This window comes from Microbulbifer mixtoriginis (SeqCode), assembly GCF_052466865.1.
Window position 1 is genome coordinate 1,076,876 of the sequence record NZ_CP174293.1, and the last position, 115,343, is coordinate 1,192,218.

97 protein-coding genes, 3 tRNA genes and 1 pseudogene (2 of these 101 running past the window's edge) are annotated in these 115,343 nt (G+C 51.2%); 59 read left to right on the forward strand and 42 right to left on the reverse strand.

What is annotated here, in order from left to right; genetic code table 11:
- The 4 genes from queE to ACJJJA_RS04955 form a co-directional block, all read left to right on the forward strand.
- Positions 1-143, forward strand: partial view of a 7-carboxy-7-deazaguanine synthase QueE gene (queE, locus tag ACJJJA_RS04940; RefSeq protein WP_444903892.1) — the final stretch only. 517 nt of this gene lie to the left of the window's left edge; only the last 143 of its 660 coding nucleotides appear in the window; its start codon lies off the left edge, out of view; its stop codon occupies positions 141-143.
- A 38-nt stretch (positions 144-181) separates the two neighbouring features.
- Positions 182-859 carry a 7-cyano-7-deazaguanine synthase QueC gene (queC, locus tag ACJJJA_RS04945; protein ID WP_444883815.1) on the forward strand — a complete coding sequence of 226 codons (678 nt, stop codon included), beginning with the start codon at positions 182-184 and terminating at the stop codon, positions 857-859.
- A 131-nt stretch (positions 860-990) separates the two neighbouring features.
- Positions 991-1,066, forward strand: a tRNA-Lys gene (locus ACJJJA_RS04950).
- Between the two features lie 103 nt (positions 1,067-1,169).
- Positions 1,170-1,245, forward strand: a tRNA-Lys gene (locus ACJJJA_RS04955).
- A 121-nt stretch (positions 1,246-1,366) separates the two neighbouring features.
- Here the strand turns inward: ACJJJA_RS04955 and ACJJJA_RS04960 are convergent.
- Complete coding sequence (locus ACJJJA_RS04960) at positions 1,367-2,467, reverse strand: NAD(P)/FAD-dependent oxidoreductase (RefSeq protein WP_444903893.1); 1,101 nt, start codon at positions 2,465-2,467, stop codon at positions 1,367-1,369.
- A gap of 208 nt (positions 2,468-2,675) precedes the next feature.
- Here ACJJJA_RS04960 and nadA point away from each other — a divergent pair, with 208 nt between their 5' ends.
- Positions 2,676-3,728 (forward strand): quinolinate synthase NadA, encoded by a 1,053-nt coding sequence (gene nadA / locus ACJJJA_RS04965; protein ID WP_252084632.1) that lies wholly within the window; start codon positions 2,676-2,678, stop codon positions 3,726-3,728.
- Between the two features lie 80 nt (positions 3,729-3,808).
- On the opposite strand, the gene ACJJJA_RS04970 is transcribed toward nadA, so the two are convergent.
- On the reverse strand, positions 3,809-5,317 hold the full coding sequence (locus ACJJJA_RS04970; protein WP_252084633.1) for a M48 family metalloprotease: 1,509 nt from the start codon (positions 5,315-5,317) through the stop codon (positions 3,809-3,811).
- A gap of 208 nt (positions 5,318-5,525) precedes the next feature.
- Between ACJJJA_RS04970 and ACJJJA_RS04975 the strand changes: the two genes are divergently transcribed.
- The 3 genes from ACJJJA_RS04975 (at position 5,526) to ACJJJA_RS04985 (ending at position 8,289) form a co-directional block, all read left to right on the forward strand.
- Positions 5,526-5,804, forward strand: a complete 279-nt coding sequence (locus ACJJJA_RS04975) for a sulfurtransferase TusA family protein (RefSeq protein WP_252084634.1) — start codon at positions 5,526-5,528, stop codon at positions 5,802-5,804.
- Between the two features lie 20 nt (positions 5,805-5,824).
- The gene (locus tag ACJJJA_RS04980; RefSeq protein WP_252085962.1) at positions 5,825-6,910 is read left to right on the forward strand and encodes an AI-2E family transporter; all 1,086 of its coding nucleotides are present in this window, start codon (positions 5,825-5,827) and stop codon (positions 6,908-6,910) included.
- Positions 6,911-7,185: 275 nt separating this feature from the next.
- Positions 7,186-8,289, forward strand: a complete 1,104-nt coding sequence (locus ACJJJA_RS04985) for a phosphoribosylaminoimidazolesuccinocarboxamide synthase (RefSeq protein WP_444903894.1) — start codon at positions 7,186-7,188, stop codon at positions 8,287-8,289.
- Between the two features lie 172 nt (positions 8,290-8,461).
- On the opposite strand, the gene ACJJJA_RS04990 is transcribed toward ACJJJA_RS04985, so the two are convergent.
- Together ACJJJA_RS04990 and ACJJJA_RS04995 are read right to left on the reverse strand one after the other, a co-directional pair.
- Complete coding sequence (locus ACJJJA_RS04990) at positions 8,462-8,923, reverse strand: hypothetical protein (protein ID WP_444903895.1); 462 nt, start codon at positions 8,921-8,923, stop codon at positions 8,462-8,464.
- A complete protein-coding gene (locus ACJJJA_RS04995) occupies positions 8,923-9,360 on the reverse strand; it encodes a T6SS effector amidase Tae4 family protein (RefSeq protein ID WP_444891288.1) in 438 nt (145 codons plus the stop codon). Before ACJJJA_RS04995 ends, ACJJJA_RS04990 begins: the two co-directional genes overlap by 1 nt.
- A gap of 414 nt (positions 9,361-9,774) precedes the next feature.
- On the opposite strand from ACJJJA_RS04995, the gene ACJJJA_RS05000 reads away from it, so the two are divergent.
- From ACJJJA_RS05000 to ACJJJA_RS05020, 5 genes and pseudogenes are all read left to right on the forward strand, one after another.
- A complete protein-coding gene (locus tag ACJJJA_RS05000; protein ID WP_444891287.1) occupies positions 9,775-10,008 on the forward strand; it encodes a transposase in 234 nt (77 codons plus the stop codon).
- Between the two features lie 584 nt (positions 10,009-10,592).
- A pseudogene (locus ACJJJA_RS05005) lies at positions 10,593-10,967 on the forward strand (phosphoribosylaminoimidazolesuccinocarboxamide synthase); the annotation flags it as partial.
- 453 nt (positions 10,968-11,420) lie between these two features.
- Positions 11,421-12,017, forward strand: coding sequence for a class I SAM-dependent methyltransferase (locus ACJJJA_RS05010; protein ID WP_252084636.1), 597 nt, complete (start codon positions 11,421-11,423; stop codon positions 12,015-12,017).
- A 348-nt stretch (positions 12,018-12,365) separates the two neighbouring features.
- Entirely contained in the window at positions 12,366-14,735 is a 2,370-nt protein-coding gene (locus ACJJJA_RS05015; RefSeq protein WP_444903896.1) for a marine proteobacterial sortase target protein, read from the forward strand.
- A gap of 2 nt (positions 14,736-14,737) precedes the next feature.
- A complete protein-coding gene (locus ACJJJA_RS05020; protein ID WP_252085963.1) occupies positions 14,738-15,313 on the forward strand; it encodes a class GN sortase in 576 nt (191 codons plus the stop codon).
- A gap of 232 nt (positions 15,314-15,545) precedes the next feature.
- On the opposite strand, the gene ACJJJA_RS05025 is transcribed toward ACJJJA_RS05020, so the two are convergent.
- Positions 15,546-15,758 carry a hypothetical protein gene (locus tag ACJJJA_RS05025; protein ID WP_444899038.1) on the reverse strand — a complete coding sequence of 71 codons (213 nt, stop codon included), beginning with the start codon at positions 15,756-15,758 and terminating at the stop codon, positions 15,546-15,548.
- A 3-nt stretch (positions 15,759-15,761) separates the two neighbouring features.
- On the opposite strand from ACJJJA_RS05025, the gene aceE reads away from it, so the two are divergent.
- The 5 genes from aceE to ACJJJA_RS05050 all read left to right on the forward strand — a co-directional run bounded on the left by aceE (position 15,762) and on the right by ACJJJA_RS05050 (position 21,371).
- Positions 15,762-18,431, forward strand: a complete 2,670-nt coding sequence (aceE, locus tag ACJJJA_RS05030) for a pyruvate dehydrogenase (acetyl-transferring), homodimeric type (RefSeq protein WP_252084639.1) — start codon at positions 15,762-15,764, stop codon at positions 18,429-18,431.
- Positions 18,432-18,448: 17 nt separating this feature from the next.
- On the forward strand, positions 18,449-20,095 hold the full coding sequence (aceF, locus tag ACJJJA_RS05035; RefSeq protein WP_444903897.1) for a dihydrolipoyllysine-residue acetyltransferase: 1,647 nt from the start codon (positions 18,449-18,451) through the stop codon (positions 20,093-20,095).
- 319 nt (positions 20,096-20,414) lie between these two features.
- Positions 20,415-20,684 (forward strand): hypothetical protein, encoded by a 270-nt coding sequence (locus ACJJJA_RS05040; protein ID WP_444883824.1) that lies wholly within the window; start codon positions 20,415-20,417, stop codon positions 20,682-20,684.
- Between the two features lie 113 nt (positions 20,685-20,797).
- Entirely contained in the window at positions 20,798-21,094 is a 297-nt protein-coding gene (locus ACJJJA_RS05045) for a hypothetical protein (RefSeq protein ID WP_444891283.1), read from the forward strand.
- Positions 21,084-21,371 carry a hypothetical protein gene (locus ACJJJA_RS05050; protein WP_252084643.1) on the forward strand — a complete coding sequence of 96 codons (288 nt, stop codon included), beginning with the start codon at positions 21,084-21,086 and terminating at the stop codon, positions 21,369-21,371. Before ACJJJA_RS05045 ends, ACJJJA_RS05050 begins: the two co-directional genes overlap by 11 nt.
- 68 nt (positions 21,372-21,439) lie before the next feature.
- Here ACJJJA_RS05050 and ACJJJA_RS05055 read toward each other — a convergent pair whose 3' ends face one another.
- A complete protein-coding gene (locus ACJJJA_RS05055) occupies positions 21,440-22,222 on the reverse strand; it encodes a glycosyltransferase domain-containing protein (RefSeq protein ID WP_444903898.1) in 783 nt (260 codons plus the stop codon).
- A 199-nt stretch (positions 22,223-22,421) separates the two neighbouring features.
- Between ACJJJA_RS05055 and ACJJJA_RS05060 the strand changes: the two genes are divergently transcribed.
- Positions 22,422-22,802, forward strand: coding sequence for a hypothetical protein (locus ACJJJA_RS05060; RefSeq protein WP_444903899.1), 381 nt, complete (start codon positions 22,422-22,424; stop codon positions 22,800-22,802).
- A gap of 56 nt (positions 22,803-22,858) precedes the next feature.
- Here ACJJJA_RS05060 and ACJJJA_RS05065 read toward each other — a convergent pair whose 3' ends face one another.
- Positions 22,859-26,053, reverse strand: coding sequence for an efflux RND transporter permease subunit (locus tag ACJJJA_RS05065; RefSeq protein WP_444903900.1), 3,195 nt, complete (start codon positions 26,051-26,053; stop codon positions 22,859-22,861).
- A gap of 110 nt (positions 26,054-26,163) precedes the next feature.
- Positions 26,164-27,306, reverse strand: coding sequence for an efflux RND transporter periplasmic adaptor subunit (locus ACJJJA_RS05070; RefSeq protein WP_444888063.1), 1,143 nt, complete (start codon positions 27,304-27,306; stop codon positions 26,164-26,166).
- A gap of 377 nt (positions 27,307-27,683) precedes the next feature.
- On the opposite strand from ACJJJA_RS05070, the gene ACJJJA_RS05075 reads away from it, so the two are divergent.
- On the forward strand, positions 27,684-28,646 hold the full coding sequence (locus tag ACJJJA_RS05075) for an AraC family transcriptional regulator (RefSeq protein ID WP_444888064.1): 963 nt from the start codon (positions 27,684-27,686) through the stop codon (positions 28,644-28,646).
- On the opposite strand, the gene ACJJJA_RS05080 is transcribed toward ACJJJA_RS05075, so the two are convergent.
- The 9 genes from ACJJJA_RS05080 to ACJJJA_RS05120 all read right to left on the reverse strand — a co-directional run bounded on the left by ACJJJA_RS05080 (position 28,643) and on the right by ACJJJA_RS05120 (position 39,749).
- Entirely contained in the window at positions 28,643-28,927 is a 285-nt protein-coding gene (locus tag ACJJJA_RS05080; RefSeq protein ID WP_444883830.1) for a hypothetical protein, read from the reverse strand. The two genes, ACJJJA_RS05075 and ACJJJA_RS05080, sit on opposite strands and share 4 nt — an antisense overlap.
- A gap of 176 nt (positions 28,928-29,103) precedes the next feature.
- Positions 29,104-31,422, reverse strand: a complete 2,319-nt coding sequence (locus ACJJJA_RS05085) for an immune inhibitor A domain-containing protein (RefSeq protein WP_444903901.1) — start codon at positions 31,420-31,422, stop codon at positions 29,104-29,106.
- A gap of 308 nt (positions 31,423-31,730) precedes the next feature.
- Complete coding sequence (locus ACJJJA_RS05090; RefSeq protein ID WP_444903902.1) at positions 31,731-33,053, reverse strand: sensor histidine kinase; 1,323 nt, start codon at positions 33,051-33,053, stop codon at positions 31,731-31,733.
- Complete coding sequence (locus ACJJJA_RS05095; RefSeq protein WP_444891276.1) at positions 33,053-34,405, reverse strand: sigma-54-dependent transcriptional regulator; 1,353 nt, start codon at positions 34,403-34,405, stop codon at positions 33,053-33,055. The genes ACJJJA_RS05090 and ACJJJA_RS05095 overlap by 1 nt, the downstream gene beginning before the upstream one ends.
- A 114-nt stretch (positions 34,406-34,519) precedes the next feature.
- Positions 34,520-35,053 (reverse strand): nuclear transport factor 2 family protein, encoded by a 534-nt coding sequence (locus ACJJJA_RS05100; protein ID WP_444903903.1) that lies wholly within the window; start codon positions 35,051-35,053, stop codon positions 34,520-34,522.
- A 71-nt stretch (positions 35,054-35,124) separates the two neighbouring features.
- On the reverse strand, positions 35,125-36,333 hold the full coding sequence (locus ACJJJA_RS05105; RefSeq protein WP_444903904.1) for an ABC transporter permease: 1,209 nt from the start codon (positions 36,331-36,333) through the stop codon (positions 35,125-35,127).
- A 9-nt stretch (positions 36,334-36,342) separates the two neighbouring features.
- Positions 36,343-37,656 carry an ABC transporter permease gene (locus ACJJJA_RS05110; protein WP_444903905.1) on the reverse strand — a complete coding sequence of 438 codons (1,314 nt, stop codon included), beginning with the start codon at positions 37,654-37,656 and terminating at the stop codon, positions 36,343-36,345.
- Positions 37,657-37,669: 13 nt separating this feature from the next.
- On the reverse strand, positions 37,670-38,371 hold the full coding sequence (locus ACJJJA_RS05115) for an ABC transporter ATP-binding protein (protein WP_444888068.1): 702 nt from the start codon (positions 38,369-38,371) through the stop codon (positions 37,670-37,672).
- A 97-nt stretch (positions 38,372-38,468) separates the two neighbouring features.
- Positions 38,469-39,749 carry an efflux RND transporter periplasmic adaptor subunit gene (locus ACJJJA_RS05120; protein ID WP_444888069.1) on the reverse strand — a complete coding sequence of 427 codons (1,281 nt, stop codon included), beginning with the start codon at positions 39,747-39,749 and terminating at the stop codon, positions 38,469-38,471.
- 396 nt (positions 39,750-40,145) lie between these two features.
- Between ACJJJA_RS05120 and ACJJJA_RS05125 the strand changes: the two genes are divergently transcribed.
- A complete protein-coding gene (locus ACJJJA_RS05125) occupies positions 40,146-41,651 on the forward strand; it encodes a SulP family inorganic anion transporter (RefSeq protein ID WP_152451629.1) in 1,506 nt (501 codons plus the stop codon).
- Complete coding sequence (locus ACJJJA_RS05130) at positions 41,651-42,553, forward strand: universal stress protein (protein ID WP_444903906.1); 903 nt, start codon at positions 41,651-41,653, stop codon at positions 42,551-42,553. The genes ACJJJA_RS05125 and ACJJJA_RS05130 overlap by 1 nt, the downstream gene beginning before the upstream one ends.
- Before the next feature lie 25 nt (positions 42,554-42,578).
- Here ACJJJA_RS05130 and ACJJJA_RS05135 read toward each other — a convergent pair whose 3' ends face one another.
- Entirely contained in the window at positions 42,579-44,252 is a 1,674-nt protein-coding gene (locus ACJJJA_RS05135; RefSeq protein ID WP_444903907.1) for an aminotransferase class V-fold PLP-dependent enzyme, read from the reverse strand.
- 186 nt (positions 44,253-44,438) lie between these two features.
- Here ACJJJA_RS05135 and ACJJJA_RS05140 point away from each other — a divergent pair, with 186 nt between their 5' ends.
- Positions 44,439-44,915, forward strand: coding sequence for an Lrp/AsnC family transcriptional regulator (locus tag ACJJJA_RS05140; RefSeq protein WP_252084660.1), 477 nt, complete (start codon positions 44,439-44,441; stop codon positions 44,913-44,915).
- A 4-nt stretch (positions 44,916-44,919) separates the two neighbouring features.
- On the opposite strand, the gene ACJJJA_RS05145 is transcribed toward ACJJJA_RS05140, so the two are convergent.
- The 3 genes from ACJJJA_RS05145 to ACJJJA_RS05155 form a co-directional block, all read right to left on the reverse strand.
- The gene (locus tag ACJJJA_RS05145) at positions 44,920-45,675 is read right to left on the reverse strand and encodes a DUF2238 domain-containing protein (RefSeq protein WP_444903908.1); all 756 of its coding nucleotides are present in this window, start codon (positions 45,673-45,675) and stop codon (positions 44,920-44,922) included.
- Between the two features lie 52 nt (positions 45,676-45,727).
- The gene (locus ACJJJA_RS05150) at positions 45,728-46,300 is read right to left on the reverse strand and encodes a tRNA-(ms[2]io[6]A)-hydroxylase (RefSeq protein WP_444885957.1); all 573 of its coding nucleotides are present in this window, start codon (positions 46,298-46,300) and stop codon (positions 45,728-45,730) included.
- A 76-nt stretch (positions 46,301-46,376) separates the two neighbouring features.
- Entirely contained in the window at positions 46,377-46,805 is a 429-nt protein-coding gene (locus ACJJJA_RS05155; protein WP_252084662.1) for an acyl-CoA thioesterase, read from the reverse strand.
- Positions 46,806-47,285: 480 nt separating this feature from the next.
- Here ACJJJA_RS05155 and fabV point away from each other — a divergent pair, with 480 nt between their 5' ends.
- From fabV to ACJJJA_RS05200, 9 genes are all read left to right on the forward strand, one after another.
- Positions 47,286-48,464 carry an enoyl-ACP reductase FabV gene (gene fabV / locus ACJJJA_RS05160; RefSeq protein ID WP_444903909.1) on the forward strand — a complete coding sequence of 393 codons (1,179 nt, stop codon included), beginning with the start codon at positions 47,286-47,288 and terminating at the stop codon, positions 48,462-48,464.
- Positions 48,465-48,649: 185 nt separating this feature from the next.
- A complete protein-coding gene (locus ACJJJA_RS05165; protein ID WP_444899021.1) occupies positions 48,650-49,693 on the forward strand; it encodes an NADP(H)-dependent aldo-keto reductase in 1,044 nt (347 codons plus the stop codon).
- A gap of 73 nt (positions 49,694-49,766) precedes the next feature.
- Complete coding sequence (locus ACJJJA_RS05170) at positions 49,767-50,000, forward strand: DUF2789 family protein (RefSeq protein ID WP_252084665.1); 234 nt, start codon at positions 49,767-49,769, stop codon at positions 49,998-50,000.
- A 113-nt stretch (positions 50,001-50,113) separates the two neighbouring features.
- Positions 50,114-51,079: an LpxL/LpxP family Kdo(2)-lipid IV(A) lauroyl/palmitoleoyl acyltransferase gene (gene lpxL / locus ACJJJA_RS05175; RefSeq protein ID WP_252084666.1), complete on the forward strand. Its 966-nt coding sequence runs from the start codon at positions 50,114-50,116 to the stop codon at positions 51,077-51,079.
- 92 nt (positions 51,080-51,171) lie between these two features.
- On the forward strand, positions 51,172-52,047 hold the full coding sequence (gene dapA, locus ACJJJA_RS05180) for a 4-hydroxy-tetrahydrodipicolinate synthase (protein ID WP_252084667.1): 876 nt from the start codon (positions 51,172-51,174) through the stop codon (positions 52,045-52,047).
- Between the two features lie 34 nt (positions 52,048-52,081).
- Positions 52,082-53,275: an NlpB/DapX family lipoprotein gene (locus ACJJJA_RS05185; RefSeq protein WP_252084668.1), complete on the forward strand. Its 1,194-nt coding sequence runs from the start codon at positions 52,082-52,084 to the stop codon at positions 53,273-53,275.
- 2 nt (positions 53,276-53,277) lie between these two features.
- A complete protein-coding gene (locus ACJJJA_RS05190) occupies positions 53,278-54,051 on the forward strand; it encodes an MBL fold metallo-hydrolase (RefSeq protein ID WP_444903910.1) in 774 nt (257 codons plus the stop codon).
- A gap of 106 nt (positions 54,052-54,157) precedes the next feature.
- The gene (locus ACJJJA_RS05195) at positions 54,158-54,982 is read left to right on the forward strand and encodes a sulfite exporter TauE/SafE family protein (protein ID WP_252084670.1); all 825 of its coding nucleotides are present in this window, start codon (positions 54,158-54,160) and stop codon (positions 54,980-54,982) included.
- A 132-nt stretch (positions 54,983-55,114) separates the two neighbouring features.
- On the forward strand, positions 55,115-55,939 hold the full coding sequence (locus tag ACJJJA_RS05200; RefSeq protein WP_444888077.1) for a sulfite exporter TauE/SafE family protein: 825 nt from the start codon (positions 55,115-55,117) through the stop codon (positions 55,937-55,939).
- A 137-nt stretch (positions 55,940-56,076) separates the two neighbouring features.
- Here ACJJJA_RS05200 and ACJJJA_RS05205 read toward each other — a convergent pair whose 3' ends face one another.
- The gene (locus ACJJJA_RS05205) at positions 56,077-57,858 is read right to left on the reverse strand and encodes a peptide MFS transporter (RefSeq protein ID WP_252084672.1); all 1,782 of its coding nucleotides are present in this window, start codon (positions 57,856-57,858) and stop codon (positions 56,077-56,079) included.
- 241 nt (positions 57,859-58,099) lie between these two features.
- Here ACJJJA_RS05205 and ACJJJA_RS05210 point away from each other — a divergent pair, with 241 nt between their 5' ends.
- Complete coding sequence (locus ACJJJA_RS05210) at positions 58,100-59,233, forward strand: tetratricopeptide repeat protein (protein ID WP_444903911.1); 1,134 nt, start codon at positions 58,100-58,102, stop codon at positions 59,231-59,233.
- Positions 59,234-59,359: 126 nt separating this feature from the next.
- On the opposite strand, the gene ACJJJA_RS05215 is transcribed toward ACJJJA_RS05210, so the two are convergent.
- From ACJJJA_RS05215 to ACJJJA_RS05225, 3 genes are all read right to left on the reverse strand, one after another.
- Positions 59,360-62,071, reverse strand: a complete 2,712-nt coding sequence (locus ACJJJA_RS05215) for a TonB-dependent receptor plug domain-containing protein (protein ID WP_444903912.1) — start codon at positions 62,069-62,071, stop codon at positions 59,360-59,362.
- Positions 62,072-62,552: 481 nt separating this feature from the next.
- Complete coding sequence (locus ACJJJA_RS05220; RefSeq protein WP_444903913.1) at positions 62,553-63,248, reverse strand: 2OG-Fe(II) oxygenase family protein; 696 nt, start codon at positions 63,246-63,248, stop codon at positions 62,553-62,555.
- A 3-nt stretch (positions 63,249-63,251) separates the two neighbouring features.
- A complete protein-coding gene (locus ACJJJA_RS05225) occupies positions 63,252-65,108 on the reverse strand; it encodes a tetratricopeptide repeat-containing sulfotransferase family protein (protein ID WP_444903914.1) in 1,857 nt (618 codons plus the stop codon).
- A gap of 110 nt (positions 65,109-65,218) precedes the next feature.
- On the opposite strand from ACJJJA_RS05225, the gene ACJJJA_RS05230 reads away from it, so the two are divergent.
- Complete coding sequence (locus tag ACJJJA_RS05230) at positions 65,219-65,941, forward strand: 2OG-Fe(II) oxygenase (protein ID WP_444903915.1); 723 nt, start codon at positions 65,219-65,221, stop codon at positions 65,939-65,941.
- 13 nt (positions 65,942-65,954) lie between these two features.
- Here ACJJJA_RS05230 and ACJJJA_RS05235 read toward each other — a convergent pair whose 3' ends face one another.
- The 5 genes from ACJJJA_RS05235 to ACJJJA_RS05255 form a co-directional block, all read right to left on the reverse strand.
- Positions 65,955-67,784 (reverse strand): tetratricopeptide repeat protein, encoded by a 1,830-nt coding sequence (locus tag ACJJJA_RS05235; protein ID WP_444903916.1) that lies wholly within the window; start codon positions 67,782-67,784, stop codon positions 65,955-65,957.
- Positions 67,785-67,858: 74 nt separating this feature from the next.
- Positions 67,859-70,669 (reverse strand): TonB-dependent receptor plug domain-containing protein, encoded by a 2,811-nt coding sequence (locus tag ACJJJA_RS05240; protein ID WP_444903917.1) that lies wholly within the window; start codon positions 70,667-70,669, stop codon positions 67,859-67,861.
- 228 nt (positions 70,670-70,897) lie between these two features.
- Entirely contained in the window at positions 70,898-73,807 is a 2,910-nt protein-coding gene (locus ACJJJA_RS05245) for a TonB-dependent receptor (RefSeq protein WP_444903918.1), read from the reverse strand.
- Between the two features lie 112 nt (positions 73,808-73,919).
- The gene (locus ACJJJA_RS05250; protein WP_444903919.1) at positions 73,920-74,963 is read right to left on the reverse strand and encodes a FecR domain-containing protein; all 1,044 of its coding nucleotides are present in this window, start codon (positions 74,961-74,963) and stop codon (positions 73,920-73,922) included.
- 289 nt (positions 74,964-75,252) lie between these two features.
- Positions 75,253-75,780 (reverse strand): RNA polymerase sigma factor, encoded by a 528-nt coding sequence (locus tag ACJJJA_RS05255; RefSeq protein ID WP_252084678.1) that lies wholly within the window; start codon positions 75,778-75,780, stop codon positions 75,253-75,255.
- A gap of 235 nt (positions 75,781-76,015) precedes the next feature.
- Between ACJJJA_RS05255 and dnaX the strand changes: the two genes are divergently transcribed.
- From dnaX to ACJJJA_RS05305, 10 genes are all read left to right on the forward strand, one after another.
- Positions 76,016-78,010: a DNA polymerase III subunit gamma/tau gene (gene dnaX, locus ACJJJA_RS05260; RefSeq protein WP_444903920.1), complete on the forward strand. Its 1,995-nt coding sequence runs from the start codon at positions 76,016-76,018 to the stop codon at positions 78,008-78,010.
- Positions 78,011-78,071: 61 nt separating this feature from the next.
- Positions 78,072-78,416 carry a YbaB/EbfC family nucleoid-associated protein gene (locus ACJJJA_RS05265; RefSeq protein ID WP_152451685.1) on the forward strand — a complete coding sequence of 115 codons (345 nt, stop codon included), beginning with the start codon at positions 78,072-78,074 and terminating at the stop codon, positions 78,414-78,416.
- A 28-nt stretch (positions 78,417-78,444) separates the two neighbouring features.
- Positions 78,445-79,053 carry a recombination mediator RecR gene (gene recR, locus ACJJJA_RS05270; protein ID WP_444903921.1) on the forward strand — a complete coding sequence of 203 codons (609 nt, stop codon included), beginning with the start codon at positions 78,445-78,447 and terminating at the stop codon, positions 79,051-79,053.
- A gap of 5 nt (positions 79,054-79,058) precedes the next feature.
- The gene (gene rnd, locus ACJJJA_RS05275) at positions 79,059-80,189 is read left to right on the forward strand and encodes a ribonuclease D (RefSeq protein WP_444903922.1); all 1,131 of its coding nucleotides are present in this window, start codon (positions 79,059-79,061) and stop codon (positions 80,187-80,189) included.
- On the forward strand, positions 80,186-80,473 hold the full coding sequence (locus ACJJJA_RS05280; protein WP_252084682.1) for a YcgL domain-containing protein: 288 nt from the start codon (positions 80,186-80,188) through the stop codon (positions 80,471-80,473). The genes rnd and ACJJJA_RS05280 overlap by 4 nt, the downstream gene beginning before the upstream one ends.
- 9 nt (positions 80,474-80,482) lie before the next feature.
- Positions 80,483-80,932 (forward strand): YcgN family cysteine cluster protein, encoded by a 450-nt coding sequence (locus tag ACJJJA_RS05285; protein WP_252084683.1) that lies wholly within the window; start codon positions 80,483-80,485, stop codon positions 80,930-80,932.
- 59 nt (positions 80,933-80,991) lie between these two features.
- Entirely contained in the window at positions 80,992-81,372 is a 381-nt protein-coding gene (locus tag ACJJJA_RS05290; protein ID WP_252084684.1) for a hypothetical protein, read from the forward strand.
- Between the two features lie 364 nt (positions 81,373-81,736).
- Positions 81,737-82,417 carry a YEATS-associated helix-containing protein gene (locus tag ACJJJA_RS05295; RefSeq protein WP_252084685.1) on the forward strand — a complete coding sequence of 227 codons (681 nt, stop codon included), beginning with the start codon at positions 81,737-81,739 and terminating at the stop codon, positions 82,415-82,417.
- Positions 82,418-82,559: 142 nt separating this feature from the next.
- The gene (locus ACJJJA_RS05300; protein ID WP_252084686.1) at positions 82,560-83,405 is read left to right on the forward strand and encodes an AAA family ATPase; all 846 of its coding nucleotides are present in this window, start codon (positions 82,560-82,562) and stop codon (positions 83,403-83,405) included.
- A 100-nt stretch (positions 83,406-83,505) separates the two neighbouring features.
- Entirely contained in the window at positions 83,506-84,687 is a 1,182-nt protein-coding gene (locus ACJJJA_RS05305) for a vWA domain-containing protein (RefSeq protein ID WP_252084687.1), read from the forward strand.
- Positions 84,688-84,813: 126 nt separating this feature from the next.
- On the opposite strand, the gene ACJJJA_RS05310 is transcribed toward ACJJJA_RS05305, so the two are convergent.
- A complete protein-coding gene (locus ACJJJA_RS05310; protein ID WP_444903923.1) occupies positions 84,814-86,307 on the reverse strand; it encodes a peptide MFS transporter in 1,494 nt (497 codons plus the stop codon).
- Between the two features lie 167 nt (positions 86,308-86,474).
- On the opposite strand from ACJJJA_RS05310, the gene hrpA reads away from it, so the two are divergent.
- From hrpA to ACJJJA_RS05345, 7 genes are all read left to right on the forward strand, one after another.
- Positions 86,475-90,389, forward strand: a complete 3,915-nt coding sequence (hrpA, locus tag ACJJJA_RS05315) for an ATP-dependent RNA helicase HrpA (protein ID WP_444903924.1) — start codon at positions 86,475-86,477, stop codon at positions 90,387-90,389.
- A gap of 233 nt (positions 90,390-90,622) precedes the next feature.
- Positions 90,623-90,961 carry an HvfA family oxazolone/thioamide-modified RiPP metallophore gene (locus ACJJJA_RS05320; protein WP_252084690.1) on the forward strand — a complete coding sequence of 113 codons (339 nt, stop codon included), beginning with the start codon at positions 90,623-90,625 and terminating at the stop codon, positions 90,959-90,961.
- An 81-nt stretch (positions 90,962-91,042) separates the two neighbouring features.
- On the forward strand, positions 91,043-91,888 hold the full coding sequence (locus ACJJJA_RS05325; RefSeq protein ID WP_444888087.1) for an HvfB family MNIO-type RiPP peptide maturase: 846 nt from the start codon (positions 91,043-91,045) through the stop codon (positions 91,886-91,888).
- The gene (locus ACJJJA_RS05330) at positions 91,869-92,651 is read left to right on the forward strand and encodes an HvfC family RiPP maturation protein (RefSeq protein WP_444903925.1); all 783 of its coding nucleotides are present in this window, start codon (positions 91,869-91,871) and stop codon (positions 92,649-92,651) included. The genes ACJJJA_RS05325 and ACJJJA_RS05330 overlap by 20 nt, the downstream gene beginning before the upstream one ends.
- Positions 92,652-92,824: 173 nt before the next feature.
- Entirely contained in the window at positions 92,825-93,724 is a 900-nt protein-coding gene (locus tag ACJJJA_RS05335; protein ID WP_444903926.1) for an MlaA family lipoprotein, read from the forward strand.
- Between the two features lie 38 nt (positions 93,725-93,762).
- Positions 93,763-94,941, forward strand: coding sequence for a PP2C family protein-serine/threonine phosphatase (locus ACJJJA_RS05340; RefSeq protein WP_252084693.1), 1,179 nt, complete (start codon positions 93,763-93,765; stop codon positions 94,939-94,941).
- A 205-nt stretch (positions 94,942-95,146) separates the two neighbouring features.
- Positions 95,147-95,665, forward strand: coding sequence for an STAS domain-containing protein (locus ACJJJA_RS05345; RefSeq protein WP_252084694.1), 519 nt, complete (start codon positions 95,147-95,149; stop codon positions 95,663-95,665).
- Between the two features lie 49 nt (positions 95,666-95,714).
- On the opposite strand, the gene ACJJJA_RS05350 is transcribed toward ACJJJA_RS05345, so the two are convergent.
- Genes ACJJJA_RS05350 through dusA form a run of 3 tightly spaced genes read right to left on the reverse strand, consistent with a single transcriptional unit; the run spans position 95,715 to position 98,183 of the window.
- Positions 95,715-96,173 carry a tellurite resistance TerB family protein gene (locus ACJJJA_RS05350; protein WP_252084695.1) on the reverse strand — a complete coding sequence of 153 codons (459 nt, stop codon included), beginning with the start codon at positions 96,171-96,173 and terminating at the stop codon, positions 95,715-95,717.
- A complete protein-coding gene (tal, locus tag ACJJJA_RS05355; RefSeq protein ID WP_444891248.1) occupies positions 96,154-97,149 on the reverse strand; it encodes a transaldolase in 996 nt (331 codons plus the stop codon). The genes ACJJJA_RS05350 and tal overlap by 20 nt, the downstream gene beginning before the upstream one ends.
- Before the next feature lie 56 nt (positions 97,150-97,205).
- Positions 97,206-98,183, reverse strand: coding sequence for a tRNA dihydrouridine(20/20a) synthase DusA (gene dusA / locus ACJJJA_RS05360; RefSeq protein ID WP_444903927.1), 978 nt, complete (start codon positions 98,181-98,183; stop codon positions 97,206-97,208).
- A 654-nt stretch (positions 98,184-98,837) separates the two neighbouring features.
- Between dusA and ACJJJA_RS05365 the strand changes: the two genes are divergently transcribed.
- The gene (locus ACJJJA_RS05365) at positions 98,838-99,266 is read left to right on the forward strand and encodes a GNAT family N-acetyltransferase (protein WP_444898999.1); all 429 of its coding nucleotides are present in this window, start codon (positions 98,838-98,840) and stop codon (positions 99,264-99,266) included.
- Between the two features lie 45 nt (positions 99,267-99,311).
- Here the strand turns inward: ACJJJA_RS05365 and ACJJJA_RS05370 are convergent, their stop codons facing one another.
- Complete coding sequence (locus ACJJJA_RS05370; protein ID WP_444883869.1) at positions 99,312-100,520, reverse strand: glycerol-3-phosphate dehydrogenase/oxidase; 1,209 nt, start codon at positions 100,518-100,520, stop codon at positions 99,312-99,314.
- Positions 100,504-101,196, reverse strand: coding sequence for a glycerophosphodiester phosphodiesterase family protein (locus ACJJJA_RS05375; RefSeq protein WP_444903928.1), 693 nt, complete (start codon positions 101,194-101,196; stop codon positions 100,504-100,506). Before ACJJJA_RS05375 ends, ACJJJA_RS05370 begins: the two co-directional genes overlap by 17 nt.
- 271 nt (positions 101,197-101,467) lie before the next feature.
- On the opposite strand from ACJJJA_RS05375, the gene ACJJJA_RS05380 reads away from it, so the two are divergent.
- Together ACJJJA_RS05380 and ACJJJA_RS05385 are read left to right on the forward strand one after the other, a co-directional pair.
- On the forward strand, positions 101,468-101,791 hold the full coding sequence (locus ACJJJA_RS05380; protein WP_444883871.1) for a hypothetical protein: 324 nt from the start codon (positions 101,468-101,470) through the stop codon (positions 101,789-101,791).
- 182 nt (positions 101,792-101,973) lie between these two features.
- Positions 101,974-102,657: a fimbria/pilus periplasmic chaperone gene (locus ACJJJA_RS05385; RefSeq protein ID WP_444888093.1), complete on the forward strand. Its 684-nt coding sequence runs from the start codon at positions 101,974-101,976 to the stop codon at positions 102,655-102,657.
- A gap of 261 nt (positions 102,658-102,918) precedes the next feature.
- Here ACJJJA_RS05385 and ACJJJA_RS05390 read toward each other — a convergent pair whose 3' ends face one another.
- From ACJJJA_RS05390 to ACJJJA_RS05415, 6 genes are all read right to left on the reverse strand, one after another.
- Positions 102,919-103,890 (reverse strand): hypothetical protein, encoded by a 972-nt coding sequence (locus tag ACJJJA_RS05390; RefSeq protein ID WP_444903929.1) that lies wholly within the window; start codon positions 103,888-103,890, stop codon positions 102,919-102,921.
- Positions 103,832-106,261 (reverse strand): TcfC E-set like domain-containing protein, encoded by a 2,430-nt coding sequence (locus ACJJJA_RS05395; protein WP_444903930.1) that lies wholly within the window; start codon positions 106,259-106,261, stop codon positions 103,832-103,834. Before ACJJJA_RS05395 ends, ACJJJA_RS05390 begins: the two co-directional genes overlap by 59 nt.
- 140 nt (positions 106,262-106,401) lie before the next feature.
- Positions 106,402-106,929, reverse strand: a complete 528-nt coding sequence (locus ACJJJA_RS05400; protein ID WP_444903931.1) for a hypothetical protein — start codon at positions 106,927-106,929, stop codon at positions 106,402-106,404.
- 406 nt (positions 106,930-107,335) lie between these two features.
- Positions 107,336-108,286 (reverse strand): hypothetical protein, encoded by a 951-nt coding sequence (locus ACJJJA_RS05405; RefSeq protein WP_444903932.1) that lies wholly within the window; start codon positions 108,284-108,286, stop codon positions 107,336-107,338.
- Positions 108,273-110,789 carry a TcfC E-set like domain-containing protein gene (locus tag ACJJJA_RS05410; protein ID WP_444903933.1) on the reverse strand — a complete coding sequence of 839 codons (2,517 nt, stop codon included), beginning with the start codon at positions 110,787-110,789 and terminating at the stop codon, positions 108,273-108,275. Before ACJJJA_RS05410 ends, ACJJJA_RS05405 begins: the two co-directional genes overlap by 14 nt.
- A gap of 48 nt (positions 110,790-110,837) precedes the next feature.
- Complete coding sequence (locus ACJJJA_RS05415) at positions 110,838-111,365, reverse strand: hypothetical protein (protein WP_444888099.1); 528 nt, start codon at positions 111,363-111,365, stop codon at positions 110,838-110,840.
- A 275-nt stretch (positions 111,366-111,640) separates the two neighbouring features.
- Between ACJJJA_RS05415 and gltX the strand changes: the two genes are divergently transcribed.
- The 5 genes from gltX to ACJJJA_RS05440 all read left to right on the forward strand — a co-directional run.
- Entirely contained in the window at positions 111,641-113,116 is a 1,476-nt protein-coding gene (gene gltX / locus ACJJJA_RS05420; RefSeq protein ID WP_444903934.1) for a glutamate--tRNA ligase, read from the forward strand.
- 142 nt (positions 113,117-113,258) lie between these two features.
- Positions 113,259-113,334: transfer RNA gene (locus ACJJJA_RS05425), tRNA-Ala, on the forward strand.
- 376 nt (positions 113,335-113,710) lie between these two features.
- Positions 113,711-113,950: a hypothetical protein gene (locus ACJJJA_RS05430; RefSeq protein ID WP_444903935.1), complete on the forward strand. Its 240-nt coding sequence runs from the start codon at positions 113,711-113,713 to the stop codon at positions 113,948-113,950.
- Between the two features lie 345 nt (positions 113,951-114,295).
- Entirely contained in the window at positions 114,296-114,871 is a 576-nt protein-coding gene (locus ACJJJA_RS05435) for a hypothetical protein (RefSeq protein WP_444891189.1), read from the forward strand.
- A gap of 151 nt (positions 114,872-115,022) precedes the next feature.
- Positions 115,023-115,343, forward strand: partial view of a hypothetical protein gene (locus ACJJJA_RS05440; protein ID WP_444903936.1) — the start only. 381 nt of this gene lie beyond the right edge of the window; 321 of the gene's 702 nt are visible here — the first part of the coding sequence; its start codon is at positions 115,023-115,025; its stop codon lies off the right edge, out of view.

Genomic DNA, 115,343 nt, shown 5'->3' on the forward strand with positions numbered 1-115,343 from the left:
GTGTAGGGGAGGTACTTTTCTCGCCCAGCTATGAGCAGTTGCCGGCGCGGCAGCTGGCGGAGTGGGTGCTGGCCGATGGGTTGCCGGTGCGCATGCAGATGCAGCTGCACAAATTGCTGTGGGGAGATATCCCGGGTGTCTGATTGGCCCGGTGATTGTGGATTGAAAAATTGAGGAAGAGATGACTGCAAAGAAAGCGGTAATTTTGCTGTCCGGTGGCCTCGACTCGGCCACAGTGCTCGCCATGGCGCGTGCAGAGGGTTATGAATGTTATGCCCTGGGTTTTGATTACGGTCAGCGGCACGAAGCTGAATTGTTAGCGGCAAAGCGCGTAGCCGCTGATCTCGGGGCGGCTGAGCACAAAGTGGTGAAGCTCGATCTGCGTTCAATCGGCGGCTCGGCCCTAACCGATGACAGTATTGAGGTTCCCGAAGAGGAAACCAGTGGCATCCCGGTTACCTATGTACCGGCTCGCAATACGGTATTCCTCTCTATTGCCCTTGGCTGGGCCGAGGTGCTTGGAGCTCAGGATATTTTTGTCGGCGTCAATGCGGTGGATTACTCTGGCTATCCGGATTGCCGGCCGGAGTATATCGAGGCCTATGAAAAGATGGCCAACCTCGCTACCCGCGCTGGGGTAGAGGGAAACAAGCTCTCTGTGAGAGCGCCGCTGATGCAGATGAGTAAGGCGGATATTGTACTCGAGGGAACCCGTCTTGGGGTTGATTACAGTTTGACGGTATCCTGTTACCAGGCGCGCCCAGATGGTGCGGCCTGTGGTCGCTGCGATAGTTGTCGGCTGCGTGCTGCGGGATTTACGGAAGCAGGCTTGGCGGACCCTACGGTGTATGCCAGTTGATTGTCAGTTGGTGTCATTTTTATGGGAAATGCCTAACCCCTTAAATTTGTTAGATTTTTTTTCGGGTTAGGTATTGTCTTTTCAGAATAGATCCGTAAGATACGCAGCTCCTCACATCGAGGCACGGAAAAGGGTCGTTAGCTCAGTTGGTAGAGCAGTTGGCTTTTAACCAATTGGTCGCTGGTTCGAATCCAGCACGACCCACCATTTCCGCCGGGGATATCCACAGTAACCCCACAGCTTTTACAGATCTGCGAGAGAAGTAAAGGCATCCTGAGTTGGGACATACCAAGTTCGCCCAACTTCCTAAGGGTCGTTAGCTCAGTTGGTAGAGCAGTTGGCTTTTAACCAATTGGTCGCTGGTTCGAATCCAGCACGACCCACCATTTCTTTACTGCATTCCTTTTTATTTTTTACTTCTCTGTGAATATTGGTTTGCTCGCGCCTGAAAATTCTCTACTTGGCTGAGCCTTTAAGACATTTGTTGGTCTCTACAGAGAGCAGTTTTTAGCGGCAAATACAGTCTGCTGCCATCTCCCCTAAATATAAGCAACTGGTAAGGCCGGGTGACTCAATGCCGAAAAAGGCTACTAGTTGTGGTTCTTGACTTTCGCCCCAGTGGAATACTTTGAAGTCCTGGGTTGGGCCGCCTTTTGCCGAGAGCTTTGGGCGAATGCCAGCGTAATCTGGCTTTAGGCTTTCTGCGGGGAGCTCGGGCCAATAAAGGCGAACACTTTTATAAAACCTTTCCCCTCTTTTTTTATCCACGGTGTAATCAATTTTTTCTACCCACTCAACGTCGGGTCCAAAGCGGGCATAGCCCTCCAAATCCAGTGTGAGATGAGTACCCAGTCCGCCGGGTTCTGGCAGGGGGTAGATCAGGTGGGAAAAAGGGGGGTTGTGGTCGAGAGAAAAATAATTCCCCTTTGCCAGGAATTGGTTTGGGACTAGTTGTCGAATACTTTTGTCGTTGATTTTGCAGAGCAATTGGTGGCTGTGTAGCCCTGCGGCTACGATCAAATTCTTGGTACCGAGTTGATAGCCATCTCTCATGGTGAGTTGGTAGTGGTCACTTTCCCGCGATAGTTTTTTTACCGCTGTGTCCAGTACCACCTGGCCACCTCTTGCTTCCAGGGCGCCCTGCAGTGCCAACAGCAGGGCATGGCTGTCGAAGATGCCTGTGGTAGGTGAATAAATTGCACTGTGACACTGCAGCTGGGGTTCCATTGCCTTGGCTTCTCTTGCGCTCAGCAGTTGTAAATGGCCGGCGCCATTCTTATCTCCTTGGGCTTTCAAGGCTTTGAGTTGGGGGAGTTGGGCTTCGCTGGTAGCCAGGATTAATTTGCCGATGGCTTTGTGTGGGACCGCATGCTCGCGGCAAAAACGATACAGCTTGGCTTTGCCCGCGACACAGGCTTTAGCCTTTAAGCTGCTGCTTGGGTAGTAAATGCCGGCGTGGATCACCTCGCTGCTACGGGCGCTAATCTCTGTGCCAATATTGGTGTGTTGTTCCAGAACCAGCACATCCTGCCCTCTAATGGCCAGGGCATAGGCACTGGCGAGACCAATGGCTCCAGCACCAATCACAATGTTTTCAACCTGCTCCATTTTAGGGGCTCCCCATTAACAGGAAGGCTTTTTTGCCTGGATGTGGGCGTGCAAAACTGCTTCTCTGTTCTCTTGGGCTCTGCAGCCCAGGCCTGGGGCGTAACTTATCTTGCGGTGCTGTCGAATTACCAGTTGTTGATACTTTAGGTGCGCTGATATGGCGTCGCAATGCGTTATACTGCGCGTTTTTCGCTGGTGGTAGTTAGCCATGACCCAAAAGTCCGTTGTTGCAGAAACGGTAGATTCCCTCTCCCTGGTGCAGGCGCACTTGGCGGAGCCGGTTGTGTCTCAGTACAGTGAGGAGGAGTTGCAAGCCTGGCGCGAGCGTATCAAGCGTCTGCTTAAAGAGCAGAATGCCGTGTTAGTGGCTCACTATTACACAGACCCATTAATCCAGGCTTTGGCCGAAGAGACTGGTGGCTGTGTATCCGACTCTCTGGAGATGGCCCGCTTTGGTGCCAAGCATAGCGCCGATACCCTGGTGGTGGCCGGTGTGAAGTTTATGGGCGAGACCGCCAAGATCCTGACGCCGAATAAGCGTGTGTTAATGCCCACCCTAGAGGCTACCTGCTCCCTGGATTTAGGCTGCCCCCCGGATGAGTTTTCCGAGTTCTGTGATCAGCATTCGGATCGCACGGTCGTTGTCTATGCCAATACCTCTGCGGCGGTGAAGGCGAGAGCGGACTGGGTGGTTACCTCCAGTATCGCCCTGGATGTAGTGGACCATTTGGATGCCAACGGTGAAAAAATTCTATGGGCCCCGGATAAGCATCTCGGTGGTTATGTGCAGCGTGAAACCGGTGCGGATGTTCTGCTTTGGGATGGCTCCTGTATTGTGCACGAGGAGTTCAAGGCGAAAGGTGTGGAGGACCTGAAGGCGCTCTACCCGGATGCCGTAGTGTTGGTGCACCCGGAATCCCCTGCCTCGGTGGTTGCACTGGCGGATGTGGTGGGTTCCACTTCGCAGATAATCAATGCAGCCAAGACCCGCCCAGAGAAGCGCTTTATCGTGGCGACCGACCAGGGCATCTTCTACAAGATGCAGCAGGAGTGCCCGGATAAAGAGTTGATGGTTGCCCCCACTGCCGGAGCTGGCGCGACTTGTCGCAGCTGTGCAAACTGTCCTTGGATGGCGATGAACTCCCTGGAGAATTTGTGTGGGGTGCTGGAGCGCGGTGATAACGAGATCTTTGTAGATGCGGAGCTGGGCCGTAAGGCGATGATCCCGCTGCAGAGAATGCTGGATTTCCGCAAGGGTTAAAGGCGCCTAGCGGGCTCCAGTGCCAAACAAAAAGAGCGGCTAGAGGCCGCTCTTTTTGTTTGTGTTGTTAATGAGTGAGGTCAAAGCTCCTTGGCTTTTTCCTGCATCTTGATGACGTCTTTAAGGCGCTGTTTCAGGATGGCATTGGTTTGATAGTCGTCTTTGGTCATGCGAATGCCGTGGCGCAGGTGCTGCAGGGCCTTATCGAAAACACCGATCAAAATATAGTATTCGGCTCGTGCCTCGTGCACCCCGACGATATCCCCGGCCAAGCCATGGGTCTCGGCCAATAGGTACCATACGGCGGGGTCTTTCTTGCGCACCCGGCTGTATTTGGCCAGCATGCGCTCTGCCGCCAGATAATTGCCCGCTTTAAAATGAGCGTTGGCGAGCCCCATCACCAGGGCGTGGTCGCCGGGGTTGCGGTCCAATGCCTGCTGCAAGCGCTGGGTGGCGCCTGAATAGTCTTGGCGTACCAGGTCAATATCGGCGCGCGCCAAGACAAAAGCGGCTTTGGAGGGCTCCTTATCGAGGAGCGGCTGCAGGGTGTCCAGGGCGGAATCCGGCCTTCCTGCGGCGATTTGTGCCAATGCCAGGCCGTAGCGGGCGGCATCTTCGTTGTCATGGATACCATTAAGTTCGGCTTGGAAGCGTTTAACGGCCTGCTGAGGGGTGGCTTCAGTGGCCAGGCGAATTCGCGCGCGCATCATATGGTAGTCGCGGCTATCGCTGGGTTCGACATCCTCCATGCGCTGGGAGCGCAGCTTGGCGTCGGCGATACGCTTCTCTGTCACCGGGTGGGTCAGCAGGAACTCTGGTGGACGGCGGTAATAGCGGGTGGCTTTGAGCATCTGCTCGAACATCTCGCCGGCGGCATCTGGATCGCGGCCGGATCTTGCCAAGGTTTCGATGCCGACCCGATCGGCCTCCTGTTCATTCTTGCGGCTAAAGCGCAGCTGGCTGTCGAGCGCTGCAGCCTGAGTTGCGGTTATGGCGGCGAGGCCCGCTTCGCCACCGGCGGTGGCGGCGAGTACCAGAGCGCCGAGCATGCCGGCCAGGGTGGGCAGGGTGTTGTTGCGCTGGGCTTCCAGGGAGCGGGCGTAGTGGCGCTGGCTGAGGTGGCCCAGTTCGTGGGCGACCACCGAAGCAAACTGATCTTCGTTTTTCGCAAATAGGAAGAGACCGGTGTGAATACCCATAATGCCACCGGGTACCGCAAATGCGTTCATGGTTTCATTATTTACCACGACCACATCAATATTCTTGTCCTCCAGGGGGCTGTATTCGGCCAGGCCCTTAACGGTTTTTTCGACGTACTGCTGCAGCAGTGCATCGGAGGAGGTCTTAACCTGGCTACGAAATATACGTAGCCACATTTGGCCCAGTTCTTTCTCGCGCTGGGGGGATACCAGGCCGCTGGTGCTGTCTCCAAGTTCCGGCAGGCGGATTCCCTCGGAGTCAGCGGTGGCTGCAATGGGAGTGCTGCCGAGCAACAGGCCTAAGCCGAGTGCCTTTAAGGTATTGCGCAATCGCAGTGAGAGAGGCGCTTTGTTTGATCGACGAGGCAGGCTTTTTTGGGGATCAGTCATTTTGATTACTGCTCGGTCTGTCCATGAAGGATCTATAGTCCAACTCTATACGCAACCCCGTTGAACTGTCGAGGGTTAGACAGGGTGGGGCGGTAAAGGTTCTGGCCGGCGCCAGCGGGAAGGTTAAAAAGGGTTAAGCATTGTCGGTAACTGGCGCAGATTACGCGTTATAATCCGCGGCTCTGTAAAGCTTGTGACCAGATAGCCAATGGCCGTGCCCCCTTCCAATACCGTTGATAAAAACCCTGTGCCGGACTGGCATGCGGCGGTAACGGTGGACGCCCGCCAGTTGCCCTGCCCCCAGCCTCTGCTGGCTATGCGCAGGGCCCTGCGCCAATACGAAGCGGGGACCTTACTGTGTGTGATGGCCACCGATGAGGGTTCCTGGCGCGATTTTCACAGCTTTGCCGCACTGAGTGGCAGGCCCCTGCTGCGCGCCGAGAGGCGTGATAATACCTTTCTATATTGGCTGTACGCTGGCAAATGAAGAATCAATCCCGAGAGTCTATGTTGTCGATTGTTAAAGGCTGGGTGAACCGCTACTTCAGTCAGGAAGAAGTGGTGTTGCTCGTGCTGCTGCTCACCGTAGCGCTGGTGGTACTGGCCACGCTCGGAGGTGTGCTGGCGCCTGTGCTTACGGCCCTGGTAATCGCCTTCCTGATGCAGGGCATGGTGCAAAAGTTGAAGTCCTGGCGGGTGCCCCATTGGCTCGCGGTAACACTTTCCTGCTTGGTGTTAGTGGGCACTATCGTGGGCCTGCTATTTGTGGTGCTACCGATTATTTGGCGCCAGCTGGTGCGCCTCGGTGCGGAGTTGCCGAATATGGTGCAGCGCGGCCAGGAGCTGTTGTTGCTACTGCCGGAGCGCTACCCGCGCCTGATTTCTGCGGCGCAGATCGACGAGGTTTTTAATACTCTCGGCAAAGAGCTGGGTGGCATGGGGCAGACCCTGCTGGCCTTTTCTCTCACCAACCTGCCCATTTTTGCCGGCCTGCTGATTTATGTGGTGGTGGTGCCGATCCTGGTATTTTTCTTCTTGAAGGACTCCGACCAGCTGATCCGCTGGTGTACCTCTTTCCTGCCAAAGCAGCGCCCCATGCTGCACCAGATCTGGCACGAGATGAACGACCAGGTGGCCAACTATGTGCGCGGCAAAGTGGTGGAGATCGGCATAGTGGCAGCGGTGAGCTACGCCGCCTTCCTGTTGCTGGGGGTCAATTACGCCCTGCTGCTGGCGGTGGCGGTGGGCCTGAGTGTATTGATTCCTTATATCGGCGCGGCGGTGGTGACCATCCCGGTGGCGGCCATTGGCCTGTTCCAGTGGGGTTGGAGCAATGAGTTTTTCTACCTGATTATGACCTACGGCATTATCCAGCTGCTCGATGGCAATGTATTGGTGCCACTGTTGTTCTCTGAGGCTGTCAATCTGCACCCGGTGGCAATTATCCTGGCGGTACTGTTTTTCGGTGGTATCTGGGGCTTTTGGGGCGTCTTCTTCGCTATTCCGCTGGCGACCCTGCTTAAGGCCATTATGAGTGCCTGGCCCACCAGCGAGCACCAGGCCGAGTGGGAGGCCAAGCGTATATCGGAGTAATGCCGGCGAGCCCGCAGGGAGCCTCTGAGCCATTGTTATTCCGCAACCTGGCCCGCCCTATAGAGCTTTAAGAGCGGGTCACACTCTGCGTTGCGACTTATTGAAACGTCTAGGCACTCCTGCGCAGCCGAGTCCTGCCTGTAACCGGCCTGAAAGCCAGAGGCATCACGAAATTGTTCGGGGGCTCCCGCCAACTTCTTTTCTTTGTATCGACGCGGGCCATTGCTAGAATGCCGCGCTTTCTTTTATTTGCTCCTTCGAATAGGTGAGAGCCCATGAGCCTGGCTGACAAAGTTCTAGCGGTCAATAATGACCTGCCGATCCGTACCGATAAGCCTGTCCACAGCGGCAAGGTCCGTTCTGTTTACTGGCTGAGCGAAGAAGATAGCCGCCGCCTGATTGAGGAAAAAGGCTACCCGGTTTCCCCGGACACCCCTCTCGCGGTAATGGTGATTTCCGACCGCATCTCCGCATTCGACTGCATCTGGACCGGCGAGGGCGGCATGCGCGGTGTGCCCGGCAAGGGCGCGGCATTGAACGCGATTTCCAACCACTGGTTCAAGCGGTTTAAAGAGCGGGGTCTGGCCGACAGCCATATTCTGGATATCCCGCATCCGCTGGTGTGGATCGTACAGAAGGCGCGCCCGGTGATGATCGAAGCCATAGCCCGCCAGTACATCACCGGCTCCATGTGGCGCTCTTACCTAAAGGGCGAGCGCGAGTTCTGCGGTATTGAAATTCCCGACGGCTTGCAGAAAGACCAGAAGCTGCCAGAGCTGCTGATTACCCCCTCCAGCAAAGGTATTCTCAAGGGCATCCCCGGCGTGCCGGAAGCAGATGACGTCAATGTCACCCGCAAGAATATCGAAGACAATTTCGCGGCCTTCGGCTTTCGCAGCGCGGGCGATATCGACCTGTACGAGCAGTTGCTGAAAGAAGGTTTCGATTTGATTTCTACCGAGCTGGAAAAGCTCGACCAGGTCTTTGTCGATACCAAGTTTGAATTCGGCTATGTCACCGATGCCAATGGTGCAGAAAAGCTGATCTATATGGACGAAGTGGGTACCCCGGACTCCTCCCGTATCTGGGACGGCGAGCAGTATCGCGCGGGCAAGGTTGTGGAAAAATCCAAAGAGGGTTTCCGCCAGGCCCTGCTCAATCACTTCCCCGATGCCGATATCCTGCTAAACAAAGACCGCATGGATGAGCGCCTGGCACTGGCTCGCGACAACGAGCTGCCGGAATCCATGCTGATGGATCTCTCTAATACTTATGTTGGTATTGCTGAGAAGATTATTGGTACGAAATTGGAGATATCCGATAACCCCAAAGCGGAATTACTTGAAGTATTGCGTAAGGATTATGGTCTGGTCGACTGATATCAGATTGATTGAGAAAAAACCGGCGTTTACGCCGGTTTTTTTGTGCCCAATACTGGCTGAGGATAGAGTGCAATTAGAAAAATGTCAGTATTACAGGCTAAGCAGAGTACTCACTAAAAATGATGAGGCCGGGGAAAACCTGAATTCTAATTTAAAGATCTTCTTGTCTCTAATGAGCTAGGTACCAAAAATCTTTTTCATCTGCTCCCTTGTCTTTGCACACCAGTCCACCCTTAAGCGTTTTCCCAGCTACTACCTCTCCTGATTCCTTAAATAGAATACCTTGTCGACTTTCCCCACATATAGTTTCCTCCCTAATTCCCCATCTTTCTCTCTTTTCTTGGGGGGCTGGTGAGCCGACTACCATTATTACAGATAAAATGTCGTTATCAGGGTAGGAAAAGGATTGAGGTTCTTGAGTTCCTTGGCGTAAAAAAAAGCAAGGTGGTGCAATATCAAGAGCCTTGGAGCTGAAAAGTTCTTTATCTTTAATGTGTAATATACATATACCTTTGTCAGTTTCTAAGATTAAAGAATGACCTTCAATTTCTGCTCGATCTGTAACTTTTTTATCGCTTGCATTGCAAGCTGCGGTCAGAAGCGTAATAAGGATGAAAGTTAAATTTCGCATTAATCGAGTTCCCAGAACCAAACCCTTTCGCCTAGGCCGAAATAATAAGGAGATCCACCCTTCATCTCATTATCGATCCAGATATCAATATGATCGGTAGACCCCCAGCCATTCATAATAAAAACAATCCCCTTTTTTCCAATAAAATTGGCTGAGGTGGCTTTCGTATAAGTTTTTTGGCTCCCAAATAACTTCGTATTGGCTTTCATCCAGTAAGCCATCTCTTCGGCGGAGAGGATGTGTTTGGGGTTGTGGTTTAATCCCTTATAGCATCTTCGATTTGGGTACATCTTATCGAATGAGCTGGTATCAACTCCTGACTTTTCTAGGGCTACCCCCATCCTTATTGCGCACTGATTTCCAAAGTGTTCTGTGCTGCATGGGTAGTCTGGGTAGGGGTGATTATCCCATATTTTCTGTGCTTTTAATCTGGTCATATTAATACTCCGTTATTAATTATCTGACACTGGCTTGTTGCTTTAGGTTGCTAGATTATATAAGTGAAAACAGGGGGGGTGAATAATTAATGGATAATAGATGATTACAGCTTATATCAAATGAATTATAGTGATTTCGTATTCAAATTATATTGAATATTTTGGGTGGCGAAGTAGATTATAGCTTTATTTTTTAATTCATTTGCTTTATGTATCATTTGCCTTCAGTGGAAATGTAAACCCTAACTGCTGCTGATATAGAATTTGGTGCTGGCAACCAGCCCTTGATGTTAGTTTTTCATGCTTGAGATGGTGGTATGTTGAATAAGTGTTCTCTTGGCGTTAAAGAACATCTACTAATCTACTAGAAGCTGTTTCATAACTTGAAATCGGTTATTCTTGTGGCTTCATGGAATGATAAGACCAGCAAGTGTGAGCAGAATTAAGTCAGAATCAACCGACACCCAATGGGAATTGATTGAGCCTTGCCTTCCCAAGCTAAAATGTGGAAAAAGTGGCCCTAAACCCATTGATAACCGTGCATGTTTTGAAGGTGTCTTATGGATTTTGTGTTCAGGGGTACGATGGAAGGGGCTGCCTCTATCCTACACATCGCTGAGTATTTGGTGGAGAGGGCTCCATTTTTGAGAAGAACAAGGCACTTGGTTGGAGGTTTGGCGAAAACTATCTCGGATAGCTCGATCAAAGATCCCTTCTTAACTGGGAAGAATTTTTCTCGGATGGCAGCTTTTCTCCAGTAAAAAAGGGGAGCAGAAGTCAGAAAAACTAAGCAGGGCAAGGGTACAAAGTGGGTGGTGGTGGTCGATGGCGGGGGTATTCCATTGGGAAGCACCGTTACTTTGGCCTTACTAGCAGAAGTAAATTTATAGCAGCCACCACTTAATATTACCTTTGAAAATACAAAAATTTGACGTCTAGTGTATGAAAAATATACGGATTCTGACCCGTCACGCTATACCTTTGTCCACCGTGAAATTGATCTGATTTGCTCTCGCCGTAAGAATAGAAGAAACTTCGCAACAAGATGGCAGAAAGCTTAGAAGATATGTGTGACGCTGGAAAGCTGAGAGAGCTTTTGTATGGCGCGGGAGCTATCATCGCTTGGTAGTCAGGTGAGGCCGCTATTTATCTTCTTGCAGAGCTTTTTTCTATATTTCCTGGATATTGATTACTTTAAAAAATTATGAAATGTCTTTTAGGCATCCTAATAGTTCGGCTATGTCACCGATGCCAATGGTAAAGAAAAGCTGATCTACATGGACGAAGTGGGTACCCCTGACTCCTCCCGTATCTGGAACGGCGAACAGTATCGCGCGGGCAAGGTTGTGGAAAAATCCAAAGAGGGTTTCCGCCAGGCCCTGCTCAATCACTTCCCCGATGCCGATATCCTGCTAAACAAAGACCGCATGGATGAGCGCCTGGCACTGGCTCGCGACAACGAGCTGCCGGAATCCATGCTGATGGATCTCTCTAATACTTATGTTGGTATTGCTGAGAAGATTATTGGTACGAAATTGGAGATATCCGATAACCCCAAAGCGGAATTACTTGAAGTATTGCGTAAGGATTATGGTCTGGTCGACTGATATCAGATTGATTGATAAAAAAACCGGCGCTTGCGCCGGTTTTTTTATGTCAGGAAATTTTATTCCTTATTGGTTCGATGGTCTTGGTGCAGATGTTCTCTTAAGAAAATTCATTAATATTAAATCTGTATTGACTGATCAGTGGAGATTTTGCCGTTGATCTTTTAGGTTTGTTATTTAAATCCCCCCCCCCCTCTCTCTCTCCGCCGATTTTTTAATTTTACCAATAATTTTGTTGTTGCTATTCAGATGGGTGAGAGATGGTTGTCGCTGTATAACTGTTTCTGAAACGATATGGAGAATGTTTTGTAATAAAGTGTGATTTTCCCTTTTTGTCGATATGTTAGAGTGCTCTTCGCGACTGCTGAGTTTAAAACTTTATTTGTGCACTCTCTACCCTTACGGGTAAGGGGTGTTTTTCCGTATTTTGCTTATTTGAGAAAGGGATTTGCTGTGAATTTTAATGGGCCTCTTATCGTAAATCTGGGTTCTGGCTATAAGCAGCCGCTAAGAGAGGGAGAGCTTGAGTTTTTTCCCGAGCTTAAAGGTTGGAGAATCCTTAATTTTGATAAAAATGAATTTCCTGTTGCTCCATATGCTTATCAGTTTGGTGGTTGTAATAATCTAGAGTGGAGTTATGTTCAGAATGCTGATGTTATGAACAAAATCCCTTTGGGTGATTGTACGGTGGATGTTGTTCTTTCTGTAAGTCCCTATGGTTATTCTGTGTTAAGCAAGGAAGTCTATAGGGTATTGAAGCCAAGGGGTTTAATTCTAATTTTAGGAAATGGAAGTAATAAATATCTTGATAAGAAGCTGAAACAGGATAGCTTTAGGCAGTTAGAGCAATCGTGTAATTTGTATTGGTACGATATGGGGGTGAGTTGTCGTGGAGATTTTTTTAAGCAGTATGAAAATGTAGTCGAACGTGGTTTGGTGGAGCGTTGTAAGAGCTACCTAATGAGGCGCGGTTCGTATGATACCTCTGGGATGCATGAGACGGAACTTAATGTTTGCAAGGTCTATAGAAAAATGCATGTGGATTTTTAACTGAAATGGTTTGGTTGAGTTTGACCCGTGAATTTATGCATAAGAATTAATGAGTTGGCTTTTTATTTTGTTCTTATCGGAATTTTTTGGTTGTAGAAGGTTGTATTTGATATGTGTCTTGACTGGATATGATCATGCTTTAGGTCTTGGGGGAATTTGGCCTAGAAGTTCCATTAGCTATAAAAGTTATTTAGAGAGGGAGAGTGGGGATATCTGAGGGGGAGGCAATTCCCATATGCCACAATTCGCCATAATTCCTCCCTTTTCCCGCCCGCTTCCCTGCTGCCTTTCGCCCACTTCCCTCTGTTTAATGACATCAACATCCAATTTAAAAGTGGAGGGAAGTGAGTGAACAGGGTGATGTTGTTTGGGCAGCGGTTCCATAAAGACGATCTGATGTTGCCGACAGAGGAATATTACCGCCGCCGCCAGAAGAGCGGTGGTACCGGTCGCTGGTTGTTATTTATAGTGGTGGTATTGGCGGTGGTCATTGCGGCAATCGGGGCCGAGGTCAGTGCCCAGGCGCTTGTCTCTGAAAATGATACGGCTACCGCTGAACCGGTTACCCTGGATGATGTGCAGGCGGGGGATTTACTGTTTAGCGGCGCAGAGCCGGGCCGCTATGTGCCCGCCGTGCACCTGCACAGTAGTGTCAAAATGGTGGTGCGTGGTCTGGTTGCGGAAGTGCAATTACAGCAGGCTTTTCAAAATACCAGCGATAGCTGGCAGGAGGCGGTTTACGCACTGCCATTGCCCGAGCAGGCAGCGGTGGCTGGCCTCGAGATTCAATTGGGCGAGCGCCGTATTGTCGGCAAGGTACGCGAACGCAAACAGGCGGCAAAGATTTATAAGGCCGCGCGCGCGGCGGGTAAGCGCGCGGCCCTCCTGGAGCAACAGCGCCCCAACCTGTTTACCAACAAAGTGGCCAATATTGCACCGGGAGAAACGGTGCAGGTGAATATTCGCTACCTGCAGCCGGTGGCCTATGACAGTGGCGTTTTTTCTTTGCGGCTGCCAACCACCCTGACTCCCCGTTATATCCCCGGTGAGCCCATTCCCTCACAAGCTTTCGGTGGTACCGAGCTGGAGCTGGCCACTCAGAGCAGTGGCTGGGCGCTGCCCACTGATCAGGTACCGGATGCCGCAACGATAACCCCGTTGATGCAGCCGGCGGCAGAGTTGGAAGCGGCGGGTAATCACAATATTGTCATTGAAGTAGAGCTGGAAGGCGGCTTGCCGCTGGTGAAAATCGGCAGTCCTTATCACGATATTGCCATCGATGAAAAAGCCGGAGAGCGCTACTCGATTCGTCTGCGCAAGGGCAGGGCAAAAATGGATCGGGACTTTCTTTTAAATTGGCAGCCGGAGCCCTCGGCCATGCCGCGTGCGGCGCTCTTTAGTGAGCGTGTCGCTGGGGTGCAGGCGGATGGCAGGGAAAGTGCAGATAAAAAATCCGGTACCTATTTGCAGCTAATGCTGCTGCCACCGGATGAGGGCACTCGCGCCCAGCGCTTGCCGCGGGAAGTGGTTTACGTGATCGATACCTCCGGTTCTATGAGCGGTAACTCTATCCGCCAGGCCAAGGAGAGTCTTACCCTGGCGCTCTCACGTCTAGATGGTAATGACCGTTTTAATGTAATCGAATTTAATAACAGCCCCCGTGCTTTTTTCCCACGCCCGCTGGCGGCGAATGCGGAGAATATTCAGCGTGCACGCCGGGAGGTGGAACGCTTAAATGCCGATGGCGGCACCGAGATGGCTGCTGCGCTACGTTTAGCGCTGGGCCAGCAGTTGCCCGATAACAACAACCTGGTACACCAGGTGGTATTTATTACCGATGGTGCGGTGGGCAATGAACAGGCGCTGTTCGAGTTAATCCACCAACACCTGGGCGATGCGCGTTTATTTACGGTGGGTATTGGCTCGGCGCCCAACAGCCATTTTATGCGTAAAGCTGCCCAGTTTGGCCGCGGTATCTCGGTCACTATCGGAGACCTTTCCGAGGTGCGCGGACGCATGCAGACCCTTTTCGGCAAGCTGGAAAACCCTATGGCCACCGACCTGCAGCTGAGCTGGCCCGAGGGCGTGGTGGCGGATGCCTATCCAAAACGAATCCCCGATCTCTATCGCGGCGAGCCGTTGCAGCTGGTGGCCAGGGTGGAAGGGGAGTCGTTGCATGGGGACATTCAGTTGCGTGGGCGTATGGCCGGTAAGCAGTTTGCGCGCAACCTGGCGCTGACACTGGAGCAGGCCCCCAGTAGCAAGGGCATCGGCAGTTTGTGGGCGCGCAACAAAATGGAATCCCTGCGCGACCGCCAGACCCAGCTGGGTGAGGAGAGCGATGCGGGCCAGGCTCTGCGTGCACAGATTTTACAGCTTGCCCTGGATCATCAACTCGCCAGCCCCTACACCAGCTTTGTCGCGGTTGAAGAAGAGCTGGTGCGCAAGCCCGAAGAAAAGCTCTCCCAAAGTGCGCTCACCAACATGGTGCCCAGAGGGCAGGTGTTGCAGCGCCAGGCTTACCCCAGTACGGCCACAGGCGTTTACGCGCAGCTGTTTGCTGCCTTGAGTCTGCTCAGCCTGGCAGCACTGTTGCGCCGCGGCCGCTCAATGCGCGCCAATTTGATGGGGGCAATCCGCCGCCTGCTGCGCAAGGTGGTGCCGGATTTGCGCCGCTGTAACAGTGGTCTGGAGGCGCAGCTGGGGAGTACGCCGTAGTGATGCGCCTGCTGCTTTTTTCAGTGTGCCTGCTGGTGGGGTTGTGGCAGTTGGGCTCCGCCTCCTGGCTGCTGGCCAAGGCGCAGCTGGCCCAGTTGCTGATTGCCAGTGCCTGGGAGGAGCAGTTGCAGGGTGGGGTTCCGCAAAAGCCCTGGCCCTGGGCGGATACCCGGCCGGTGGCCAAGCTCAAGCTGCAGGGTCAGCGTCCTTTTATAGTGCTGGCGGGAGGCAGTGGAGAATCCCTCGCCTTTGGTCCCGGCTTGCTTGATGGTTCCGGCAAGCCCGGTGACTTTCGCACCACGGTAATCGCTGCGCATCGGGATACGCACTTTGCCGGGCTGCAAACCCTGCGGCGCGGCAATGGCATTTACCTGCAGGGTGAAGACGGGCGCTGGCACACGTATCGGGTGACGGAGCTGCGCATCGTAAATAGTGAGCGCGAACGTCTGCCGGTTTTTGCCGAGCGCGGCCTGCTACTGGTGACCTGCTATCCCTTCGATGCTATGGCGGCGGGTGGTCCACTGCGCTACTTGGTCTACGCTGAATACCAATCTGGCGGGGAGCTGGTGCAGCTGTGACTGGCACCTTTATTTGAGACTCGATTTTGTAATTTGTTTTCTCAAACTTTCCATAAAATATTCCGGTAAAACAGCAAAATGGCAAATAATTGTTTTGCCGTTTTGTTTTGTTTGTTACTAGCCGTCCTATCTGGAAAAATTTTTGTAGTAATACTACAATCGCTTCCGCTAATAACCGGGAATGGGGCTTTGTCCGCCACGTTAGAGTGGGGCCCGGAACAGATAATTACAGTCAAACTAAGCACTCGCGGCACAGACTGGCGCCGCTTTTCCTCTCCGCCGCGATCGGGTGAAGATTCACACATTGCATTTCCGCCACCAACGGCGGTGAATTGGCGGAAGCCTGAAAAAAAGGAAGCATTTTTTCGCCTGCGCTGTAGTTTGCCCGCGTACCGATTTTTGAGAAATAGACCGACTCGACGTCGCCTAATTCGCCGAGGAGCATTTGATGCACGAAGATACCGATAACCTCGAAACGCAGGAATGGCTGGATGCGCTGCAGGCGGTTATCCGCTACAGCGGCAAAGAGCGCGCCGCCTTCCTTCTAAAGCAGCTGTCTGATCGCGCTACCGATGTCGGTGTGCAGCTACCCGCGGCTATCACTACCCCTTACCGCAATACCATTCCGCCCAATGCGGAAAAGCGCATGCCCGGCGACCTATTTATGGAGCGCCGTATTCGCTCCCTGATTCGCTGGAATGCCCTGGCGATGGTGGTGCGTGCCAACCAGAATAACGACCACCTCGGCGGCCATATCTCCAGTTTCTCCTCTGCCGCCACACTCTACGATGTGGGCTTTAACTACTTTTTCCGCGGCAATGAAGGTGAAGAGCGCGGCGACCTGATTTTCTTCCAGGGCCACAGTGCGCCGGGTATTTATGCCCGTTCTTACTTGGAAGGACGCTTCGATGAGGAGCAGCTGGATAACTTCCGCCGCGAAGTGAACGGCAACGGTCTCTCCTCTTATCCACACCCCTGGTTGATGCCGGATTACTGGCAGTTCCCCACAGTTTCCATGGGGCTGGGACCGATTCAGGCAATTTATCAAGCGCATATTATGCGCTATATGTCCGCCCGTGGTTTATCGCCGCGCGGTGACCGCAAGGTGTGGGCTTTCCTCGGCGACGGCGAATGTGATGAGCCGGAAACTCTGGGTGCCATTTCCCTGGCCGGCCGTGAGCAACTGGAAAACCTGGTGTTCGTGGTTAACTGTAACCTGCAGCGCCTGGATGGCCCGGTGCGCGGTAACGGTAAAATCGTGCAGGAGCTGGAAGGTGTATTCCGCGGTGCCGGCTGGAATGTCGTTAAAGTACTCTGGGGCCGCTTGTGGGATCCGCTGCTGGAGAAAGACGACAAGGGGCTTCTGCAGAAAGTCATGGACGAAGTGGTCGATGGCGAGATGCAGAACTTCAAGGCCAACGGCGGCGCCTATACCCGCGAACACTTCTTCGGCAAGTACCCGGAGCTGCTGGAGCTGGTCAAGGATATGTCCGACGATGAGATTATGAAGCTCAATCGCGGCGGCCACGACCCCTATAAAGTCTACGCAGCTTACGCGGCAGCCATGGCCCATAAAGGCCAGCCCACTGTGATCCTGGCGCAAACAGTTAAAGGCTACGGCCTGGGCTCCGCCGGTGAAGCGGCGATGGATACCCACTCCGTGAAGAAGCTGGATCTGGATTCCCTTAAGCGCTTCCGCGACCGTTTTGCCATCCCGCTCACCGATAAAGAGCTGGAAGAAGTCCCTTACTACCGTCCGTCTCCGGATAGCCCGGAAATGAAATATATGGCGGAGCGCCGCAAGACCCTGGGCGGCCCGGTTCCCCGTCGCCCGATTGAGTGCCCGAAACTGGAAGTGCCCGGTCTCGATGCCTTCAGCGCGCTGACCAAAGGCTCCGGCGAGCGCGAAATTTCCACCACTATGGCATTTGTGCGCGCTATCGCCGCACTGGTGAAAGACAAGAATATCGGCAAGAATATCGCGCCGATTGTGCCCGATGAAGCCCGTACCTTCGGTATGGAAGGCCTGTTCCGCCAGCTGGGTATCTACTCTTCTGAAGGGCAGCGTTATACCCCGGTGGATCACGGCCAGATCATGTATTACAAGGAAGATAAGAAAGGCCAGGTGCTGGAAGAGGGTATCAACGAAGCCGGTGCCATGTCTGCCTGGATGGCGTTGGCTACGGCCTATAGCAACCACGGCGTGCCGATGGTGCCTTTCTATATCTACTACTCCATGTTCGGCTTCCAGCGTGTGGGCGATCTGGCCTGGGCCGCTGGCGATATGCAGGCGCGCGGCTTCCTGATTGGCGCCACCGCCGGTCGTACCACTTTGAATGGTGAGGGCCTGCAACACCAGGATGGTCACAGCCATGTACTGTCCTCCACTATCCCCAACTGTCGCAGCTACGATCCGGCTTACGGTTACGAGTTGGCTGTGGTTATGCAGCGGGGCCTCAAGGAGATGTACGAGGAGCAGAAGAATGTCTTCTATTACATCACCATCGAGAATGAAAATTACCTGCAACCGGAAATGCCCCAGGGCGTGGAAGAGGGCATTATTCGCGGTATCTACAAACTCCAGTCCAACGTCAAGAAAGGCGCCAAGGGCAAGACTGCCAAGAAGCATGTGCAGTTGATTGGTGGCGGTACTATTTTGCGCGAAGTGCTGGCAGCAGCGGATATCCTCGCCGACCAATTTGGCGTGACCTCCGATGTTTGGAGCCTCACCTCCGCTGTGGAAGCGGCTCGCGAAGGCCAGGATGTGGCGCGTTGGAATATGCTGCACCCAGAAGCCGAGTTGCGCAAAGCCTGGATCACCGAGCAGTTTGAGGGCAATACCTCACCGGTGATCGCTTCCACTGACTACATCCGTTCCTATGTGGAGCCCCTGCGTGAATTTATCGATGGGGACTTGACCACCCTGGGTACTGATGGTTTCGGCCGCAGTGACAGCCGCGAGCAGTTGCGTCGCTTCTTCGAGGTGGATCGCAACTATGTGGTGATTGCCGCTCTGAATGGGCTGGCGAAGCAGGGTGTGATTGATGCGAAAGAAGTGTCCGAAGCGATCGTGAAGCTCAATATCGACGCCGAAAAAGTTAACCCGCGCATCAGCTAAGAGAAGGCAGAACTCCTATGGCAAAACAAGTCATTAAAGTGCCTGATCTCGGCGGTGCCGATCAGGTGGATGTGATTGAAATTACGGTTGCCGTCGGTGATACCGTCGCGCAAGAGGATTCTCTGATTGTGGTGGAGGGCGACAAGGCCTCCATGGATGTGCCGGCCCCGGTGGCCGGCAAAATCCTCAGCATCAGCGTAAAAGAGGGCGATAAGGTCTCTGAAGGCGATGTGATCGGTGAGATCGAAACCGATGTCGCGGAAACTCCAGCAGAGGAGCCCGCTGTAGCCCCCGCCAAGCAAGAAGCTGCGCCGGTGGCAGAGCCTGTAGCTGAAGCCCCTGCGGCAGTAGCGAGCGGCGAGCCGAAAGAGGAAACGATCCAGATCCCGGACCTGGGCGGTGCCGATGCGGTTGATGTGATCGAGATCAGTGTGCAACCCGGTGATACCGTCGAAGAGGGCGACTCTCTGATTGTGGTGGAAGGCGATAAAGCCTCCATGGATGTCCCTTCCCCCAGCGCCGGTACTGTAGTTTCTATCGCCGTTAAAGAGGGCGATAAGGTTTCCACGGGCGATACCCTCGGTGTATTGAAAGTGGTTGCCGCAGGTGGTGCCGCCGCGCCCGCAGCTCAAGCCGCAGTCCCGGCAGCTGCTGCGCCTGTCGAGAGCGCTCCACAGCAGGCCCCTTTATCTGTTGAGCCGCCGTCAGTGCCGCAGAAAGATTACCAGCTGGAGCGCAATCTCACTGCTGCAGCCCAGGTTTATGCCGGTCCCGCCGTACGCAAATTGGCCCGTGAGTTGGGTGTTACCTTGAACAAGGTGAAGCCCACTGGTCCGCGCAACCGGCTCTCCAAGGACGATCTGCATAATTACATCCGCGAACAGGTGAAGAAAGCCGAGAGCGGTGCGGTTGGTGTCGGAGGTGGAATCGGTATCGCCAAGATGCCGGATATCGACTTCAGCCAGTTTGGCCCGGTGAACGTGGAGCCGATGAGCAAGATCCACAAGATCACCGCAGCCAATATGTCGCGCAACTGGCTCAATGTGCCTCACGTCACCCAGTTTGACGATGCGGATATCACCGAGCTGGAAACCTTCCGCATGTCTATGAAGGCTGAGGCGGAGAAGCGCGGTGTGAAACTCACGCCTGTGCCTTTCCTGCTGAAAGCGGTAGCCGCGGCCCTGCGCGCAGAGCCCAGCTTCAATGTGTCCCTGCACAACGATGGCGAGCAGATTGTGCGCAAGGACTATGTACATGTGGGTATGGCGGTGGATACGCCAAAAGGCTTGATGGTGCCGGTTATCCGCGATGTGGATAAAAAAGGCTTGTACGAGCTGGCGGCCGAGGCCACTGAAATGGCCCTGAAAGCCCGCGATGGCAAGCTGAAGCCCAACGAGATGCAGGGTGCCTGTTTCACCATCTCAAGCCTGGGTGCTATTGGCGGTACCGGATTTACCCCGATCGTCAATTCGCCAGAAGTGGGCATCCTCGGTGTTTCCAAGTTGGCGGTGAAGCCGGTGTGGAACGGCGAGGACTTCGAGCCGCGGCAGATGCTGCCTTTGGCGCTTTCTTACGACCACCGCGCGGTCAATGGTGGCGATGCCGGACGCTTTATGACCTACCTGGTGAGTGTGCTTGCGGATGTGCGGCGCCTGCTGCTATAGCCTATTCATAAGCTACAGCACAACCCTCAAAAAGCGGCCTATGGCCGCTTTTTTTATGGGGGCCACTCAGCTGACATTGGGCTTTTAAGAAGTTGTGAGTTCTTTCTGCTTTTTTTAGTCAGAACGGACTCGTAGGTGCCTTACTGCGAAGAAACTTTTAACCAGTTACCCACAAAAGTATCTAAAATGGCGCATAAAACTTTATAAAAATGAATTGCACGCAGAAATGACCTGGCGCCAACTGGCTGGATAATCCTCGCCGGCTAGACTTTTTTGAAAGACAGCTATCAGCGCAACACTGAAAGTGGAGTGTCGGATCATGAGGCCTTCAAGGAAATTCGCTCTGCCGCTTGTAGCGGCTCTGGCGGTGCAGGGTTGCTTATTCTTACCCGCGGAGGAAGTGGAAGGGGAAGACCCTTTCTTTTTCGAGGCTCAGGCTAGCGGGCAGGAAGGTGGCTTTGTCGAAGCCGACTCGATTGTTTCATCGCCTGCTCAGGCCTTGCCTGTTAATAATGAGTGTGAAGGGCATTGCACTCACCAGGTGTACGACTCCACCGCCTGGTTCTTCCCGGTTCTGAGGGTGTACTAAGCACCGAGCTGCGAGTCTGGGAAGGTAGTGCGCAAGGTTGTGGCTGCACCGTCCGATCATTTACCGAAGTACGCGAATTAGGTTTCGCGTGGTGCCGATACGGAGGCAAGCCCATGAAAAAATTCCCTATAGCCATTTCCGCGTTGTGTACCAGCTTGCTGCTTCCAGCTTGCGGTACCCCGGATACGCGCAACCAGGTGGTCTACCCAACCAGTGCGCCGATACCCCGCCATGCGGAATATCGCGCATATCCCTCTCAAGCAATGCCCGCAGCTCCCTCAACACGCAGGTCCAGTCATTCCAGTTGCCCCGGTGACTCTGAGGAATTGGCGCCCGGATCAATTTGTCCTGAGAGTGCCCGTTGCTTTGATATTTCCGGTGGAAGGCGTTGTATTTCCTATGAAGAGTAAAGTTTTACTGTCATTGATTGTGGCGCAGCTGCTCGGTGGCTGTGCCGATGGTTTTTGGCAGGATTTAAATGGCACCGCAATTTATTATTCCTATAAGCACAGTCCCGTTCCGCCCGATGAACTGACTGCATTCCCACGCTTTTGCCTGGTTTGTGATCCCTATATGGGTGACCTGGACAATTGCATTGCTGCGGGAGTGCCTTGCTATCAATTGGATACTGGCGACTGGTGTGCCGGGCCCTATTCACCATTTGAATTGAGTTACAGCTTCTATTGATGGATATTGCTCGTGACTGCTCCGGGTGAAGCAGGGGTGAAAATATAGGAAGCGGCAAAAGTGTTGAGTTACTTCAGCAATGTTTTAATGCTTTCTTTTATCGAAGTGCCTATATAGTACTTTAAGCCGTTAAGTGTGCCCTTGATATTCACTTCCGGGTAGTAGTCATAGCCCAGCTTTTCCAGCAGGATATGCAGGTTTTTCTTGATACCAATGGCGAACCAGCTGCAGGGGAAGGAGATAATGCTGGGACTCTGCCCGTTGAACAGGTAAATTTTTCCTCCCTGAATATGGTCTACTTGATTGAGCAGGTTGTAACTGGGGTCGGCCATGTCAAAGTTATAAAATAACTTGGCCTCGTGATCTATATCCACCTGCTCACAAGTGTGATGCGCATAATAGCGCCGCAGTATTTTCTGGTCATCGCAGTAATTGGGATACATTCCGCGGGCTGCCTGGAATAGGTTTTGTAGTGCTTTGTTTTTTCCAATAAATATTCCCGTGGAAAAAACATGTTCGTTAGGAAAGAATTTTTTCTCAAAATACCCCTGAACACCATCGTGCCGGTAGTCATTGGAAAAAATAATATCCTTGCCAAAGGAGTGAAAGTTTTTTTCGAGCAGGCGTACTGACGGTAATATCAATGAGTCGAAACCGTCGAGATAGCAGATTATGTCTTCCTCAGGCAGTGTTTGAAAAAAAGGAAGCAAAATATCCATTTTGGATGAAAAGTCTTTCCAGGGGTGGTCGCGCCCAAGAATGGTAAGTGATACGCCATTGCGTCTGGCGGATTCCTGGAGTACGGGAAACATTCTTTCCGAGTGGGTGGCAATGGTGGAGATATGCAACATTTTTTAGGAGAAACCCCTGCGCCTACAACTTTCTAAGCCGGCAAAGGTTTCTTTGCCACCTGTGAGAAGTCTAGCCGACCCTTTTATCTGAAGTGGCAGGTCTGTACGACTCGGGAGGCTGCTCTTGTCTTGATACGTCTATACATTACTTGGCGAGTGGCAGTGCTTGCCGGATTCCTTTTAATTAGACGAGCGTGTAATGAGAGGCGCCAGAAGAAGCTGGATAATCAATGTCTGCATCGCGATTGATCAGCTCGGTAATGCTATTGCTGGTGGCAATCCCGATGCCACTATTTCTGGTCGTTGCGGTTATTTTTCACGGGTGCAGGAGACACGTTTACGCCGTTATTGGCGGATTTTGGAATGGGTGATCAATTTTACCTTTATCCCCATCGATGGGCCGGATCATTGCTACCGGTCTTATCTGTGGGATCGCGCAGAAAAGCATGAAGAGGGCAGTGACTTTATGCGTGTGCTGCTGGGGGTGATCGTGATTTTATTCTGCATGCCTCTCTGTCTGTTTACCTGGCTTTATGTATTAGTTTTCCCCAGTGCCCGCTGGAAAAAAGAAGAGCCATAGAGCAAAAAAAAGCCCCCGAGCAGAGCGCAGCGGGGGCTTGAAGTTGGGGGTTATTTCTAGCTATGCGCCGGTTGCTCCATTGAATCCTGAATCAGTGCTGGCTCATTAGTTTTTGTTGTGTTGGACAAGCTGCCACCGGCAAGTTTGCGCAGTGCAACATAAAACACTGGGGTCAGGAACAAGCCAAACAGGGTTACGCCAATCATGCCGGTAAATACGGTAATACCCATGGCGTTGCGCACTTCGGCACCGGCGCCACTGGCTAGCACCAGGGGCACCACGCCGGCAATAAAGGCTACGGAAGTCATAATGATTGGACGCAAACGCAGGCGACAGGCCTCCAAGGCTGCCTCTACGGTACCCTTGCCGTCCATTTCCAGCTCGCGGGCAAACTCCACAATTAGAATGGCGTTTTTACAGGCGAGCCCCATTAATACAACCAGCCCTACCTGAACAAATACATTGTTGTCGCCGCCAGTAGCCCAAACACCGAATAGTGCAGCCAACAGACACATGGGCACGATCAGGATAACCGCCAGCGGCATCACCCAGCTCTCATAGAGTGCGGCGAGTACCAGGAATACCAGCAGTACTGCCAGTGGAAATACCACCATAGCGGCGTTGCCCTGGTTAACCTGCTGGAAGCTGAGGTCGGTCCATTGGATCTGCATACCCGGAGGCAGGGCCTGGTCGGCTACCTGCTCAACCGCCGCCAGTGCTTCAGAGGAAGACAGCATGCTGGGATCGGATTGCCCCATCAAATCGGCTGCGGGATAGCCGTTGTAACGGATGACCGGGTCGGGTCCGTAGCTTTGGCGCAGGGTCACCATGGTGCTGATGGGTACCATTTCCCCATTCATATTGCGGGTGTAGAGATTGTCGAGATCTTGCACTTCATCGCGGAAAGGCGCATCTGCCTGGGCAACCACCTGGTAGGTGCGACCGAACAGGTTGAAGTCATTGATATACATGGAGCCGAAATACAGCTGCAAGGTGCCGAACAGGTCGTCCATACGCACGCCCTGGGCTTTGGCCTGCAGGCGGTCTACCTCAGCGTCCATCTGCGGCACATTGGCCTGGTAGGAGCTGAAGGGATAGCTGAGGCCGCTGGCCTGGCTCAAGGCCCCAGCCAGCATATTGGTGGCATTTTGCAGCTCACCGTAGCCGGCACCACGACGGTCCTGGACATAGAGGGAGTAACCGGAGCCTGCGCCCAGCCCGAAGATGGGTGGTGGCATGAAGGTCATGGCGAAGCCTTCCTTGATCTGGGAGAGCTTGCCGTTTAGCTCCGCGGCGATTTCGGTGGCACTGCGTTCGCGCACATCGAAGTCGTCGAATAGGATAAATACCGTGCCCACGTTGGGGGTATTGGTGCCTTGTAGGGCGTTAAAGCCGACAAAAGCCGCCGCGTTGGCAACGCCCTCTGTTTCCCGAGCCAATTCACTCACGCGGCGCGCAACTTCTTCAGTGCGATCCAGGGAGGCTCCTTCCGGCAGGCGGATACTGCCCACCAGGTAAGTCTTATCCTGAACCGGAATAAAGCCTCCGGGCACCTGTTGGAAAAGGGCGAAAGTACCGCCGAGCAATATCAGGTAGACCCCAAATACGATACCGCGGCGTTTGAGGCTGTGGCCCACCACCCGCTGGTAGCGTTCAGAGTTGCGCTGGAAGAAGCGGTTGAACGGGCGGAATAACCAGCCGAACAGGCGCTCGATAATGCGCGCGGGCATATCCGGCTTGGCACCGTGCGGCTTCAGCAGGGTAGCCGCCAGGGCCGGGGACAGGGTCAGGGAGTTGATCGCGGAGATAATGGTGGCGATGGCAATAGTGGTGGCGAACTGGCGGTAGAACTGGCCGGTGATGCCGTCCAGGAAGGCCATGGGCACAAACACTGCACAGAGCACCAAACTGATGGCGACAATCGGGCCGCTCACCTCGCGCATGGCCTGGTGGGCTGCAGCCAGGGGTGTCAGTCCTTCCTCGATATTGCGCTCGACGTTTTCCACCACCACGATGGCGTCATCCACCACGATACCGATGGCCAGTACCATGGCGAACAGGGTCAGGGTGTTGATCGAGAAGCCCAGCATCAGTAGCACCGCAAAGGTACCAACAATGGATACCGGCACAGCCAAGAGTGGAATCAGGGAGGCGCGCCAGGTCTGCAGGAACAGGATAACCACCAGCACTACCAGTAACACCGCCTCAAGCAGGGTCTTGATCACAGAGCTGATGGAAGTGCTGACAAATACGGTTGGGTCGTAGGCAACTTTCCACTCCAGGCCTTCAGGGAACTGTTCTCCCAGTTCCGCCATCTTCTCGCGCACTGCAGCGGAGACTTCCAGGGAATTGGAGCCTGGAGACTGGAAAATCGGAATGGCGACCGCCTGGCGGCCATTTAGTAAGGCGCGTAGAGAGTCTTGGGATGAGGCCAGTTCAACCCGCGCTACGTCACGCAATCGGGTGATTTCACCATCGCTGCCGGTCTTCAGTACCACATTGCCAAACTCTTCTTCGCTTTGCAGGCGGCCCTTGGCGTTGATAGAGATCAGGAAATCAGAGCCATTGGGCATCGGTGAGGCGCCGATCTGTCCGGCGGACACCTGCACATTTTGCTCACGCACTGAGCTGACGATATCCGCTGCAGTCACGCCCAGGGCCGCCGCTTTTTGCGGGTCTACCCACAGGCGCATGGCATAGTCTCCGGAGCCAAAGACCGCGGCGAGGCCCACACCGGGAATACGCGACAGCTCATCACGGATATGCAGTACGGCGTAGTTGCGAATATAGGTGGCATCGAGGCTGTCGTCTGGAGAGATCAGATGCACCGCCATCATCAGGTTGGGCGACTGCTTCTGCGTGGTTACCCCCTGGCGGCGCACGTCTTCCGGTAGACGGGGTAGCGCTTGGGATACCCGGTTTTGTACCTGAACCTGTGCCTGGTCTGGATCGGTGCCGAGTTTAAAAGTGACATTCAAAGTGAGGGTGCCGTCACTGCCGGCCACCGACTTCATGTAGATCATGTTTTCCACACCATTGATGGCTTCTTCCAGTGGTGTGGCAACAGTTTCGGATATCGTCTTGGGGTTGGCACCAGGGTAGCGGGCACTTACTTGCACGCTAGGCGGTACAACCTCAGGATATTCACTGACTGGTAATGACGGGATGCTAATCAATCCCACTACAAAAATAATGATCGACAGCACCGAGGCAAAGATGGGCCTGTCGACAAAGAAACGGGAAAAATTCATACGCTGCTACCTGGGAAGCGGCTTTCAGGCCGCTCGGATTCCATTGATAGGATTCGTTGGGCGTTCGGTGCCCAAAACTCGTTGTCCAAAAGTAGTGGAAACACCTAGGCTCAGTGTCCGGCGGCCTGAGCGCTACTGCCTTGACCCTGCTGGGCGATCATCTCGGGTGCGACCGGCATGCCGGGGAAGAAGATCTTCTGGAGGCCGTTGACTACAATTCGTTCGCCAGTTTGAAGGCCGCTACGGATCACCGTGCGCTCCCCCTGCCGCGGGCCCAATTCTACCGGGCGACGTTCCGTCAAGTTCTCCTGCGTGACCACATAGACATAGCGGCGATCCTGGTCGGTGAGTACTGCCTTGCTATCGATCAGTACTGCCTGGGCCATTTCTTCGATAGGCATTTCCACGCGGGCGAACTGCCCTGGCTTAAATGTGCCTTCGGGGTTGGAGACTACAGCTCGGAACTGGATAGTGCCGGTGTGGCTGTTGAGGCGGTTGTCGATAAAATCCAACTGACCTTTATGCGGGTAGCCGTGTTCGCCTGCTAAGCCGATATGAACTGGGGGCCTGGCATCGCTGTTAAGTAGATTGCGACTGGCGGCAAAAGTCTGCTCGTCACTTTCGAAATACACGTACATGGGATCTACAGACACGAGGGTGGTCAGCAGGGTTGTATCCGCGTTGGCCAGATTGCCGCGGGTTATCTGGGCGCGGCTAACACGGCCACTAATAGGGGCTGTCACCTCGGTGTATTGCAGGTTGAGGCGCGCGTTTTCCACAGCGGCTTCGGCGGCATTCAGGGCTGCGTGCTTGGCATCCCGCGCGGCGATGCGGCGGTCGTATTCTTCTCGCGAGATGGCTTTACTGTCGAGCAGCTGCTGGGCACGGCTGGCCTGCTTCGTATTGAATGCCAGTTCGCTGCGCACTCGTTGTAAATCCGCTTCGGCGGCACGCAGTTTGGCTTTGTAGGGGCGCTGATCGATGGTGAATAACACATCACCTCGCTCTACCAGGGCGCCCTCAGTGAAAGATACCTGGTCGATATACCCGCTGACACGGGGGCGTAGTTCAACGGTCTCCGGAGCGACAACGCGGCCGGTAAAACTGCGCCACAAAGTGGTTGCCTCGGTGCTAACCTGGGCAACCTCCACGGCCGGAGGGGGCGGTTGCTGCCCTGTGGGTTCTTCGCTGCCGCAGCCAGCCAGGACCAGTGCGGAGAGGCCGAACAGTGTGGCGGTAAGTTTCTTCACCATAACGCGTGTACTCCCTTTGCTTCGGAAGAGAGGGGCCGTTTGGCACTCCTCTCAGTTGGGAGGCAACTTTAATGGAGCGCAATAGGGGGGCGGTATCCGGTAACTATGGCTTGATTGCCTATTTCTATTTTTCTCGGTGAGGTGACAGTCTGAGAAAGACTTTTTAGTCAAGCAATTAGTACTGTATATATAACTAGGTTTACGAGTCATTAATGAATTTATCACGGCTTTATACGGTAGGAGATTACGGTAAGTTATCTATTGCTGCACAGTAATTGCCCAATCCTGCAAATTCCTGCGAGAGTTGCCTAAAACTCCGTATACTGTCAGCCACCTTGTTTGATGCCGCCCAGGGCACGCGGGCGCGAGGAAAAACTATGAGTAGTGAAGAGAGAGCGGTAGCAGAAGTTATTCCGGCGGAGTTGGAGTCGACCAGGCAAAAACTGATCCAAACCCTGATGCGTCAGGCACCAGAGCAAGGCTTGACGGAGACTGAGCTGGATGGCTTGGCCTTGATCCGCTGCAATGAGCCGCTCGCCTGTGCCTCGTCAGTCTATACGCCTTCACTGAACTTTATTATCCAGGGCAGCAAAACCCTGGAGTTGGGGGATAGGGAAATTTCCTATATGCCCCTCAGTTATGTCGCAACTTCTGTACATTTGCCGATTTTGGGGCGAGTAGAGCGGGCCTCCAAGGATGTCCCCTTTCTTGGGGTAAAGTTGATTATTGACCCCAAAGAGGTGGCAGACCTGGTCCTGGAGCTGGGAGATAAGGCTCCCGGCATTGAAGCGGGCTATGACTGCCCGGAGGTCAGCTGCGGCCTCTGTGTAACACAAATGGATCAGGGCATTCTCGATGCAGTGAGCCGCTTAGTGCACTTGGCAGGGAATCCTACAGACGCGCAAATACTGGCGCCCATGGCGAGGCGGGAGATTATCTATCGGGCTCTGATGGGTGAGATCGGTGCGCGCATGCGCAAGTTTGCCATGGCGGACAGCCAGGCTAACCGGGTATCGCGGGTGATAGAGGTGCTTAAAGACCGCTTCTCCGAGCCCCTGCGTATCAGCGATCTGGCCGAACAAGCCAATATGAGCGAGTCCTCTCTATATCACAGCTTCAAGCAGATAACCCGCATGTCGCCACTGCAGTTCCAAAAGAAACTGCGTCTGCACGAGGCACGCCGCCTGATGCTCTCAGAGGGGTTGGAAGCAGCTTCCGCCAGTTATCGGGTGGGCTACGAAAGCCCCTCCCATTTCAGCCGTGAATACAGCCGCATGTTCGGCCTGCCGCCTCGCGCCGATGTCAGCAAGCTGCGCGGTGAGCTGCGGGTGCCGGCTTAGTCTGAAGTGGCATTGCCCTGTTTGAGAACAAACAGGCTACACCAGCCCTCGGGGCTGATATCGCCCTCCACCACTATGCAGGCATTGGGTGGTGTAAATAGCTGGCAGTCCACACACTTCTTGCCATCTTTCGGTGTGTCCTGGTAATTGACCGATTCCTTGGTCGCCTTGATTTGGGCGCTGGCCCGATCAGTGGCGATTATGCTAACCGGAAGAATCGCCAGGGCACCGCCGGATAACTTAAGGAACCTTCTGCGGGAAATATTCTGATGTTTTTCCATTGGCAAAATTTCCAAAACGCTTTGCTTTAGTCTTCAGAATTTCAGAGTAGCTCGGTTTGGAATTTCTGCTGGAGGGTTTGCATTGCTGCAGAAAGGAAACGAAATAAGAAGAAATCTTATTCGCTTATAAAAAAGGCGGCCATCTGGCCGCCTTCCAGATTTATCTCAAAACAGAATTACTTCTGAGAGATAAGGATTTTACCTACCGACTTGTCTCTGCTCTGCGTGACCACGCGAACTTTCAAACCGTAAGGGGTAATCGCGCGGCCGGCATCGGGGATCTCATCGCTGCTGAAGCTACTGCGATCGTTGAATACCCGCTGGGGACGGTTGTGGATATCGGTCATGGTGATGCCGTAATCTTCCAGAAGGTCCAGTGTCAGCCGCTGGGCCCAGTCGACACCAAATGTGGCATCGTGGATCTGGTAGCGAGTAGATGCAACGGAGTCATCGCTCCACTTCAGAACCTGCTGATCTGCATCGACTACGCCGAGGAAGCCATTACCGGGGTGGACACCTACCCAGTTGTTTTCATAGCTGGTGTCCACATACCAAATCAGGAGACCCTCGTTGTAGGTCAGCATTTGACCGGCCACATTTATGTGTGCCAGACCTTGGTCTACACCGCGGTGGGTACGCCATTCCAACAGGTAGTAGTGGTCGTGGAGGTTGTAGCCGGGGTGGCGGCTGAAGCCGGTCAGGCTGAAGTTGCCGTCGCTCTCCGCATCATCGAAGAGGGTGGCTTGGCCGTCGACATTGATGGTGATGTCATCGGCAAACAGGCCGGGGTTGGCTACATAGGCATCGGTAATATAGGCGATGGACAGGTTGAACTGTTGGCCAGCGTAGGCACTTAGGTCAAATTCGGCATCGATCCAACCACTGGAGCTGCCGGTAATACCAAAGCCTGGGTTTTGCCCATTGGGGCTGGTCTCGGTGGTAATGTTACCGGGAATAGAGACGAAGCCCTCACCCAGGTCAACCATAACCGCACCGTAATCCCAATCCTGCTCAATGTCATACCAGGCCTTGAAGGTCAGGCTTGCGCTCTGAGCATCGGTCAGGTCGACAGGGATTACCATGGAGTTTTGCAGGTTGTTGTCACTGCCACTGAAATAGGCGTATTCACCGCTGGTTGGTACGGTCACAACCACTTCCTTTTTGGGAAGGTCGATACGGATCGCATCGTTATTGGTGCCCTTGTGTACCGCCTCGTCAAGCAGGAGAGGGATGCCGCGACGGGGAATATCTTGCAGGGCGATGGTCTCGCCGTGCAGCCAGTTGCCGCCGTGGTTGGTTTGCAAATACTCCTTTGCCCAAGCAGAGAAACCCGTGGGTTCTGAGCCAGGGATAACACCGGCCCAGCTGCCGCTGGACATGATTGACCAGGAGGAGACGGGTTCACCGCGGCCGGAACCATCGGTGTCGTACTCGTCGGGTAGACCCAAGTCGTGGCCGTACTCGTGACTGACAACACCTGCTGCTGCGTCGGCAGGCTGTACTGTGTAGTCGTAGGCCGCCATGGTGCCGCCCCAGTAATCCACTGATGCGGTAGTTCCCTCAATAGAGAAAACATCGCCGAGATTCCAGCGGTGCGCCCAGATCGCGTCTTCTCCCAGCTGGCCGCCACCCGCTTCTTCCCCCACTGAGGAGTGGAAGATCATAATGTGGTCCACCAAGCCGTCGGCTTCCCAATAGTTGCCATCCCCATCAAGGTCGTAGCGGTCTTCGATATCGAAGTCAGCGAGGTTAACGCTGGGATCAGCTGCGGCAGCCTGCAGTGCTTCACGCACCAGAGCACGGGCATCGCCGTTTTCATTGTTGCCATAGAAAGCTGCTGGCTGACTGGCAGTGTACCAACCTGCTACTGCACCTTCGACGGAGTAGCTATTGCCGGATTGCTGCCAGTAGAACTGCTGCATAGACAGTAGGTTTTCACCCTGGGGGCCAGTGAAGCCCTGTTGGGAGAACAGCAGGTCTGCATAGTGTTGTGCGGCATAGTCCTCGTAGTACATATCCGTTTCCCCTGGCTCAATGCTGTTGTGGGGGAAATCGGGGAAGTCCATCAGGATCGCGAGAACCTTCGCGGTACGCATCTCACCTTCATAGTTTTCGAGCTGAATAGGTGCCGGTGCACGGCCGATGCCATGAAAGCGCCCCTTGCCTTTACCGCGCCCTAATCTGGGATGCTTGCCGCCACGGGCATGCTTCATCATTTGTACCGTTTCACTGGACAAATCCTGGGCCAGGTTCTGGTTTTTACTGGCACGTTCTTTCAGAAACTGGTGTAGAGTGCGCTCGGCTTCGCCAATGGATGCATTTTTACTAATGCGGCCTGAGCGCTTGAGCATGTCGATCAGCTTGGCTTCGTTGGCGATTACCAGGTCGAACTGATTGCCACCTTGTTGCTGAGGTGAGGGTGCAGCGTAGCTGTTCGCAGCCATCAGGCTGAGAGCAAGCGCGCTGACGGGCAGCAGACTATTTACTTTTAGCATTGATCCCTTCTTTCATTTTTGTTTTAACAAAGAGCTCGGGAGATTTTTATAAATTTTAGGGCACTTTGCCGGTGCGTTACCCGAACCTTAAGGGCCGGCTGAACTTTTCAGTAGCCCCATGTTGTTCAACGAAGTAAGAGGGAAGAGCCACAGCACTTTTTTTGTGATGGACTTGGTATTTTTTTACTCGGTTATTTACGTTGCTTTGCACTGAGATAGTGGGTGCACACTCTGGAATTATTTTTTTATCTTAACCCTTCTTGGAAGGCTTAATTTCTATTTTAATTGTTTAATTTAAATTTTTGCTATTAAGCTTCTTGCTCCCAGGGTAGCCATAGTGAGATTTGCAAGCCGCCACCGTTTCGGTTCATTAACTGAATGTGCCCTCCGTGTGCATCGACAATTTCTCTACAGAGGGCGAGGCCCAGGCCCACTCCCTGTTCTTTGGTGGAGAAAAATGGCAGCAGCGCTTGTTGCAACACTTTTTCACTCATGCCACAACCACGGTCGGCAATAACCAGTTGTTGACCCAGACCATCAGTGTGAATCGACAGTTCGATATCATTACTGCTGGAACCCGCTTCACGGGAATTTTTGATTAAATTTAGTAGAGCTTGCTCTATTTGTACCGGATCAAAGTAGCCCGGTCGCTCTGGTAGTTCACCTTTTAAAATAAATTTCTGTAGGGGGGCTATACGTTCTACAAGTTCTTGCCAGCTGACTTGTTCACAGCTTGGTGGGGGTAATTTGGCAAAGCTGGCATAGCCTTGGGTGAACTCAGTCAGGTGTTTGCAGCGCTCGGCAATAATATCGAACACCTTTCCAAGCGCCGCGGCTTTATCCGGTTTGGCGATCAGCATTTTTCCTGAGTGGGCCAGGGAGGAGATGGGGGCGAGGGAATTATTTAATTCATGGCTAATCAGGCGAATCACTTTTCTCCATACCTCTACTTCCGCCTTGGTGAGCTCCTTTGTCATCTCGCGCATAACAATCAGGCGGTGCTTGTGGGCGTTGAGTACAAATGTGCTGTTGCCAATATGCATGGAGTGGCTGCCATATTTATCCGTGTAATTAAACAGGCCGTTATCCCAATTTTGTATGGCGCTGGCAATTTCTTTCGGGCTGTTGGGCAGCAACTTTTGCAACAGTAAACCCTGAATAGGTTTCCCGCCATTGAGTAACTTTTTAGCGCTACTGTTGGAATAAATAATATGATCACTCTGGTCCACCAGGATCAAAGCCTGGGTAGAGCTTTGTATTACTGTATCCAGAAGTAATTCCCGCTGATAAATATGGGCGCGTTCGCGCCTGAGGTGTTCGCCGATATCATTGTATAAATTCGTGATCTTGCTCAGTTCAGTATCCCGGGGAGAGACCAGTGAAATAGAAAAGTCACCATCGCGAAAGTTGAGCAATCCACCCTGTAGGGATTTCAGGGTGGAGGTCAGGGGCTTTAGTGCCAGACGTATCAGGCTGATAAGAGTACAAATTCCCAGGATAAGGCCCAGTGTCCAGGAGAGACGGGCGTCCAGGCCAATAAAGCTTAATAACCACGGCAGGCCGGCGGCGATGGCTAGAGCCAATATGGAGAAGGCGAGGATACGGCCTTCCATAGAGAAATATTTCGACATCAATAGGGAATACCGTGTTTGTCCAGTCGGCGATACAGTGCCTGACGGCTCATGCCCAGTTCCCTGGCAGCTTGGGCGATAATGCCATTACAGCTGGCCAGCGTTTGCTGTAGGAGTTCGCGGCTGGGCTCGAAATGTACTTCGGCCCTATCTATTGAGGCCTGTTTCGGCAGGGCAAGCAGTGCTTCATCTATCGTATCTCCACGGCAGAGAACCGAAGCGCGTTGCATCACGTTTTGCAGTTCACGCACATTGCCGGGCCACTGATAGCGGGTTAGGGCGGTCAACGCTTGGGGGGAGAGTTTTTTTGAACTGCCGTTATCCTGTAAAAAATTCATGGCCAACGGGGCTATATCCTCGGGGCGTTCACACAGGGGGGGCAGGCGCAACTCAATCACATTCAGGCGGTAGAACAGGTCCTGGCGAAAGCTGCCATTAGTGATGGCTTGGGGCAGATCGCTATTGGTGGCACTGATCACTCGTACCTTAACCTTGCGGGTTTGACTGCTACCTAGCCGCTGGAACTCGCCAGTTTGCAGTACGCGTAATAACTTCACCTGCCCACTGGCAGAAAGTTCGCCGATCTCATCGAGAAAGAGGGTGCCGCCATCGGCGGCTTCGAAACGTCCTTCACGGGCCTTATTACCAGCGCCGGTATAGGCGCCTGGCTCGGCACCAAATAGTTCTGCCTCCATCAGCTCTTCCGGTAGGGCGCCCACATTGATCTTTACAAAAGGTTGATCACGTAGCATGGAATTGGCCTGCACAATTTCGGCAATTTTTTCCTTGCCGGCTCCATTGGGCCCTGTAATTAGAACTGGTACATCAGATTTGGCCACCTGCGTGGCCATCTCCAGCAGTTGTTGCATTTTATCGCTGCGGTAGATGATCTCGCGCAAGTCGAATTTATCCTGTAATTCACTGCGGGCATCGATGGCCTTTTGCTGGGAAGCCCGTTGCCGTTTTTGCAATTCACCGAGTTCAAGAAGATTATTGATGGTGGAAATCAGCTTGTTATCGTCCCAGGGTTTGCCCAGGTAATCGGCAGCGCCGGCGCGGACCAGCTCCACAGCCATTTCCAATTGCGTCCAGGCGGTCAAAAGAATAATGGGTAGATCCGGGTTAATTTCGCGAATGGCAAAAAACAATTCGCGCCCCTCCTCTCCAGAGGTAGTATCTGCGGTGAAGTTCATATCTTGGATCACCAAGCTGATATCCCGGTTTTCCCGCAACAGCTGCAGACCTGCCTGGGGGGTAATGGCGCAGAGAGGCTGTAGGTCGTGCAGTGACAACAGTATTTCTAGGGCTGAGACGATACCGCTGTTATCGTCGATAATGAGTATTTTATCCATAGGGCCAAGAGCCAGCTTGTAAGCTGAGCATTATGCAATGAGTGGGTATTAAGGGGGAACTGCAGCTAGGGCAATATGTGCCCCAGCGGAAGGCGTTCACCAAAGTGTTAGGAGTTATTGGCTATTATTAGCAGGTTGGTGATCAAAGCTCAGCACCCTGGCGAGTTTCCATTGCCCATCTACCTTTTGCCAGAGATGGGTAAATTGACCACTTTCACGCAGTACTTCTTTGTTGTTGGCGTGAATACCATAAAAATTATGCGTTCCGGTTTGGATCGCGCCGTAGTTGTTGATTGGGAATATCTTTACGCTTTTAGCAATTAACTCGCGGCGTGCCTTGATATCGCTGCCGGATTTTTGTCGTTCACACATCCCACTAATACCATCGAGAAACTCTTGCGCTGAACTTGCGGTTTTTCCCCATTTATCGTGGTACATTTCCAAGTCTTCGGTTACAAGCTGGCTCAGTTTGTCGATGTCACAGCTGTTGAAAACTGCATCAAACAGTTGTGAATCCACAGTTGTGATTTCTTGTTCTAATTCCTTTGTGGCTTGAGGGCCGGCAACGACTGGGTGCTGCTCGGCAAGTGCTGTGGACATGAAAAGCGATATAGCTGTAAAACCTACAGCTCCAAAATAATTGCGCATAAAAAATCCTTCTATGTTTTCTTAAGAATAGTGGTCAGGCTATTAAGAAGGCTGACCACCAAGTCCAATCTTTATACACTTCGTGTTGCAGTCGCCGGGGAAATATTGGCAGCACGCAGTGCTGGTGCTAGAGCTGCAGCAAGACTGACAACCAGTACCAATAGAGCGCAGATAGTGAGTGGCAGCAGGGTTAATACCGGCTGGGAGTAATCGCGCACCATATATTGGTTGGCGATTAAGGCTGCGGCACTGCCCAGGGCAATACCAGTAGCGGCAATCAGGCTGTTTTCAATCAGAAAATAACGACTGATATTACTGCGGGTTGCACCTAGTGCACGCCTTACGCCAATTTGTTTGGCCCGTTGATTAATCCAGAAGATTGTCAGGCCGACAATTCCCAGTGCTACGATAAAGCTGAGCATTGCTGCAACAACGGAGAGGACTTTAACCATCAAATTATCGATAGCGTAACTGCGGTCTACATGCTCAGATAGCGTCTTGACGGTGATTACTCGCTGGGGGTCTCGCTCATACAATTTTTCCGCAAGTATTTTAAGAGTCTCGTCTCGCTTTCCACTTTCTGTGCGTACCAAATATTTAGTATTGCGTCTATTTTTAATTTCAGGAATAAAAATTACGTTACCGGCTTTTGACCAGTCAACCCAAGCGCCCAGGTGGCGCTCTACAACTCCAATAATTTCCATTGGTTCAGAGCTGGCTCCAGGGAAAACAGGCTTTCCTATTGGGTTTTGGTCTGGATAAAGGCTATTTGCCATTTGCTGAGTAATAATAACTACAGCGCTTTTATCAGACTCGTCGGAGTTATCCATGCTAACTTCATTTTCTGTGAAATTACGACCTGCGACCAGTTTGAGATCCATTGTGTTGATAAAGTGGGTATCAACAAAATAGTAATTGCTGCGCTCGCCACCGATTTCCTGATTAGGTTTATTGAAGTACTTAGAGGAAGAGCCAGACTGCGAGATCGGAATATGCTGGGTGTAGGAAGCATCTATAATTCCGGGAACTGTTCGTAGAAGATCCATATCGGCACGAACGGTTTCTTTGAAGTCATAGTCTTGGGGAATAGCCATCAAACCTACGGTAATGATGTTGTCTACATCTATTCCTGTGGGGCGACTTATCTTTTCAATCCTGTCATGAATAATAACTGCAGTATTACTAATAATTGCCAAGGTTAGTCCGAGCTGTAGAGCTATTAGTAGTGCGGAGATCTTGTTGCGCCAGAGTGCGGACAGCATGGGTTTTAGTTCAAGCATGGTTCGTCCTTACTGGGTTTTTAGATAAATGGAGGGATTGGTTTGGCTTATTCTTAAAGCAGGGTAGAAACCTGCCAATAAGCTGGCCATAAGTGCTAAACCGATAGCTGCGATCATCATGAGCCAGTCCATAGTCGGTAGCGTATCAATTTGTCCCATGGCAAGGTAACGGATGCCACTGAGACCTAAGATGGCAAGAAAAATGCCTGTTATACCGCCGATAATTCCGATGGTGGCACTTTCAATTAAGTGCTGAGTAAAAATGGCATTGCGACTGGCGCCCAGTGCGCGGCGCACGCCTGCTTCGGGAGCTTTACGCAAGAATTTGGCCAAGAGTAAGGCTACAGCATTAATAATACATACGAGTAGAAAGGCCAATGAGACCCAGCCCAGAACGCGGTTGTCATCACTGAGTACTTCGTTGAGCACTAGCCATTCCGAAGGTTTGCTTAAGGCAAATTTAAGAGGCCTTTGAAAACGTCCCTGTAGTTTTTCCTGTTGAATATAAGCGGTTAAGAATTGTTCGTACTGCTCTTTTTGTTCGTGGTTGCTAAGTTCTACCCAGTACTGAACCCAAATATACTCGCTCTGCAGAAATTCATCATAGCTTTCAGGGTTGGAGTGGTCCCAACCATTAGTGTTACCCCAGCTATGCATTTCCAGCTTGCGGTGAAGACCAAAAGGCACAAAAAGGGACTCGACCTCTGCGAAAGGACTGTTATTTATATCGTAGACTTTGGGTGAGGGCTTCCAGGTATCAATAACGCCAATGACAGTATAAGGCAGGCTATTTAATACGACTGTTTTGCCTACACTGTTTTTCCCCGAGAATAATTTTTCATTAGTGGCTTTGGAAAGCACCACAACTTGCGTGGGCGAATTGTCGGCAGTCTGAGCCCAGGTACCGCCATAGATAAAAGGAACATCGAATAGGGCGAAGAAATCACGGGTGGTTACACGGGTGTTTGCGGTAAAAGGCCGGGTTGCAGAATCTTCCAGTTCCACGGTGAAACCATAGCGATGCATAGCCACTTGGTGGGTGGGAATATCGGAACGCAGCAGGGCCTCGGCATCTTTAAAGGTCAACTGCCAGGGAATTTCGTTGGCGCTATCGTAGGCTTTATTAACATCCCAGCCATCGAGTTGTACTGCGAAAAGTACGTCATCCTTATGCTCAAGAGCATTTTTTGACATCGTGTAGTTCAAAGTAAGCACTGTCATGGAGGCACCAACACCCACTGCGATGGCCGCGACCATTAGTGCGCTTAATATCGGTGTACTGCGCAGGCTGCGCAGTGCCAGGGAAATATAGTATCCAATCATTACTGCAGGCTCCTTAAGCAGTAGCGGCTTCAGGTTGCTTGGTGACCGGGCGCAGATCACACACTTGCCCATCCACAATCTGAATATTGCGATGCGCGCGGCGGGCCAGCTCGGGGTCGTGGGTGACCATCACGATAGTGGTGCCCCATTCATTGATAAACTCCAGAAGCTCCATAACCTGGCGCGCCATCAGGGAGTCGAGATTTCCGGTGGGCTCATCCGCGAGCAGGAAGCGCGGTTCGCCGGCCAGGGCACGGGCGATGGCGATACGCTGCTGCTGACCACCGGACAGCTGTGCTGGAAGGTGCTTAGCTCGGGCAGATAGACCTACTTGTTCCAGAACTTTTTCGATGCGTTTACGGCGCTCTTTAGCATTAAAGCCGCGATAGCGCAGAGGCACATCGATATTGTCGAATAGGTTGAGATCTGGAATCAGGTTGAATCCCTGAAAAATAAAGCCGATTTTCTCGTTGCGCAGGCGGGAGCGCTGGCGGTCATTCAGGTTGCTGACGTCTTCACCGTCCAGTAAATATTGGCCACCGGTTGGGGTTTCCAGTAGCCCTGCGATATTGAGAAAGGTGGTTTTGCCTGAACCACTGGGTCCGGTGACAGAGACAAATTCCCCCTCCTTTACTTCCAGGCTGAAGTCGCGCAGGGCATGGGTTTCTATGGTGTCTGTACGGAAACTCTTGCGGACGTTATGCATTTTAAGCATGGCGATATTCCTTGTTTATCACTGAATTTCTTAAATCGTTAATGAATCGCGGAAGCTGAATGGGAGTAGCTTGCGCGTGTCGAATGTCTTGTTTGGCCTATTCTTTCAGGGCAACCAGTTGTGCCGTATCCAATCCTTCGGAGGCGGAAATAATGATTTGATCGCCCTCTTGCAGGCCGGAAACAATTTCCACTTGCTTCAATCCCAGCGCGCCGACTTGGATGGCAACGCGCTCTGCTTGTTGTTGATCGTTGAGACGGAATGCAAAGCGGCCGCCACTCTGATCCAGAAAGCCTCCACGTTTTACCAGCAACACATCATTGCGGTTCTCCAGCAGTACGCGAGCGGTGAGACGCAGGTTCTGGCGAAGGTTTTGGGGTTGTCCCTCGCTAAAGCGCACCCGGGCGATGACTTGGCTGTCGATGACTTCAGGGGATATCGCGGTGATTTCGCCGGGCAGTTCACGTCCTCCAAGGTTGATAGCCACGGCCATATTCAGACCCAGGTCGTCGGCGTAGTTTTCTGGCACGGCGGCTTCCAATTCGAAACTGGTGAGATCCACTACAGTGATCAGCGGTGAATTAGCGGGCACTGCACTGCGTTGGGTGACGGCGAGACTGCCGACAGTGCCATTCACTGGAGAGAGGATCTGCAGCTCGCGCACACGGCGCTCCAACTCCTCCACTTGCAGTTGTTGTTGTGATAGCTGCAACTCCAGAGTCTGGGTTTCAAAGGTGAGAGACTCTTTCTCCAGCTCTGCATTTTGTACGGCCTGTTGGTATTCCAGCTGGGCACGGGCCATTTCGTCCTTACTGCGTTCAAAATCGAGCAGGGAGATAATCTGTTTTTCCATCGAGAGTTCGGAGCGCTTTAACTCCCTCTTAGCTGCAGTGAGATCGACTTTGGCCAGGTCGGCTTTTTGCTCGTTCTCCATCTGTTGGCGTTTGGCCTGGATTTTCTGCCGTTGCAGCTGCACACCGAGCTGGTTCAGTTGCGCCTTTTCCTGGGCCAGTTGGTTGGACAGCTCTGGGCTGTCGACGCTGGCGAGGATCTGACCGGCCTTTACGCTATCTCCGGCTTTCACGGAAAACTTCACGATACCTTGAGCGGGGCTAAACAGGGTGGGGCTGTTGGCGGCGACGACTTTGCCTTGAACCACCAGGTCGCGCACTAGATCACCGCGCTCCACTTGGGCGATATTGATCCTTGATAGAGATAGGGTGTTATCCACGGAGCTGGTGCTATGCCAGGCGCTGATACCCCAGGTGAGGAAAGCGGTGGCCAGGCCGAGGCCGAGGGTACTCTTAATTACTTTTGGATTCTTCCACAGCGGCACGGCTTCGATTTTTGTATCTTGCCTGGAAGTGTCTCTGATCATCTCGCTTTCCATTACTCTCTAATTGGGGCTTTTGCTTTTCCAACTTGGATGCAAAAAATTTTCTATTCGGATGCAAATCAAAAAAACTGGTTTTGCCGGGTATTCAGCAAGGGGTGTGCCAACTTTGAAATAATTTCTAACTCCTTGAAAAATATGAATTTTTTGGCTTGTTGGTAGTGCAGGGCTTTTTCGAGGGTGTCCGCAAAAAGTGTCCGCTGTCCGCTTTGTCCGCTAGTGCTAAGAGGCCGGGGAAGATGGATAAAGCTAGGGCTGGGGAGACTGAAGGCGAAGGTCTATCCGCTGAATCTTTGGTCTGTAGTGGGGATTTATGCGGGGGGACTGTGCATGTGGTAGAGTGCGCGGCCTTTTTTTGATCAGTTCAAATTTATTGCGTTTATGTTCCTTCCATCGTTGCTCTCATCGACCAAAGCCGACTGGTTCGGCAATATACGTCGCGACGTTCTCGCAGGCCTGGTAGTGGCCCTGGCTCTTATTCCAGAGGCGATCGCCTTCTCTATTATTGCGGGGGTGGACCCCAGGGTTGGACTCTACGCCTCCTTCTGTATCGCCGTAGTGATCGCCTTTGTGGGCGGCCGGCCGGGCATGATTTCCGCGGCCACGGGGGCCATGGCACTGCTGATGGTGACGCTGGTGAAGGAGCACGGCTTGCAGTATCTGCTGGCGGCGACGCTGCTCACCGGGGTACTGCAGATTATTGCCGGTTACCTCAAGCTGGGCAGCCTGATGAGCTTTGTGTCCCGGGCGGTGGTGACCGGGTTTGTGAACGCCCTGGCCATTCTGATATTTATGGCGCAGATGCCCGAGTTGATCGGTGGCACCTGGGAGGTCTACGCCATGACCGCAGCGGGCCTGGGGATTATCTATCTTTTCCCCTATATTCCGGTGATTGGTAAAGCGGTGCCCTCACCGCTGGTGTGTATCCTACTGCTCACCGCAGTGGCCGTAACTATGGGGCTGGATATTCGTACCGTCGGCGATATGGGTGAACTGCCGGATACTCTGCCGATCTTCCTCTGGCCCGAAGTACCGCTGAATTTTGAAACCCTGCAGATTATCTTCCCTTATTCCGCTGGCCTGGCTGTGGTCGGTCTGCTGGAGTCTCTGATGACGGCAACCATTGTCGACGACCTGACCGATACCAACAGCGATAAAAACCGCGAGTGTAAGGGGCAGGGGATTGCCAATATCGCTGCCGGCTCCCTCGGTGGTATGGCCGGCTGCGCCATGATTGGCCAGTCGGTAATCAACGTGAAGTCTGGCGGTCGCGGTAGACTCTCGACCCTGGTAGCCGGTATTGGCCTATTGACCCTGGTGGTGTTCCTCAGTGACTGGGTGGCTGTGATCCCTATGGCGGCCCTGGTGGCGGTCATGATCATGGTCTCTATCGGCACCTTTGATTGGAGCTCCATTCGCAACCTGAAACACTATCCGCTTTCCACCAATTTGGTCATGCTGGCCACTGTGATTGTGGTAGTGTGGACCCATAACCTAGCTTATGGTGTGTTTGTTGGGGTGTTGCTGGCCGCGCTATTTTTTGCCAACAAAGTCAGCCACTTTATGTATGTAAGCAGTAAACTGGACGAGGCGCAGAGTCGTCGAACCTATAAAGTGATTGGGCAGGTTTTCTTTAATTCCGCCGATAAATTCACCGCATCATTCAACTTCAAAGAAGTCGTGGATACGGTAGTGATCGACCTCAGCCGCGCACATTTCTGGGATATCTCCGCGGTGAACGCTCTAGACAAAGTTGTGCTGAAATTCCGTCGCGAGGGCGCCCAGGTAGAGCTGGTGGGACTTAACCAAGCCAGTGAGACAATCGTCGACCGGTTCGGCGTACATGATAAACCCGAGGAAATTGAACGGGTTCTTGGAGGACATTGATGGCCGTAAGCAACAGCGACAATAACAATAACTCCTTTGGTAGTGGTGCTACACCGCCGTTGATACTCTCCTGTATCGACGGCTCTCATTACACCGGCGCAGTCTGTGATTATTCGGCCTGGCTGGCCGATAGCCTGGGTGCGCCGTTAAAGCTGTTGCATAACATCGAACGCAGTGAGGTCCCTGCGGTAACGGACTTCACCGGTAGCATAGGCCTCGGCAGCCAGGAAGAGTTACTGGAAGAGCTGACCGCGTTGGAGCAACAGCGCGCGCAGTTGCTGGTAAAACAGGGCAAACTGATGTTGCAGGCCGCGCGTACTCGCGTTGAGGCTGCTGGAGTGGAGCAGGTAATGAGCTGCCAGCGCCACGACAGCTTGCCCGAGTCCGTGGTGGAGCTTGAGGATTCGATTCGTGTGCTGGTGCTCGGTATTCGCGGTGAAGAGCACGCGGATTCTGACCAGGGCCTGGGTGCGCAATTGGAGACGGTGGTGCGTGCCCTGCACAAGCCGATTCTGGTGGTTAACCGGGAATTCCAGCCACCTAAGCGCATTATGCTTGCTTACGATGGTAGCGAAGCCGCGCGCAAGGCCCTGTCGCTGGTGGCAGAGAGCCCTCTGTTCCGGCAGATGTCCTGCCATCTGGTCAATGTGGGACCTGCGGATGTGGCGGAGAAGCTGCTGGCACAGGCCAGCGCTGAGCTGGATACTGTGGGGCTGGCGGTTACAGCCAGCCACCTGGAGGGCAGTCCGGTTGAAGCTTTGATTGCCTATCAGTCAGAACACCAGATTGACCTCACAGTGATGGGGGCTTTCAGCCACAATCGCCTGCGTGATCTGCTAATGGGGAGCATCACCGCCAAGATGCTGCTAAAAACCCGGCAACCCCTGCTGCTGTTGCGTTGATCATTGGAGCTCTGGGGTTGCGGCCTCAGAAAGCCAACGCTGCCTCCCTGGGGCTGGTGAACCAGCGCAGTGCTTCGGCATCTGCAGGCAGTGTTAATTCGCAGTAATGCGCCTCCGGCCGAGCTCGGCATAGCTCCTCCTCCGCGATAGCAAGGTAGTCGCTCAGGGTCCTTAGCGGTTGAGGCTCCTCTTCTTCGTTTATTGCCCCTGCGAAAAAATCCATCTCTGCCAAGCTGACAACTGGGCCGAGTTTTTCTTGCTGGAAGCGCCAGACTCCTTGAGCCGTGTCGAAGGCGTAATAGGGCAGCAGCCTCCAGCCGTGCTGTGCGACCAGGGCAACTGCCTCTAGCAAGTATTCAAAGGTGTCTTCGTCGATAAAATAATTGAAATTCAGGCGCACCCAGCCGGGTCGTAGTAGTTTTTGCCCCTTTAGAATCTGTTCTTCCAGAGCGCGGCTGTGCTCCATATCAATGCCGAGCAGTGCGTGCCCATAGGGGCCGGCACAGGAGCAGCCACCGCGGGCCTGGATACCAAACAGATCATTGAGCAGTGCCACAACAAAGCCGTAGTGCAAGTCCTTGCCCTGCCAGAGAATACGCAGTGAAGCGATGGAAAGGCGAGGTGCCTGCAGGTTACCGAGAATTTCGATATTTTCTTCACGGGACCAGCGCTGCAGCGCTCGGTTGATAAACTGCTCTTCACGTCTGGCAATTTCCTCTGTGCCCACCATCCCCTGCAGTTTGAAGACCATGCCGGCGCGAATAGACTCAACAATGGCGGGTGTGCCGCCCTCCTCACAGCGCTCCGGGTCCTCCAGGTAGCGGTGATCTTTCGGGGTGACATAGAGTACTGTGCCTCCGCCGGGAGTCGCCGGTACAGAGTTTTTTAACAGCCGCTGGTGTACCACCAGAATACCGGGGCTGCCCGGCCCGCCGACGAATTTGTGTGGTGAAATAAAGATCGCGTCTTTATTTGCCTTGACCCCATTGTCCCCAACTGCACACATATCGATCTCCACATAGGGCGCGGCAGCCGCATAGTCCCAGAAGGACAGAGCGCCGTAGCGGTGTAGCAGTTGGGTGACGGCCGCTACGTCGGTTTTAATGCCGGTTACATTGGAGGCAGCGGAAAAACTGCCAATCTTCACGGGTCGCTCGGCGTAAGTGTGCAACATGGATTCCAGACCGTTTAGATCCAGCCCGCCTTGGCGATTCAGGGGAATAGAAACCAGTTCGGCGATGCTTTCCCGCCAGGGCAATTCATTGGAATGGTGCTCGTAGGGTCCGATAAAAACCACCGGCCGTTGTTGGGGAGGGATTTGCTCCAGTAGCTGGTGTCGCTTGTCCAGGTCAGCCGGCAAACGCATGTTGAGGATATCGATCAGCTTGTTGATCGCAGCGGTGGCGCCAGAGCCACAAAAAATGACCTTGTGTTCGGGGTTTGCATTGACCGCACGGCGAATTTCTTCCCGCGCTTCCTCGCGCAGCGCACTAATCTGGGCACCGGTAAAGGAACTCTCGCTGTGGGTATTGGCGTAGTAGGGCAGTACCTGCTGACGGATGGCATCTTCGATAAACGTCAATGAACGACCGGAAGCGGTGTAATCGGCATAAACCAAAGGCCTCGGTCCAAAAGGAGTCGGAATTGGTGTGCGATCGCCGATAACAGATTCACGGATGTGCTTGATAAGAGTGGTCATGATTCTCTTCCCTGTTTTATAGGGGCACTCTAGGGCTTTGGGAGTGAAACAATGTGCCTATTTATGTTGTTTTTCAGCTCATTACCGAAGTTCTGTGCCGTAATTTTAAGCTTTTAGATTCATTGTGTTGAATTCTGATGGTTAAGTGAGACGATGGGCCATTTGATGGCCAGAGTGGGGACAGGTATGGCAGCGGTACTTAACCGGCAAGATAAACAAATTCTCGAGTTATTGCAGCGGGATGCGACACTCTCTGTGGGGGATATTGCCGAGCAGGTAGGACTATCAAAATCCGCCTGTTGGCGGCGTATTAACAAGCTGGAGGAGGAGGGCGTGATTGCCGAACGGGTGACACTGCTGAACCCGCAGAAACTCAATCTGCCACTGACCGTATATATTTCCATTCGAACCAATCAGCACAATGATCATTGGGCTGCTCAGTTCGGTGAGTTGGTGCAAGGCATCGCCGAGATATTGGAGGTGCACCGTATGAGTGGGGACCTTGATTACCTGATCAAGGCGGTGGTTACCGATATGCCCGGTTACGACCGCCTTTATAAGGCGCTGATCAAAGCTGACCTATTCGATGTCAGTTCCAGTTTTGTGATGGAGACCATGAAACAGACTACCCGCCTGCCACTGACTTACGCAGGGACAGGCTGAAGGATTAGTGGCTGTGCCGGTTGCGCCACCATTGCAGGAGCTTGGCTTCTCCTCTGGCCCGATCCCCTTCAGGAACCCGCATACTATTGCGTATTTCTTTCCAAGTATTGGAGTTCAGCCACAGGTTTAGGGCCAGTACAATCAACATAGCGACTATGGCGCCTAGGCCCGCCAGCAACATATCCTTCTGCGCATCCCAAATATCCCCCTGTGAACCGAGAAAGGCGATGCCCAATTCCGGGGAAACTGTGCGCGCCGCTTGCCACTCGATAATTTCATAAATGGAGGACAGGGCGAAGGTGACATCTACCGGGAAGAAGTAAGCCCAAAAACCGCGCAAGCCGGCGAGGCGGATCAATATCTCTCGTACCGGGTAGGCCAGTAATAAGCCAAAACTAAAATGCACCAACCGGTCGTACATATTGCGCTCGCTGCCGAGCCACTCTCCCATGGAGAAACCGAATGGTACCTCCGCGTAAGTGTAGTGGGAGCCGATGACATGCAGGCACATAAACAGGGTGATTAGCGTGTAGGAAACCCTGGATAGAGGAAATACCCGGGCGCTGAGCAAAATAACGGGAAGGGCTGCAAAGACCAGATAGTTTTCCAGCAACCAGTCATCCGGATGTAGGGGCTGCCAGGCGGACCAACCCCAAGTAAAGGCGAAAATGCTCAGTAGTACCAAGCGGTACCAGTGTTGGCGAAGGGTGGACATAAATGCGGAAACCTCATTACAGACAAGGTATATCCGCGCCAGCATACACGATTGCTTATCTCCGTGGGTTGTATCGGATTACTGCCTCCATCCCTGACTAGTGCAGAGCCGCACGGTAGGGCAGTGCCGCAGTGATTCGCGCTTCCTCATCCAGTAGATGGCAAAGGCGGTCTTCTACTGTATGGCTAGGAAAGTATTCCAGTGCCAACTCTAAAAAGAGTTCATGGTGGCGGGCTTCGCTCTCAGTGATTACCCGATAAAAAGTTTTCAGCGGCCCCTCTGGTAGTACTTCGGCCACCAGGCCAAAGCGCTCGCAACCGCGCGCCTCAATAATGGCTGCGGTGAGCAAGCGATCCATCAAGTATTCATCAGGGCCGCGGCGGATTAACTGTCGCAGGGCGTGGATGTAGGGATCTTTCTCGTCCGCTGCTTGGTAGATACCTCGCTCGTGCATGATTTTGATGACCTGACGAAAATGGTTCATTTCCTCTAATGCCAGGTTCACCATGGCTTCCACTAACAGAGGTTTATCCGGATAGTGGGAGAACATGGAGACGGCCATGCCAGAGGCCTTCTTTTCGGCGGCGGCGTGATCCTGTAGAAAACGATTGAAATCTTTGAGCACTACCTCTGCCCAGGCCCTCGGAGTTTTAAAGCGTAGTTGCAACATGGTGGATAACGGCAGTGACAAAATGGTCATTATACCGCCATCCACAGGAATAGCTTTCTGGGGATTAAAGAGCGCTTTAACCGGCCAATCGACGCTCGCGAAGCTCCCGCTCACGCCGCGTAGCGATACGCGCCTGCTCAAGGGTCATCCCGGCCTTGGCGTGGGGAGTGGGTTTGCCGTTGGCATCCAGTGCCACGAAAACAATCTGTTCCACCTGCACAATCAGTTGTTGGGTCTGCTTGTTGCGCACTTCGCAGTGCACGGTCAGGGAGGTCTGACCAATACCAACCACTTCAAAGCCGAATTCCACGACATCGCCGCAGCAGGCTGAACTAACAAAGTCAATTTCTGACATCAGCTTGGTGACCAGCATGGGCGTGCCCATTTGACAGCCGGCAAAAATGGCGGCTTCTTCATCAATCCAGGCGAGCAGCTGACCGCCAAACAGGCGCTGTGCGGGATTCAGATCGCAGGGTTTGACGCAGTGACGGGAGTAATATTTCACGCTGACCTTCCTAACTTACTTTGGGTTTAACGCTCGACGGGTAAGTAATTGCGCAGTGGCTATTCGGATTGGATGCTTCCAGTATTCAAACCGATAGCTTTCGCATATGGAGTGTTCTGCACACAGCGTGCCAAGCCTGAGAAAGTCTAGCTGAGCTTTTCAGGTGGAATGCGTGCCATAACAAGAGATTTAAGCCGTATATCCGGCGTGAAATTAATCCTGATGCGCAAAAATAGTGCAAAAAGTCACTTTAGGGGTGTTTGGCCACTTTGGCCGCTATTGGGGAGGTTCTGGACAGTGAGGCTGTTTGAAGGGAAAAGGGGCTATGGGACTCCTAGGCCACAACCATTAGAATGACCTATCAGTGTGACTCAGGCGTCGATGCGCAGGGTTTGCAGCACCGTTTTCCCCGATGCGTGTTCCGCGTATCTGTGATCACATAACCACGATTCCCCAAGTGCATAGGGAGAGACTGTTAGGATGATTATCCAGCCGAAAGTTCGCGGATTCATTTGTACCAATGCCCACCCGCAGGGCTGTGCTGCCAACGTGCGTGAGCAGATTGACTACATCAAGTCGCAGCCAGCGATCGAAAATGGTCCAAAGCGTGTCCTGGTCGTGGGTGCTTCCACCGGTTACGGATTGGCCTCGCGGATAACTGCCGCCTTTGGCAGTGGCGCCGATACCCTGGGGGTGTTTTTCGAGAAACCGCCCACGGAGAAGCGCACAGCCTCTGCTGGTTACTATAACTCCGCAGCTTTTGAGGCCGAGGCGCATAAGGCCGGCCTTTATGCTAAGAGTATCAACGGCGATGCCTTTTCCGACACGGTAAAAGCCCAGGCTGTTGAAATGATTAAAGAGGACTTGGGGCAAGTAGACCTTGTGGTCTACAGTCTCGCCTCACCTCGCCGTACAGATCCCAAGACCGGTGAACTCTACAGCTCCGTATTAAAGCCCATCGGTGAATCCTATACCGCCAAAAACCTGAATACCGACAAACTGGAAATTTCCGATATCACTGTCGACCCCGCCAGCGAGGAAGAGATTGCCAACACCGTGAAGGTGATGGGCGGTGAAGACTGGGAACTATGGATGCAGGCCCTGGGCGAAGCTGGGGTTCTGGCCGATAACTGCAAGACGGTGGCTTACACCTATATCGGTGAAAAGCTCACCTGGCCGATTTATGGCCACGCCACCATCGGCAAGGCCAAGGAAGACCTGGATCGTGCCGCCAAGGCGATTACCGAGAGCGGTAAGGCAAACGCTAATGTTGCGGTGCTCAAGGCTCTGGTTACCCAGTCCAGCTCCGCGATCCCGGTAATGCCGCTCTATATCTCCCTGGTCTACAAGGTGATGAAAGAAGAGGGCACTCACGAGGGCTGTATTGAGCAGTTGTATCGTCTTTACACCGAAGGGCTCTATAGCGATACGCCGCGCCTCGATGAAGAGAACCGCCTGCGCATGGATGATAAAGAGCTGCGCCCGGAGACCCAGGCTAAGATTGAAAACCTGTGGCCTCAGGTAACGGCGGAAAACTTGTTTGAGTTGACTGATTACAGCGGCTATCAGGCGGATTTTCTCAAGCTGTTTGGTTTTGGCACTGAGAGTGTTGACTATGAGGCGGATACCAGTCCATTGGTAGAGGCGGAGTTCCGTTGATTTTTGCGGGGCTCAAGTTGGAGCCCCTACCCACGGGGAGTCGTGTCGCTACTCCCCTTTATTTTGCCTCACCGTTAAGGTCTGCATGGCATTTTCTCTCATTCCCTAATTACTTCTTCACCTCCCTGTTTTCTACCTGCGGCAAGGGGGCATAATTCCCATTTTGTTTTTGCGGGGAGGACTTCATGGAATACCGCCAGCTCGGTACCAGCAATCTCAAAGTGAGCCAGATCTGCCTGGGCACCATGACATTTGGCGAGCAAAATAGCGCCGATGATGCCGCCGAACAGCTAAATTATGCCCTCGAGCAAGGGGTGAATTTTATTGATTGCGCCGAAATGTACCCGGTGCCACCTCGGCCAGAGACCCAGGGGCGGACGGAAGAGTTTATCGGCAGATGGCTCTCGGCCCGCGGTGGGCGCGACAAGGTGATTATCGCCACCAAGGTAGCCGGGCGTGGGGAGGCAAACTCCGGCGTTGGGCATCTGCGCTCGGGCCCGCGGCTGAACCGTGCGCAGATACTGGAGGCCTGTGACCAATCCCTCAAACGGCTGGCTACCGATTATATCGACCTATACCAGGTGCATTGGCCCGAGCGCCTGACCAATTTTTTCGGCCGTCTCGGCTATCAGCACGGAGGGGATGATGGCATCGCTATTGCCGAGACTCTCGATGCCTTGGAGGAGCTGGTCAAGGTGGGTAAGGTGCGACACATTGGCATTTCCAATGAGACCCCTTGGGGGATGCATGAGTATCTTAGGGAGTCGGTGATTTTAGGTAAGCCGCGCATCGCCTCGATCCAAAATCCCTACAACTTATTGAATCGCACTTTTGAGATTGGTTGTGCCGAGATATCCCTGCGCGAGCGATGTGGATTATTGGCTTACTCGCCACTGGCCTTTGGGGTCCTCTCCGGGAAGTATCTGGGAGGGGAAAAGCCCGTCGGCGCACGCTTGACACTATATGATCGCTTCCAGCGCTATACGGGGGGGCGCACTGGTGCAGCTACCGAGGCCTATGTGAAATTGGCGCGCCAATTTGATCTAAACCCCGCACAGATGGCCCTGGCCTTCGTCAATCAGCAGCCGTTTGTGACCTCTAATATTATCGGCGCCACAACCATGGAGCAGTTGCGCCAAAATATTGCCAGCCTTGATTTGAAGCTCGATGAGGAAGTGCTGGCCGCAATTGAGGCAATCCACAGCGAAAACCCTAACCCGGCACCTTAGTGCGCGGGTGGAGATATCTATAATTGGGAGAGAAAATTGCGTAACCGGTAAGGGAAAACTTTAGGGAGCTTTTATGGAGACCACCGGGCATCACACTCTCAATGATTTGTTCGCCCAGCTGGGGCTGGCTTCAGAGGATGCGGAAATACACGAGTTTCTGATCACTCATTACCTGCATCGGCATGAGAAATTGTCCGCAGCGTCTTTCTGGACCGAGGGGCAGCGACAATTTCTCGAGAGTGCCATAGAAGAAGATTCTGACTGGTGCGTCGCAGTCGATGAACTGGACTCACTGCTGCGTCATTAATCCGCCGTGTCACTGGCCAGTTGTCCACCCCTGCGCCGTATCCCATAGGTTATACTACGCCGAATTCAACCGATTAAGCCGGGGGAACTCCCCCGGCCGCGTAGCGATACCCGATGGAAAAACCTCGTTTTCGAGCGGCCCTGCTGCACCCCCGATACTGGCCGACCTGGTTGTTGTTCGGTCTTTGGTTCCTGGTGGCTCAACTGCCCTATCGCTGGCAGCTGGCAATGGGACGCAGTTTTGGCCGAGCAATGCTCAGAATGGCCAAGAGCCGCCGCACCATAGCCGAGCGCAACCTGGCCCTGTGTTTTCCCGAGCTCGGTGATACCGAGCGGGCAAATTTACTTATCCGCAATTTTGAATCCAGTGGTATCGCATTAATGGAAACCGGTATGGCCTGGTTTCGCTCAGCGCGCTGGTTGCGAAAGCGATGTACTTTCGAGGGCCTTGAGCAGTTACAGCAAATCCAGTCTCAGGGGCAGGGTGTGTTGTTGATGGCCATGCACTTCACCACTCTGGAGATGGGGGCGGCCCTGATGGGTATGAGTATTACCCTGGATGGCATGTACCGGCCCCATAAAAATCCGGTTTATGACTATATGCAACGCAAAGGACGCGAGCGCCATACAGGTGGTGGCAGCGTTTATCAGCGTAAGGATGTGCGTGGAGTATTGCGCGCCCTGCAACATGGTCGGGCGGTCTGGTATGCTCCGGATCAGGATTATGGGATTAAGCAGGGTGTTTTTGCGCCTTTGTTTGGTGTGCCTGCAGCGACCGTCACAGGGACTTCGCGATTTGCCCGTGTGGGGCGCGCTAGGGTTGTGCCTTACGTGCTTACCCGCCTGGATGACAATTCCGGTTATCGCCTCAAAGTGTACGATCCCATCGATGAAATTCCTTCCGGTGATGAACTACAGGACGCGATTCTGGTCAACCGCTTCATCGAAGCGCGTATCCGCGAGGCGCCAGAGCAGTATATGTGGGTTCACCGCCGCTTTAAGACCCGTCCAGAGGGCGCAACCAATGTCTATGAAGGTGTGCGCAAGAAGAAAAAGAAGCGCAGGAAGGTAGCGAGCTAGTGGCACTGGCATAGATTCTGCGCCCTAAGTAACATACCAGTTCGACTTTGGCGGTGCTATTCCAGGCCGAGCGCAATAAATAAGGAGAGAGGATGTTTACCGGCAGTATGGTGGCCCTGGTCACCCCAATGTTTGCAGACGGAAGCTTGGACTGGGACAGTTTGCGTAACCTAGTTGACTGGCATATTGAACAGGGCACACGTGCACTAGTGGCCGTGGGGACCACAGGAGAGTCCGCAACCCTCGACGTTAATGAGCATGTTGAGATTATCCGTCGGGTTGTGGATCAGGTCGCGGGGCGTATTCCGGTAATTGCCGGTACTGGCGCTAACTCTACCGCCGAGGCGATCGATCTAACTGAAGGTGCCGCCCGCTGTGGTGCCGATGCCTGTCTATTGGTGACGCCCTATTACAACAAGCCGAGCCAAGAAGGCCTATATCAACATCACCGCGCTATCGCCAAGGCTGTGCCGATTCCACAGATTCTATACAACGTGCCCGGCCGCACTGCCGTCGATATGTTGCCTGAGACAGTTCAGCGCCTGGCATCTATTGGTAATATCGTTGGGATTAAAGAGGCCACCGGTGATCTGGAGCGCGCTAAAGTTTTATTGGATACCTTGCCAGAGGGCTTTGCACTCTACTCCGGTGATGATAGTACTGCCATGGAACTGATGTTGATGGGCGGCCAAGGTAATATCAGTGTCACTGCCAATGTGGCCCCAGCGGCAGTGGCTCAGATGTGTGAGGCCGCGCTGGCTGGAGACGCCGTGACTGCACGGGCAATAGACCAGCGTATTCAAATATTGCACAAAGTTTTGTTTTTGGAGTCCAACCCGATACCGGTGAAGTGGGCTTTGCGGGAGATGGGGCGTATTGATGGTGGCATCCGCCTGCCGCTGACCAGTCTCTCGCCCGAGCATCATGCTACAGTGCGCGAGGCTCTTCGCAGTGCCGGCGTACTATAAACCTGCGAATCGTGAATTAACCAGGAAAGCTTTAATGAACAAATTGACCGTTGGAGTCGCGCTTTGTATTTCTAGTCTCAGCCTGGCGGGTTGTGGTGTGTTCGGCAACGATGGCTATTTTCGCGATCGCAGTAACGATTACCAGCAGGCGGACAGCCTGGCGCCGCTGCAGATTCCAGAGGGTATCAACGCCAAACACCAGGAAGAACTCTACGAGATTCCTCAGATCGCCGGAAATGGCTTAGAGGATGGGGACTTTGAAGTGCCGCGTCCACAGGCACTATCGGTCAATGCAGGGCTGGAGCGGGTAAAAATTCAGAAGCTGGGCAACAGCCGCTGGGTATTGATTTCCCAACCCCCCGAAGAGGTTTGGCCCCAGCTGCACTATTTTCTGCGCACTTCCGGGCTGACCGTGGAGATGTCTGATGCCAGTGCCGGTATTATGGAAACCGCCTGGATGACATTTAACGAGAGCCCCGATACCAAGGATAAATATCGTCTGCAGATAGAGACTGGTGTTCAGCCGGACACCACGGAGGTCCACGTGCGCCACCTATCTGTTGCGGTGGATGCTCCTGTGGGGGGAACGGTCAACTGGCCGCAACTCTCAAGCAGCCCGGAGCGCGAGGGTTGGATGATCGATGAGATGTCCACTGCCCTGGCCACAGATGCCTCCGGTGCTTCGGCCTCTCTGGTGGCCCAGGCCATAGGTGGTAGCTCTGTAAAGGTGCAGCTGCGTGAACCCGTAGGTCACGAACCCTATATTTCTATGGGGCTCGAGATGGAACGTGCTTGGGCTACCGTTGCCCACGCTGTGAATGCCGGCGCTTATCGCTTGCATCGCGAGGATTCCGATATCGGTCTTTTCTACGTTACCTACGATGAAGAGCGCGAGTTGGCGGAGAGTGAAGAGGATGATGGTGGTTGGTTCTCCTGGGGTAAGAAGTCCAAGCAGGACGATGAGCTGGCCGAAAATGCCGACCAGATAACCCTGCAGCAGATCCTTGCCGGTATCGATACCTCTGAGGGTAGTGAGCCTGCGCTGTTCAAGGAAATCAAAGGCTTGGGTGTCGGCTCAATTCCTGAGGGCGGCTTCCCCGGCTACTTAATTGTGATTCGGGGTGGTGACGATGAGATCGAAGTGCGTATCCGCGATACCCGTGGTCAGCCTCTCTCGCGCAACAAGGCCTCCCAGCTACTGCTCTCTATTCAGCAGAACCTGATTTAATAATGGGTTTGCGCTTCGCCTCACTGGGAAGCGGCAGTAAAGGAAACGGTACATTGGTCGCCAGTGGCGACCAATGTCTGTTAGTGGACTGCGGCTTTACCATCAAGGAAACCGAGCGACGTATGTCTCGGCTCGGTATGTCTCCGGCTGACCTCGCTGCGATACTGGTAACCCACGAGCACAGCGACCATCTCTCCGGTGTCGCCCCGCTTGCGCGCAAGTATGGCCTGCCGATTTACCTGACTCCCGGGACTCTTCGCGCCCGTGATATCGGCAAGTTACCACAGGTGCACTTGATCGAAGGGCATCAGCCTTTCCTGATTGGGGATATTCAGGTGACACCTGTCGCCGTGCCGCACGATGCCAGAGAAGCTGCACAGTATGTATTCCGCAGCCGAGGGAGTAGTTTGGGCTTATTGACCGACCTGGGCACAGTAACTCCCCATGTGGAATCCCATTTTGCCGATTGCGATGCACTGGTTCTGGAAGCCAACCACGATCCACAGATGCTGGCCCAGGGGCCCTATCCCCCCTCTCTGAAACGGCGTGTAGGTGGTGCCTATGGGCACCTGAGTAACCAGCAGGCTGCGGGATTTTTACAGCGTGTGGGTTATGAACAGCTGCAGCATCTGGTGGTCGCCCATATCAGCGAAAAAAACAATACTCTCGAACTTGCTCGTTCAGCTCTGGCAGAAATGGTGGAGAGTGTCGAGAACTGCATTTTCGCCTGTCAGCAGGAAGGGTTTGACTGGCTCACCGTTGAAGCCCGTGAGTAATCGGCACTCGGGTGCCACCTAAATTTCCTCTCAAAAAATAGTGATAACTCACAGGCCCAAGGGCGCTGCGGTCAGTGCTAGCGGTTGTTTAAAGGATAGTGACTGGATGGAAACCTTACTTATTTACTTGTTAGTGGGGGCTGCGGCAGGGACTATTGCCGGCCTCTTTGGGGTGGGCGGTGGTTTAATTATCGTGCCGGCCCTAGTGCTGGTTTTTACTGCCATGGGTATCTCCCCGGACATACTTACTCATATGGCGGTGGGGACATCTCTCGCAACCATCATCATTACTTCTATCAGCTCAGTGCGCGCACATAATAAAAAAGGTGCGGTGGACTGGCGCTTGTTTGGAATGATGACTCCGGGGATTCTTATTGGCTCCTGGCTTGGCGGAATGACAGCAGATTGGTTGTCTGGGGCCTGGTTACAGCTGTTAATTGGCGTCTTTGCTATCGTTATCGCCATTCGCATGTGGCTGAGTGGCTTGCGGCACAGTGGGGCGGAGGAGGGTGCCGGTATTTTACCGGCAGCCCCCATATTAGCTGGCGCAGGTGCAGTGATTGGTTGGGTTTCGGCAATCTTTGGCATTGGTGGTGGTTCGCTCACCGTGCCATTTCTGTCCCGTTGCAAGGTGCGGATGCAGAGAGCCGTTGCTACATCCGCAGCTTGCGGTTTGCCCATCGCCATTGCGGGAGCTCTCAGCTTTGCGGTGCAGGGTTGGGGGAACACTCTACTGCCAGGCTGGAGCAGTGGATTTATCTACTGGCCTGCCTTTTTGGGGATTGTTGCGACCAGTACGATCTTTGCTCGCTTCGGCGCTAATCTGGCCCACCGCCTACCGGCAAAGTGGTTGAAGCATGGATTTGCAGTGTTGCTTTGCGTTATTGGTGGACGTTTCATTTGGCTGAATAGTGGCTTACTGGCTCTGTGAAGTAAGGTTGCTCAGGTCATATTGATCTGAGCTTTTGGCAAAGCGCAGTTATGGGGTGGGTGCTTTGTACTCTCCCTGTTGCCCGTAACCCATCCTAGTCACACAGGGTGACTAAACTGAAGCAACATGGAAATGTTGCTTGTTTATTTATTACTCGGTGCTGTTGCAGGTACCGCGGCAGGCCTCTTGGGGATTGGTGGGGGGCTGATCATTGTTCCTGCTCTGGTGCTGATCTTTTCCGCGACGGGTATTTCTCCCGAAGTGCTGACCCATATGGCTGTGGGTACTTCTCTAGCAACCATTGTTATTACTTCAATAAGCTCGGTATGGGCTCACAATGCTAAGGGCGCGGTCGACTGGCATCTATTTTGGGTTATGACCCCTGGGATACTTGTGGGATCTTGGTTGGGCGGCGTGACTGCGGACCTATTGCCTGGAGCCTGGCTACAACTCCTGATCGGTGTCTTCGCCATAATTATGGCTGTGCGTATGGGCGTGAGTGGCTTGCGTACAGCTTCCCAGAAGGAGAGTGATGACCGCTTACCTGGCTCACTCCCGCTGATTTGTTCGGGGGGGGTAATTGGTTGGCTCGCGGCCATTTTTGGTATTGGCGGGGGGGCGCTGATTGTCCCCTATCTGTCGCACTTTGCTGTCAAAATGCAGCGGGCAGTGGGTACCTCAGCGGCTTTTGGTTTGCCTATTGCCATCTCTGGTTCGCTGAGCTTTGTTGTTCAGGGGTGGGGTAATAAGTTATTGCCGGACTGGAGCAGTGGTTACATCTATTGGCCGGCTTTTTTAGGGATTGTTCTTACCAGCGTGCTCTTTGCCAAGCTTGGGGCTAACCTGGCGCATAAGATATCTGCCAAGCGATTGAAACTTTGCTTTGCCTTATTGCTCTGCATTATCGGTATTCGATTTATTTGGCAGAACTTCAATTTATTAATTGGGCTGAGCTAAAGCTACTGACTGCGTATTGATTGCCTGGCTCGGCGCCAATTAGGTTCGCCAAGCTTTATTTATCCCAGAGAGGAGGGAGGCCAAAAATAAAAAGGCCGCTGTAAAACAGCGGCCTTTTGGTGCTATGGTGGTTCTTCTTAGCGGATACCACACATGCCTTTTTTCAGCAGCGGTGAGATAACAATCATCAATGCACCGACACCCAGGCCCCACCACATCAGATACTCATACAGGTTGGTATAAGTCGCCAGAGTGGAGGCGAGATCAGTTGCTCCATCCTGGGGAACAGCTGCCATCTTACCGATACGGGTTGCAACGGTTTCTGACAGGGCTGTTGCCAGGAACCAAGTGCCCATACTCACACTGACCACTTTGCCAATGGACAGCTTGGTCACGGCGGACAGACCAACAGGGGAGAGGCACAGCTCACCAGAGGTGTGCAACAGGTAGGCGAGCACCAGCCAGATCATTGCTACTTTACCGGCCTCTGTGGGGTATGCAGCACCTAGCACCAAGGCGCCGAAGCCCAAGCCAGCTTGGATAATGCCCAAACCGAATTTCACCGGTGTACTTGGTTCCCATCCGCGCTTGCCCAGCCAAACCCACAGGGTTGCGAAGGGAATGGCCAGCAGCATGATAAAGCCTGCGTTGAGTGAGCCAAACATGGAGGCGCGTACTTCACCGTCGCCGATGGAGCGGTCCAGTACACGGTCTGCATACAGGGTCATAGAACCTGCGGACTGTTCGAACAATGCCCAGAAGACGATAGTAGAAGTAATAAGGACCATCAGTACAACGGTGCGTGAGAACTCCTCACTATAGTGGCGGACAAAGCCGTAACCAATAAAGGCTACCAGAGCCAGCAACATGCCGCCCAACCACAGGTCGTCGCCATTGAAGGCCCAAATCAGGCCAAGGCCGGCAGAGAGAGCTGCCATACCAATGGCGACAACATCTTTACTCTTATTGTCTTTGTACAGCATGGAGAACAGGATTAGGCCGACGATTGCGACGATCAAGAGGCTGTTCTGAGCCAGGTGCACCATGGGCTCACTCTGTACCAGGTACCAAACCAAACCAAGAGACAGGATGGCGCCGAGGTAAACAGCCCACTCTTTATTGATCGGACCAAGCGCCTTTTCTTTCAGTACTTCCGGACGGCTCGGTTCTGCCAGGCCGTCAAGGTATTTTTGGCCCCAAACAAAGGTGATCAGGCCGAAGACCATACCGATACCGGCAAGACCAAATCCATAGCCCCAACCGTAAGTTTCTCCCAGCCAACCGCACAGCAGGGTAGCAATAAAGGAACCTACGTTGATGCCCATATAAAAGATGGTAAAGCCGGCATCGCGGCGGGAATCATTTTTCGGATAGAGTTGGCCGACAATGGTGGAAATATTGGGCTTCAAGAAGCCGACTCCCACGGTGATCAGTGCCAGGGCCATAAAGAAGACTTTGAGGGCCACCACATCCTGAATAATTACGTTTTCAGTCAGGGTGGTCCCTGCCGCAATCACGCTGCCATCATTCAAAGTAATGGCTTCTGAAAGAACTGTACCTGCCGCATAGGAGATAGCCTGATGGCCTTCCACAGCCATTAACAAGTGGCCTAGACACAGCAGCACACCGCCAAATAGTACGGCCTTGCGCATACCCAGGTAGCGGTCGGCCAGCAGACCACCGATCAGGGGCAGGGCGTATACCAGGCCGGCATAGGCGCCGAGTACGTCGTAACCCGCGCTATCGGTAAAAAGGTGATACTTGGTGAGGTAGAGTAGGAGTAAGTACTTCATCCCATAGAAGGAGAATCGCTCCCAAAGCTCTGTAGCAAAACAGATATAGAGCCCTTTCGGGTGGCCGAGCAATTCGCCCGAGCTCGGAGAGGCCGCCGTTGTGACGTCCGCGACATTAGAAGACATAGAAGTTCCTCTGTCTGTAATAGTTATTGGGGAACCTCCGCTAGCCACTCTCCCGGAATAAGGGGCGGGATTGATTGGGCTGCTTCCAGAGCTTCCAGTACAGCCGACAGAGTTTACCAGCTGTCTAAATTGCAGGCGAACCGTTGTGGAACAATTTAGAGAAATGGTAATCAGGTGCTTCCATCGCAGCGTGATAAGTGGTAAATCCTGCGTAACATGGAATTTTAAGGGGAAAATAACAATGAAAACCCTATTGCTGCTAAGTCTGCTCCTGTTCTTGAGTGCATGTGCGAGGCTACCGTCTGGTCATATTCAGCCAATTGACTTGGAAAATGCCTTGAGCGGTGAGGCTTTGCTGGGCAGAGCGGTCTCCATGGAGGAGTTGCCGCAAGAAGATCTTCTGGGGTTAGACTCAGATATACGCGCTTATTTGAAAGAGTTAGCTCCAAATGCCAGCCCGCAAAGTCGTTTGGCAGCCCTGATACGGGCCTTTGAGCTGCGCGACTTCACTGTGGAGTATGATGAAAGCGCTACCTTAACAGCCATGGAAACCTATCGGCTGGCACGGGGTAACTGCTTAGCCTTCACTCTGATGATGGTGGCGATGGCAAGGGAATTAGGGGCTGAGGCTTCCTTCAATCAGGTAGAAGTGCCTCCCGTCTGGAGCCACGATGAGGCTGAGACCTTCGTCGTTTACAGACATGTGAATATGGTATCGGAAGGCTCGCGCGGTCGCCGTGTAGTCGATTTCAACCTTGCCGCTTATGACCCCGCTTACGATCAGCACATCCTGGATGATACGACGGCTTTTGCTCTCTTCTACAGTAATCGCGGAGTTGAGTTGATGCGTGAAGGGGAGAGAGGGCAAGCCTTTTTATATCTGCGCAAGGCTCTGGAGCTGCGTCCACAAAGGAGTGATTTATGGGCCAACTTGGGAGCCATGTACAGCCACTTCGGTTTTCTAACCGAGGCGCAGCAAAGTTACCAGCAAGCCTTACATTTAAAAAGCAGCAACCTCGTTGCAATCAGCAATCTGGAGCGTCTCTACCGATACAACGGCCAGCAAGCACTTGCCGATGAATACGCCAAGCGTGCCCGCTACCACCGGGGACGTAATCCCTATTATCTCTTCTACCAGGCACGGGAGGCCTATGAGCAGGGGGACTTCAAGCGGGCCGAACGCCGCTTGCGCAGAGCTGTATCGCATTATGAGGGTGATCATCGCTTCCACTTTCTGCTCGGGTTGGCCAGATATCAGCTTGGGGAAATGGCGGCATCAAGGGAGAGCTTTGAAGAGGCCTTCTCGTTGGTGACTAGTCCCTCAACAGTCAACGCCTATCAGCGAAAATTGCATCTGATAATGCAGAGTGAGTGAGGGTTTTTGTTACTTGTAATTAAGTGTTAAGTACAAGGGCGTACTAAAATTCAATGCTAAATTGCTAAATAAAGAAAGGGGCCAGATTGGCCCCTTTCTTATTTATTGACTTGCGAGATTCGCTAATTAGAACTGGTAAGTAACACCAGCCCAGGCATAGCGGCCCTGATAGTCGTAAGTGGCGTTCCAGTTGCTACCAGAAGTAGTGGCTGGCTCACGGTCAGTTACGTTATCAATACCGGCAGTCAAACGCATAGCCTCGTTCACATCCCAGCCGGCCTTCAGGTTCAGGTAGGTGTGGGAAGGCATGTCCAGGTAAGGGCTGTGGCCGTCGCCAATATACTGAACGTCAGCACCGAAGTCCCAGTTATCGGCATACCAGGTTGCACTGGCCAAGCCGCGCCATTTGGTATAAGCGTCACCAGTAGTGCCTATGTAGTCCACTCTATCAGTAGTTTGGTCAGTTTGGGCATTGTACTCATCATACTCAAGCAGGTGAGTCGCTTGAGCACGAAGGGCCAGCTTGCCAGTGTCATAGTGGAAATTCTGGACTACATCGATATCAATACCGCTGGTTTTGATCTCACCAATATTCTGCAGTGAGCCTTCCAGATGCACAATTTGGCCGGTGCTATCGCGTCTTACTAACTCCTCGTTACACGCTGTGGCTATACCTGAGCGATAACAATCGTCAAGCAGCTGCTGGAGATCTGTGGAGGTAATTGCATCTTTGATCTCTACATTGAAGTAATCCAGAGTAATGGACAAGTCTTCAGTAAAGGCCGGTGTCCAGACAATACCTGCTGTAAAGCTGGTAGATTCTTCCGGCTGTAGGTCCTGATTACCGCCAATATTGGTAGCGATCTGGTTACCTGCCTGAAGGAAGCTGGAGCTGAGATCGCCACAGTAATCTCCTTGTCCCTTAGTGTTGCTTTCACTGGTGTCACAGGGGTCAATTAGAGTTTCGTAGCTTTGTGCAGTGCCACTATAGAGTTCATAGATGCCCGGCGCACGGAAGGCCGTGGACAAGCTGGAACGGAAGCGCAAGTTTTCAGTTGGTGCGTAAACTGCGCCTAACTTGTAAGTTGCTTGACCACCAAAGGTATCGTAGTCAGAGTAACGTATGGCTGCATCAACAGACAGCTCATCTGCAAACTTGGCACCTGACAAGATCGGCAGGTTGAATTCGGCAAATACCTCAGTTACAGCGAAATCGCCAGAAGTAGCATCTTGCTGATTACTGAATGTTGCTCCACTCTGGGTTTCAGCACTTGGATTGAACTCACCAGATTCTTTACGGTATTCAATGCCACTAGCAAAACCTAAAGCACCACCTTGAAATTGAATTGCTTCAATGTCACCAGTTAAGCTGGCACCAAAATTGAGCATTTCATATTCATTATCTTCACGGTCGGTGTAGCTGATGTAATCGATGACTTCATCACTCATTCCACCGAGAAGCTGAATATTTTCTTCAGCAATACCGCTCGTGCCATCAAGAATCTGCTGCATCAGCGTTTTATTGATGGAGTTACCAACAGTATTCTCCCCTTCGTTCTTGCCGTAGCTCACGAAAGTATCCCAGCCCCAGCCATTAGCTAGGTCACCGCGGAGGCCGCCAAGAATACGATAGGTTTCTGTCTGCTGTTCAGAGTCTCGGGTGCCACCTGCAACCGGACGCAAGCGAACATCGGTCAGTCCTGCTTGCCAAGAGTCACCATGAGATGCCTCCGGTTCACTAGGCTCCAGATCTTTCGGGCTGCCCTGAGACTTCCACTCAGCAAGCGCAGCGTTATAGGCAGCCAATTCAATTTGATAGGCGTCCTCAGCTTCCTGCCAAGCATCAGCAAGTTGGGCCTGAACTTCGGCAGGTAAGTTATCAGAAGTTATTTTTAGCCCATTGCTACTGTACATGGGCTGGGCTGCCAGCTGCTGATTGGTAGTCTTGCTGGTATAGGAACCCTCACCATAAAATTCAATTGCATCTGTAATGGAAAAGGTACCGCTACCGGTAAAACTGGTGCGTTCCATGGCTCCGGACAGCCACATGTACTGTCCGATATCATAGTAGGAGAAGGCCCCTAATGTCTTCCCATCACTATCTACACCAAATTTACCATAGTCGGTATAGATGTTGCCGGTTGGTGACATGGAGCTTTCTAATCCAGCCCAGTCACGGTCTTTAAATGTGATTTCATCGCGTTTGCTATGGGTGATGTTACCGATAAATTGCCCGCGATCGAATTCTTTACCGAAGGTAATAGACAGCTCACCATTCTCACCGCCGCCGGCTTCAGTGGCACCTGCACGGGCGTTAATGCGAACACCGTCGAAAGAATCTTTTAGAACAACGTTGATTACACCGGCAACCGCATCAGAGCCGTATACAGCGGAGGCCCCGTCGGTAAGAACTTCGATGCGGTCGATCATATCAACCGGGATATTGTTCATATCTACGGCAGAAGCGACACCAGAGCTAGAAGATACGAAGCGGCGACCATTAACCAGCACTAGGGTACGGGCAGAACCCAGGTTACGCAGGTCCACAAATGACAGACCAGCACCACCGTTGTTGTCGTTGGCATTGATACCTGTTGTTCCCATGGATGGTAGCTGGTTGAGCAACTCATCAATGGTGCCTACACCAGAACGCTGGATAGCTTCAGAGTCAACCAGGGTAATGGGGCCGGTAGTGGAGAGTGGGTCACGAGCAATGCGGGAACCAGTAACAACTACTTCCTCAACCTCTGGTCCGGGGATGGATTCCTGGGCGAAAACGCCAGAGCTGGCGATGGTGCCCAGTGCTGCAATGGCAACGCTCAGTTTGGTCTTGATCATAGTGGAACCTTTTTATACTTAAGGTGCTTTGTGGCTATATATTTTATACGGGATAACCTGTCAAAGCTGACTTTAAATGAAATGGCTTCAATATGGAACTATTATGACAATTTAGTAGACAACTAGCTGATACTAAGAGGTAAGGAGCAAGCTATGTTTAGAGAGATAAATTTATTTATTTAGTTTATTTGTCCTATGTAATCCTGATTTTCTTGATTTTTTTTGCTTATATCCTTGATTTTTTAAAGAGTTTATTTTTCTTTCATGCAAGGAGGGAATCATCGAACCGATGAGTGGTAGCTTCCGGAGGAAGTTCGTTAGAGTAGGGAGAGGCACTCTTATAATCGATATGCTAATTAATACTTTATTTTTGCATCTTTATATTACTAGCCTGGCCTCTTTTAGCTGATTGTGCCATCGCTCCAGTATCTAAAAGCTATATAGAACACTGGAGCTGGTTGTGGCTAATAAAAGGCTTGTCTTATTTATCGTGAAACCAGCCGCTAATAGCTATTCGCAATTGTGGTGCAAAAGGAGCGACACAGGTTACGGAGTGAACGTGCTTGACGTCAAATAAACATAAGCTGTTATATTGAGGCACCCAGGATTCAGTGGGAGTGCCATCGTTCTTATAAAATTGAAGCAACCCCCCCCAGTCTGGGTGCCAGTTTTCCGAAAGGTTATATACAAAAGCAACGCGTCTTTTTTCGGATTGAACATCGTCTTTATGTCTTGTAATAAAATCTCCTGGAGCAAAAGCTGTTAGCTGAGCGCTTAGGTAAGTCAGCGAAGGCATTCCGGTGATCTCCCTAATGTTGCTCATCATCTCTTCACTAGACAGCAGATTGTAAATGCTGGCCAAGTGGGGGGGGGAGTTTTGATTAAGTCCTTGCCTTCCATACCAAAAGCCAACACCGTTACTTGCCAGTTTATTGATGCTTTTAATAAGTGAGAGACGCTCATTAACCCCTAATTGTTGAAATTCCTTCTTTGAGATTTCTGAATATTGCTTTCCTGAAATGTGAGCCTGCTTAAACTTGGCATAACTCTGAATATTGTTTTTTATTAGGTGTGCTGAATCATCACTTAATAAATTACTAACTCTACACTTTAAGTCGTTATTGAATTCATTTTTCCAAAATGAGAGGTTGATCTCACTGTTTAACTTATAAGACATGTTTTAACTCTTGCTTAATTTGTTGCTAGAGGTGTTGACTTTTTTTGATTCACGTGCCAAGGCTTCCGTGAGGTCTGTAGCAACTTCAGAAAAGGGCCTCCATTTTTCTGCCTCAATAGAACTGATTGGCTTACGAACCTGTAATTCACTAAATGTAAAGTTGTTGGATTCTTTCTGTGAGGATAAGAAGCTATCTTTCCATTCGTAACCTAAAAAATTAAATAAATCTATTGATTCTCTCTTAGGGTTGCTCAGAAAATTATCAAAATTCATGTTGAAGATTTTATCTGGGAACACCTTGCTCCAATAATCAATTAGCCGAGTTGATTGATAGTAGTAGTGCGCGATGTCTTGTTCTCTGCAGGCGTAGGTGTGACCTTCAGGAAAGGGTTTTGATAGGATTGACATACATACATCAAAAGGGTTTCTACTTAGCTGTATTATGCGGGCTTTGGGAAAAAGTGAAAAAATTAAACCAACGTTCAGCAAGTTGCTGGGCATCTTATCAATAATTTGTTCTTCATGTGCCTCGTTGGCTTTGATATAGCTTTCAGCCATCGAGTTCCATTTGCTCGTGCTAATTTTATTAATATGTTTAAGGTGTTGCCCTTCAAGTTCTAGCTCTAGCTGAGAGATGATTCTTGGCAATTCTTCACTTTCACCGACGCTTCGAGCATTTCCTGAGCTCCCTATTATTTTGTTTATCAGGGTTGTTCCAGATCTGGGCATTCCTACAATGAATATTGGGCGGTGCTGGCTAGAGCTTGTGGTAGGTTTACTTGAAGGGAGGGGGAAAGACTTTATGATCTCTTCAATTTTCTCTTCGGTATTTTTGGGGTTGTATATGTTGTTTGTGCGTTTTAACGTTTCAAGCTTTATTTTGTTTGCGCATTTTATTTGTTTGTAAGCCTCTAAATAATTTCCTTTTTTTATGTGAATTTCTGAAAATGAAAAGTGGTACATTTCTGAGTCGATGGGAGTGGCGGCATGTGACTCAATAGTGTGCTGTAGTTTAGCGATTAATGCATCATCAATCTCATCTGGAGATATTAACTCAGCAATAATTTGCCAGGCACCAGCAATTTGGGGGGCTTTTAGTATTGCCTGCTTAGCGTTATTTAAAGATTTTTTATAGTTTCCATTTAGTCGATTTATTTTGGCGTTGATCAGGTCTGCATGCGGGGATCTTTCCCCCATTTTTATTGCTTTGCTAAGCTCCATTTGGCTTTCATCTACTTTTTTTCCCATTAATAACAGGTCTGCGAACTTCAAATGGTCAGAGGCGGATGGGTGTATTAGTTGTAGATACTTAGAGAATGCAGTTATAGCGGTTTTATAATCTCTAAATTCTGCAGCGATAAGTGATAGTTCCCGGGCTATAGATGGATTTTCGGGGATATGAAAAAATAATTTTTTATAGATTGGTAGCGCTTTTCCTATGTCCCCTTGTCTGAAATAGGAGTATCCCAGAAGATGGAAAGTTTGGCCGTCCATCGGTTCAATTTTTTTAATTGTGTTGATGGCTTGTGGATAGTCCTTAAGGGCAACATATTCTGATGCTATAAATTTAAGGGTGCTATGTTTTATACCATCTACTAGCTCTGCCTGCCTTAAATAAGATAGGGCTTCAGAATTTTTGTTCAAATGTCTGGCGGTAAAGGCAAGAGTCGATAAGACTTGAGCTTCCCCAAGTGGGGTTGAAGGGGTTAGCTCTAGGAGTTGAGAGTATGCAGTATTGTAATTCTTATTTCTCAAATGTGACTCTATTGCTGCAATAGAGGGCCCCCAGTCGGGTGGAGTATCTTTTGGTTGTTGGGAAGTGTTAACGGCGTCTTTGTGTATATTATTGTAATGCTTCATGTAATTGCTTTACCCCTGTATACTCCCCTTAGTAAAATAAGGTTCTTTTTTGTGTGAGCATTTCTAACTTTTGAGGCATTTCTATTTAGAGATACTTGCTGGAGATTTTAATGTATTATATATCACCTGATCTCAATATTGATAGGCTGCGGGAGGAGTACTTAAGAGAATCGGTAGTACGGGTGTCTAATATCCTCCAGTCGCAGTCAGCGAGCGATCTTTTTTCCTTTTTGACGGGGCAAAAGGAGTGGAATCTTTCATTTAATAAGCTGGGCTCCCATACAGATATTGGTTTTTCTGATTATTGTAGTTGGAATAGTAAGCAAAAAGATACACTGAACGATATTATATGGTCTCAGGCGGAGGAAGAATTTCAATACCTCTACAAAAGTATCCCCATATTTGATATTTGTAATCGTGAATATGGCCAAGATAAGCGTTTTTTAGGCATTTTTGAGTTGGTGAATAGCCAACCATTCTTGTCTTTAATGCGCTCAATTACTGGGGATCAAAGCATCTCTTTTGCTGATGTTCAGGCAACTTGCTTTGATCGAGGGCATTTTCTCAAAGAGCATGATGATGGTGTTCTTGGTAAAAACAGGGTTGCGGCATACGTTATAAACCTAACGCCAAATTGGAATGCAGATTGGGGGGGGATTCTGCACTTTAATCGTGGGGAGGTAAGCGCGGTTAAAGGGTTGGTGCCCACTTTTAATACTGTGAATTTATTTAAAGTTCCCCAAAAACACTCTGTTTCATATGTTACCCCATTTGCAAGAGGGAGCCGCTACTCTATTACTGGTTGGTTGAGGCGAGGGCAGATGAATCAGTAAGGTTGGAAGCCTTTTATTTGTGGCTTGGTATAACATCAAATGGTGTTGTAATTCTTAAGTGTTTTGCTTTACTCGGCAGTGGTATTGTTCCGTGCCAAGTATAGGATGGGAACAATACTAGCGCGCCTTTAGTGGGGGTTATTTGCTTTTCGATAAAATCCTTATTGCCAAGTTGGTGTGGGGATTTTCCGAAATAGATGTCACCTGCATCTTTTTGGTGGAGTTTGCTTGTGGGGGGAGGGACTTCCACATAAAAAGCTGAGCTTATCCAGCCCTGAGGATGTACATGGCTAACATGATGGCCTCCATTTTGTAGTGCTACGGACCATGATCCAGAAAATTTAAAGCTACTAGACTTTCTCCCTAGTAGAGGGTGTTCTATATCCTTGGGAAGACTGAAAATATAATCAGAAACCACCTCCCTAAGGCTTTCTTTTAAAGAGTGTATTATTGGTATGTTCTTGTGAAACAATCTCCCTGGAGTTTGGACTCCAGAACGTACTGACTGGAAAAGAGGGCGCTCTTTTAGGTTATGTATACTCAAAAGTTCTTCTTTAAGAGATAGAAGGAATTCATTAAGGTTAGAGAATCCTTTCGGAGTAGGTATTGTGTATTGGCGAACATAGCTGCTATTTTCGTTAAGCCAAAGATACCGTTCATCTTTGAGTATTTTCCAGCAAGTGCCCTGAATGGCCCATAGCAATTGATCATCGGGGCTGTTTCTCAGAGCTTGGTTGACTAGCTTGTCTGCTTTTTCAAACTCCTGAGCCTTGATTAGTGCCATTAAGTATTGCTTGGTCATGCTTGGGCTGGACTGCATTAATGCGACATTTTCGTAAATTTTTAATGCATTTTTTAATTCTCCTTTTTCTTCCTCAATCCTGGCTTGAAGAAAAATCAATTCAAAATTTTTATTGGAGTCAATCTGAGCCTCTAAAGTGCTTTGAGCATTTTCAATTAATCCTGCTGCGATAAGGCTTTCTATGTGAGAAATCGTGATTCCATTATTTTCTCTTATATCTCTTGGTGCTTTGAGATAGCTTTTGCAGAATAAACTCCTATCCCCAAGCTGCCAATAAACCTCATTCAAAGTTTTATGAGCATCTACGTGCAGAGGGTTTATGTTAACTAACTCTTCAAGAGTTTTAGTGGCCAGACTATAGCGGCCAAGGTTTAGCTCCGCTAAAGCTTTAGAGTAAAGTGCTTCATTCATTGTTGGAGCTAAAGTAAGTGCCTCCTCAAATAAAGCAAGCGCCTTTTCAGGTTTCTCCAGTTCTGAATAAGTTATAGCAAGCCCATAAATGGCCTTTAAATATCTGGGGTCTTTTTCTTTCGCTTTTTGGAAAAAATGTATCGCATCTAAGAGCTGGTCGTTTTTCCTGCATATGTTTCCGAGAAGAGTTAAAGCTGCAGGGAGGTTAGGAGTTAAGCCTACAGCTTTTAAGGCATGCTTGTAGGCAGCATCCAGATTGTCTGCTTCAAACTCTAGTATTGCTAGATTTCTCCATGCTTCTGCAAAATTAGGGCTGTAGTGAATGGCTTGTTGGTAGTGGTATCGAGCTGCTTCTATTTCAGCTTGCTTTTTCAAAAAGTTGGCAAAGTTATTGTGCACATGTGGTTGATCGCTTTTAACTCTAAGCGATTTTATAAAAAGCTCCTTGGCTTTATGTTTATTATCTAAGGATTCTTGGGTGGCTGCTGCTAAGTGAAGAATGTTAGGCTCACCCGGGAGCTGTTTCTGTAGCTTCAGAATCGTGGGCAGTGCGTTACTTGCTTTCCCGGATTCTATCATTTTTCCCAGCTGGGATAACAATTGGTAAAAACTAAGGCTCTTATTGTTCATTGACTTCTACCACTCAAAGAAACGGCGAGCCATGCTCGCCGTTTCTTTTATATCACATACAAAATTAAGCGATATTATTCAAAACGATAGCTAGCACTCATGAAGTAACGAGGCCCTAACAAATCGTATGTTGATGGGAAGGTATTTGCTTGCTCCTGAGATTCGCCCAGTCTTGTTGGCTCAGTATCAAGAACATTCTTAACGCCAAGATTCAGGTCAAAATTCTCAGTTACAGCGTAGCCAAGACTCAGATCGAGATAGTACTCTTCATCTATTGAAGGTACTACCAATTGAGTGCCATCACCTTTGGCTTCGTCATCAGTACCATCGATATAACGGACCAGGGCAGATACGGTCAGAGGACCAGTCTGCCAGCTAGCTCTGGTATTCCAGTTGAACTCTGGGCGAGGTGAACCGCAGGTTGGGCCAAAGTTGCCTGCACACTCATCTTTTCGATCCGGTAGACTAGCAACGGGGATCTCATCATACTGAAGCAGATAAGAGCTCATAAAGCCGATGCTCAGATAGGAAGCGCCGTCAATGCCAAAGTTAAGATCCGTGCCGTAATTGATATTAAGGTCGATACCTCTTGTTTCAATCATACCAATGTTGGCGTTGAGTGCGGTAACAAGACCAACATTGCCGTCTGCGCGGCGAGATATTACCTGACAGTAAGGGGAGTTGATATCTTTATAGACGTTATAGCAGATATCAAGAGTATTGTTTACGCCCCCACCGTAGACATCAATAGCATCTTCAATTTCGATGTCATAGTAATCGATGGCGATATCCAGGCCGTCCATAGGCTCGATTACAGCACCGAAAGTGAGGGTGCTTGAAGTCTCTTCTTTCAGCTCTGGATTGCCTCCAAAGGTGCCCTCAATCTGGGAGTTGGCTTGTTCGAAGCTGCCTGCTGGAACGCCTGCCATTGCCGCACAGAGGTCCAGATCAGTTTCAGGGGTGGCATTGCCTTCTGCGCAAGGGTCGGTAGCTGGAGGGAAGCCATTAGAGGAGCCAAGGAATAGTTCGCTGACGTTTGGCGCACGTACTGATTCTTGATAGCCCGCACGGAACTTAACCATTTCTATCGGTGCATAGTTCAAGGCCGTCGCGAAGGAAGTTACTCCGCCAATATTTGAGTAGTCGGAATAACGAGCCGCACCCCAGAGGCTCAGGCTTTCAACGCCTTTTCTTCCCGAAATCAACGGTACGTTCACCTCGGCAAATACTTCCATAGCGGTATAGCCGCCTACAGTCGCTTCACCGGCATTAAATCCGAGCACATCGCCAGAAGAAAGGAAGCTGTCTGGGCGGTAGGTAGATTCGTCATCGCGATGCTCGAGGCCAACAACGAGGCCTATGGGCTCGTCAGCAGTTGGGATGGTAGCCAACACGCCAGATACACTTGCAGAGATTACTTCTTGCGTAATGCTCGTAGTATTGGTCGCGCCCACATTGATAAAGTCAATGGCCTCCTGGGTAATGTTACCTGCACCCCAGATATTGAGGGGGACACAGCCATTTGAGGTGTCCTGACACTGAGTGCCATCATCGGTTACCAGGATTGCTTGACGAAAGCGGGAAGCTGCAACATCGTTATTGAGCTGATTGGTCTGCTCAAGGTTGCTGAAGCTGTAATAGGCATCAAATGACCAGTCGTCATTAAAGTCGCCACGTAAACCTGTCAAGATTCTGAAGGCATCGCGGGTATCAACGGATTGGCGGGAGCCATTTTCTACCATGCGACGACCAACAAATATGCTGGTGGGCGCATTTTCCTCAAGTCCGCGGGCAGCATTCAGGTCTTTGAGTTGTTGCTGGAAAGCGGAGTCAAAAAATGGGGTATTAGGGTTAACGGCAACAGTAGTAAAAGCAGGGGTTGGGGCTAGCTCCTGGGGCACTTCGTTATGTGTAAATGCCATCTCGCCATAGGCGGTCATCTTGTCAGTCAGGTCATAGTGAGTAAATGCACTGACCATAAAGCGTTCTTGTGGGAGCTGAAGGTAATTATCTGGCGCATAATTAAAGCGGTCTTCGGGGTCCCTGAAGTCACGTGAGGTGCCATCCGCCTCAAAAATTGTGCCGACTCCACCGGTACCTGTTCCAAACACCCGCGTACCTGGAACACCTGAGGAGCCACCGGGAACCAAGCTATCGTCAATGCCATCACCATCGGTGTCACCTTCTTCCCAGGTGTTTCGGCTAAAGCCCCGATCAGCTTGGAACACCGCATCGCGATCACTCCAGGAGGCGTATACGGTTGCGTTACCGCGACCCTCGGCAAAGTTACCACCGATAGTAAGGTCTATATTGCGTTTGGCGCCATCGCCATCTTCGGTAACATCATAGAGGCTGGTAATTTGTACGCCTTCAAAATCATCCACCATCTGGAAGTTGACGACACCGGCCAATGCATCAGAACCGTATACGGCAGATGCCCCACCGGTGATTACATCTACACTTCGAATTAGTGTGCTAGGGATGGTGTTGAGATCGACGATGCCAGTCTGGGTGGATGGAATGTAGCGACGGCCGTTAACGAGTACCACTGTACGTGTGGAGCCAAGACCGCGAAGGTCGACGCGGGCAGTACCATCACCTGGGTTGTTTGAGCTGGGCCCGAAGCTTGGCATGGTTTGAGGAAGTTCAGCAAGCTTTTGTTCAATATTTAGGTTGCCGGAAATCTTAAATTCTTCTGCGCCGATTGAGGTCAGTGGAGTTACAGACTCTAGATCTTGGCGTTTGAGACGCGAGCCAGTTACTACTACTTCTTCAACCATCTCCGCATCTTGTTGAGCGAAAGCGGGCATGGCCGGAACCATAATTGCGGCAGCAGTGAAGCCAATGGCTCCTTTCACGGCTGCGGACAGGAGGTTCTTTTTCATTGTCAATCCTCTCTTGATCGTTGGATTTATAATCTGTTGTCAAAAATGACGAGTTTTGAAAGCAGCTACCCCCAAGTGGCCGCTTTCCTCCCAACATATCTCTTAACGAGTGACATGAAGATCCCCTCAAAAAAAATCTCATTTTTTTGCTGATACTTCGTTTTGGGTGTTTTGGCAGGTTTGGGAGAGGGGGCTGCAGTATGAGAGGCTGCTCTTGGAGATGGTAAGTTATAGTCTTACAGAGAAAGCGCTATACCAGTACCTTCCAGTCAGGTCGTAAGTGCGGTGGTCAAAGTTATTTTCTGTCGCCGTTACAGCGAGAGGAGGTGGAGTGTTAAGCAGGTTGTTGACTCCTATTGAGAATCGAAATCTGCTAGAGGGGTTGAAGGAGAGTTGTGCATCATGGCTAAACCAGCTGCCTATATCGTTGGTGACGATTCTATCGTTCAGAGCGTAGGTTTCCTTAGTGCGACCGACGAAATGTACGGTGTAGCCAGCCTTCCATTGGTTGCTGCTCCAATAAATCCCCGCATTGGCTTTAAATTCTGGCAGTGAGCCTGCCCCGCCAGTTGTGATGTCTACAAAAGTGCCTGACAGTTCTTCTTCAGGCAGTCCTGCGGCTCCCTGGTTGAGGTAGTCCAGCATATGGCTTATGTTCATAGCCAGCTTGAACTGCCCATGCTCATCCTCGGGTAGATCGTAGCGAAGCGCAATATCGTAACCACGGATGGTTCTGCGACCTTTATTGATTCTTGTTGCGAGAATTTTGGTGATTTCACCTTGCTCGTCTCTCAATACTCTATCGCTGAATAGCCCAGCATAGGCATTTTGCTCAACCAGGAACTGAGGGTTACTGCCAATGACATCTTCCTGTTGAATGTTAAAAAATTCGACTGCAGAGCTTAACCCTTCTATATGCTCCGGTGTCCAGGCAAGGCTAGCTGTAAGGGTTTTTGAAGTTTCAGGCGTGAGGTTGGGGTTGCCTCCAAACTCGGTAAGATACTGAATTCGTGCGCTGTCTGATTGCCCTGGGCAGCCAGTTAAAGTGCTTGCGCTCTTACTGGTACAGGGGTCAAAGATAAACTCCTGACTTTGATAGCCCTTTTGATACATATCAGTAAGAGTGGGGGCCCTGAAACCGCTGGCATAGCTGACCCGTAGATTTAAGTCCTCCAAAACCTGCCAGCGTATGGCGAGCTTGGGGTTGTAGGTATTACCAAAGTCGCTATAGCTGGATAAGCGGACGGCCCCATCGAGCCAGAGTTTTTCTTCCTGAATTGGGATTGAGACCTCGGCGAAAGTTTCTTTAATGGTGCGTGAGCCTCGAGTCGCTCCTGGGGAGTGCCCACCAATATAGGAAAGGCCGTTTAGGTCATTCGAGTCGCTGGTCAGGGTTTCATGTCTAATCTCAAATCCTGCTGCCGCTAAAATTTCTCCGGCTCTGGTTTCCCCTAGGGATCCGTCTGAGATAAAGGTGAGAGATTCCATTCTCGTGCGGCTGTTGGTAGTGCTTGTTCCTCGAATAAACTCCAGCTGTTCCTGAGGGATGCTGCCGCTGGGGCCGAGGAGATTGATAGGGGTGCAGGCGTTACTCGAATTGCAGCTGGTAGGCCCCTTCAAGCCTTGAGAGAGCGCTAGGGGGTTAATAAGATTGCTGAGTTTTTCAGATTTTTTTGCCCTTTGCAGGGAGGTATTCAGTTCCCAATGCCACTGGTTGTAAACCCCTTTGATTCCTGTATTGAGTCTCCAGGTGGCTGTGCGGTTTTTTTGAATGCGTGGACCTAGTTCCGTAATGCGCTTCCTAACATCTGTAATTGTTTGGTTGAAGGGGTTGTAGATGTTATCTGCTGCTATTGTCAAATCACCGTTATCGAAGCGTGTGAAGACTGGGGAGGGCGCTTTAGTCGACTCTGCAGAGGTGTGTAGACCCATTGCCTCGGCAAATAAAAGGAGGTTGTCTGAAAGGTCAAAATTAGCAGATAGGTAAGCAGAGTTACTTTTGAGTGGAGTGACGGCAGAGGTGTGGTCGTTATAGTTGTAGCGATCTTCTAGGGACCAGTCCCGATAATTATTGGAGGTTTGACTGGTCAGAGTGGCACCGTTATCAAGCGCGATAAATCCTTCGGGGGTGGCTGATGAGCGTTTATCTGTGCCACCAAAATCTCGGCTGTCTGCAGACTCAGATAAGTTGCGGTCGCGGCTCATTATTGAGCCTTGGGTGTATTGTGCCAGGTTGAGCATGATGTGACCCCGCTCGCCGTGTCTCCCCCAGGTTAAATGGTGGGATTCGGTTTCGCGATCGCCAGCTCCTGATTGCCCATAGTAGCTATCTAGAGATAGGCCCTCGAAGTCCTTGCGGAGGATAATATTGATCACTCCAGCAATGGCATCCGATCCATAAACTGCAGAAGCCCCGTCTTTTAGGATCTCTACACGCTCAACTAAAGATAAAGGAATTGTGTTGAGGTCAGTGGCCTCTCCGTTATATCCATCCCCAATTATGCGGCGACCGTTGATCAGGACCAGTGTGTTACTGGCAGGAAGGTAGCGAAGAGAAACGGTGGCTGTTCCGTCATCCTGTTGGCTGACTGAGGTACTGGTGGAATTTCCCGAAATGGCTGGGAGAAACTTGAGTACATCGGCAACAGTTTGCGCTCCGGTAAGTTCAAGCTGCTCCCGGGTTAGTCTGTCGATAGGAGCATAGCCGTCTAGCTGATAATGGCGCAAATGGCTGCCGGTAAGGCTTTGGCCGGTAACTGTGATTTCTTCAGGTGCTTTGCTGGATTGCTGTTCCGATCGAGGCGGTGACTCCTTATTTGGAGTCACCGCGAAGGAGGTCGGGCCTATACGGTGATAGGAAAATGGAAGGCCTTCTAGTAGTTGTTCAATTGTTGCTTCAAATTGGTTTTGCCCTGTACTCAGTGTCTGCTTAGGTAGTTGATATAACGAAGCTGAGGAGGTTGGTACCAGAATAGAGACTTGGCACTGCCTTCCCAAAGAAATGAGGGCCTCTGGCAGAGAGCTCGCTGGAAGCTCGATTCTGGGCTTTGGGCACAGTGCATCGGCCGCACTATTTGCCGACAGCATGAGTGCTAAAAAAGCTGTAACCCAGTGCTTTACCGTCAAGAAATTGCCCATTTTTATTGCGCCCAGCAGTTTGAATTTAACTGAACGGGTGTATCTATTGTGTTTGTGGGCGGGGAGTTGGTTATTTGCTTAATAAACGACCGCCATTTGAGACGGTTATAACCTAGTTGTGCTTGGGAGACAAGATAGTCAGGTTGTTGTTGCTGCGGTCCTGCTGAAGGTCCAGGGCCGTGGTAATGGCTTCGAGTGTGTTATCTGGGTCGGATATGGCAAAAGTACCAGATACTAGGCGTCCCTCGATTTGTGGTGCAGCGACAACAGGGGTGGCTAAGTAGCGGTTTAGCTCTTGCAAGGCCTCTTTGAGGGGAGTTCTTTCAAATACCAGGATACCGCGAGTCCAATCTGTCGCCTCTTCCGGTGAGGTGCGCTGGACTTGGGTGAGGCCTTGGTCAGATACGCTGACCTTTTGGTTCTTGATTAGCGTAACGGAGTCGGGGGTTAGGCCTGGTGTTTTCTCTGTTTCACTGACAGAGACTTTACCTTCGGTGACCGATACTCGGGTATTCTTTGGGTTCAGCTCTACATTAAATTCGGTTCCCAGTACACGGATACTTGCACTGCCTGCGGCAACGGTGAAAGGGCGGGCAGTTTGGCGAGCGACGTCAAAAAAGGCCTCTCCACGAAGGAGTTGCGTTTGTCTTTCCTTGCGGCTAAAGCTGACGCGAAATTCACTATTAGAATTTAGCTTTACTTCGGACCCATCAGGCAGGCTGATGGTGCGAATCTCACCTAGCTGGGTGATATAAACTTGCTGGTCGTTCTTACTGTTTCCAAGCCATTGCAGGCCAACCCAGACAGCGAGGAATACACCACAGGTGGCGAGTCCGCCACCGATGAACCATTGCGGTAGTCCCCAATGAATAGGTTGTACTCTTTTCTTTTCTTGAGCTTTTCCATTTTGGGTGTGGGGGCTGGGTACACTCTCAGGGAACAGTTGATCGATTGGCATATGGGCGAGGGCACCCAGGTCGCCCCAGAGCTCGACCACCTCATCGAAAGCCTGGCGATGAGCTTCAGAAGCTGACAGCCAGGCTTCGAATTCATGCTTTTCCGCGCTACTCATGGCCTCTGAGCGTAAGCGAGCAACCCAAGCACAGGCCTGGTCCAGGCTCTCATCGCTTGTTTGACTTTGGGGGTTGCTGTTCATATTTGCTCTGGTAGTTAAGGGTTAAATAACGCTTTAAGAGTGGGACTCTGGTCTCAAAATTCAGTGCATCTTACTCAAAACTGCCCGACTTTTGCGATGCCGGTGAAGGTAAAGATCTTTCTACAGAATAATCGCAACTCAACTGCCTCATGTAGCAGCAAATAATTCTGAAAGTGCCTCACTTTTCAGGTTGTGTCAGGATTTAAGCTCCACTCATGCACACTGAGACGGCTGAGAAGGTGCCCCCCTCAACAAAAATTAGTGAGGAGACTGAATGGAAGCTTCGGGTTTACGGGGAGGAATCCACTTTGCGCCGGCAGGCCTTTAGTGCCTGTAGAATATATTTCTCCACACTGCTCACTGAGATGTTCATTTCATGGGCGATTTCACTATAAGAGAGTCCGCGAGTTCTATGTAGCAGAAAGGCTTGTCGGCACTTCAGTGGCAGTTTATCCATTGCCTCATAGATGGACTGTAACTGTTGGCGTGCAGCGAGAACCCGTTCTGGGGACTGATGATCGGTATGGTCGTTACCGTGAGTCTCCCCCTCTAATGAGACTTGCTGGTTGAGGTACTCCACATGCAGCTTGCCTCGACGTAGTTGGTCAACAGCCAGATTGTTTGCGATTTGGTAGAGGTAGGCGCGAGGGTTTTCCAACTCCTTTTCATCGCTGAGTTTTTGTAGGCGCAGGTAGGCATGCTGAGCAATATCCTCGGCATCGTCTGGGCTTTTGACAATACGTGCGACAAAGCGCACCAAGGCTTGGCCGTGCTCGGCAAATAGCCTCTCCAGAAGTGTCTTCCTGGCTTTATTCATTGCGTATTGCTTTCCCCGTCCCAGGCTCGCTTTATCGTTGTGAATTGTTTGTTCTTAGTGCGAGCTGGCGCAGTTATATCACAAGGTTGGCTTGGGCTACGAGTGGCGCGAAACGATCTCTTGGGGTGATAGCCTGCTATTCGCTTTGCCTCGTCGTCTATGCCGGTATAATGGCGCCCGCGCCAAAGGCGCTGAGATATAAGTTGGCAGAGGTGTGCCGAGCACCGGAGACTGGATGAGCTATCAAGTACTGGCACGTAAATGGCGCCCGCGTCTTTTTAAGGAGATGGTGGGGCAGGAGCACGTGCTTCAGGCACTTATCAATGCCTTGGATAACGGCCGGCTGCACCACGCCTACCTGTTTGCCGGTACTCGGGGAGTGGGAAAGACCACAATTGCCCGAATTCTGGCCAAATGCTTGAACTGTGAGGAGGGTGTCAGCTCAGAGCCCTGCGGACAGTGCAATGCCTGCAATGAGATAGCCGATGGCCGTTTTGTCGATCTGATTGAGGTGGATGCGGCATCCCGCACCAAAGTGGAGGATACCCGGGAGCTGCTGGAAAATGTCCAGTATGCTCCGACCAGGGGGCGCTACAAAGTCTATCTGATCGACGAAGTGCATATGCTCTCGAACAGTTCCTTCAATGCCCTGCTGAAGACTCTGGAGGAGCCGCCGCCCCATGTAAAATTCCTGCTTGCCACTACAGACCCACAGAAGCTGCCAGTAACTGTGTTGTCCCGCTGCTTGCAGTTCAAGCTTAAGAATATGAGCCCCGAGCGGATTGTCGAGCATCTGCGCTTTGTACTGGGGGAGGAACAGGTGCCTTTTGAAGAAGGCGCCCTTTGGCAGTTAGGCCGCGCGGCAGACGGTAGTATGCGCGATGGTATGAGTCTCACCGACCAGGCTATCGCTTTTGGCGGTGGCAAAATCAGCGAAGCCGAAGTGCGTGGCATGCTCGGTAGCATCGATACCGGCTTGGTGTGGAAACTGCTACATGCCTTGGCAGAAGAAGATGCGGCGACGTTGTTTGCTACTGTTGCTGAGCTGGCTCAACAGGCTCCAGACTTTGGCGCCACCCTGGCAGAGCTCTCCGATAATCTACATCGCCTGGCGGTCGCCCAGATTTTGCCCCAGTCGATAGATAACGCCCTGGGCGATGGTGAGCGGCTACGACAGCTTGCCAGTCGCATAGCCCCAGAGAATATACAGCTCTACTATCAAATGACCCTGCACGCTCGCCGTGACCTGCCCCTGGCCCCAGATCCCCGTAGCGGCTTTGAAATGGCGCTGTTGCGCATGCTGGCGTTCCGTCCGCAGGGCGTAGCGACAATTCCAAGGGCAGAACTGCCTGAAACAACTGCTAGTGCGCAAACTCAGACGGTTCTTAGAGAGCAGGCACCTATCGAGCAGGAGAATACCGCCGAAAAAAAGTCTGAAGTTGTGGTGCCTCAGCACTCTGAGAGTGCCGAAGCTGTGCCGACTCCAGGGCCTCATGTCGAAGCGATAGCGGCTGTGCAGAATGAAAGCCGGGTTCAGAACTCGGTGCCGGCTAGAGGGGATATGCCTCCTAAACTTGAAGAACCCGCGCCCCAGCAACCTCCATATCATGCAGAACAAGCCGGCGAGTTAGTACTGGATGCCCAGACTGCAATAGTTGAGCGGCCACTAGAGGTACCCAGCGCGCAGCCCTCTGGCTCGCGGGAGGGGGTTCTGGCTGAACTTCGCCAACGCGTAGCGGAAGTCGAGGCCTCCCCCCCTGCGGTAGAAAACCAGGCCCCCACGAGAACGGAAGCGGTTGCTCAGGTTGCTGAAGCACCGCCGGCACGCTTTGATGCCCTTACATCAGGTAGCTGGCCGGCACTCTATAAGCAGTTGGGCGTCAGCGGCATATTGCACTCGATCGCGCAGCATCTGGAGCTAGTGGGGCGCCAGGACAATATACTTTCCTTTACCCTGGACGAATCTTTTAGCAGTCTTTATGACGAGGTGCATCAGCGGCGCCTGGGGGACTTGCTGGGAGACTTTTTCCAGCAGTCGGTTATTGCACAGATTCAGGTGGGGCAGGTACAAGGCAGTACGCCGGCACGTTTGGCTGCGGCGACTCGCGATGCGCGCCTAGCAGCAGCGCGGGATGCCCTTACCTCAGACCCCCTGGTTCAGGAACTTCAGTCCGAGCTGGGCGCTGAGTTAGTGTCAGATACTGTTGAATCCCTGGCGAAGGCGGATTGATAGAGTTTTTGGTTACCCGGCGTCTAACCGGGCTCACACATAATAGAGATAGAGGTTACCTATGAAAGGTTTGGGCGATCTGATGCAACAGGCCCAGAAAATGCAGGCCGACATGCAGGAAAAAATGCAGAAGGTACAGCAGGAGTTAAATGAGCTACGCGTGTGCGGTGAATCCGGCGCGGGTATGGTTAAGGTCACCATGAATGGCCGGCACGATGTTATCTCTGTGGAAATCGACCCTTCCCTGCTGTCCGAAGACAAAGAGATGTTGGAAGATCTTTTGGCCGCGGCAGTGAACGATGCTGTGCGCCGAGCTGAGGAGAAGGCCCAGGAGTTACAAAAGCAGCAGGTGGGCAACCTCGCTTCTGGCATGAATCTGCCGGAAGGCTTCAAGTTTCCATTTTAAGGGGCAGAGCCCGGTTGTTTAGCCTTATATGTTTAGCCCCTTAATCGAAGAGTTGATTCGCGCGCTGCGCTGCCTGCCCAGTGTGGGCCCCAAGTCGGCCCAGCGCATGGCGATGTACTTGTTGGAAAAGGATCGCGACGCTGCAGAATTACTGGCGCGCAGCCTGGCGCAGGCTGTGGAGAAGGTCGGACGTTGTCAGCAGTGCCGTACATTGACCGAAGAAGCCGTATGCACTCTGTGCAACAACAGCCGACGCGAACAAACCTCTCTCTGCGTTGTTGAAACTCCCGCCGACGTGCTGGCGATTGAGCAGGCTGGTAACTACCATGGCCGCTATTTTGTGCTGCACGGTCACCTGTCTCCGATTGACGGTATCGGCCCCGCGGATCTTGGTATGGACCTACTGGAGCGCAGGTTGGCCAGTGAGCCATTACAGGAGTTGATTGTCGCCACCAATCCCACAGTAGAGGGGGAGGTGACAGCCCAGTACATCGCCGAGCGCGCCAAAGCGCAGGGAGTGACTGTCAGTCGTATCGCCCATGGCGTTCCCATCGGCGGTGAGCTGGAATATATCGACGGCGGTACCCTGGCGCACGCCTTCAATAGTCGCACCGCCTTCTTCCCCCCAGCAGAGTAATACCGATGGTTGAAATAGATACTACTCCACGCTGGGTGGACTCCTGCGAGCAGTTGGCGGCTTTGTGCGCACAGTGGCGACAGCAGCGCGCTGTGGCTCTGGATACCGAGTTTATGCGCAGTCGCACCTTTTATCCTCAGCCGGCCCTAGTACAGGTTGGGGATGGCAGGCACTGCTACCTCATCGATAATCTCGCCATTGAAGACCTGCAACCTTTGCGTGATCTGCTGCTGGATACGGCTGTTACAAAAATCATGCACAGCTGCAGCGAGGATTTGGAGACTCTGGAGCGTCTGCTGGGGGTGATCCCCGAGCCCATTTTTGATACTCAGCTCGCCGCGGCGATTAGTGGTATGGGGGCAGGCCTCGGTTACGCCGCTACCGTGCGCGAGCTATTGAGTATTGAACTGCCGAAGAGCGAGACCCGCTCGGATTGGTTGCAGCGCCCTCTCAGTGATGCCCAGAAAACCTACGCCGCACTCGATGTGGCTTGGCTGCCGGTTCTCTATGGTGCCTTGCTAAAGCGGTTGCAGGAGCAGCAGCGGGAAACTTGGCTAGTAGAAGACTGCGCAACTTTGGTGGCAACTGCGCGAAGCCCGCAACCCCCTGAGTCCTATTACCAGAAAGTGAAAGGTGCCTGGCGCCTGCGCGGCAAACATTTGGCCGTGTTACAGGACCTTTGTACTTGGCGGGAATGTGAGGCGCGAACCCGAAATATGCCGCGCAACCACCTGCTCAAGGAAAATCTCTGTATGACCATGGCCCAGCAGTTGCCGCGGCATAAAGGCGCCTTGAGCCAGGCTGGCCTCGAGGGCCGTGCCCTGCGAGAACACGGTGATAGGTTGTTGCAGTTGATTTCCCGCGCTCTGGAGCGCAGCGATTTACCGACGCGTTTACCGCAGCCGCTCAACCGACAACAGGGGGAGTTACTGAAGTTACTGCGTAAAGAGGTCGCGAGTATTGCAGAGCGTGAAAATCTGCCTACAGAAATCCTAATTCGCAAAAAAGAGTTGGAAGCCCTGGTCCTTGCTCGCGACCCCCAGTTGCAGGGGCGTCTCTGTGGTTGGCGCGCCGAATTGGTTGGTCGGCCCCTGCTTAAAGCTCTGCGACATTTACGCAAAGAGGAAATGAAGTGAAAGTCTTGTGTGATATTTATCGCAGTCCCAAAAAAGAAGAAATGTATTTGTACGTCGATAAGCGTGAGGGGACTGCGCGGGTACCTAAAAATTTATTGGAGTTGTTTGGCAGCCCCCAGCACGTCACTACCATGCTAATGACTCCAGAGCGCAAACTGGCGCGTGCAAATGCCGACAAAGTCCTGCAAGAGGTACGTGTGCAAGGTTACTATTTGCAGATGCCGCCGGTGGCCGATTCTGAAATGCGTGAGATCGCATTGAAAAACAGCAAACTGCAGCGCTGAGTTAGATTAATGGCACAATTGCCTTTTTGGCGACGTAAAACTCTAGCGCAAATGAGTGAACCTGAATGGGAAGCTCTGTGTGATGGTTGTGGGCGCTGCTGCCTGCACAGCCTGGAAGATGAGGAAACTGGTGAGCTTTACAACACCAATGTCGCCTGCCGTTTGTTGGATACAGACTCCTGTCGCTGTAGCCAGTATTCAAGGCGAAAAGAATTGGTGCCTGGATGTGTGCAGTTGCGGGTAGAGGATATAGACCAATACACCTGGCTTCCGAGCACCTGTGCCTACCGTCGCTTGGCCGAAGGGCACCCTTTGCCGGAGTGGCATCCGCTTGTGAGTGGAGACAGCCAGTCTGTACACAAAGCGGGTATGTCTGTGCGCGGCAGTGTCATCAGTGAGGAGCTGGTTCACCCGGATGATATGGAGGAGCATATCGTCACCTGGGTGGAAGCCGGTTGAACTAGTGAGGCATTGCCACTAGTTCCTGAACTGGGCGGGAAACATAGAGTAAATAAAAAATGTCTGAAGATTTTCAACTTGCCTGGTTGGTATATACCGGCTCGACACTGGTTTTACTAGCTGCCGGCTGGTGGTTTATGCGCAATTGGCGCTGGAGCTGGCTGCGCCGCACCTTGTTATTGGTCTTGGCTGGTGTACTACTGCTGCCGGTAAAAATACCGGTGGCCGAGTCAGTAGCCATGCCCGTACTACCCCTGTATCTCTACCAGGTATTATTTGAAGAAAATGGGGCTGCACCGGAAGTGACAGCAAATTTGGTATTTGCTGCAGGTGGTGCTTTAGCGGTGATGATTGTGTGGGGACTGGTTTCACTATTATCTAAGTTTCGCCGCAGTCGCCGCCGTCGTTTCGACGAAGACCCATACTTCAAGGAACAGTAACGGGATTTTTCATCCAGATCTTCCCTCATCACAGGGCTCATCGCAACTGGGCCCACTTACTTTTCTCCCCTTGCTTATCAAAGGCGTTCCTTCCTTTCTCTAGCCTCTCTGTGGATGGTGACAGCTGCTATATCTATTAGGCTGCTTACGCACTTGGCGTGAGGCCAGACGAGCCGGCTTACTGATAAAGACCAATAAACAAGCCCTTGTTGGGAAATCATGGATTGTATTTCCTGAATATCCCAGTGGAGTGGGTTACTTGTTGGTAAGCCAGACTCACGACAGATAAAGTTTATAAATTGCCCTTGGCGTAGATTTTCGCCCATAGTTATGGCGCAGGTTGCCAGATGGCTGAGGAACCCTGATGCTCGACCACCTGCTGATTCTCACTGCAGTAATGCTGGTATCGGGCATTCTCGGTGGGCTGGTGAACTATTATCAAATGCTGTTTACGGAGGAGGATCCCGCCGGCCTTGCTCGCTGCCTGATTATGGGATTGTGTGGTGCCTTAATGGTGCCAATCTTCCTGAAGTTTACCCAAAGCGATTTACTGATCGAAATCCAAGGCGACCCTTCGCGGCTTTTGATTTTTACCGGTTATTGTCTGCTTGCCGCTATAGCTTCCCGCATGTTCGTGTTTAATGCTGCGCGTCGCCAGCTGCGCGATGCCAGTATTGCCCGTGCTCGAGTGGAAAATATGGAGCAGGAACTGCGCACTATGCAATTGGAAATGATGCCTTTGCTGGAACATGAGATAGAAGGGGATCTGGAGCAGGGGCCGGTGCTGGATTTCAACCAAATTCGCAAGCTGGACGACAATGCCCTGCAGGTACTCAATCTGCTAAATGACGGCGAATGTGTATTCCGCTCCCTAAGTGGTATGGTGCAAGATAGTGGTATGGAGACCAATTCTATTGCCCGTGCCCTTAACAGCCTGCTTGTATTAGAAATGGTGGGCAAAATCCACAGTCACCTGGGGATTCGCTGGTATATCACCGGTAAGGGGCGCCAAGTAGTACACCGCCGCAGCACTCAGATGGCTTGAGCCATAGTCGATAACCCCCCTTCATTTAGTCTCTACTCGGGCTGGTCATCCAATTTGATCGTTCCCGCCTCGCCACCCGCCCCGCTGTTCAATTATCATTCGCTAATTCTGAAGATAGCGTGATGACAGGATTGGAGTAAGCATGAAATTTACCGGTACCGATAGCTATGTAGCTACCGAAGACCTGCAGATGGCGGTGAACGCAGCCGTCACCTTACAGCGCCCTTTGTTGATCAAAGGCGAACCGGGCACCGGCAAAACACTGCTCGCGGAACAGGTTGCCGAGAGCCTTGGAATGAAATTGATCCAATGGCATATCAAATCTACCACTAAGGCCCAGCAGGGACTTTACGAGTACGATGCGGTATCCCGCCTGCGCGACTCCCAGTTGGGGGTGGATAAGGTTCACAATATTGCCAATTACATCAAGCGCGGCAAGCTGTGGGAATCCTTTGCTGCGGAAGAGCGTGTGGTACTGCTGATCGATGAGATTGACAAAGCGGATATCGAATTCCCCAACGACTTGTTGGTGGAGCTGGATCGCATGGAATTCTTCGTTTACGAAACCGGAGAAACTATCAAGGCCAAGCACCGCCCCATTGTCATTATTACTTCGAATAATGAAAAAGAACTGCCGGATGCCTTCCTGCGCCGCTGCTTCTTTCATTACATCAGCTTTCCCGACCGCGATACCATGCGCAAAATTGTCGATGTCCATTACCCGGAAATTAAAGGGCAACTGGTCGCAGAAGCGATGGATATTTTCTTCCAGTTGCGCGAAGTACCGGGTTTAAAGAAGAAGCCTTCCACCTCAGAGCTGATTGATTGGTTGAAGTTGTTGATGGCCGATGATATTCCGGAAGAAGTACTCAAGAATCGCGATAACAGCAGTGCCATTCCTCCACTGTATGGCGCCTTGCTGAAAAATGAGCAAGATGTGCATATGCTCGAACGCCTGGCGTTTATGGCACGTCGTGACAACCGCTGAGCAAGCCTTGTTGCCTTTCATTAGGGGTAAACTTCTGCCCCTGATGATGTTCCGCTCGGTACCACTGAGCATTTTTTCCCATTGCTGACTGCGAATTACTATGCTGATTGGCTTTTTCCTGAATTTACGTCGCTATAAATTACCGGTATCCATCACCGAGTTGTTGGCCTTGCTGGAGGCTTTACAACAGCGCCTGGTTTTTGCAGATCTGGAGGAATTTTATTTCCTCGCTCGTGTCTGTCTGGTGAAGGATGAAAAACATTTCGATAAGTTCGACCGCGCTTTCGAGGCCTATTTCAAAGATTTGGAAACCCTCGACGATATCGTTGAGCAAATGATCCCGGAAGACTGGCTCAGAGCGGAATTTCTCAAGCAGTTAAGCGAAGAGGAAAAGGCCAAAGTCCAAAGCCTGGGTGGTTTGGAAAAGTTGCTGGAGGAGTTCAAAAAGCGTCTCGAAGAGCAGAAAAAGCGCCACAGTGGCGGCAATCGCTGGATAGGTACCGGTGGCACCAGCCCCTTTGGTAACAGTGGCTATCACCCGGGGGGTATTCGGGTGGGAGGGCAGGGACGTAATCGCTCGGCATCCAAGGTTTGGGAGAAGCGCCAATTTAAAAATCTGGATGACAGTATCAGCCTGGGAACCCGCAATATCCAAGTGGCTCTGCGCAAGTTGCGTAAATTTGCCCGCACTGGCGCAGCAGAAGAACTGGATTTGAATAACACCATTTCTTCCACTGCGCGCAATGCGGGTTTGTTGGATATTAAGATGGTGCCAGAGCGGCACAACGCAATAAAAGTGCTGATCTTTTTCGATGTGGGCGGTTCTATGGACCCTTATGTACGTGTGTGTGAAGAGTTATTCTCTGCCTGCCGCTCAGAATTTAAGCATTTGGAGTATTTTTATTTTCACAACTTTGTCTATGAACATGTGTGGAAAGACAACCAGCGGCGCTATAGCGAGAATACGTCTCTGTTGGAAGTACTGCGTACCTATGGCAAGGACTACAAGGTAATCTTTGTCGGTGATGCCTCTATGGCACCCTACGAAATTACCAGCCGTTTCGGCAGTGTTGAACATATGAATGAAGAGCCGGGTGCAGCCTGGATGGAACGTATCACCGATATTTACCACAATCTGATCTGGCTAAATCCGGTTGATGAGGAGTATTGGCAGTTTACGCCCAGTATCGGCATGACCCAGCGTCTAGTGGATGGCCATATGTATCCGATGACCCTTGAGGGATTGGATCGGGCGATTGCCTATTTAGTCAAAGGCCGCTAATAGCGGCGTCAATGAAGGTTCCTTGCAAGAAGCTCTAATCTAAGGAGTTTTAGGCAAGGAATTATCCACAGGCGGCACACTCCTGTGCCGAACTACCCGATAGATAATTTTAGAGTTAATCAAGTACTACTCTTTATTACCGCTGAAGTGTTTGGGTGGCGTTCCCTCGTGATCAGCAGTAATACTGATTTCTTCTCTGGTGGTTTCGCCCACTGTAACATGCGCCTCTTCTGCACCGTGCATCCAATCCACTAGTTTTTCACGAATCAAATATAGAATAAAACCGGCCACTATAGCAGTTAGTGCGACACCGCCGAAAGTGGCGAGTGGTCCAGAAACCCCCACTAATTTACCGATCTCTGCTGCCCCTTTGTTGGCGATACCAATAAAGGCAAACCAGAGTCCCATCATCAGGGATAAATAACGCAGGGGAGATAATTTAGTCACCACAGAAAGTCCGATAGGTGACAGGCAAAGTTCACCAATGGTGTGAAAAATGTAGGCGAAAATCAGCCACCAGATGCTTGCTTTAATGGTCTCGGAGTCGCCGATTTGTAGTGCCGCGCCGCACATAGAGAGAAAACCGATTCCGAGAAAAACTAACCCCAAGCTGAATTTAGCCGGTGAACTCGGCTCACGATCTCCCATACCTACCCAGATAGAGGCCATAATCGGTGCGAGGATAATAATAAACAAGGGATTGACCATTTGTAGCCAGCTGGCAGGAATTTCCCATCCAAAGATATTCAGGTCGGTGCGGTACTTGGCAAATAGATTCATTGACCCGGCAGCTTGCTCAAAACCAGCCCAAAAAACCACGATAAACACACCCAGAACCAGAATGACTTTAATGCGATCCCGCTCTTCCTGTGTGAGGGGGCGGTGTTTATTTTCCTCCTCGTCTTTTTTATTTTTCAGTTCCAGATGAGCGGAGGGTTCTACGCCTATTTCTCCCAAGTAGCGTTTGGCTTGAGTCATTTGCAGAATCAGGCCCAGCAACATACCAATGCCTGCAACAATAAAGGCGAGCTGGTAGTCCACCTTTTCCCCAATCCAGCCTACGACCAAATAACCGAGAATTGAGCCCAGGTTGATCCCCATATAGAAAATAGTAAATGCGGTATCGCGGCGGTGGTCCCCCTCTTCGTAGAGATCCCCGACCATAGTGGAGATGTTCGGTTTAAAGAAACCATTGCCGATAATCAGTAGGGCCAGCCCCAGCCACAGCATGTAAATCTCACTACCGTCTGGTAGCCAGGTATGAGGAAAACCCAGGGAGAATTGCCCCAGCATCATCAGGGTACCGCCAAACATGATACAGCGGCGCTGCCCCCAGCGGTTGTCAGCCATCCAGCCACCGATAATGGGGGTCAGGTACACCAACATGGCGTACCAGCCCAGATAGCTCAGGGCTTTGGACTGCAATTCAGTATCGGTGAGCTGTTCCCAGCCGAAGACTGCGGCAGTGGCAGTGGAAGTCAGGTAAAAGACAAAAATACCGCGCATGCCGTAGTAGCTGAGACGTTCCCACATCTCGGTGCCAAACAGCAGAAACAACCCTTTGGGGTGGCCAAACAGCTGTCCGGCGCTGGCGGGGGGCTTGGGCTTGATCTCTTGCATAGTACTGCTCGCAAGGTGTGACCCTAAGGCGCAGCACTGCCACCAAAAGCAGTGCGCCTGTGAAAAAAATTACTATCTGGACCAGTATAGTTGAGCGCCACCAAGGGATTTTCTGCCCCTTAGCAAAGTGCGGGTATAATCTCCCGTTTACCAATTCTGTATGAATTATGAGTCACACCGAAGCAGATAAAAGCCTGGGCGCTTTACGGGCCCGAATCTCCGGCTGTATGGGGCGGGACCGCTACCAGCTGTATCGAACGGTTAAAAATGTGCGCCGGCGCCAGAAAGAGGGCAAGCCGGTCGATCGTATGTTGGCCCAGCTGGAGCAGCAGCTGCAGGTTTCCCAGTCTCTGGCAGAAGAGCGCCGGGGCAAATTGCCCGAAGTGCAGTGGCCGGAGTCGTTACCTGTAGTGGCGCGGCGTGAGGAAATCGCCGAGCTGATCGAAAAGCATCAGGTTGTTGTTATCGCTGGTGAAACCGGCTCCGGTAAAACCACCCAGTTACCCAAAATCTGCCTGTCCCTGGGGCGGGGTATTTATGGCCAGATTGGGCATACACAGCCACGTAGAATCGCCGCGCGCACAGTGGCCAATCGAATTGCTGAAGAATTGCAGCAACCTTTGGGGGAATCAGTCGGTTACCAAGTGCGTTTTACCGACCACAGCACCGAGCACACTCATGTCAAATTGATGACTGATGGTATTCTGCTGGCTGAAATTCAGCGCGATCCACTGTTGAATAAATACGATACGTTGATTATCGACGAGGCCCATGAACGTAGCCTCAATATTGATTTTCTACTGGGCTATTTAAAAACCATTCTGCCCAAGCGCCCACATTTAAAACTGATTATTACCTCAGCTACGATTGATCTAGAAAAATTCTCTCAGCACTTTGATGACGCACCGATTATCGAAGTATCCGGTCGCACTTACCCGGTGGAAATTCACTATCGCCCGACGGCAAATAGCGATGCAGACCTCAATGAGCAGGTTGTCGCAGCAGTTGAAGAGTTACTGCATGAGGAAAAGGCCAGCAGCCGGCGCGGCGGGGACATCCTGGTATTTATGAGTGGTGAACGGGAAATCCGCGAGTGTGCCAAGGCTTTGCGGGATGCGCAGATAGCTCAGTTAGAGATACTGCCCTTATATGCGCGATTAAGTCTGGCAGAACAGGCTAAGGTCTTTCACGGTCATAAAGGTCGCCGTATCGTGCTGGCCACCAATGTGGCGGAGACCTCCATTACGGTGCCGGGAATTCGCTATGTGATTGACCCGGGTACTGCGCGTGTCAGCCGTTACAGCTATCGCAGTAAAATCCAGCGATTGCCCATAGAGCCGGTTTCACAGGCCAGTGCCAACCAGCGCGCTGGCCGCTGTGGTCGTGTCAGTGCCGGTGTCTGTGTGCGCTTGTATGAAGAGCGGGACTTTGCACAGCGCGCAGAATTTACCGATGCGGAAATTCTGCGCACTAATCTGGCAGCGGTAATCCTGCAAATGTTGCAGCTGCGTATCGGCGATATCCGTGAGTTTCCCTTTGTCGATCCGCCCGATCCGCGCCTGATCAATGACGGCTATAAATTGTTGCAGGAATTACAGGCCGTCGATGACCAGGGCAGAGTAACCAAACTGGGCCGCGCACTTTCACGTTTGCCGCTGGACCCACGATTGAGTCGAATGTTGCTGGCCGGTGCGGACAATGGCAGTACGCGCGAATTATTAATTATTGTCGCCGCCCTGGCCGTGCAGGACCCGCGCGAACGCCCGGCGGAAAAGCGCCAAGTGGCGGATGAAAAGCACCGACAGTGGCAGCATGAGCAATCGGATTTTCTATCCTTTGTGCAGCTATGGGATGCCTTCGAGACTCAGCGCCAGGAACTGAGCCAAAACCAGCTGCGCAAATGGTGCCAGAAAAACTTCTTATCCTGGCTGCGTATGCGTGAGTGGAGAGATATTCACCACCAATTGCGTGTGGCTTGCCGGGACCTCGAAGTCAAAGAAAACAAAGAACCTGCGGAGTACGAGGCAATACACCGGGCCATTGTCGTGGGTTTACTCGGTAATATTGGCGCTCGAGATGAGAATAAGGAATTTATCGGTTGTCGTAATCGTCGCTTCCATATTTTCCCCGGCTCCGGCCAGTTTAAAAAACCTCCGCGCTGGGTGGTTTCCGCTCAGTTATTAGAAACCAGCCGCTTGTTCGCCCACACTGTTGCGAAAATAGAACCGGACTGGGTGTTGGCTGCGTCTAAGCACCTGGTAAAACGCAATTATTTTGAGCCCCACTACGATGTCCGCTCTGGGCAAGTAATGGCTTTTGAAAAAGTCTCTCTGTACGGCTTGGTACTGGTAGAAAAACGCCGTATCCCCTATGGCAAGTTGGACCCGCAAATCGCCCGGGAAGTATTTATTCGCCAAGCATTAGTGGAACAGCGTTATCGCGGCAAGGGTCGTTTTTATAAGCACTACACTGACCTGTTGAAGTCCCTGGAAGAGTTGGAAGCCAAGTCCCGTCGCCGGGATATTTTGGTGGACGATGAAGTGGTTTATCGCTTTTTCGATGAACTAGTTCCCGCAGATATCGTCAACCTGGCCGGGTTTGAGCATTGGCGCAAGAAAGCTGAAACCAGTGATCCGCAGTTGCTGTTTATCCCCCGTGAGTTGTTGATGCAGCAGAGTGCTGATCACGTGGGTGAGGCGCAATTCCCTAACGAACTGCAGGCTGGGGGTATTGTTTACCCACTCCGTTATCACTTCGAGCCCGGCAGTGTGGATGATGGCGTCAGTATCCAGGTGCCCGTTGGGGCGTTACACCAGGTGCCTGCCGCTCGACTCTCCTGGTTGGTACCTGGAATTTTACGAGATAAATGTATCGCCCTAATAAAAGCCCTGCCGAAACAGTGGCGCAAATACTTTGTACCGGTACCGGCGGCTGTGGATAAGGCCCTGCCGCGACTGCGCGCAGACAATACTCCCCTATGGCAGTCGCTGGCCTTGGAGCTGCAACGTCAGACCGCTCAGAAGTTACCTGAAGATGCCTGGGAATCTGCGGAACATTCCTTGGAAGATTTCTACCGCTTTAATATCCAGGTGTTGGATGAGTCAGGAAAATTGCTGGATCAGGATCGCGATCTCTCGCTATTGCAGGCACGCTATCGCGACCGGGTACAGCAGGGACTGGCAAATGCGGGCGATAGCTTCGAGCGGGATGATATTATCAGCTGGGATTTTGGAGAACTGCCGGAAACTCATACCCTCGATCAGGGAGGGCTCAAGGTACGCGCCTATCCGGCGCTCGTAGAAGCTAAGGAAAGTGTTTCCCTGAAATTGCTGGATAATCCCGCTGAAGCGCGACGCCTGAGTCGTGCTGGGATCTGCCGCCTGGCTCTGTTGCACTTGCCCGAGAAGGTGAAATATTTACGTAAAGAGTTGTTGCGTGGCAAAGAGTTGGGGCTTTCCGCCGCAGATCTGGGGCGTCGCGAAGAAGTGGCAGACGATATTCTGATGGCTGCCGCGCGTGAAGTCTTCTGGGGAGATGAAAACTGGCCACGCAGTGAAGCTGAATTTCTATCTGCACTGGAGAAAGAGGGTGATTTGGTGGGAGTGGCCCAGGAAACTGGCGACCTTTTGGTCAAAGCCCTGGGGCAATTGGTCCCCCTGCGCAAGCAGATCAAACAGCAAAAGAACCTGGCAGTCGCTATGGCGGTGGGAGATATCCAGCAACAATTGGCAGGACTTTTCTACCGGGGTGTCTTGTTTGATACCCCTCTGCAATGGCTGCGCCAGTATGGCCGTTATCTCAAGGCGATTTCTGTGCGTCTGGAAAAGGCGGCCCTCGATCCAAACCGCGACCGCAAGTTGCAAGTGGAGTACCACAAGGCTGCCGAGTCTTTCGATAATCAGATTGAGAAGTTTTCGAGGAGAGAGCTGGCATCAGAGCCTGCGCTGGTAGAGTATCGCTGGATGCTTGAGGAATTCCGTGTGAGCCTGTTTGCACAGACGTTAAAGACCCTGATGCCGATCTCCGCCAAGCGCCTACACAAAGTTTGGATAGAAATTGATGGCATGGAGCTGCTCGGTTGAGTACTGCTTAGCCACAGTTCACAAAAAAATTTGTGGCCTTGTGTAATATTTCCCAAACTGGCCCGACAGATGAATGAGAGTCGGTAAGCATACGCGGCATCATTAAATATGTGATGGCTGTGAGCCGGTTTCACAATATGACGGTTTTTCAGTGCGCATCATTATACTGTTGCGGGACATAGAAAAAGTCATAGAGAGTTATATTACATTGGGTATTAGTTAGGAGATTCATTATGAACAAGAAGCATCTTTCCCCTGTAGCAGCTGCTGTTGGTGCTGCTTTTATTGCAACTGCTGCGATGAATGTATCTGCATCCACCGCTGAAGCTAACCCGTTTGCCGCTGCTGAGCTCACCTCCGGTTATAACTTGGCTCTGGCCGATCACGATGACAAGGAGAAAGAAGGCAAGTGCGGCCACGGCAAGAATAAAGAAGGTAAATGCGGCGAAGGCAAAAAGAAAGAAGGTAAATGCGGCGAAGGCAAAAAGAAAGAAGGTAAATGCGGCGAAGGTAAGTGTGGAGAAGGTAAAAAGAAAGAAGGTAAGTGCGGCGAGGGGAAATGCGGTAACTAATACCCCAACACGCGCGATTGGGGCGGCACTGTGTTAAGGGCCGCCCCAAGTACTTTTCACTATCACTAGAGGCAAATAGTGGTGCGTAATTATCCAGTGGAGGGTGCCGGTCTCGGGCTGCGTCGCTCTATGATGGGTGAAGAACTTTCATCGGGTGCGGTGGATTTCTTTGAGGTGGCGCCGGAGAATTGGATTGGCGTCGGCGGGCGCTATGGCCGCTGGTTTCACCAGCTCAGCGAACGATATCCATTTATCCTACATGGCCTGTCTCTATCTATTGGCTCGTCTGACCCGCTGGATATGGACCTGCTTGCTTCGATCAAGCAGTTTATTCGCGATCACAATATCCGTCTTTACAGCGAGCACTTGAGCTACTGCTCAGATAAGGGCCATCTCTACGATTTATTACCCATCCCCTTTACCGAAGAAGCGGTAATGTATGTCGCCGAGCGAATTCGCATTGTGCAGGATACCCTGGAGCAACGTATTGCCATGGAGAATGTCTCCTATTATGCGGCGCCGGGTCAGGAGATGAGTGAGCTGGCATTTTTACAGGCGGTCCTGCAAGAGGCGGACTGCGACCTTCTGCTCGACGTAAATAATATCTATGTGAATTCAATCAATCATCGCTATGACCCCCTGGAATTTTTGCGCGGGCTTCCCTCCGAGCGTATGCGCTATGTACATGTAGCCGGGCATTACGATGAGGCGGATGATCTGAAAGTGGATACACACGGTGCTGCAGTGATTGATCCCGTGTGGCAGTTGTTGAACAAAGCCTACGAGATACACGGTGTCATGCCGACCTTGCTGGAGCGCGATTTCAATATCCCGCCGCTGCCGCAATTGTTTCAGGAAGTGGAACAGATCAAGAGCATTCAGGCCTGTCACCGAGAAGAAGAGAGCTATGTCATCAGTCGCCGATAAGACAGCCAGGTTCCAGGGCTTACAGCGGGCTTTAGCCAATCACCTACGCGCCCCTGATCAAGTTGAGGCGCCAGAGGATATTGAGGACCGGCGAGTTGCCATATATCGGGAACTGATTTACAACAATATCGAATCTTTTATTGCCAGTGGTTTCCCTGTATTACGCAGCCTCTACAGTGATGAGCACTGGCACAAAATGGTGCGTGATTTTGTTCAGCACCACACTTCCAAGAGCCCCTACTTTCTGCAGATTAGTGAGGAGTTTCTCACTTACCTGCAACAGGAGAGGGAACAGCGGGAGGAAGACCCAGCGTTTCTATTGGAGCTGGCTCATTATGAGTGGGTGGAGCTGGCGCTGGATGTGAGTACTGAGGAGATTCCCACCGACCTGGATCGCCAGGGAGATTTATTGACCTCTATTCCGGTGGTGTCACCGCTGGTGTGGAGTCTCAGTTACCGTTTCCCGGTGCACCGTATCGGTCCTACCTATCAGCCCCAGGAGCCAGCTGATTCTCCCACCTTCTTGCTGGTCTATCGCGACCTTAGCGATGAAGTCAGCTTTATGGAAATCAATGCAGTAACCGCACGACTATTGCAGTTGGCCTCAGAGGGTGATGTCACAGGGGAGCAGCTCTTGGCACAAATTGCTGCCGAGCTACCGCAAGTCGATAGAGAAGCCCTTTTCGGCTTTGGTATTGAGTTACTCCAGAAATTACTGGATAACGGAGTGATCGCTGGTTTGCGGCCTCAGGCGACAGAGTAGATCGGCCGGGCCTAGGATTTCTGGCGCAAATTACCTTTCTGTGACAGCGTGTGCTTGCCTGAAACTGCGGCATCTTTGATGAATACCAGCTGCTATGCTGCCGAGGGTGGTTTACAGTTTGCGGGGGCGTTAGAATCCTTGACCTTGAAATTTGTTAGAAGAGGAGCAGGGTTTTGCTAGGACGCAGAGATTTATCGCCCTGGTTGATGGCCGCATTACTGGTCATCTCCCCCATGGGCGCTTTGGCGACACAGGACCCATTTGGTGACGCCGCCACTCCCTCAGCCCAGCCTGAGGCGGTAGAGCAGAATGACGTTAGTGGTGAGTCCAATGGTTCACTACTGGATGAGTATGGCTTTGACCCCGCGGAAGAATTTGAGAGTGAAGAAGGTGAAGACTTTTCTCTTCGCGATCCCTGGGAGGGATTTAACCGCGCCATATTCAGCTTCAATGACGGTGCGGATCGCTATGTGCTAAAACCAGCGGCTGTGAGTTATCGGCAGATTACCCCGATATTTGTACAGCAAGGTGTAAGCAACTTTTTCAGTAATCTGGCTGAAGTGACCAATACCTTCAATGGTGTGTTACAGGGCAAGTGGGGCCAGGCGGGTAATGACGCCGGTCGTCTGCTAATCAATACCACCATTGGTATTGCCGGTCTTTTTGATGTTGCCAAGCATATGGGCTTGGAGAAAGGTGACGGTGAGGACTTTGGCCAAACTCTAGCGGTTTGGGGGGTACCCTCTGGTCCCTACCTGGTGTTGCCACTGCTAGGGCCCTCCACCGTGCGGGATACGCCAGCTAGAGTGGTGGATTACTACACCAATCCTCTGACCTATGTGGAGCACGATCCCACTCGCTATACCCTTAAGGCTACCGATATTATCCAGAGTCGCGCTAGCCTGCTGAAGGCTGAATCCCTTCTGCAGGGTGATCGCTATATTCTGCTGCGCGACGCCTACCTGCAGCGTCGCGATTTCTTGATTGTGGATGGTGAAGTGGATGTGGATACCGCGACCGAAGCTGCCGAGGCAATCGATCAGGGGGAAGTCGAAGAGTCCAGTGACTACTGAGCAACAGCTAGTTAACCCCCTTTCCAAAAGAGCCTGCCATGGCCGGCCCCAGTAGCCTGTTACTGACCGATGATGAGCGCTCCCGCAATTTCTTGCGTGGAGCGCTTTCGCGTCAAGGGCTTTCAGTTGCTGTAGCTGATAGTGGCCAGCAAGGCATAGAACAATTTACTCCCGAACTATTTCAGCTGGTTATCGTCGATCTACTCTTGCCCGATATGGATGGGTTGGAGGTACTGCGCAAAATCAAGCTCCGCTCCCCGGCGACGGCGGTTGTAATGATTGCCGAGCAGGGTGAGCTTCACGAAGTATTACAGGCCATGCGTCTGGGGGCCTGCGATTATCTGATCAAACCCATTCAACAGGCTGCATTGATCGATAAAGTAATCTGCCGTATCACCGGCGCGGAAAACCTCGCCCAGCAGAATATTGAGTACCGCAACACCCTGGAGCAGCGCAATAGCGAGCTGCGCGAGCACGTAGAAGTATTGCGCCGTGATCAGGAGGCCGGTCGCTTGCTGCAGCAGCACCTGTTGCCACGCAGTCCCTATTTTTATCCCGGCGGCGTTGAGGCCGCCTACCGCCTGATTCCCTCTCTGTATCTCAGCGGCGATTTTGTCGATTACGGTTTGTTCGGCGAGCGCTTTGTGGCGTTTTATCTGGTGGATGTCTCCGGGCACGGGGTGTCCTCCGCACTGGTTACGGCACTGATCAAAAACAGCGTGATGCATCGCCTGCGTGAGCGCCCTTTGTTTTCCCAACTGGAGTCCCTGGACTCCGACTTGTTGGAAGTTTTGGAGTTGATTAACCGCGAGCTCTTATCCACAGGTATGGGTAAGCACGCCAGCATGTTTATCGGTGTGGTAGATACCGCCGCTAGCCAACTGCATTATGCTGTCGCCGGACAGATTCCCATGCCGGCGCTTGCCAGTGCCGCTGGCGCCGACTGGCTGCCGGGTAAGGGGCGCCCCTTGGGCATTTTTGAGCGGGGTGACTGGCAGGTAATGTGTGCCGAGCTGCCCAGCAGTTGGCGGTTGGTGGCCTGCTCCGATGGCGTACTGGAGTTACTCGAAGGCGATTTACTGCAAAAAGAAGAGCGGTTACTAGAGTTGATAAGCGCTACGGGCGGTGAGTTGGGAGTACTGTGTGAGAGCCTGAAAGTGGACACTTTTGGCGCATTACCCGATGACATTACAATTCTTACCCTTGCCCACGTTTAGAGGTGGCATTTCTGCGACTAAATAGTCGAATTTCATGCCCTAGCACTCTTGTCAGTCCCAGCAGTCAGGAGTAAGCTCCGCCCATCCTATGCACAAAAGTGCCGAGGCGGCAAAACCGCCGCAAGCATTTTTGCTCTACCAGTGAACTTTCGCCATCCGGTACACTTTAATCCACTGAGTGTGTTCGGGTGAGCCAGGGGTTGTTATGCAGTCCGGGCAAATTATGGTTGGGGCCCACCAGGGCGTTTACATCATTAAATTGATGGGCGATGTTCGCCTCAACCTATGTACTTCTTTCGATAGTTTTATCGATAATATGTTTGCAAGCAGTGACTTTGCCGGTGTGGCCTTTGACTTACACGGTGCCGAGGGTGTGGATAGCACAACCTTGGGGCTGATGGCCAAGATCGCGATTCGCGCCCAGGAGCGCGGCTGCCAGAAGCCCTTGGTATTCCTTGCCGATAGGGGTATTCAACACCTGCTAGATGCGATGGGGTTCGATTCCCTGATGGAAATCAGCGATGAGAAACGTGATTTCTCCGTGGAGACAACACCCCTGGTCTGTAAAACCCCGGATGAATGTGCTGCTCGGGAGAAGGTGCTAGAGGCACACCGGGTGCTGATGAGTATGAACGAGCAGAATGCGGAAACTTTTCGCGATCTAGTCCATACCCTCGAGCTAGAATGTGGCTCCCACAGCAAGTCCTCCGCGCACCTGCACTGAGATTTAACAAACACCCTCCTTCAAAGTTTTAACGCCCCGGCAAAACTTTTCAGCTACTCCGCATGTCTCTAGCTTCCGCCCGTGCGCGGGTAAAGAGTCCGTGGGGAAGGTAAATTAACTCGGAAACCCGGCGGATTAGATGTTCTTCAAAAGCCTCGATCACATCGTCGGAAAAAGCCACCTGCCACATCTGCCGAACCAGCAGGTACTTGTCTCGCTCGCTGAACTGGTCATTGACGGCCTGGGTAAACTCAAACAGGGAAGTGGCTCGCTCCCTTTGCTCTATGGCTTCATCAATAATCTCTGCCGCCGCATGGCTGCTCAGTGCGTAGTGTTGGCAAAGTAGTTCGATCAAAGTGTTACGTTCGCGCGGGTCTAGCTTTTGATCCACAGTAGCCACCTCAACCAGTAAGGCGGCACTGATCATTCGCACGTCTTTTTCATCGTGCATTTCGACATCGGCACTGTTGCCAATCTGTTCAAACAGCTTACGGATTTGTTGCAGCATCAGTTTCCCGGCGTCCCATCACTTGGCTCTGCAGCAGCATTTCGAGCCGCTCCTGGTCTTTGACAAAATTACGGATACCCTCGGCGAGCTTTTCTGTGGCCATGGCATCACTGTTGAGTTGGTAGCGGAATGCCGCTTCGCAGAGTCGCCCCTCAGGGCGTGGCAGCGGTTCGTTGACCGTGGGAAGCCCACCAACCAATAAACCCTCGCTCTCTTCCAGAGACTGGAGCAGCTGAGGGCTGATGGTTAGGCGATCGCATCCGGCCAGCGCTTCGATCTCCTCCGTGTTGCGGAAGCTGGCGCCCATCACAATGGTGGAGTAGTCGCGCGACTTATAATAATGATAGATATTGCGTACCGACAGTACACCGGGATCCTCTTCACCGCTAAAGGCTTTGCGGTCCCCATTGGCTAGATGCCAGTCGAGGATGCGGCCCACAAAGGGAGAGATCAGTGTTACTCCAGCTTCGGCGCAGGCAATCGCTTGGCTCAAACAGAACAACAGGGTGAGGTTGCAGTGAATGCCCTCCCGTTCCAGTATCTCTGCTGCTGCTATTCCCTCCCAGGTGGCGGCGACTTTAATTAGTACTCGCTCCCGGGCTACGCCTTCGCGCTCGTACAAGGCAACAAGGTGTCTGGCGTAATCAATAGTGGCGCGGGTATCGAAAGACAGGCGCGCGTCTACCTCGGTAGAGACTACCCCAGGGATCAATTGCAATATTTCACTGCCGATACTGACAGCCAGCTTGATTGCAGCCAGCCGCGCTGTTTCAGAGGAGTTGGCGCCACTGTGGTGGTGAGTTGCCCACTCCAGTGACTCTTGGATCAGGCCCTTGTATTGGGGCAGTTGGGCAGCCTTAAAGAGTAAAGAGGGATTGGTGGTGGCATCCTGGGGGCGATAGCGGCGTATGGCATCAATATCGCCAGTATCTGCTACCACCTGGCTGCGCTGTTTGAGTTGATCCAGTTTATTCATCGCGATTCCCTCGATAGTATTTGGCTTCCCTTCCTATGAAATACTGGCCTTCCAAGTTAAGCCGCTTGGGTGACCAGTGACAAAGCTTGCTCCACAACCTCAGGCCCTGCCCCTTTCTTGTGAGCATTTTCACTCAGATGACGACGGAAACGGCGTGCCCCGGGCAGGCCCTGAAAGAGCCCGAGCATATGCCGGGTAATATGGTTGAGGCGTTGACCACTTGCCAGTTCTCGCTCGATATAGGGCAACATCTGCTCGACCACTTGCGCGGCATCGGGTCCTTCATTTTCTCCAAACAACACACTGTCCACTTGTGAAAGAAGCGCTGGGGTCTGATAGGCGGCGCGACCGAGCATAACACCATCTACCCGCTGTAAATGTTGCTGGCATTCTTCCAGAGAATTAATGCCACCATTAATGACGACTTGGAGCTGTGGGTAATCCTTTTTCAGCTGGTAAACCATATCGTAGTTAAGCGGTGGGATTTCGCGGTTTTCCTTTGGGCTGAGGCCCTGCAGCCAGGCTTTGCGGGCATGGACGATAAATGTCTCTGTGCCGATGGCTGCCTGCGCCTCCACAAAACGGGTCAGGCCAGGGTAGTCTTCCATGTCGTCTATACCGATACGGTGCTTGACTGTGACCGGAATAGACACTGCGTCACGCATCGCAGATAAGCCGGCAGCTACGACATCTGGTTCCGCCATCAGACAGGCGCCAAAACGTCCAGACTGAACCCGGTCACTGGGGCAGCCGCAGTTGAGGTTGATTTCCGCATACCCCCACTCCTCGGCAATTCGTGCGCACTCCGCCAGCTCGCGAGGGTCGCTTCCGCCAATTTGTAGGGCGACAGGCAGTTCGCCAGCGTCAAATTGCAGGTGGCGCTGGCGATCTCCGTGCAAAATTGCCCCAGTGGTCACCATTTCGCTATAAAGGCGGGCGCGTTTACTCAGTAGGCGCCACATATAGCGGCAGTGACGGTCACTCCAATCGAGTAGTGGCGCGGTGCAAAAGCGGTGGGGACTGTAATCAGACATAAACTACGATGTAAAAGACTAATAAAAACAGAGTAGCCCTCCATTATATGGGATGTAAAACAAAGACCCCATAGTGTTAGGGTACATTGCATAAAAGAGAGGGGGCAGAAGTGGGCTAGAGGGTGGCTCAATATACTTGAATGCTTTATTAAAAACTGAGTGACAAAGTTAGCTCGCCCTCAGAGTGAAAAATCAAGGTAATTGGGAGTTGGTAGGAGTAATTCAATCAATATCTTAATTCTGTAAATTCGTATTTAATATTTTCTTCCAGTTGCTTATCGATTTGTACCTTTAGAAATTAATGGATTTTATCTTCTCGCGACAATATTAATAAACAGTCATATATAACACTTGACTTAAATCTCTAAAGAGTGGATTTTTTGTACTTTGGTGCGAGATGGGTTAATAATTGGTCATGTAAATTTCAACCATATCGTACTTGTGAGTACTACCTCTTGTTACTTATTGTGTAGTGCTTCAGGGAGTAATTGGTATTAGCAGAAAAATAATAATTAGACTAAGTTCAAGTGATTAAAAGTCTTGGTTGCAACAGTGGAAACCATACTATCTTAGATGGTCAATTTTTTATGCAAATTAAAAAGTGAAAGTTGGTATTGGTCCAGCTTTATTGGTTGTTAAGTATAAGAGTGAAAAATGTTCAGCATAGATATTACAACGTCACCGTCTAAAGATGAATCCAATATATTAAGTCAAGGTATTATCGACTTTAACCAAGCAAGTGTTCCTGGGCTTGAGCGAAATGAAGACGAGGTTAAATTTACAGTATTTGCTAGAAATTCCTCTAATGAGGTAATTGGTGGTATCCGTGCTTCTTGTTATTGGAATACTTTGCATATTGAGTTGCTTTGGCTTTCGGAAGAGTGCCGAGGCCAAGGTGTGGGTGCGGAACTTGTAAAAAACGCTGAACTTTTCGCAAGAGAGAAAGGGTGTGAGAAAGCATTGGTTGAGACAACAAGCTGGCAGGCAAAGCCATTTTATGAAAAAAATGGCTATGAGCACATGGCAACCTTGTCCGGTCGCCCCAAAGGGCAAGCATCGCATTATTTATCTAAAACACTATAAATGGATCTAGGTATTTACAGACTTCTAAATGCTGTTTAGATAATTTTAAAGATTGCGCTCCCTTTCTGAGGTGCTGGACGTATTAATGTGTGAGGAATAGTTTTCGCTTGGGGGGCCCTTACCTTGCAGGGTGGCTTGTAATTTTTTGGCCAGCTTGCGTGCGGTGGCGCGGTAGCTGGTAAGCTTGCCGCCGGCAACCGCGAGAATACGAGGCTTGCGCTCATTATCACAGCAAATCATGGATTCCCGCGAGCGGGCGAAAGGACTTTTTTCCGCTTCCGGTAGAACCCGTAATCCAGCATAGCTATCACATATATCCTCCACTTGTAGGCTGCGTGTCTGGGAAAAATACTGCTGTACCGTACGTAGCAAATAAGCCTCCTCTTCCATGGTGGGAACTACTTCTCGTGGATCGCCGAAGAAGGGGCGCTCTGTGGTGCCAACTAAGGTTTTGTCTTGCCAGGGCATTACGAAGACCGCTCGATGATCCTCGGCTTCCACATAGAAGATCTTATTGCCGAGCGACAGTGGCAACAATATGTGGGTGCCAGCGACAAGGTCTATAGGAGGTAGGGTTACAGAGGGAGAACAGCGCGCGTTGGTGGTCGCTACCCAGGGGCCGCTGCAATTAACCAAGGCGCGGGTGTGTAGAGTATTGAGTTTGCCGTCGGCCACGTAATCAACCCGCACCCCCTCCTCGGTAACTTCCGCCCCAACTAAACTGCCGGGGCAGATGATTTGCGCGCCATGCGCAATTGCTGAGGCGACTACATCACGGGTTAGGGCGGCATCGTCAGTTTGCGCATCGTAATAGCGAAATACTGCGAGTAGATCCTCCTGCTTGAGGCCAGGTAGGGTATCCCATTCGGATTTGGGTAAAGCGCGAAAGCGCGAGGCCTCACTGCCGATACCCGAGAGGAGCGCGTAAAGGCTAAGCCCCAGTCTGACCATCCATGGTGGACGCTTGCTGTCACGGTAAATAGGAATATAGAAGGGCACCATACGCACCAACTGCGGCTTATTTTCCAGCAGCCAGTGACGTTCACGCAGGCACTCATAGACAAGTCGGAATTGACCGCTCTCGAGGTAGCGCAGGCCCCCATGGATAAGCTTGGATGAGCGTGAGGAGGTGGCTGCGGCGATGCCAAGCTGTTCCAGAATCACGACTGAATGCCGTTCCTTGGCCAGGGCCTCTGCGGTGCCTGCGCCAAGAATTCCCGCGCCAACTACCAGTACATCAAAATCCGTAGACATCACTCGCTTCCCAGGAGCGCATCAATAGTGGCAGGTTACCGGTGAGGATATGGTGCGCACCTCGCTTTCGCCAGAGTACAGCTTCTTCAGCAGAGTTAATTTCATAGACAACCCACTGCCAGGGGCCAGGGGGTAATTCTTCGCAATCGACGAAGCTGTCGCGAATCAGCAGAAACTCCGGGGCGAGAGTGACGATATCGGCAGACAGGCAACGTGGAACGCTGTTGATTTGCAAGGCCACTCTATGCCAGCCCATGCTGCGGGCGGCCCGAAGACTGCGACAGTCTTTTGTGAGCAGCGCGAAGGACTCGCGTTCGTTACGCATTAACTCCATGAGCTTTTTTACCGCGGCTGTAAAACCTATGTTGGTGATATTGGCTGCGGAGATGCCTACAAACCAATCCAGGTGCCGGTGACAGCTGGCCCAGTCCACCAATTTTATAAAGGAGTCGATAGGCAAACGGTTGAGTTGGGAGTCCCTTAGATCGTGGAAAAAATGTTGGCGCTTATCACTTGGCATAGGCAGTGTATCGCTATGGTAGCACCAGGGAGTGCCATCCAAGCTAAAGCGGACATCGCACTGAATGGCGCAGGCGCCCAGATTATGGGCCGCCTCGAAGGCGGCGATGGTATTCTCCGGGTGGCGGGTTTTGTCGCCTCGGTGCGCGATTAGCATGTGAGTCAAATCCGGAAAGCAGGCGTTATTGTCGAGTGGATATAGGCGCTTAGGCGCTCTGTAACCCAAGGGTCAAATGACCCAGGCTGGAATTGGGTCTTACAGGAAAAATAGACCCTGGAGAGGTTGTTGCAAGTAGAGTTGGGCGGAAATTTCAATGCTCAAGTGCATTCCTCAAGACTAGGGAATAGCCAGCTAAACTTAAGGTGTGCCCTTTAGATGTCTGTGCAGCTGTGGCATAACTGCGCTGTTAAAGAGGTATATAGCCCCCGTGAGTAGTAAAAGACGTATTCTGCTTTTGGCAATTTCCACCACTGTGCTAGCGTTAGCGGAGCATGTACAGTCTGCAGGACAGACTGCCCAGGCAACTTCACAGATAGTGCTGAGTTTTACACCTCAGGTGCAGTGGCGTTATGAGCGAAGCAGGGAATCGGCAAGGTTTTGTCTACGCAACATACCGGCCAAACATTTTCGTTTAACAAGCGAAGCTCTGCTGTCTTCCTCTGAGCAGCGTGTATATTATTCAGGTGCTGATAAGTGCCTGGAAACAAAGTCCATTGAGAACTTTTCGGGAGTGATGATTTCAGCGGAGTAATCATTTCAAGAACAAATCATTTTTGAATGACTGGCTCTAAGTTAATTCTTTTGTATGGGGGTGAATTTCTGTAGGACTCCCTGAGTTGGAACAGAAATATGGCAAGAGTATTACAAACAGCCATATAAATTCGATGAATGCAGTTTTTAAAATAATGGTTAATTTAGGTGGATGATAGAGCGATGAAAAAAATACTGCTCTCTTTCTTGTTGCTATTGGGACAGCCCGCACTGGCAGCCATGTCCCTGGATAAAATAATTTTCTATCTTGATGATGCTCCCAATGCGCGTGATGACGTGGTTATCACAAATCCGGATAAAGAGACCCTGTATGTTCAGACAGAAATATTTCGGGTAGATAATCCCGGGCTAGAGAACGAAGAGCGCATTCGAGTGATTAACCCGGATGAATTCAGGTTGTTGGTGAGTCCGGCCAAGGCCATATTGGCGCCAGGAGAGAGGAAACGCTTTCGTCTAATGGCGTTGGATAGAGATTTAAAGGAAGAGAAGGTCTATCGTGTTACTTTCAAGCCGGTAGTTGGGGAGGTTAAATCGGAGCAAACCGCACTGAAAATTCTTGTGGCCTACCAGGCATTAGTATTTGTGCAGCCTGAGGATGGAAGTTACCAGCTGGAGTTACAGGCCGACGGGAGTCAACGCTACTTAAAGAATACCGGAAATATCAATGTTGAAGTGGTTGAGGCTCGCCATTGCCCAAGCGAGGGTGAGTGTCAAAAGCTCGATATTTCAGGTCGCCTTTATGCTGGAACAAGCCTGACGTTAGAGGGCCTTCCCACAGAAGGTGAGTTGGAGGTCTTACTCAGAGGGCGTGATAGTGAGCGAGTGCGCCTCCCTTTGGGCGGTTGAGAGTCAGTTAGCTTAGATTTTTACTGACTTAGTGGTATGGATTAAAAACGATAAGGGGATATCTAAAGCCTGGTTTGGTATCCCTCTTATAATATCGAAAGTGTATGTCTGATTCAGAGCAATGATTTTTTTCAGTTTTAAGAAGGAAGCTCATTGTTGTTTTATGTCTGGGGTTTAATCTAAGCCAATCATTCAAACTCTAAATGAACTGTCGGTAGGGGTCTGTTGGTATAGAAAAGCCGAAGTCCTCATTGCACATGGCTATTGGCTAGTAACTGTCACGGTGAGAACATCGGTGTATTTCGATTCATTTGCCCTTTCCCAGAAGGGCGAAGGTACCGTAATCGTGATTCTGGCATTATTGCTGAGGCATTCTTCTGGCGCTGAGCGGTTGAAAAGACCTGGAATGCGCCCGGATGCACCGGGTATTGAGGGAGTACTTCGGTGAATATTATCTGAGAAACTGGCTATATAGGGCATGTGTTCACTGATACCAGTAAGTACAAAGGCTCCCGCACTGATCCCCCCACTACTTGACAGGGATACGGAGTACTGACTAAAGCCGCTGCCACCAACACAAAAGTCTTCATGGCCAACAATATCTTGCCCGGGTGAGACCCCCATATTACTAAGAAATATATCGTCGAGTTGCTTGATATAAATTTTGGGTTGAATTTTTAATACTATCGAAAAATCTATTTTTTGAGTTTTTCCAGACTCTGTCTGCGCTATCAATAATTGGAAGTTTCCTTGATAGCTATTAGAGGAAAAATTTCTAGGTCTAACTAGCTTTACTCTCAAGTCTGCATTGGCATCGTTATTACTACCCGGAATGTCTTGATAAACTGTACCGGGGTTGAATGTAAAGGATCTGTGATGTGGCGCTGATAAGGCCAAAATTATATCAACAACTTCTCCATTTTCTGCATATAACCTATAGAATCCCTCACGCTCGGGTTGAATTTCCAGTGAAAAGGGAGTGGCTGAGCTGTGCTTCTGACTGCGAAAAGTAAAATGGATATCCTGATGCTTCCCTTTTCCATGTATTGTGTGCCATCCAGATAGATTGCAGACACGTAGATGGGAGTCACCTAGACAGTTTGCAAGGCTGCTATTTGACAGGTAGAGTAAAAAAATAACTATTAAAAAATTATTAATAAATTTTCTTGATTTTTTATTGGGTGTCATTTGTTTTAGCAGTCTGTGAGATTTGACAGTTGGCTGAACTTTCATCAATAACCCCGAGGTTTAACCAATCTTCACTGGACTCCACAACCTCAACTTTGGCATTACAATCAAGCCAGGTGACTTCGAGATGTGAAGGGGGCTCGTCAGAAAGAGGTATTTCCAATTGAAAAACACCAAAGCTATCTGTGAGTGTTGACTCTCCTTCAATGGAAATTAACACATTGTCTAACCCCTGACCCTTAGCCATAACTCGACCTATGGTCAGATAGACAGGTTGAATCTTGTAAGTAGCGGTGGTCACACTGCCAGGATAAAGCGTCACTTGATCGGTATTTTCACGGTAGCGAAAGAAACCGTCCCCTAGAGGACGAAGTGATATATCGTAGCTTTTAAATGGGTGAAGATTGATCACGGACCTACTATCGCCTTTCGCATAACCTTGGCGGCTACCGTCGATTAATACTTCAAAGTTTTCCCGTTGGCTGCCTTCAATATCTACAATGATGGCACTTTCCAATGAGCGTTCACCGCCCCAGGCTATATGGTCCTTTGTGGCAATGATATTGGTGTTAAAACTCCCAACATAATTTGTAGAGCGGCTATTGTTAACGTCACTATGACTAATGGTGGAGCTGATAAAACCATATTGTCCAGCAAGTCGACTATAGCTTCTTAAATAGTAATCTTCCGGCGTTGCTTCTATAGTGAACTCCTGGTTTACTTCTGCTGCCCAGCGGTCGGCATCACGCCAGCGAGTTTGGACTTCTAGATATTGGTTGTCACCGCTTCCTTGTTGGCGCTCACCACGTAGGTTAAATGAGTTTTGCCAGTTTTTATTGGTTTGAAGAAGTTCAATACTCAGTAGTGTATATTTTTCTCCGTCAGCGTCACTATAGGCCAGATTGGCTGTAGCTTGCCATTTTCTTCCTCGAAATATATTCCTTCGATATTCCAAGGTCCTAAGTTCTTGGGCTTCACTGAATTGACTGTCCAGAGAGAGTGAGTCAGTGTAATTTCCCGGACTTCGATTGCGCTTACTGCGCCTTAGTGTTAGGTTTCCACCAAAAAGTGGGGCTCTCAGGCTAATACTGCTTTGAGACAACCTATTGCTTAGCAGGGTATATCTATCGGGCTTTACATCATTTCTCTGCTCATCAATCTTGATCCGATAGGCGCTCAGCATTGCATAGGGCGTTTTTATCAGAGCCTGTAATTTATAGGCGTCTAGACCATTGGACTCCCTAGCCATAGAGGGAGAGAGTTCTAAATAAGAGCTTACCCAACGGCCACCAACCTCCATAAATTGCTGACCTTCTGTGGCTGCTAGTGTAGAGAAAACGCCAAAATTTTTTGAAAGGCGGCGGGCAATATATCCTTGCAGTAACTCTTGCTGATAATGATCCGGCATTCCGGAGGATATTTCAGGTTTTACTGGCATTCCTCCCTGCAGGCTCCAGCGCCACTCACCCGGTGCGGGCAGTTGTGAATCCTTGGTAAAAAATTCAGTAGTATTATTAATTAATCTGCCAGCTTCGTCGTAAATACGAATTTCTATGTTGTAAGCGCCATGTGGTAAGGTGGTGGTATCCAGTAAGTGATTTCCAGCTTCCATCAAATCGGAGTGAATCATACGACCATCTCGGTACAGTTCCACCCGGCCACGCACTGGCATGTTTATTTCTACCAGGGCGGAGTGTTGATAACCGATGTCTGTGCGGCTGTACTGAGAGTCACGGAGCTCAAATCCGTAGAGACGGTGTAATGATTGGAAAGTACTGAAATTTCCTTTTGGTTGCAGTAATCCCAGGCTATAGGCTTTTCCGCGGAAGTCCCTTTCCCAATGCAGGCTACTGACACGGGTACCAATTTCGTTGGCTGTGTACCAATCCCCGTAAATAGCGCTCTCACCAAATCCAATAATGCTGGTAGCAGATAAAGTAGTTTGTGTGTTGCTGTCTACTTCATCGCTTTGTGCTCCCGACCAGGAACCACTGATATTTTGCACAATGGAAAAACTATTGCTGGCTGGGGGCAAGTATCGGTCGGTCAGGGCCTCTTGTTGAGGAAGTAGCTCTGGTGAGAAAAAAACATCCAGTCGATACCTCTCTTCGTCATAGATTACTGCGAAGTATTCTGGATTTATAAATCCACAATCTGTTTGGGAGTTATCACGACAAATTCGCTCACTATTTTTTTCCAGTGAAGCCTGTAATGAAAGCAGCAGGCGCTCGGGGTTTAGGCTGACAGGGAGAAGCTTGATAGCCTCCTCAGGTTCTACAAAACGCACGAATTCAGGCTCGGCAATAATTAGCGCCGAGCCCAAACTGCGCCCGCCATAGTACAGGTCTGCCACAATCCTTTGGGGCTTGGTTAGATCTGCAAAACCTGCAGGTACATCTGTGCTTACGAGATGCATTGGTTCTGTTGATACTGCAGTTGTATGCCAGAGCCATAGCGGTAAGAGCATCCAGGGAAACTTCCCGACGTTGCTTTTATTTACCATTACCATAGGGAGGTTGTTCCCTGACCAAAATTATATTTTATTATTTCTATTGGTTATTCTGACGTAACTGTCACTGTCAAAACGTCGGTATATATAGTGCCGCTTAAAACATTGGGATTTTCCCAATTTGCATTTGGAATTAATACTTCAAAGGTGGAGTTATCTGGAGCTCCATTACAGTTGCCAGGATTTTGAAGAATTTGTCCGTTCAGGGCTACACCTTCATTTGTGGGAGAAAAGCTTCCTCCCGAAACATTTCTAAAGCTAACTTGGTAGGGGATATCCGTGGAGCCATTACTTAGTATGTATGCACCGTCTCCATTGAGGCTGTCAAATTGAATCTCGAAGTTTGTGAATCCAATACCTCGAATACAAAAATCCACCCAGCCCTCGGCATCAGTACTTGGGGTGGGGTCTTCAAAGGTGAGGTTTTCGAGGCCATTTATATCAATCGACTCATTAAACTTTAGCATTATTTCTGTATTGGCCTGATCAGTGGCTGCTAGGGCAAATTGTGCCCCAACGGTGGATATAGCAGCCATCGCCACAGGGATGACACAACCTCTTAACATGTGCTTCATTATTGGTGTCCTTTTGTTAAGTGTGAGCGGAGAAGGGTATAGTTGATCTTGCGGCTAAAAGAATAGGGAAAATTTCCCAGTGGGTCGGTAGAAATTAGTGATAATTTCTTATTTATGGATAAATAGTGCGCCTGAATTGTCGTAATATTTGTTTGCCTGGATTTGTGGGGTTTTTAGAGTACTTAAAATGCCGTTTTATATGAAACAAGAGTTTTTATGCGGCGCCCATGGAATTTGAGATGGGTGTTAGCAGAGCGATTCCCATAGAAACGCTAATGAGGGAGGTGTATAAGAGTTTTGAAGGATTAGCGCCAGCTAATGGAGTTTTTTTGGTTGGCGTAATTATTTTAATTAATACTAAAGTTGTTTTACAAAGCTGGCGGTCAATAAGAAGTTGTAAAAGTTATTATTGGCTACTAACCGTAATTGTCAGTACATCAGTATATACAGGTTCCCCGGCCTGTTCCCAATCTGAGGGAGCAACTGAGATATATACTCTGGCGTTATCAATAGTACAAGCTTCATCTGACTGTCTAGTAAATGACCCCGCGATATCACCCTGACTATTAGGGCTGTTGAACGTGTTGTTGTTTAAAGTATTACTAAAGCCAACGGAATAGGTAATATTTTCATTAACACCTTTAAGGGAAAAAGGCTGATTCCCAGTTCCACCTGTGCTTCCATTGCTGCTAGATAGATTTACGGTATAACGGTCAAACCCAATGCCGCCAATACAGAAATCTTCCTGTCCTTCAATCGCCTGGCCGAAGGAAATACCCGAGTTACTGAGATTAATATCCCCCAGGTTACGAATTGCAATACGGGGCTCTACCTGCAAAACAATATCAAATTCTACTGTTTCGCTATCAACCAGGAAAATAAGGAAGTACTGCTCCAGGGTTATTTGAAAACTACCACTGTAGCGATTGGAGGAGGGCGTTTTCGAATCGTCAATGTCCAAGGTTAAGGAGGCGTTGACATCATTGCTACTACCGTTAAAGGGGCCAACGAGATTGTTCAGTGTGAGTAGCTGTGCATCACTATTGCTGGGGTTTAATGTAAAGGAGATATCCAAAGTGTCGCCATTGTCGGCAGTTAGAGAGTAAGTACTACCACTTAAAGGAGTGAGCTCCACGTAGTAAGCTAGGGCGCGGCCACTGAATGCGCTGCGACTGCGCAAGGTGAAGGGAACTTCTTGGCTACTGGACTGGTAATTTAGGGTGTGTGTGTCGCCCAGATTACAGGTGCGCAAGCTGTCATTGCTGGAGCAGCTTTGTGCCTTGGCCGGATTATGACAATGTAAAAAAAGAACACCCAGCCAAAGGAGTTTTCCAATTAAGTGTTTAATGCTGCGCACTGGTTAACCCCGCAGTAGTTTCGATATGGCAGTTGGCCTTGGATTGTTCAATGCTGCCTAGATTCAACCAGCTATCCCCAGAAGACAGAATATTTATGGGAACCTGACAGTGATCCCAAGTTAATACTTGAGTGAGCAGGCTCTTCTTGTTGGTATTTATACCTAATTGGAAAACGCCGTACCGATCGGTGGTGGTACTGTGTTCACCGATAAATAATCGGGTGTTAGGTAACCCCTCACCCATATCGGTTAGACGCCCCAAAATAAGCAGCTGTTGCTCTATCTGATAAGTTGTGGAACTAACATTGCCGGGATATAGGGTGAAGGTTTTACTTTGTTCGCGGTAATCAAAGAAACCATTATCCAATGGGCGCAGGGACAGGTCATAACTCTGAAATGCCGGCAAGTTGATTACAGACCTATCACCGCCTTTGGCATAGCCGCGCCGGTTGCCATCAACTAATACTTCAAAATTCTGTTGGTCGCTGCCATCGATTTCAATAACTACAGCACTTTCCAGTGCGCGTTCACCACCCCAGGCGAAAGTATTTTCTGCAACAATTAGGTTGGTACTGAAGCCACCCAGATAATTGAAAGCCTTGCTATGGTTAACGTTATTAAAGCTGAGAGTGCTGTTTAAATATCCGAAGTGGCCGGCGAGATGGCTGCTGCTCTCAAGATAACGGCCATGCGTGCTTTTTTCTGCAGTGATTTGTTGCTCAAATTCCGCTGCCCATAGGTCCCTATCGTGCCAGCGACTCTCCAGGAGCAAGCGCTGTTCGCGATCGCTGTGATTACTGCGCTCACTGTGTAGATTGGCGCTGTGCTGCCAGTGTTTGGCGCGGCGTCGGAGTTCTATCTCCAGGCCGGTATACTGCTGCCCGTCGGCCTTATGGTGTGAGAAAGTGGCACTGCCCAGCCACTTAGCACTTTGTAAGAAATTGCGTTTGAAGGAGAGGCTGGTGAGCTTACTCGCATTATCTAATTTATCGACTTGCTCTCCGGGCAACAAGCGATACCCACTGTCTCGCTCACGCAAGCGCAGAGAGAGTTGCCCTCCCAGTAGATTGCTCTGTAGAGCCAGGCTGCGCTGCGAGTAACCTAGTGGTAGCAGTTGCAGACCCTTGGTTTGATCAAAATCGGCAGCGTCATCCAGCCTGGTATCAATAGCACTCAGTGTGGCGAATGGGGTTTTCAACAGCGCCTGAACCCTGTGACCACTGCGCCCATCCTTGTTAGTCACTATGCTCGGCGAAACTTCGAAGAAGCCACCTATCCAGCGGGCGCCAATCTCGTAAAGTTGTTGCTCACGGGTTGAGGCTGCCGAGGCAAAGAACCCCAGATTGCCACTTAAGCGTCGAGCTATAGATCCCTGAGCCAGCACATCCTCGTAGCGCTCGGGTAGCGTCTGATAGTTACTGTAATTGTGCGCGGGTTGCCCGGTATAAAAATTCCAGGACCATTCCCCTGGGGCCGGTAGCAGGGAGTCTTTGGTAAAGAACTCTGAGTGGCTGTGCAGCGAGCGCCCCATTTCATCAAAAGTACGTACCTCAATTTCGTAGGAACCATACGGCAGGGTGCTGGTATTTAGCAACCGGTTACCGGCCTCCAGCATTTCTGTGTGGATCAGCCGCTGATCCCGGTAAATTTCCACACGCCCGCGTACCGGCATATTAATTTCCAGTGGGCTGCCCTGCCGATATTTAATGTCTGTACGGCTGAGCTGGGAGCTGCGCATCTCTAACCCATACAGGCTGCTGTGGTTACCGAAATAGTGCCAGCCCCCTTGGGGTTGTAGTAAGCCAATCGAATAGGCTTTTCCACGATAATCCCTGGACCAGTGTAAGGCGCTAATCTGATTGTGCTGCGCAGTGGCAGCCGACCACTGGGCGTGTAGGGCGCTCTCGCCAAAGCTGATAATGGTGTTGCCATTCAAAGTGGCGTTATGACTGTTTTTACCGAGATTACTCTCCACACCACTCCAGGCGCCACTGAGGTTTTGAACAATGGAAAATTCACTGGTGGAGGCCGGGAGATAGGGGGCGCTGATGGCGGCTTCTTGTGGTAGTAACTTTGCGGAGAAAAATAAATCGAGCCGATAGCGGTTTTCATCGTAAATGACCGCCACCTGCTCAGGCACTAGATAGCCACACTTTCGCTGCCAGCTTGAACGACAGAGATACTGTGAATTTCTGGGCAAAGGCTCGGCCAGCGCCGCTATTACGGTCTCTCTATCTAATAATTTAGGTAGAAGAGGGAGCAATTGCTCTGGCTCGTCGAATTGGATATGGGTGGGGTTAACAGTAATTGGCGCTGCGCCTATTTGGCGGCCGCCATAGTAGAGGTCTGCCAATAACTGCTGTGGTTCGGTCAGTGAATCAAACCCTTCCGGTGCAGAGGTCTCCAGCAGAAAAGTGGCTGCTGTTGCTGCAAAGCAATCGGCGTGAATGGCCTGCGCCAGACAAAATGCCAGCGCATGCCATTGGTTAAGACGTCCTGCCATAAACTGCGATGGGTTTGGCTGGAAATCCTATCCAGCCACGCCACAAAATTATTCTGAGGCTACAGTGATCAGCAGCGTATCGGTGTAGCTGGTGCCATCCAGCACATCATTGGTCTGCCAAGCGCTATTGGCAACAGTGATTTGGAATCTGGCATTGTCGGAACCACTGCAAGAAGCGGCGTTACGATCTAGTCCAGTTAGTGGCTCACCCTCATTAACCACAGTAAAGGAACCGTTAGTGCTGTTGTCGAAGCCGACGCTGTAGGGAACGTCTAGGCCGTTGCCGGAGAGGCTGAAAGCCGTATCGTTATTGCCATCATTGCTTTCAAAGGTAATGCTAAAGGTGGGAAAGCCAAAACCGCCGATACAAAAGTCATCGCTGGCAACGGCATCGGTATCCAGGGCAGGGTTGGTAATTGTGATATCGCCGACATCGGCAATTACAATGCTTGGGTTAAAGGTAAGGGTGATATCACTACTGGCACTATTGGTGGCTGCCACGGTGGCGGCCGAAGCGCTGAAAAGCATGCCTGCTGCGAGAGCAGAGGCCAGTGAACGAACTACATTTTTGTGCATGGCGTATCTTCCTGAGCCGTTGGTTATCGTTCTGTGAAAAGCTGCTCGCGAAGATCCTGCACATGTCAGGGGTAATGCGTTAGTCAAGCTATTCCATCTTTATGGCGGGGATCATACTTTTTTTGTGATTCAAGTCACGTCATTTGCGGGTAATTTTCGATTTATGGCGCCTAAAAGATCTTATTAGCGACCAGCTTGTATCTGTGCCCGACGCGCGGCCAGCGCTATAATCCCGCGCCTTTAGAGTCCTTTATTTATCTTCAATCAGGTTTGTCATGACCGTAAGAACCCGAATCGCACCGTCTCCAACCGGTGATCCCCACGTTGGTACCGCCTATATTGCCCTGTTTAATCAGTGTTTTGCCCGCGCCCAGGGCGGCCAGTTTGTGTTGCGTATCGAAGATACTGACCAGCAGCGCAGCACCCCGGAATCCGAGCAGGCGATTCTCGATAGCCTGCGTTGGCTCGGATTGGACTGGCAGGAAGGTCCAGACGTAGGCGGTCCCCACGGCCCCTATCGGCAGAGTGAGCGCGGTGATATCTACAAAACTTACTGCGATGAACTGGTGCAGAAAGGCCATGCCTTCCACTGTTACCGCACCGCCGAAGAGCTGGAGCAGCTGCGCGAAGAACTGCGCGAAGCCGGCCGCACCTCACTGAAGCCCAGTGACCTGGCGCTGTCGGAAGAGGAAGTAGAGAAGCGTCGCGCCGCCGGAGCCCCCTATGTAGTGCGCATGAACGTACCGGAAAGCGGTACCTGTGTAGTGGAAGATCTGCTGCGCGGTACTATTGAGATCGACTGGGCCCAGGTCGATGCGCAGATTCTGCTCAAGTCCGATGGCATGCCCACTTACCACCTGGCCAACGTGGTGGATGATCACCTGATGGAGATCACCCATGTGCTGCGCGGTGAGGAATGGATTAACTCCGCACCCAAGCACCAGTTGCTATATGAATACTTCGGTTGGGAAATGCCGGTGCTCTGCCACCTGCCGCTGCTGCGCAACCCGGATAAAACCAAACTGTCCAAGCGCAAAAATCCGACTTCTATTCTTTATTACCAGCGTGCCGGATTTATGCCCGAAGCGCTGCTCAACTATCTGGGCCGTATGGGCTGGTCCATGCCGGATGAGCGCGAGAAGTTTTCTCTGGAGGAAATGCTCGAACATTTCGATATCCACCGCGTTTCCCTGGGCGGCCCGGTGTTCGATGTAGAGAAACTGTCCTGGCTGAACGGCCTGTGGATTCGCGAGTTGGAAAATGAGCAGCTTGCCGACCGCCTTATAGACTGGATGTTTAACCGCGAGAACCTGCTTAAGGTACTGCCCCATGCCAAAGAGCGTATGGAGACTTTCGGCGATTTCGCACCGCTGGTGAGCTTCCTTGCCTCCGGTAAGCTGCCGCTCACCGAGGAGAGCTTCAGTGGCAATAAGTTGGAGCTGGATGAGCAGAAGAAATTGCTGCAATTCGCCCTGTGGCGTCTGGAAGCCCTGCGTGCCTGGGACCGCGACAGTATTTTCCAGGCAGTGAAGACTCTATCCACATCCATGGAGATTAAGCTTAAGGACTTCAACGCGCCCCTGTTTGTCGCCATCAGTGGCACCACCGCCTCCTTCTCTGTGATGGATGCCATGGTACTACTGGGCCCAGACCTTAGCCGCGCCCGCCTGCGCCAGGCCATCGATGCTCTGGGCGGCGCCGGGAAAAAAGTCCTCAAACGTTGGGAGAAAGAGTACGCCTCACTCCCCTAAGTACCCCACAGCCCCCGCTAGGGGGCTGTGCCGGCTAAGTTGCTAACTAATTGATTAAAAAGTTATTTTTTCTGTTGACAGGCGTCTAAACCTTGCTAAAATGCGCCTCGCTTTCAACGGAAACGTTAAGCAAAAAGGATTTGGGGCTATAGCTCAGCTGGGAGAGCGCAACACTGGCAGTGTTGAGGTCAGCGGTTCGATCCCGCTTAGCTCCACCAAATTTCCCTTGCCTATCAAGGGGTTGTGAGAAGAGGGTAATGACCTCTTATCCGGTGAATAAAAACCGGACAAAACTCACAAGAAAGAAAAAAGGGCCTTTAGGCCCTTTTTTTTCGTCTGAAATTTTACCTTTTCACAAAAAATCCCTTTTAGTCACTCGCTTGCCTGGACAAATATTGATTTCTTCTCATGTGCAACATCAAGCTCTTTGCCTGGGTTAATTAGAATCAACAGTGTCTTCACTCACCCATTCACTGGTAGAGGTGCTATTCAGTTGATTTTTTAAGGGGGCTCAAGGTGTTCTATAGCAGCGAAAATACTTACGCATAACGAAGTTTCTATTGAATTAATTTTTTGCGCATTAAGGAAGATGGTATGAGTGGCAAAAAATTATTTTATTTAGAGCTTGCACGGTTGGGAGAGGTTTTGTCGTTAATACAAGTCCTTGCATATCATAAAGGCACGAATAGAAGCGAAGAGGGGGTGGGGGGACAGCTTCAAAGAAAACCAGAATCAGCAGGTTCATGGATAGAGTTGGCAGAGGCTCACCCTGAACTATTTCGTGTTCGTGTAAAGGTAGGAAGAAGAAAGCTTGTAGCTTTAGTTTCTGGATAAGTTCTTTCGAGAGAAAAGCTGGACAGTGGAGAAAGCGTGTCGCCGGTGCGAGGGCCCGAATTATAGAGCCATGGCTTACATCTACAGAAAGGTGCTCCCTAACTTATTGGTTGAATTATGGGTAAAGTGTGATTAAGAACGGGAAGTTGAGTCGGACGACTTGAGTCAGTGGCTCACTATCCCTGGTTGCTATTTAGACAGTGGTTTATAGCCTGCTGTAAATAAAGGCTTTTTTGTGGAGCTTGAAGCCTCCATCCCAGAAATAGTAGCCAAAAGGATAGTGAGCCCCTGACTCTTTAATAAGCGGTTAGAAAAAATTTTCATTCACAGAAAGAGGAAAGATAGATGTTTAATAGGTTGATAATTGTATTTCTTGGGGTTTTGTTTTTTTCAGGCTGTGCAACCCAAAGCAATCATATGACAAGAGTTACACCGGAATCCGTTGTAACAAAACCTGAAGACGGTAAGGCGTTGGTTCATTTCATGAGGCCTTCCAATTATGGCGGAGCAATTCAGTCGACGATTTATAATGACTCTAATTATCTAGGTACAGTATCAGCGCAAACAAGAGTTGCCTACCAAGCGGAACCGGGCAAGCATATGTTTATGGTAATTGGAGAAAATGCAGATTTTCTTGAAGCGAATCTTTTGGAAAATAAAACATACTATGTTTTGGTGTCGCCCAGAATGGGAGTATGGAAGGCTAGGTTTAGTTTAAATCCTGCAAGTGGAGACGTATCTCAACAACAGATTGATAGCTGGTACAATAGCACGGCTGAAGTTGTGCCTAACGAGACTGGTTTAAATTGGGCAAAAAACAAAGCAAGTGAAATTGAAAAATTGAAATCTAAGTATCTGCCTAAGTGGCAACAGAAAGCTGAAAGTGATAAGCAGAGATTAAAGCCAGAAAGCGGCATATGATGTTTCTAGCTAAGTGTTGAACGTGGATCCAGCTACGTTCTACCAGCATGTGGCTCGCTTTCGCTCACGTTACCACACGCTGGTTTCGCTACACTGGGCCAGTTAACACGGCGTTAGTAGTGATACCAAAAATAAATTAGCCTAAACTTAGATGTTATATATACTAAAAAAAATTCTACATTTGATCTCTCTAGCTTCTTTTGCGGGCCTTCTGCTCGCATGCAGCGGTGGCAGCGGCGGAGATAGTTCTGATCCAGTAGAGATGCCCGCTGAAATAGAAAGCTTTACCTCCTCCGAAATACTTTCAATTGATCCTCCTTCTTTTGAAGTTGTTGTACGATTTTCACAGAACGTATCGCGAGAAGACGCTCTCTATATAGGAGTAAAAGTTGTGGTGGCTACCGATGGAGCTGGTGATATTATGGGGCAGGACTTTGCCCTATTTTATAATATGGATTGTCCAAGCGGCTAT

Excerpts from the sequence above, each read along its gene's own strand:
- recR (WP_444903921.1), top strand. The coding sequence starts at position 78,445 with ATGTTTAGCCCCTTAATCGAAGAGTTGATTCGCGCGCTGCGCTGCCTG.
- ACJJJA_RS05200 (WP_444888077.1), top strand. The coding sequence starts at position 55,115 with ATGTTGCTTGTTTATTTATTACTCGGTGCTGTTGCAGGTACCGCGGCA.
- ACJJJA_RS05310 (WP_444903923.1), bottom strand. The coding sequence starts at position 86,307 with ATGCAAGAGATCAAGCCCAAGCCCCCCGCCAGCGCCGGACAGCTGTTT.
- ACJJJA_RS05350 (WP_252084695.1), bottom strand. The coding sequence starts at position 96,173 with ATGCTGCAACAAATCCGTAAGCTGTTTGAACAGATTGGCAACAGTGCC.
- ACJJJA_RS05115 (WP_444888068.1), bottom strand. The coding sequence starts at position 38,371 with ATGCTTAAAATGCATAACGTCCGCAAGAGTTTCCGTACAGACACCATA.
- ACJJJA_RS05215 (WP_444903912.1), bottom strand. The coding sequence starts at position 62,071 with ATGATCAAGACCAAACTGAGCGTTGCCATTGCAGCACTGGGCACCATC.
- ACJJJA_RS04970 (WP_252084633.1), bottom strand. The coding sequence starts at position 5,317 with ATGACTGATCCCCAAAAAAGCCTGCCTCGTCGATCAAACAAAGCGCCT.
- ACJJJA_RS04980 (WP_252085962.1), top strand. The coding sequence starts at position 5,825 with ATGTTGTCGATTGTTAAAGGCTGGGTGAACCGCTACTTCAGTCAGGAA.
- ACJJJA_RS05305 (WP_252084687.1), top strand. The coding sequence starts at position 83,506 with ATGCTGATTGGCTTTTTCCTGAATTTACGTCGCTATAAATTACCGGTA.
- ACJJJA_RS04975 (WP_252084634.1), top strand. The coding sequence starts at position 5,526 with ATGGCCGTGCCCCCTTCCAATACCGTTGATAAAAACCCTGTGCCGGAC.
- aceE (WP_252084639.1), top strand. The coding sequence starts at position 15,762 with ATGCACGAAGATACCGATAACCTCGAAACGCAGGAATGGCTGGATGCG.
- ACJJJA_RS05225 (WP_444903914.1), bottom strand. The coding sequence starts at position 65,108 with ATGAAGCATTACAATAATATACACAAAGACGCCGTTAACACTTCCCAA.
- queC (WP_444883815.1), top strand. The coding sequence starts at position 182 with ATGACTGCAAAGAAAGCGGTAATTTTGCTGTCCGGTGGCCTCGACTCG.
- ACJJJA_RS05290 (WP_252084684.1), top strand. The coding sequence starts at position 80,992 with ATGTCTGAAGATTTTCAACTTGCCTGGTTGGTATATACCGGCTCGACA.
- ACJJJA_RS04985 (WP_444903894.1), top strand. The coding sequence starts at position 7,186 with ATGAGCCTGGCTGACAAAGTTCTAGCGGTCAATAATGACCTGCCGATC.
- ACJJJA_RS05145 (WP_444903908.1), bottom strand. The coding sequence starts at position 45,675 with ATGCTGGCGCGGATATACCTTGTCTGTAATGAGGTTTCCGCATTTATG.
- dapA (WP_252084667.1), top strand. The coding sequence starts at position 51,172 with ATGTTTACCGGCAGTATGGTGGCCCTGGTCACCCCAATGTTTGCAGAC.
- ACJJJA_RS05140 (WP_252084660.1), top strand. The coding sequence starts at position 44,439 with ATGGCAGCGGTACTTAACCGGCAAGATAAACAAATTCTCGAGTTATTG.
- hrpA (WP_444903924.1), top strand. The coding sequence starts at position 86,475 with ATGAGTCACACCGAAGCAGATAAAAGCCTGGGCGCTTTACGGGCCCGA.
- ACJJJA_RS05025 (WP_444899038.1), bottom strand. The coding sequence starts at position 15,758 with ATGCTCCTCGGCGAATTAGGCGACGTCGAGTCGGTCTATTTCTCAAAA.
- ACJJJA_RS05250 (WP_444903919.1), bottom strand. The coding sequence starts at position 74,963 with ATGAACAGCAACCCCCAAAGTCAAACAAGCGATGAGAGCCTGGACCAG.
- ACJJJA_RS05165 (WP_444899021.1), top strand. The coding sequence starts at position 48,650 with ATGGAATACCGCCAGCTCGGTACCAGCAATCTCAAAGTGAGCCAGATC.
- ACJJJA_RS05385 (WP_444888093.1), top strand. The coding sequence starts at position 101,974 with ATGAAAAAAATACTGCTCTCTTTCTTGTTGCTATTGGGACAGCCCGCA.
- ACJJJA_RS05100 (WP_444903903.1), bottom strand. The coding sequence starts at position 35,053 with ATGCGCAATTATTTTGGAGCTGTAGGTTTTACAGCTATATCGCTTTTC.
- ACJJJA_RS05235 (WP_444903916.1), bottom strand. The coding sequence starts at position 67,784 with ATGAACAATAAGAGCCTTAGTTTTTACCAATTGTTATCCCAGCTGGGA.
- ACJJJA_RS05415 (WP_444888099.1), bottom strand. The coding sequence starts at position 111,365 with ATGCACAAAAATGTAGTTCGTTCACTGGCCTCTGCTCTCGCAGCAGGC.
- ACJJJA_RS05255 (WP_252084678.1), bottom strand. The coding sequence starts at position 75,780 with ATGAATAAAGCCAGGAAGACACTTCTGGAGAGGCTATTTGCCGAGCAC.
- ACJJJA_RS05345 (WP_252084694.1), top strand. The coding sequence starts at position 95,147 with ATGCAGTCCGGGCAAATTATGGTTGGGGCCCACCAGGGCGTTTACATC.
- ACJJJA_RS05330 (WP_444903925.1), top strand. The coding sequence starts at position 91,869 with ATGTCATCAGTCGCCGATAAGACAGCCAGGTTCCAGGGCTTACAGCGG.
- ACJJJA_RS05055 (WP_444903898.1), bottom strand. The coding sequence starts at position 22,222 with ATGTTGCATATCTCCACCATTGCCACCCACTCGGAAAGAATGTTTCCC.
- aceF (WP_444903897.1), top strand. The coding sequence starts at position 18,449 with ATGGCAAAACAAGTCATTAAAGTGCCTGATCTCGGCGGTGCCGATCAG.
- nadA (WP_252084632.1), top strand. The coding sequence starts at position 2,676 with ATGACCCAAAAGTCCGTTGTTGCAGAAACGGTAGATTCCCTCTCCCTG.
- ACJJJA_RS05210 (WP_444903911.1), top strand. The coding sequence starts at position 58,100 with ATGAAAACCCTATTGCTGCTAAGTCTGCTCCTGTTCTTGAGTGCATGT.
- ACJJJA_RS05065 (WP_444903900.1), bottom strand. The coding sequence starts at position 26,053 with ATGAATTTTTCCCGTTTCTTTGTCGACAGGCCCATCTTTGCCTCGGTG.
- ACJJJA_RS05395 (WP_444903930.1), bottom strand. The coding sequence starts at position 106,261 with ATGCATCTCGTAAGCACAGATGTACCTGCAGGTTTTGCAGATCTAACC.
- ACJJJA_RS05390 (WP_444903929.1), bottom strand. The coding sequence starts at position 103,890 with ATGAAAGTTCAGCCAACTGTCAAATCTCACAGACTGCTAAAACAAATG.
- ACJJJA_RS05410 (WP_444903933.1), bottom strand. The coding sequence starts at position 110,789 with ATGGCAGGACGTCTTAACCAATGGCATGCGCTGGCATTTTGTCTGGCG.
- ACJJJA_RS05045 (WP_444891283.1), top strand. The coding sequence starts at position 20,798 with ATGAAAAAATTCCCTATAGCCATTTCCGCGTTGTGTACCAGCTTGCTG.
- ACJJJA_RS05110 (WP_444903905.1), bottom strand. The coding sequence starts at position 37,656 with ATGATTGGATACTATATTTCCCTGGCACTGCGCAGCCTGCGCAGTACA.
- ACJJJA_RS05105 (WP_444903904.1), bottom strand. The coding sequence starts at position 36,333 with ATGCTTGAACTAAAACCCATGCTGTCCGCACTCTGGCGCAACAAGATC.
- ACJJJA_RS05040 (WP_444883824.1), top strand. The coding sequence starts at position 20,415 with ATGAGGCCTTCAAGGAAATTCGCTCTGCCGCTTGTAGCGGCTCTGGCG.
- ACJJJA_RS05000 (WP_444891287.1), top strand. The coding sequence starts at position 9,775 with ATGATAAGACCAGCAAGTGTGAGCAGAATTAAGTCAGAATCAACCGAC.
- ACJJJA_RS05050 (WP_252084643.1), top strand. The coding sequence starts at position 21,084 with ATGAAGAGTAAAGTTTTACTGTCATTGATTGTGGCGCAGCTGCTCGGT.
- tal (WP_444891248.1), bottom strand. The coding sequence starts at position 97,149 with ATGAATAAACTGGATCAACTCAAACAGCGCAGCCAGGTGGTAGCAGAT.
- ACJJJA_RS05080 (WP_444883830.1), bottom strand. The coding sequence starts at position 28,927 with ATGGAAAAACATCAGAATATTTCCCGCAGAAGGTTCCTTAAGTTATCC.
- rnd (WP_444903922.1), top strand. The coding sequence starts at position 79,059 with ATGGTTGAAATAGATACTACTCCACGCTGGGTGGACTCCTGCGAGCAG.
- ACJJJA_RS05195 (WP_252084670.1), top strand. The coding sequence starts at position 54,158 with ATGGAAACCTTACTTATTTACTTGTTAGTGGGGGCTGCGGCAGGGACT.
- dnaX (WP_444903920.1), top strand. The coding sequence starts at position 76,016 with ATGAGCTATCAAGTACTGGCACGTAAATGGCGCCCGCGTCTTTTTAAG.
- ACJJJA_RS05370 (WP_444883869.1), bottom strand. The coding sequence starts at position 100,520 with ATGTCTACGGATTTTGATGTACTGGTAGTTGGCGCGGGAATTCTTGGC.
- ACJJJA_RS05240 (WP_444903917.1), bottom strand. The coding sequence starts at position 70,669 with ATGAAAAAGAACCTCCTGTCCGCAGCCGTGAAAGGAGCCATTGGCTTC.
- ACJJJA_RS04995 (WP_444891288.1), bottom strand. The coding sequence starts at position 9,360 with ATGACCAGATTAAAAGCACAGAAAATATGGGATAATCACCCCTACCCA.
- ACJJJA_RS04990 (WP_444903895.1), bottom strand. The coding sequence starts at position 8,923 with ATGCGAAATTTAACTTTCATCCTTATTACGCTTCTGACCGCAGCTTGC.
- ACJJJA_RS05130 (WP_444903906.1), top strand. The coding sequence starts at position 41,651 with ATGGCCGTAAGCAACAGCGACAATAACAATAACTCCTTTGGTAGTGGT.
- ACJJJA_RS05365 (WP_444898999.1), top strand. The coding sequence starts at position 98,838 with ATGTTCAGCATAGATATTACAACGTCACCGTCTAAAGATGAATCCAAT.
- ACJJJA_RS05230 (WP_444903915.1), top strand. The coding sequence starts at position 65,219 with ATGTATTATATATCACCTGATCTCAATATTGATAGGCTGCGGGAGGAG.
- lpxL (WP_252084666.1), top strand. The coding sequence starts at position 50,114 with ATGGAAAAACCTCGTTTTCGAGCGGCCCTGCTGCACCCCCGATACTGG.
- ACJJJA_RS05150 (WP_444885957.1), bottom strand. The coding sequence starts at position 46,300 with ATGTTGCAACTACGCTTTAAAACTCCGAGGGCCTGGGCAGAGGTAGTG.
- gltX (WP_444903934.1), top strand. The coding sequence starts at position 111,641 with ATGACCGTAAGAACCCGAATCGCACCGTCTCCAACCGGTGATCCCCAC.
- ACJJJA_RS05185 (WP_252084668.1), top strand. The coding sequence starts at position 52,082 with ATGAACAAATTGACCGTTGGAGTCGCGCTTTGTATTTCTAGTCTCAGC.
- ACJJJA_RS05285 (WP_252084683.1), top strand. The coding sequence starts at position 80,483 with ATGGCACAATTGCCTTTTTGGCGACGTAAAACTCTAGCGCAAATGAGT.
- ACJJJA_RS05070 (WP_444888063.1), bottom strand. The coding sequence starts at position 27,306 with ATGGTGAAGAAACTTACCGCCACACTGTTCGGCCTCTCCGCACTGGTC.
- fabV (WP_444903909.1), top strand. The coding sequence starts at position 47,286 with ATGATTATCCAGCCGAAAGTTCGCGGATTCATTTGTACCAATGCCCAC.
- ACJJJA_RS05170 (WP_252084665.1), top strand. The coding sequence starts at position 49,767 with ATGGAGACCACCGGGCATCACACTCTCAATGATTTGTTCGCCCAGCTG.
- ACJJJA_RS04960 (WP_444903893.1), bottom strand. The coding sequence starts at position 2,467 with ATGGAGCAGGTTGAAAACATTGTGATTGGTGCTGGAGCCATTGGTCTC.
- ACJJJA_RS05205 (WP_252084672.1), bottom strand. The coding sequence starts at position 57,858 with ATGTCTTCTAATGTCGCGGACGTCACAACGGCGGCCTCTCCGAGCTCG.
- ACJJJA_RS05095 (WP_444891276.1), bottom strand. The coding sequence starts at position 34,405 with ATGGATAAAATACTCATTATCGACGATAACAGCGGTATCGTCTCAGCC.
- ACJJJA_RS05085 (WP_444903901.1), bottom strand. The coding sequence starts at position 31,422 with ATGCTAAAAGTAAATAGTCTGCTGCCCGTCAGCGCGCTTGCTCTCAGC.
- ACJJJA_RS05400 (WP_444903931.1), bottom strand. The coding sequence starts at position 106,929 with ATGAAGCACATGTTAAGAGGTTGTGTCATCCCTGTGGCGATGGCTGCT.
- ACJJJA_RS05060 (WP_444903899.1), top strand. The coding sequence starts at position 22,422 with ATGAGAGGCGCCAGAAGAAGCTGGATAATCAATGTCTGCATCGCGATT.
- ACJJJA_RS05220 (WP_444903913.1), bottom strand. The coding sequence starts at position 63,248 with ATGTCTTATAAGTTAAACAGTGAGATCAACCTCTCATTTTGGAAAAAT.
- ACJJJA_RS05435 (WP_444891189.1), top strand. The coding sequence starts at position 114,296 with ATGTTTAATAGGTTGATAATTGTATTTCTTGGGGTTTTGTTTTTTTCA.
- ACJJJA_RS05320 (WP_252084690.1), top strand. The coding sequence starts at position 90,623 with ATGAACAAGAAGCATCTTTCCCCTGTAGCAGCTGCTGTTGGTGCTGCT.
- ACJJJA_RS05190 (WP_444903910.1), top strand. The coding sequence starts at position 53,278 with ATGGGTTTGCGCTTCGCCTCACTGGGAAGCGGCAGTAAAGGAAACGGT.
- ACJJJA_RS05340 (WP_252084693.1), top strand. The coding sequence starts at position 93,763 with ATGGCCGGCCCCAGTAGCCTGTTACTGACCGATGATGAGCGCTCCCGC.
- ACJJJA_RS05245 (WP_444903918.1), bottom strand. The coding sequence starts at position 73,807 with ATGGGCAATTTCTTGACGGTAAAGCACTGGGTTACAGCTTTTTTAGCA.
- ACJJJA_RS05125 (WP_152451629.1), top strand. The coding sequence starts at position 40,146 with ATGTTCCTTCCATCGTTGCTCTCATCGACCAAAGCCGACTGGTTCGGC.
- ACJJJA_RS05120 (WP_444888069.1), bottom strand. The coding sequence starts at position 39,749 with ATGATCAGAGACACTTCCAGGCAAGATACAAAAATCGAAGCCGTGCCG.
- ACJJJA_RS05430 (WP_444903935.1), top strand. The coding sequence starts at position 113,711 with ATGAGTGGCAAAAAATTATTTTATTTAGAGCTTGCACGGTTGGGAGAG.
- dusA (WP_444903927.1), bottom strand. The coding sequence starts at position 98,183 with ATGTCTGATTACAGTCCCCACCGCTTTTGCACCGCGCCACTACTCGAT.
- ACJJJA_RS05090 (WP_444903902.1), bottom strand. The coding sequence starts at position 33,053 with ATGTCGAAATATTTCTCTATGGAAGGCCGTATCCTCGCCTTCTCCATA.
- ACJJJA_RS05295 (WP_252084685.1), top strand. The coding sequence starts at position 81,737 with ATGCTCGACCACCTGCTGATTCTCACTGCAGTAATGCTGGTATCGGGC.
- ACJJJA_RS05075 (WP_444888064.1), top strand. The coding sequence starts at position 27,684 with ATGAGTAGTGAAGAGAGAGCGGTAGCAGAAGTTATTCCGGCGGAGTTG.
- ACJJJA_RS05135 (WP_444903907.1), bottom strand. The coding sequence starts at position 44,252 with ATGACCACTCTTATCAAGCACATCCGTGAATCTGTTATCGGCGATCGC.
- ACJJJA_RS05265 (WP_152451685.1), top strand. The coding sequence starts at position 78,072 with ATGAAAGGTTTGGGCGATCTGATGCAACAGGCCCAGAAAATGCAGGCC.
- ACJJJA_RS05020 (WP_252085963.1), top strand. The coding sequence starts at position 14,738 with ATGCGCCTGCTGCTTTTTTCAGTGTGCCTGCTGGTGGGGTTGTGGCAG.
- ACJJJA_RS05300 (WP_252084686.1), top strand. The coding sequence starts at position 82,560 with ATGAAATTTACCGGTACCGATAGCTATGTAGCTACCGAAGACCTGCAG.
- ACJJJA_RS05375 (WP_444903928.1), bottom strand. The coding sequence starts at position 101,196 with ATGCTAATCGCGCACCGAGGCGACAAAACCCGCCACCCGGAGAATACC.